The organism is Lactobacillus kimbladii (genome assembly GCF_000970755.1).
GTDB lineage: Bacteria > Bacillota > Bacilli > Lactobacillales > Lactobacillaceae > Lactobacillus > Lactobacillus kimbladii.
The window spans coordinates 683253-798595 of sequence record NZ_KQ034007.1 but is presented as its reverse complement, the minus strand read 5'-3'; the positions used below and the strand labels follow the sequence as shown (position 1 = coordinate 798595).

At 35.1% G+C, this 115343-nt stretch carries 105 protein-coding genes, 2 tRNA genes, 1 other RNA gene and 1 pseudogene (2 of these 109 cut by a window edge); 25 read left to right on the top strand and 84 right to left on the bottom strand.

What is annotated here, in order from left to right:
* On the bottom strand, positions 1-3769 hold the start of the coding sequence (locus JF75_RS04310) for an SLAP domain-containing protein (protein ID WP_046331990.1). Its footprint begins 6596 nt before the window's first position; only the first 3769 of its 10365 coding nucleotides appear in the window; its start codon is at positions 3767-3769; the stop codon falls past the left edge of the window.
* 886 nt (positions 3770-4655) lie between these two features.
* On the opposite strand from JF75_RS04310, the gene JF75_RS04305 reads away from it, so the two are divergent.
* A complete protein-coding gene (locus JF75_RS04305) occupies positions 4656-4937 on the top strand; it encodes a hypothetical protein (RefSeq protein ID WP_046331989.1) in 282 nt (93 codons plus the stop codon).
* Between the two features lie 44 nt (positions 4938-4981).
* Positions 4982-5437: a universal stress protein gene (locus JF75_RS04300; protein ID WP_046331988.1), complete on the top strand. Its 456-nt coding sequence runs from the start codon at positions 4982-4984 to the stop codon at positions 5435-5437.
* A 74-nt stretch (positions 5438-5511) separates the two neighbouring features.
* Here JF75_RS04300 and JF75_RS10670 read toward each other — a convergent pair whose 3' ends face one another.
* The 24 genes and pseudogenes from JF75_RS10670 to JF75_RS04180 all read right to left on the bottom strand — a co-directional run bounded on the left by JF75_RS10670 (position 5512) and on the right by JF75_RS04180 (position 24063).
* Positions 5512-5667, bottom strand: coding sequence for a hypothetical protein (locus JF75_RS10670; RefSeq protein WP_245190713.1), 156 nt, complete (start codon positions 5665-5667; stop codon positions 5512-5514).
* Between the two features lie 58 nt (positions 5668-5725).
* Positions 5726-6586, bottom strand: coding sequence for a helix-turn-helix domain-containing protein (locus tag JF75_RS04295; RefSeq protein ID WP_245190712.1), 861 nt, complete (start codon positions 6584-6586; stop codon positions 5726-5728).
* 43 nt (positions 6587-6629) lie between these two features.
* On the bottom strand, positions 6630-7043 hold the full coding sequence (locus JF75_RS04290; RefSeq protein WP_052726871.1) for a hypothetical protein: 414 nt from the start codon (positions 7041-7043) through the stop codon (positions 6630-6632).
* 223 nt (positions 7044-7266) lie between these two features.
* Positions 7267-7914: a hypothetical protein gene (locus tag JF75_RS04285; RefSeq protein ID WP_046331987.1), complete on the bottom strand. Its 648-nt coding sequence runs from the start codon at positions 7912-7914 to the stop codon at positions 7267-7269.
* A gap of 71 nt (positions 7915-7985) precedes the next feature.
* Positions 7986-8492 (bottom strand): hypothetical protein, encoded by a 507-nt coding sequence (locus JF75_RS04280; protein ID WP_046331986.1) that lies wholly within the window; start codon positions 8490-8492, stop codon positions 7986-7988.
* Positions 8493-8728: 236 nt separating this feature from the next.
* Positions 8729-9996, bottom strand: a pseudogene (locus JF75_RS10325) (IS3 family transposase).
* Between the two features lie 82 nt (positions 9997-10078).
* Positions 10079-11272: an FtsW/RodA/SpoVE family cell cycle protein gene (locus JF75_RS04265; protein WP_046331983.1), complete on the bottom strand. Its 1194-nt coding sequence runs from the start codon at positions 11270-11272 to the stop codon at positions 10079-10081.
* Between the two features lie 16 nt (positions 11273-11288).
* Positions 11289-11516, bottom strand: coding sequence for a DUF2969 domain-containing protein (locus JF75_RS04260; RefSeq protein WP_046331982.1), 228 nt, complete (start codon positions 11514-11516; stop codon positions 11289-11291).
* Between the two features lie 8 nt (positions 11517-11524).
* Positions 11525-11818 (bottom strand): membrane protein insertion efficiency factor YidD, encoded by a 294-nt coding sequence (yidD, locus tag JF75_RS04255; protein WP_046331981.1) that lies wholly within the window; start codon positions 11816-11818, stop codon positions 11525-11527.
* Between the two features lie 17 nt (positions 11819-11835).
* Complete coding sequence (mreB, locus tag JF75_RS04250) at positions 11836-12825, bottom strand: rod shape-determining protein (protein WP_045927967.1); 990 nt, start codon at positions 12823-12825, stop codon at positions 11836-11838.
* Positions 12826-12906: 81 nt separating this feature from the next.
* Positions 12907-13137, bottom strand: a complete 231-nt coding sequence (locus JF75_RS04245) for a DUF1146 family protein (RefSeq protein WP_046331980.1) — start codon at positions 13135-13137, stop codon at positions 12907-12909.
* 73 nt (positions 13138-13210) lie between these two features.
* Positions 13211-13648: a F0F1 ATP synthase subunit epsilon gene (locus JF75_RS04240; RefSeq protein WP_046331979.1), complete on the bottom strand. Its 438-nt coding sequence runs from the start codon at positions 13646-13648 to the stop codon at positions 13211-13213.
* A gap of 11 nt (positions 13649-13659) precedes the next feature.
* A complete protein-coding gene (gene atpD / locus JF75_RS04235) occupies positions 13660-15099 on the bottom strand; it encodes a F0F1 ATP synthase subunit beta (protein WP_046331978.1) in 1440 nt (479 codons plus the stop codon).
* A gap of 22 nt (positions 15100-15121) precedes the next feature.
* Positions 15122-16084, bottom strand: coding sequence for a F0F1 ATP synthase subunit gamma (locus JF75_RS04230; RefSeq protein WP_046331977.1), 963 nt, complete (start codon positions 16082-16084; stop codon positions 15122-15124).
* An 11-nt stretch (positions 16085-16095) separates the two neighbouring features.
* Positions 16096-17607 (bottom strand): F0F1 ATP synthase subunit alpha, encoded by a 1512-nt coding sequence (gene atpA / locus JF75_RS04225; RefSeq protein ID WP_046331976.1) that lies wholly within the window; start codon positions 17605-17607, stop codon positions 16096-16098.
* A 14-nt stretch (positions 17608-17621) separates the two neighbouring features.
* On the bottom strand, positions 17622-18170 hold the full coding sequence (atpH, locus tag JF75_RS04220) for an ATP synthase F1 subunit delta (protein ID WP_046331975.1): 549 nt from the start codon (positions 18168-18170) through the stop codon (positions 17622-17624).
* On the bottom strand, positions 18170-18682 hold the full coding sequence (gene atpF / locus JF75_RS04215) for a F0F1 ATP synthase subunit B (RefSeq protein WP_046331974.1): 513 nt from the start codon (positions 18680-18682) through the stop codon (positions 18170-18172). The genes atpH and atpF overlap by 1 nt, the downstream gene beginning before the upstream one ends.
* Positions 18683-18724: 42 nt before the next feature.
* Positions 18725-18949 (bottom strand): F0F1 ATP synthase subunit C, encoded by a 225-nt coding sequence (atpE, locus tag JF75_RS04210; protein WP_034981200.1) that lies wholly within the window; start codon positions 18947-18949, stop codon positions 18725-18727.
* A gap of 18 nt (positions 18950-18967) precedes the next feature.
* Positions 18968-19681 (bottom strand): F0F1 ATP synthase subunit A, encoded by a 714-nt coding sequence (gene atpB / locus JF75_RS04205; RefSeq protein WP_046331973.1) that lies wholly within the window; start codon positions 19679-19681, stop codon positions 18968-18970.
* Between the two features lie 117 nt (positions 19682-19798).
* On the bottom strand, positions 19799-20428 hold the full coding sequence (gene upp, locus JF75_RS04200; protein WP_046331972.1) for a uracil phosphoribosyltransferase: 630 nt from the start codon (positions 20426-20428) through the stop codon (positions 19799-19801).
* An 84-nt stretch (positions 20429-20512) separates the two neighbouring features.
* The gene (locus JF75_RS04195; protein WP_046332933.1) at positions 20513-21517 is read right to left on the bottom strand and encodes an L-threonylcarbamoyladenylate synthase; all 1005 of its coding nucleotides are present in this window, start codon (positions 21515-21517) and stop codon (positions 20513-20515) included.
* Positions 21517-22365, bottom strand: coding sequence for a peptide chain release factor N(5)-glutamine methyltransferase (gene prmC, locus JF75_RS04190; RefSeq protein WP_046331971.1), 849 nt, complete (start codon positions 22363-22365; stop codon positions 21517-21519). Before prmC ends, JF75_RS04195 begins: the two co-directional genes overlap by 1 nt.
* Entirely contained in the window at positions 22358-23446 is a 1089-nt protein-coding gene (gene prfA, locus JF75_RS04185; protein WP_046331970.1) for a peptide chain release factor 1, read from the bottom strand. Before prfA ends, prmC begins: the two co-directional genes overlap by 8 nt.
* Before the next feature lie 17 nt (positions 23447-23463).
* Positions 23464-24063 carry a thymidine kinase gene (locus JF75_RS04180; protein ID WP_046331969.1) on the bottom strand — a complete coding sequence of 200 codons (600 nt, stop codon included), beginning with the start codon at positions 24061-24063 and terminating at the stop codon, positions 23464-23466.
* A gap of 143 nt (positions 24064-24206) precedes the next feature.
* Here JF75_RS04180 and JF75_RS04175 point away from each other — a divergent pair, with 143 nt between their 5' ends.
* From JF75_RS04175 to JF75_RS04160, 4 genes are all read left to right on the top strand, one after another.
* A complete protein-coding gene (locus JF75_RS04175; RefSeq protein ID WP_046331968.1) occupies positions 24207-25559 on the top strand; it encodes a Mur ligase family protein in 1353 nt (450 codons plus the stop codon).
* A gap of 470 nt (positions 25560-26029) precedes the next feature.
* Positions 26030-26449 carry a hypothetical protein gene (locus tag JF75_RS10645; RefSeq protein WP_046331967.1) on the top strand — a complete coding sequence of 140 codons (420 nt, stop codon included), beginning with the start codon at positions 26030-26032 and terminating at the stop codon, positions 26447-26449.
* A gap of 99 nt (positions 26450-26548) precedes the next feature.
* A complete protein-coding gene (locus JF75_RS04165) occupies positions 26549-27178 on the top strand; it encodes a DUF3862 domain-containing protein (protein WP_046331966.1) in 630 nt (209 codons plus the stop codon).
* 441 nt (positions 27179-27619) lie between these two features.
* Complete coding sequence (locus JF75_RS04160; RefSeq protein ID WP_046331965.1) at positions 27620-28609, top strand: Abi family protein; 990 nt, start codon at positions 27620-27622, stop codon at positions 28607-28609.
* A gap of 495 nt (positions 28610-29104) precedes the next feature.
* Here JF75_RS04160 and JF75_RS04155 read toward each other — a convergent pair.
* From JF75_RS04155 to JF75_RS04135, 5 genes are all read right to left on the bottom strand, one after another.
* Positions 29105-29176 (bottom strand) — tRNA-Gln (locus JF75_RS04155).
* Between the two features lie 8 nt (positions 29177-29184).
* Positions 29185-29256, bottom strand: a tRNA-Glu gene (locus JF75_RS04150).
* 158 nt (positions 29257-29414) lie between these two features.
* On the bottom strand, positions 29415-30266 hold the full coding sequence (locus tag JF75_RS04145; RefSeq protein WP_046331964.1) for a PRD domain-containing protein: 852 nt from the start codon (positions 30264-30266) through the stop codon (positions 29415-29417).
* Between the two features lie 29 nt (positions 30267-30295).
* Positions 30296-31702, bottom strand: a complete 1407-nt coding sequence (locus JF75_RS04140; protein ID WP_046331963.1) for a glycoside hydrolase family 1 protein — start codon at positions 31700-31702, stop codon at positions 30296-30298.
* A gap of 40 nt (positions 31703-31742) precedes the next feature.
* The gene (locus JF75_RS04135; protein WP_046331962.1) at positions 31743-33671 is read right to left on the bottom strand and encodes a beta-glucoside-specific PTS transporter subunit IIABC; all 1929 of its coding nucleotides are present in this window, start codon (positions 33669-33671) and stop codon (positions 31743-31745) included.
* A 298-nt stretch (positions 33672-33969) separates the two neighbouring features.
* Here JF75_RS04135 and JF75_RS04130 point away from each other — a divergent pair, with 298 nt between their 5' ends.
* Positions 33970-34980: a serine hydrolase domain-containing protein gene (locus tag JF75_RS04130; protein ID WP_046331961.1), complete on the top strand. Its 1011-nt coding sequence runs from the start codon at positions 33970-33972 to the stop codon at positions 34978-34980.
* 31 nt (positions 34981-35011) lie between these two features.
* Here the strand turns inward: JF75_RS04130 and JF75_RS10570 are convergent, their stop codons facing one another.
* The 4 genes from JF75_RS10570 to JF75_RS04115 form a co-directional block, all read right to left on the bottom strand.
* Entirely contained in the window at positions 35012-35188 is a 177-nt protein-coding gene (locus JF75_RS10570; protein ID WP_167334211.1) for a hypothetical protein, read from the bottom strand.
* Positions 35189-35558: 370 nt separating this feature from the next.
* Positions 35559-36977, bottom strand: a complete 1419-nt coding sequence (locus tag JF75_RS04125; RefSeq protein ID WP_046331960.1) for a glycoside hydrolase family 1 protein — start codon at positions 36975-36977, stop codon at positions 35559-35561.
* A gap of 2 nt (positions 36978-36979) precedes the next feature.
* Positions 36980-38254 (bottom strand): PTS sugar transporter subunit IIC, encoded by a 1275-nt coding sequence (locus tag JF75_RS04120; RefSeq protein ID WP_046331959.1) that lies wholly within the window; start codon positions 38252-38254, stop codon positions 36980-36982.
* A gap of 141 nt (positions 38255-38395) precedes the next feature.
* Complete coding sequence (locus tag JF75_RS04115) at positions 38396-39406, bottom strand: AraC family transcriptional regulator (protein ID WP_045927944.1); 1011 nt, start codon at positions 39404-39406, stop codon at positions 38396-38398.
* Positions 39407-39542: 136 nt separating this feature from the next.
* On the opposite strand from JF75_RS04115, the gene JF75_RS04110 reads away from it, so the two are divergent.
* The 3 genes from JF75_RS04110 to pgmB are packed head-to-tail and all read left to right on the top strand — an operon-like array spanning position 39543 to position 44724.
* Positions 39543-41246, top strand: a complete 1704-nt coding sequence (locus JF75_RS04110; protein ID WP_046331958.1) for a glycoside hydrolase family 3 protein — start codon at positions 39543-39545, stop codon at positions 41244-41246.
* Positions 41247-41258: 12 nt separating this feature from the next.
* The gene (locus JF75_RS04105; protein WP_046331957.1) at positions 41259-44078 is read left to right on the top strand and encodes an alpha-L-rhamnosidase; all 2820 of its coding nucleotides are present in this window, start codon (positions 41259-41261) and stop codon (positions 44076-44078) included.
* The gene (gene pgmB, locus JF75_RS04100; RefSeq protein ID WP_046331956.1) at positions 44059-44724 is read left to right on the top strand and encodes a beta-phosphoglucomutase; all 666 of its coding nucleotides are present in this window, start codon (positions 44059-44061) and stop codon (positions 44722-44724) included. Before JF75_RS04105 ends, pgmB begins: the two co-directional genes overlap by 20 nt.
* A 125-nt stretch (positions 44725-44849) precedes the next feature.
* Here pgmB and JF75_RS04095 read toward each other — a convergent pair whose 3' ends face one another.
* The 15 genes from JF75_RS04095 to JF75_RS04025 all read right to left on the bottom strand — a co-directional run bounded on the left by JF75_RS04095 (position 44850) and on the right by JF75_RS04025 (position 62186).
* A complete protein-coding gene (locus JF75_RS04095; protein ID WP_046331955.1) occupies positions 44850-45938 on the bottom strand; it encodes a PTS sugar transporter subunit IIC in 1089 nt (362 codons plus the stop codon).
* A gap of 270 nt (positions 45939-46208) precedes the next feature.
* On the bottom strand, positions 46209-47585 hold the full coding sequence (locus tag JF75_RS04090) for a family 43 glycosylhydrolase (RefSeq protein WP_046331954.1): 1377 nt from the start codon (positions 47583-47585) through the stop codon (positions 46209-46211).
* A gap of 17 nt (positions 47586-47602) precedes the next feature.
* Positions 47603-48433, bottom strand: a complete 831-nt coding sequence (locus JF75_RS04085; RefSeq protein WP_046331953.1) for a PTS system mannose/fructose/sorbose family transporter subunit IID — start codon at positions 48431-48433, stop codon at positions 47603-47605.
* Positions 48426-49244 carry a PTS mannose/fructose/sorbose/N-acetylgalactosamine transporter subunit IIC gene (locus JF75_RS04080; protein WP_046331952.1) on the bottom strand — a complete coding sequence of 273 codons (819 nt, stop codon included), beginning with the start codon at positions 49242-49244 and terminating at the stop codon, positions 48426-48428. The genes JF75_RS04085 and JF75_RS04080 overlap by 8 nt, the downstream gene beginning before the upstream one ends.
* Positions 49245-49259: 15 nt before the next feature.
* Entirely contained in the window at positions 49260-49745 is a 486-nt protein-coding gene (locus JF75_RS04075; RefSeq protein ID WP_045928933.1) for a PTS sugar transporter subunit IIB, read from the bottom strand.
* Positions 49738-50151 carry a PTS sugar transporter subunit IIA gene (locus JF75_RS04070; RefSeq protein WP_046331951.1) on the bottom strand — a complete coding sequence of 138 codons (414 nt, stop codon included), beginning with the start codon at positions 50149-50151 and terminating at the stop codon, positions 49738-49740. Before JF75_RS04070 ends, JF75_RS04075 begins: the two co-directional genes overlap by 8 nt.
* A 135-nt stretch (positions 50152-50286) precedes the next feature.
* Positions 50287-52878 (bottom strand): sigma 54-interacting transcriptional regulator, encoded by a 2592-nt coding sequence (locus JF75_RS04065; RefSeq protein WP_046331950.1) that lies wholly within the window; start codon positions 52876-52878, stop codon positions 50287-50289.
* Positions 52879-53025: 147 nt separating this feature from the next.
* A complete protein-coding gene (locus tag JF75_RS04060; protein WP_046331949.1) occupies positions 53026-54912 on the bottom strand; it encodes a BglG family transcription antiterminator in 1887 nt (628 codons plus the stop codon).
* Positions 54913-54933: 21 nt separating this feature from the next.
* Positions 54934-56391, bottom strand: a complete 1458-nt coding sequence (locus tag JF75_RS04055) for a glycoside hydrolase family 1 protein (RefSeq protein ID WP_046331948.1) — start codon at positions 56389-56391, stop codon at positions 54934-54936.
* Positions 56378-56740 carry a PTS lactose/cellobiose transporter subunit IIA gene (locus tag JF75_RS04050; RefSeq protein WP_245190711.1) on the bottom strand — a complete coding sequence of 121 codons (363 nt, stop codon included), beginning with the start codon at positions 56738-56740 and terminating at the stop codon, positions 56378-56380. The genes JF75_RS04055 and JF75_RS04050 overlap by 14 nt, the downstream gene beginning before the upstream one ends.
* 2 nt (positions 56741-56742) lie before the next feature.
* The gene (locus tag JF75_RS04045; protein ID WP_046331947.1) at positions 56743-57981 is read right to left on the bottom strand and encodes a PTS sugar transporter subunit IIC; all 1239 of its coding nucleotides are present in this window, start codon (positions 57979-57981) and stop codon (positions 56743-56745) included.
* A 21-nt stretch (positions 57982-58002) separates the two neighbouring features.
* Positions 58003-58311 carry a PTS sugar transporter subunit IIB gene (locus JF75_RS04040; protein WP_046331946.1) on the bottom strand — a complete coding sequence of 103 codons (309 nt, stop codon included), beginning with the start codon at positions 58309-58311 and terminating at the stop codon, positions 58003-58005.
* A gap of 248 nt (positions 58312-58559) precedes the next feature.
* Complete coding sequence (locus JF75_RS04035; RefSeq protein ID WP_046331945.1) at positions 58560-59948, bottom strand: MFS transporter; 1389 nt, start codon at positions 59946-59948, stop codon at positions 58560-58562.
* 182 nt (positions 59949-60130) lie between these two features.
* Positions 60131-61480 (bottom strand): glucose-6-phosphate isomerase, encoded by a 1350-nt coding sequence (locus JF75_RS04030; protein ID WP_046331944.1) that lies wholly within the window; start codon positions 61478-61480, stop codon positions 60131-60133.
* 79 nt (positions 61481-61559) lie between these two features.
* Entirely contained in the window at positions 61560-62186 is a 627-nt protein-coding gene (locus JF75_RS04025) for a VanZ family protein (protein ID WP_046331943.1), read from the bottom strand.
* Positions 62187-62328: 142 nt separating this feature from the next.
* Here JF75_RS04025 and JF75_RS04020 point away from each other — a divergent pair, with 142 nt between their 5' ends.
* Entirely contained in the window at positions 62329-64521 is a 2193-nt protein-coding gene (locus JF75_RS04020) for an LTA synthase family protein (protein WP_046331942.1), read from the top strand.
* A 35-nt stretch (positions 64522-64556) separates the two neighbouring features.
* Positions 64557-65423, top strand: a complete 867-nt coding sequence (locus tag JF75_RS04015; RefSeq protein ID WP_046331941.1) for an SPFH domain-containing protein — start codon at positions 64557-64559, stop codon at positions 65421-65423.
* 44 nt (positions 65424-65467) lie between these two features.
* Here the strand turns inward: JF75_RS04015 and JF75_RS04010 are convergent, their stop codons facing one another.
* The 6 genes from JF75_RS04010 to glpK all read right to left on the bottom strand — a co-directional run bounded on the left by JF75_RS04010 (position 65468) and on the right by glpK (position 72569).
* Entirely contained in the window at positions 65468-66919 is a 1452-nt protein-coding gene (locus tag JF75_RS04010) for a sensor histidine kinase (RefSeq protein ID WP_046331940.1), read from the bottom strand.
* Positions 66920-66927: 8 nt separating this feature from the next.
* Positions 66928-67647, bottom strand: coding sequence for a response regulator transcription factor (locus tag JF75_RS04005; RefSeq protein WP_046331939.1), 720 nt, complete (start codon positions 67645-67647; stop codon positions 66928-66930).
* Positions 67644-68039, bottom strand: coding sequence for an SdpI family protein (locus tag JF75_RS04000; protein ID WP_045927923.1), 396 nt, complete (start codon positions 68037-68039; stop codon positions 67644-67646). The genes JF75_RS04005 and JF75_RS04000 overlap by 4 nt, the downstream gene beginning before the upstream one ends.
* Before the next feature lie 32 nt (positions 68040-68071).
* Complete coding sequence (gene manA / locus JF75_RS03995) at positions 68072-69040, bottom strand: mannose-6-phosphate isomerase, class I (protein WP_046331938.1); 969 nt, start codon at positions 69038-69040, stop codon at positions 68072-68074.
* A gap of 234 nt (positions 69041-69274) precedes the next feature.
* Positions 69275-71020 (bottom strand): FAD-dependent oxidoreductase, encoded by a 1746-nt coding sequence (locus JF75_RS03990; RefSeq protein ID WP_046331937.1) that lies wholly within the window; start codon positions 71018-71020, stop codon positions 69275-69277.
* A gap of 31 nt (positions 71021-71051) precedes the next feature.
* Complete coding sequence (glpK, locus tag JF75_RS03985; RefSeq protein ID WP_046331936.1) at positions 71052-72569, bottom strand: glycerol kinase GlpK; 1518 nt, start codon at positions 72567-72569, stop codon at positions 71052-71054.
* A gap of 145 nt (positions 72570-72714) precedes the next feature.
* Here glpK and JF75_RS03980 point away from each other — a divergent pair, with 145 nt between their 5' ends.
* Complete coding sequence (locus JF75_RS03980) at positions 72715-73584, top strand: LysR family transcriptional regulator (RefSeq protein ID WP_046331935.1); 870 nt, start codon at positions 72715-72717, stop codon at positions 73582-73584.
* A 201-nt stretch (positions 73585-73785) separates the two neighbouring features.
* Here the strand turns inward: JF75_RS03980 and JF75_RS03975 are convergent, their stop codons facing one another.
* The 3 genes from JF75_RS03975 to JF75_RS03965 form a co-directional block, all read right to left on the bottom strand.
* Positions 73786-75627: a glucose PTS transporter subunit IIA gene (locus tag JF75_RS03975; protein WP_046332931.1), complete on the bottom strand. Its 1842-nt coding sequence runs from the start codon at positions 75625-75627 to the stop codon at positions 73786-73788.
* A gap of 1 nt (position 75628) precedes the next feature.
* Positions 75629-77068 (bottom strand): glycoside hydrolase family 1 protein, encoded by a 1440-nt coding sequence (locus JF75_RS03970; protein ID WP_046331934.1) that lies wholly within the window; start codon positions 77066-77068, stop codon positions 75629-75631.
* Between the two features lie 75 nt (positions 77069-77143).
* On the bottom strand, positions 77144-77923 hold the full coding sequence (locus JF75_RS03965) for a MurR/RpiR family transcriptional regulator (RefSeq protein ID WP_046331933.1): 780 nt from the start codon (positions 77921-77923) through the stop codon (positions 77144-77146).
* A gap of 335 nt (positions 77924-78258) precedes the next feature.
* Between JF75_RS03965 and JF75_RS10665 the strand changes: the two genes are divergently transcribed.
* Positions 78259-78408, top strand: a complete 150-nt coding sequence (locus JF75_RS10665) for a hypothetical protein (RefSeq protein WP_245190710.1) — start codon at positions 78259-78261, stop codon at positions 78406-78408.
* Positions 78409-78495: 87 nt separating this feature from the next.
* On the opposite strand, the gene JF75_RS03960 is transcribed toward JF75_RS10665, so the two are convergent.
* Complete coding sequence (locus JF75_RS03960) at positions 78496-79392, bottom strand: MFS transporter (RefSeq protein WP_245190709.1); 897 nt, start codon at positions 79390-79392, stop codon at positions 78496-78498.
* 245 nt (positions 79393-79637) lie between these two features.
* On the opposite strand from JF75_RS03960, the gene JF75_RS03955 reads away from it, so the two are divergent.
* Both JF75_RS03955 and JF75_RS03950 read left to right on the top strand, forming a co-directional pair.
* A complete protein-coding gene (locus tag JF75_RS03955; RefSeq protein WP_046331932.1) occupies positions 79638-80150 on the top strand; it encodes a hypothetical protein in 513 nt (170 codons plus the stop codon).
* A gap of 124 nt (positions 80151-80274) precedes the next feature.
* Entirely contained in the window at positions 80275-81387 is a 1113-nt protein-coding gene (locus JF75_RS03950) for a site-specific integrase (protein WP_046331931.1), read from the top strand.
* A gap of 70 nt (positions 81388-81457) precedes the next feature.
* Here JF75_RS03950 and ssrA read toward each other — a convergent pair.
* The 10 genes from ssrA to JF75_RS03905 form a co-directional block, all read right to left on the bottom strand.
* Positions 81458-81823: a transfer-messenger RNA gene (gene ssrA, locus JF75_RS10255) on the bottom strand.
* A gap of 299 nt (positions 81824-82122) precedes the next feature.
* Entirely contained in the window at positions 82123-83307 is a 1185-nt protein-coding gene (locus JF75_RS03945) for an acetate/propionate family kinase (protein ID WP_046331930.1), read from the bottom strand.
* A gap of 43 nt (positions 83308-83350) precedes the next feature.
* Positions 83351-84352, bottom strand: a complete 1002-nt coding sequence (locus JF75_RS03940; RefSeq protein WP_046331929.1) for a class I SAM-dependent methyltransferase — start codon at positions 84350-84352, stop codon at positions 83351-83353.
* Positions 84353-84536: 184 nt separating this feature from the next.
* The gene (locus JF75_RS03935) at positions 84537-85019 is read right to left on the bottom strand and encodes a ComGF family competence protein (protein ID WP_167334210.1); all 483 of its coding nucleotides are present in this window, start codon (positions 85017-85019) and stop codon (positions 84537-84539) included.
* Between the two features lie 10 nt (positions 85020-85029).
* Positions 85030-85305, bottom strand: a complete 276-nt coding sequence (locus JF75_RS03930) for a hypothetical protein (RefSeq protein ID WP_052726868.1) — start codon at positions 85303-85305, stop codon at positions 85030-85032.
* Positions 85295-85717 (bottom strand): pilus assembly FimT family protein, encoded by a 423-nt coding sequence (locus tag JF75_RS03925; RefSeq protein ID WP_245190728.1) that lies wholly within the window; start codon positions 85715-85717, stop codon positions 85295-85297. Before JF75_RS03925 ends, JF75_RS03930 begins: the two co-directional genes overlap by 11 nt.
* On the bottom strand, positions 85707-86045 hold the full coding sequence (gene comGC / locus JF75_RS03920; RefSeq protein WP_046331926.1) for a competence type IV pilus major pilin ComGC: 339 nt from the start codon (positions 86043-86045) through the stop codon (positions 85707-85709). The genes JF75_RS03925 and comGC overlap by 11 nt, the downstream gene beginning before the upstream one ends.
* A gap of 9 nt (positions 86046-86054) precedes the next feature.
* Complete coding sequence (locus JF75_RS03915) at positions 86055-87059, bottom strand: type II secretion system F family protein (RefSeq protein ID WP_046331925.1); 1005 nt, start codon at positions 87057-87059, stop codon at positions 86055-86057.
* Positions 87025-87999: a competence type IV pilus ATPase ComGA gene (gene comGA / locus JF75_RS03910; RefSeq protein WP_046331924.1), complete on the bottom strand. Its 975-nt coding sequence runs from the start codon at positions 87997-87999 to the stop codon at positions 87025-87027. Before comGA ends, JF75_RS03915 begins: the two co-directional genes overlap by 35 nt.
* A 332-nt stretch (positions 88000-88331) precedes the next feature.
* On the bottom strand, positions 88332-89060 hold the full coding sequence (locus JF75_RS03905; protein ID WP_034977621.1) for a YebC/PmpR family DNA-binding transcriptional regulator: 729 nt from the start codon (positions 89058-89060) through the stop codon (positions 88332-88334).
* 261 nt (positions 89061-89321) lie between these two features.
* On the opposite strand from JF75_RS03905, the gene JF75_RS03900 reads away from it, so the two are divergent.
* The 7 genes from JF75_RS03900 to JF75_RS03870 all read left to right on the top strand — a co-directional run bounded on the left by JF75_RS03900 (position 89322) and on the right by JF75_RS03870 (position 97843).
* A complete protein-coding gene (locus JF75_RS03900) occupies positions 89322-90926 on the top strand; it encodes an APC family permease (RefSeq protein WP_379859264.1) in 1605 nt (534 codons plus the stop codon).
* Positions 90927-91066: 140 nt separating this feature from the next.
* Entirely contained in the window at positions 91067-91879 is an 813-nt protein-coding gene (locus JF75_RS03895; protein ID WP_045927857.1) for a Cof-type HAD-IIB family hydrolase, read from the top strand.
* 46 nt (positions 91880-91925) lie between these two features.
* Positions 91926-92627, top strand: a complete 702-nt coding sequence (locus JF75_RS03890) for an ABC transporter ATP-binding protein (protein WP_045927856.1) — start codon at positions 91926-91928, stop codon at positions 92625-92627.
* A gap of 12 nt (positions 92628-92639) precedes the next feature.
* Positions 92640-95432, top strand: a complete 2793-nt coding sequence (locus JF75_RS03885) for an FtsX-like permease family protein (RefSeq protein ID WP_046331922.1) — start codon at positions 92640-92642, stop codon at positions 95430-95432.
* A gap of 193 nt (positions 95433-95625) precedes the next feature.
* Positions 95626-96390 carry an ABC transporter ATP-binding protein gene (locus JF75_RS03880; protein WP_046331921.1) on the top strand — a complete coding sequence of 255 codons (765 nt, stop codon included), beginning with the start codon at positions 95626-95628 and terminating at the stop codon, positions 96388-96390.
* A 2-nt stretch (positions 96391-96392) separates the two neighbouring features.
* On the top strand, positions 96393-97124 hold the full coding sequence (locus JF75_RS03875; protein ID WP_034977608.1) for a hypothetical protein: 732 nt from the start codon (positions 96393-96395) through the stop codon (positions 97122-97124).
* Positions 97124-97843: a hypothetical protein gene (locus JF75_RS03870; RefSeq protein ID WP_046331920.1), complete on the top strand. Its 720-nt coding sequence runs from the start codon at positions 97124-97126 to the stop codon at positions 97841-97843. The genes JF75_RS03875 and JF75_RS03870 overlap by 1 nt, the downstream gene beginning before the upstream one ends.
* Positions 97844-97896: 53 nt before the next feature.
* On the opposite strand, the gene JF75_RS03865 is transcribed toward JF75_RS03870, so the two are convergent.
* The 7 genes from JF75_RS03865 to add all read right to left on the bottom strand — a co-directional run bounded on the left by JF75_RS03865 (position 97897) and on the right by add (position 104460).
* Positions 97897-99804, bottom strand: coding sequence for a copper-translocating P-type ATPase (locus tag JF75_RS03865; protein ID WP_046331919.1), 1908 nt, complete (start codon positions 99802-99804; stop codon positions 97897-97899).
* 13 nt (positions 99805-99817) lie between these two features.
* Positions 99818-100189, bottom strand: a complete 372-nt coding sequence (locus tag JF75_RS03860) for a cupredoxin domain-containing protein (RefSeq protein ID WP_084600327.1) — start codon at positions 100187-100189, stop codon at positions 99818-99820.
* Positions 100190-100325: 136 nt separating this feature from the next.
* The gene (locus JF75_RS03855; RefSeq protein WP_046331918.1) at positions 100326-100529 is read right to left on the bottom strand and encodes a hypothetical protein; all 204 of its coding nucleotides are present in this window, start codon (positions 100527-100529) and stop codon (positions 100326-100328) included.
* Positions 100530-100629: 100 nt separating this feature from the next.
* On the bottom strand, positions 100630-101412 hold the full coding sequence (locus JF75_RS03850) for an ABC transporter permease (protein WP_046331917.1): 783 nt from the start codon (positions 101410-101412) through the stop codon (positions 100630-100632).
* 2 nt (positions 101413-101414) lie between these two features.
* The gene (locus JF75_RS03845) at positions 101415-102212 is read right to left on the bottom strand and encodes an ABC transporter permease (protein WP_245190708.1); all 798 of its coding nucleotides are present in this window, start codon (positions 102210-102212) and stop codon (positions 101415-101417) included.
* Positions 102209-103192, bottom strand: coding sequence for an ABC transporter ATP-binding protein (locus tag JF75_RS03840; protein WP_046331916.1), 984 nt, complete (start codon positions 103190-103192; stop codon positions 102209-102211). The genes JF75_RS03845 and JF75_RS03840 overlap by 4 nt, the downstream gene beginning before the upstream one ends.
* A 242-nt stretch (positions 103193-103434) precedes the next feature.
* Positions 103435-104460 (bottom strand): adenosine deaminase, encoded by a 1026-nt coding sequence (gene add / locus JF75_RS03835; RefSeq protein ID WP_046331915.1) that lies wholly within the window; start codon positions 104458-104460, stop codon positions 103435-103437.
* Positions 104461-104760: 300 nt separating this feature from the next.
* On the opposite strand from add, the gene guaB reads away from it, so the two are divergent.
* Positions 104761-105906 (top strand): IMP dehydrogenase, encoded by a 1146-nt coding sequence (gene guaB, locus JF75_RS03830; RefSeq protein ID WP_046331914.1) that lies wholly within the window; start codon positions 104761-104763, stop codon positions 105904-105906.
* A gap of 54 nt (positions 105907-105960) precedes the next feature.
* On the opposite strand, the gene JF75_RS03825 is transcribed toward guaB, so the two are convergent.
* From JF75_RS03825 to glmS, 7 genes are all read right to left on the bottom strand, one after another.
* A complete protein-coding gene (locus tag JF75_RS03825; protein ID WP_045927845.1) occupies positions 105961-106386 on the bottom strand; it encodes a MarR family winged helix-turn-helix transcriptional regulator in 426 nt (141 codons plus the stop codon).
* A gap of 10 nt (positions 106387-106396) precedes the next feature.
* Complete coding sequence (locus tag JF75_RS03820; protein ID WP_046331913.1) at positions 106397-107794, bottom strand: DHA2 family efflux MFS transporter permease subunit; 1398 nt, start codon at positions 107792-107794, stop codon at positions 106397-106399.
* A gap of 131 nt (positions 107795-107925) precedes the next feature.
* A complete protein-coding gene (locus JF75_RS03815; protein ID WP_046331912.1) occupies positions 107926-109449 on the bottom strand; it encodes a glycosyltransferase in 1524 nt (507 codons plus the stop codon).
* Between the two features lie 141 nt (positions 109450-109590).
* On the bottom strand, positions 109591-110304 hold the full coding sequence (locus tag JF75_RS03810; protein ID WP_046331911.1) for a hypothetical protein: 714 nt from the start codon (positions 110302-110304) through the stop codon (positions 109591-109593).
* Between the two features lie 36 nt (positions 110305-110340).
* Positions 110341-110778, bottom strand: coding sequence for a CopY/TcrY family copper transport repressor (locus JF75_RS03805; protein WP_046331910.1), 438 nt, complete (start codon positions 110776-110778; stop codon positions 110341-110343).
* A gap of 24 nt (positions 110779-110802) precedes the next feature.
* The gene (locus tag JF75_RS03800) at positions 110803-111618 is read right to left on the bottom strand and encodes a Cof-type HAD-IIB family hydrolase (protein ID WP_046331909.1); all 816 of its coding nucleotides are present in this window, start codon (positions 111616-111618) and stop codon (positions 110803-110805) included.
* Between the two features lie 255 nt (positions 111619-111873).
* A complete protein-coding gene (gene glmS / locus JF75_RS03795; RefSeq protein WP_046331908.1) occupies positions 111874-113685 on the bottom strand; it encodes a glutamine--fructose-6-phosphate transaminase (isomerizing) in 1812 nt (603 codons plus the stop codon).
* 375 nt (positions 113686-114060) lie between these two features.
* Between glmS and JF75_RS03790 the strand changes: the two genes are divergently transcribed.
* Positions 114061-114276 (top strand): hypothetical protein, encoded by a 216-nt coding sequence (locus JF75_RS03790; protein ID WP_046331907.1) that lies wholly within the window; start codon positions 114061-114063, stop codon positions 114274-114276.
* Positions 114277-114439: 163 nt separating this feature from the next.
* Here JF75_RS03790 and glmM read toward each other — a convergent pair whose 3' ends face one another.
* Positions 114440-115343: the 3' portion of a phosphoglucosamine mutase gene (gene glmM, locus JF75_RS03785; protein WP_046331906.1), read on the bottom strand. It continues 449 nt past the right edge of the window; only the last 904 of its 1353 coding nucleotides appear in the window; the start codon falls outside the window, past its right edge; the stop codon is at positions 114440-114442.

The window sequence follows — 115343 nt, the reverse complement described above, 5'->3', positions numbered from 1 at the left end:
CAAGTGCACCTTTATCGGTATTAGCCATGTCAGTAAGCTGTTTCTTAGCAGCTGTCTTATAGTTGTTTAGGACGTTGGTCTGACCTGTAGTCATATCATTCTTGATATCAGTAAAATCAGTGTGACCATCAATAGCTTTTGCAGCATCACTAACGGCCTGATCAATGTTGGTGTCGGATTCAACTTTAAGACCATCTTTGGCATCTTTAGCGTCTTTTTGAACTTTAGCTTTTGCAGCATCCTTTAGTTTGCTTAAAATGGTTGATTTGGCATCATTCTCAGCCTTAACTACGTCAGTAGCATTGTCAATGTTATCCAGTTCTTTCTTTAAAGCTAGATCAATAACTGAATCAGGTGAAGGAATACCTAAAGCAGTCTTGCCCTTTTCAGTATAACCAGCAACTTCGGCTTTTGCTGCTTCCTTATTAATCTTGTCATTAACTGCTTTTTGGATTCCTGTAATGTCATCAATAGTGTTAGCTGGATTATAAATTGAATTCTTATCAGTCGAAGGATTTTCTAAAGCGGCATTTTTAGCTGTATTAATGGCATCAATGTATGGCGCCTGTTCATTTTCAGATAAGCCTGATTGCTTCACGCGAGAAATCGCCTTATCAGCTGCAGTAGAGATAGCTTTTTGTGCGTCGTCTTTAGCCTTTTCAGCAGCATGAATTTGTTCAACCGCTTTCTGTGCTGGATCCATAGCATCTTTTAAAGCTTTTAATGCAGCTTCTTCACGTTTAGATACTTCATCTACGGTTCCTGCACCATATACTGACTTACCTGAATCGTAACCAGGATCCGATGCAGTTTTTGCAACTTCTGCTGCTTTACTAATTGCATTTTCTAGAGCAACCTGTTCTTTAGATTTAGGATTAGACTTAGGGAATTGACTATCTAAATCATTAGCTGCGTTTACTTTTGATTTGATATTTTTAGCAGCAGTATCTTGTGCTATTTTTAAGATGCTTACAATTACTGGCCGTTCTTTGCTCTCTACATCCAACGGATTGTATTCAATAAAGTTAGCGGTAGGTGTTAGTTTAATTTTAGTGTTGGAATTAATCTGACTAACAATATCAGCAGGTACTTTAACATTAAATATGTAATTCTTACCAGATTGAGTAACTTCACCTGCAAACTCAGTTGGCAAATCTGTAGCATCCGTATATTGATATGGAGGATCATCGATCTTATTATTTAAGCTTATTGTACCTTTTCCACCTTTTCCACTATCTATCTCTGCCATGATATATGCTTTAGTGCCAAGAGGTAAAATCAGTTTAAATGGGTTCTTTGGGTCTGAATCAGGTCCATCTTTTTCATTCTTATAACCATCTACAATTCCAGAAATTGTCCAAGAACCATCTTTTTTGCCGGAAGCATCAACATTTGCTTTGGCAGTAACACTTTCAGGCTTGATATCTAGAAATCCAGAAGAATTAGCCGGACCAAAGGCAATATCATTATACCCAATGTTCGTTGGATCGGCGAAAGCTTGTTCAATAATATTTTTGAAAATTGTATCATAGTTTACTTGTATGCCGGATTTAGCAATTGTATCTAAAGAGTCATATATATTTTGTAAATGCTTATCTTTAAAGTAAGGCAATTTTTTAATTTGTTCCCAAGTCTGGCTTGTAAACATATATTTGCCATTTTTACCACCTTGTCCATTGAGCAGTACAAGTTTATCAACCTTAATAGTTTTATCTTTATGAACTTGTAAAGTATGGAATGGTGGTAAAGTTAGACCCTGATCACCTAAAAAGTTTAATTTCTGGCGCACATTAGTAATCGTGATAGCATTATCACCAATAATGCTAGTGCCAGGAGAAGTGTTCAAGTGACAGTCAAGTACTAATGAAGTAGGGTTATTAACAATTAACTTACCATTACCTTCGACATTAACTAAAATTATATCGTTTGTACCGGCTCCGGTTCCAGCTCCAATAGATTTATCACCATTTAGCCGAATATTGAAAGCACCATTTTCAATATCGGCCTTATTACCGATATTAACTAATGTACCCTTATAATCACCCATATCTTGACCAGTAATATTTAAGGCACCATTTGGTTTAACAGTAAAGTTACCCTTATCTTTTATTAAATAGCCACTATTATTACGTGAGATATCGCCATTAGTTGTAATGTCTACTGTTCCACCAGTGCCATCACCATTGCTGTCAATAACAAATTCGGTGTTACCATTATTTAAATTAATAGCTTGAGCTTGTTTTTTGTCAAGCTTTCCAGCGTAATCTGATTGTCCCAGATTAATTGTTAAATGACCTTTAACGTTTACAGAACCTTTACCATTGATCCAAATAGCATATATAGTACCATGTTCACCACTATTTGCGTTAAATTTGCCATCATTATTCTTAAGAGGGTTTAAAGTTACGTCTGCACCTTTAGCGATATAAACATTATCATTATTACCATTCATTTCAATAGCAGTACCGTTGAGTGTGTTGCCGACAAACTTACTACCCTCATCAAAATAAAGTGAATTGTAAGCACTAGTAAATTCAAATATTTGCTGGTTATCTCCGCCGCCGTGTGCTTGTGAACCATTTACAGGGCTCGTGTAAGCATTTCTAACTTGGTCAACAGTAACAGTGTCTTTAATATGGATTTCGTTATGATCTCCAACATATAAAACCTGTGAACCATGGAAGTCGACATTATCAAGAGTTATTACAGCCGTATTATCTGTATTATCTGGATAAGTAGTATAGCGATAGTCATTTGTTCTTGCTACCCCATAAAAATCTGAACTCCAAATAGTAACATTTTTATAGGTCAGGTCTAACTTTTCCCTTCCTTGTAAATTAGGATGAGAGCCCTTAAAATCAATAATGTGTCTTCCACTGCCGCCTGAAGTAATTAATAATTTGCGACCAGGAAAATGTATATTCTTCTCAGTATCTGTGGTGACATCAGACACAATATTATTCATAATATCAATTTCATTAATAACAGTGCCTTCAGGCAAATATTTTTTATCTAATGTCAGCGCAGTTCTAAATTGATTCCAGTTTGTTACTTTAGCAACATTTCCAATAATAAAAGGTGTATTATCGTCAACTTTTGTCTGAACTGCTTTTCCAGCTAATCCTGTTTTATCAGTAGTAGTGGTATCTTCATCAGAAACAGTAGTATCCTCATCTGAATTAGTATCGCCAGTCACATCAGCCGGCAACTTACTGCTATCAGAATTTTGATCATCTGAACCAGTTATGTCAGTTGGAGTTTTATCAGTATTGGTATCTTGATTACCTTTATCTGAATCTGTTACGGGAGTAGCTGCACTATTATTTGAATCAGCTGTAGTGGTTTCCTGCTTATCTTCATCTGCAGTGTCCTTATCAGCTTTATCTTTAGTAGTATCAGCCTTATCCTTAGCTGTAGTATCTTTCACCTCACTAGTCTTTGAGTCTTTTAAGAACGAACTCAAGCCTGAAAAAGTTGACAAGTCAGTACTTGTCTTCTTTTTAGAAGCAGTGGCTTCAGCCTTAGTTGCATCTTTAGTACTTGTTTCCTTAGTTTCAGTAGTAGAGTTATCCTTATTCGACTCCTCGCTTACTTGTTGTGCAGGTTCAACAGTGTCGGCTTTTACGCTTTGGCTATTCAAGCCAAAGAAGGTGAAACCTAACAAAACAGAAGCAGCACCAATACTCAATTTACGTATTGAGAAATGATCCTGCTTGTCCTGCATCTCCATCTTTCTTAATCTTTCATTGTAATTATTTTTACCTAGCATATTTATCCTTCCTAAAAAGTATGTATGATTAGTATGTTCGAATACTATTTTAGGATTGAAAATAGCTATTGTCAATATAATATCTAAGTCAAATATAGTATTTATAAATAACCATACTATAAAAATTGATAAAATTTAAAAATTAAAAAACGTTATAAACATTAAATATTTTATTAAGCTGTGACTTTTTATGTAAAAAATAACATTATAAGGAACATAAAAATTGACATTTACTTCCTTTTCTGAAGCAGATAATTAGTATAAATAATTTAGTGAAATTAATAACTATGTTTTTTTGAATAAACAAAAATGCTAAAAAGCACTTTGCAACAACCGCAATTTTTGTTATTCAAATGGGATCTGGAAAATAATAAAATAATTTTCTTTTCCTAACTGGGGAAAAAAATTAAAAACGCTTGAGTCTGATAACAAATTCAGTTTTTTGACTTGAAAAATTTGTAATAAAAAACTTGCTTTTGTAACATATTTGTACAATTTTCATCGCCTATAGCAAATACTTAGTAAAAGAGTATCATCAAATAAATACCTACAATTTTTGAAAAATAAAAAATTATTTTGCTGAAACAGATATTTAGTTTTCTGTCTTGACAAAAGTTATGATGCTTAGTACTATAATAATTGATCTGAGTCGATCGAATAGCTTAATTGTATAAGGTTGACCGGTCAAACATAAGACATGCGAGATAGTAAATAACTTTCGAATCGGAAGACTATCTTTTGCGATAGGATCCACATTCGTTGCGATACATCTCATTTTTTGAACACTGCGGGTTCAACAAGCATTGTTTTGCTATGTTTCGATGACTCGGATTTCTTGAGAATATTAGGAAACGGTCTGCGGACCGTTTTTTTGTTTGGAGATTTTATGGCTATAAAAGTTGTTATCACTATATATCTTGCAATATTACTTTTGACTGCCTTTTATTTATGGCATAATCGCCACAGTCATTTTTTAATCTATGATAGTAAAAACATTTCTAACTTCAGTTCTATAATGTCCTGGACTGCGATTATCTTGGGTTTAGAAACTTTATTGGGTTTAGTTTTAGTATTTCAGGCAAATAAGTACCTTAATTTAATTACCCTGGCTCTCAGCAGCATCACTATTTTAATTTTTAGTCTTTTACTTAATCAAAAGGGTGATTAATTGCACTAAAATTTGGTAAAATAGTTGTAAGAGAGGTGTTTTAAATGATGAAACAATATCACCGTATTCAAGTCGCAGTTGATGGTTCGAAGGAAGCCGACCTAGCTTTTAAAAAAGCTATCTCTGCAGCTAAACGGAATGATGCTGCATTGGAAATTCTGCATGTCATTGATACCAGATCTTTCCAAAATGTTTCCAGCTTTGATTCAGAGATGGTTGAGCAAGTATCAAACGATGCTAAGGAAAAATTGCAGAATTACTACAAGCAAGCTACGGAAACTGGCGTCAAGGAAGTTCACTACTCAATTGAATTTGGGGCTCCCAAGGCAATCATTGCCCACCAGTTTCCTAAAAAGCACCAAGTTGATTTAATTGTATTAGGAGCTACTGGTCTGAACGCTGTTGAGCGCATACTAATCGGCAGTGTAACAGAATACGTTACCAGAACTGCTGATTGTGACGTCTTAGTCTGTCGTTCAAACGAAAACTTAACCAAGTAAAAAAGAGCATTTCATTTTTGACGTGAAATGCTCTTTTTGTGTGTTATTACCTTTATAATTCAAAGCTCATGTTTCTATTTGACTAACCTTAAATATGGTGTAGGTGTAGGTGAAGTATTAGTATTATCTTCAATGAACGACGTTCTATAAATAGCTTCTAGTTCTTCGATAGGCAGACCCGAAATTGAAATTAAATCCTGCTTAGTTACTAAGTTTGCATCTAAAAGCATACCTAAAGCAGTTTTGAAAATACTTGGATATTCTTGTGGTAACTTATTATCATCAGGTTCATGTTTTCTCCAATGATTTTTTGAAATTTGCTTTTGCAGATAAATGTATTGGTTTTTCGGATAATAAGTGCAACGCATTGGCTTTATATATTAAAGCAGCGATAGAAACGTTCCAGTATAATTTAGCTTGCCTGAAAAAATTCATACTACCAGCCACTAAATAATCAGTAAACGACTCATCAGGAAGTAAAAAGTAGGAAGCAAATTGATTAGCTTGTTTTTCCAATAAATTCTTATATTTATTGTTATTCAAGTCAAAAACATTTTCAACACTATTATGTAACAATATGTGTCCTAGTTCATGTGCCAAGTTGAAGCGTCTTCTCATTACAGATTCATTATTATCTGTTAATGCAATCAGTGGCACATCATTTATACGTGTAGAAACTGCATCCATTTTTTCACTATGCATAGTCGTTTCGGTAATAATAATACCATTTGCCTCCATATCATTAGTAAGATTTTTAATTGGACCATTTCCTAACTGCCACATCTTACGAGTTTGTGAAGCTATACGTTGTATTATTTCTGGTGTAATTTTTTCAATTTTAATATTTAGTGGTTCAGGGATTTTCAGTTGTGGTAGTTTAATATATTTAGATATATATAATAAACTTTGAGCGGCCAATTCTAATCTAATTTTTTGCATTTCCCTTAGTTTGTTTGTACTTGCAGCTTGACTTCTAAAGAACACAGTACCCATTGGAATAACAATATCTGGTTTTCCAAAGAAGTAAACTGGAAATTTTAAAGCATTTGCAAGCTTTAAAATTGATTCTCCACGAGGTTTAGTAGCACCTAACTCATACTTACTGATTGATTCTCGCGAAAGAGAAGATTTAGCAGCCAATTCTGTCATGCTAAGTCCTCTCATTAGTCTGGCTTTTTTAAGTTGATTAGGATTAAATTTGACCTCCATTTTTCTTCTCTCTTTCTAACATACGTTTTACTTCATTTTGAAATTCCAAATCAATTTCTTTCTGTTCTGTAGCACTCACAGTTTCAAAAGTAGTAAACGAATTAGTAATGTCTTTAATATCTATCCAAGACGTAACTCCATCATTAGGCATTCCAATATTTACATAATCTAATTTATAATCAGTACCACCATATGTAACCATTAAATACATTTGATCAGGGCTAATCATGTCCTTTTCTAACGGAGGATTTTCAAATAGTGATAGTTGTGGATAATCAAATGAAACTCCGCTATTTATATGGCTCTTCCTAGTTCTATTAACTGCCTTAACAGGAAGACCTTTTTTGGAATTGGTTTTGTGTAAAGTAATTATGCTATTTTTATGTTCAATAACCAAATAAGTATAACCGTTTTCGGGAATTTCAACAATCTTTTAATTAGGACTAGTTTGGCGGAAAACAAGGTAAAAGAAAAAGAGCCAAGCAGTTTATTAGCTGCTTGACTCTACTCATTTAGTCTCTATCAGCAGGATTTCTTATAGAATGTCAAGTATCGAAAAAGATCTGACAAAGAGGCTTTTTAAATCAGTCAAATACTTAAAAATTAATAATTTAAGTCATTTATTTATCAGTTTTTAAATAATTGAAAGCTTCATTATTTTTCGTAAATTTAGAACCCTTTCTTCCGAATAATTTAAATAAAATATCCCCCATCGCCTTTTTAGCGTCTAGATTATCACCGTCTGGGCTGAACATATTATATTCTTTATTTTTGTTCACATATGAATTACTATTTTTTTTACGTATATAAATGTGTACATGATCACGAAGCTTTCTAAGTTTATGTATTGTTCTAAAATCTTCCTCAGTGAGATTATAATAATCAGAACTATTTTCTTTCTCTTTATTTATTTTATTTTCTAGAGACATATGGCTTAAGTCGTTCGGATCAATATAAGAAGATAAATGAAAGTGAAAACATAACTCAATAATAGATACACCAGTGATTATATAATTCTTTACTAACATGGCTCTTAAAACCGGAGTTAATACAAGACTATCATATTCAAACTGAAGAAATTCAAGATATTCGAAATTATAAAAAAGGTTTGACTTTACTTCATCATTTAATGTTTTTTCACACGGATCTGAAAGTTTAAAGTCACTTTTTTTGACTTTTGGTGTCCATCTTTCACTTGAAGTCAGACCACTACCATCTTTATGCTTAGCTGAATTTAAAAGACTATAAAAACTATCATCAATATTCATTTTTTCTCCATCTATAATTAAAAATCAAAACAAATATATTTAAACACTAAAAATAAATTTCTACATAATCATCATTTGTCAAGAATATTATGTAAGTTATTTTTCACTTCAGAAAGTCTGGTATAATACTCTGGAAAAACTGATTCCAAATCTTCATCATCTTTTTTTAAAAATAGTATCTCACTATTAGGAAACTTATTGAGAAGAGATTTAATTTTCTTCCATTCGAAAGAATACTTCTTTTTATCAACATTATCATCAGTCTCTAAATTTACTAAAGCTGTAGTAAATGACTGTTCATCAGAAACAAATAAAAGGTGAGTTTTGTTTAATTGAAGTCCGATTAAGTTTTCCATTGCCTTTATTAATGCTATCAAACTCATTTCATACCACGACTGACCTTTTTCCACAGTTCCCTCCTTTGGTATTACTTTATTTTTGTCTCTACGATCAATTATATACGCCCATGCACATTTCGTGATATTATTTAATTTTCTATGAGAATTCTTGTGTTTACCTTGAATATAAATAATAGTATCAAAATTTCCATTTTCTGAATTTATATTAAAACAACGCAAAATTAGCCTTCCTCCTAATATTCTATAATAATATAACTGTTAAAAAAGACAAATAATACAAAATTTAGATAAAACCGGTTACTTATCTTTAAATGAACTTTTTTCATAAAAATAATATACAGGGTACTATTAAAACTATATTAATAATATAACATATTTATATATCTGTAAATATTTAATTTTTTTGAACAAAAAAATGATGCGAACTCTAAAATTAGGACACTTTATATTAGCTATTAACTAAGGACTAACTGCCGATATTCAAGCGGAGTTAGTCCTTTTAGTTTGATCTTGATTCTTTTCTGATTGTAATACTCAATGTAGTCTCTGATTGCGTCTTCCAGTTCAGTGAGATTCTTAAACTGCTTTTCAAAGCCATAAAACATTTCTCGCTTGAGTATCCCGAAGAAGCCTTCCATTAACCCATCATCAAGCGAATTGCCCTTGCGTGACATTGACTGGCTAATGCCATGATTTTTCAGCCACGCTTGAAGCTGGCCATTTTGGTATTGCCAGCCTTGATCGGTGTGGAAGATCAAGCCATTCAGTGCCGGATGCTTGCGCCAAGCTTGCCTTAGCATGTCCATGGTCTGCTTAAGATTAGGACTACGGGAAATAGTATAGGAAATAATTTCTTGGGTGCAGCCATCAATGATCGGTGACAAGTAGGTCTTTTGCCCCTTGAGTTTGAACTCAGTTATATCCGAATACCATTTGTGATTGGGGTAAACCGCACTAAAGCTGCGTTTAATTATGTCAGGCTTAATCGGACCCTGAGTGCCACGATAGCCATAGCGGTGCTTGTGTTCTTCATAAATAGCTTTGATTTCTGCCATTATTTCTCGATTATCCCGCTCTTTATCCTTCTTCTTTAAAGTGTAGTAGTAATTACTACGGGATAGATGGGGCAGATCAGGATTGGCATTAATGGCATCAAGAATAAAAGTTACGCTGACTTTAAGCTCGCGCCTTAGTTGGGTAACTGCCTGGGCTATTTCCGCGGCTTGCGGTTCTTGGTCCGCTGGTCGACTAAGACGCTCAATTTTTTACGAATTCGTTCTCGATTTTCAGCTTCAAGTTCTGCTGGCGTAAGCGGTCGTTCTCTTGCTTGAGCCGATGATTTTCCTGTTTGATCAGCTGCTCTCTTTTGGTCATGGGGCGGTCGTCCTCTCTGCTTGTTAACGATATTATACCCATTTTTACGATATTCGCGCAGCCAATTGGACAACATGCCACGACTTTTTAAACCTAAATCTAGTGCTACGTGATAAAGGGGTTCATGGTCAACTATTATTCGCCTAAGAGCCTGCTCCTTAAAATTACTTGTATAAGCAGTGAAAGGCTGGTCTAAAATAGCTAGACCGTGACGGTCAATCAAAGCCAACAAGTAACTAATATTAGTCCTGCCAACCTGATAGCGCTGACTTAGCTCAGCAGGGCTGATTTGATAATCGTGCCAAAGATGATAGATTTCAACTTTATCTTGTTTAGATAATTTAGACATAAAAATAACCCCAAATTTGTCCTAAATTTGGGGGTCATATCATTTCATCTCTGAAATGCTCTTTTTGTATGTTATTAAATTTTTAGAAATCGCCTGCTTGGCTGAACATGTAGTCTTTATTATGAAACTTCATGGACAAAATCATCCCAATACCAATCATATTTCCAATTAGGGCTGAACCACCTTGGGAGATAAACGGCAACGGAATACCTGTGAGCGGCAAGAGATCAATACTCATGCCGATATTTTCAAACACATGGAAAAGTATCATCATAATTACGCCGGTGGAGACGTAGGAATAAAAGGCGTTTTTAGTATCAAATGTGATGCGTACCATCTGCACAATTAAGTATAAGTAAAGCAGAATGACGGCTACACTACCAACAAAGCCGAATGATTCACCAATTACTGAATAAACCATGTCAGAGCCCCGCACTGGTACGTAAACACTCAGCTTGCCAAAGCCATTGCCAAAAATTTGTCCAGAACCAATCGACTGCATACTTTGCCACAATTGATAGGCAGCTTTGGAAGTATCAGTAGATGGATTCAGCCAAGACATAATACGTCTGAACTGGTATGGCTGGAAAAAGTGACTTAAAATTGATTGTCCTCCGGGCGTGGTAACCATATAAATGACCACAACTCCCAAGACAAAAACTGCCGCAAACATTGGTGCAATTATCTTCCAGGAAATACCGGAAACCAGCACCACGCCACCAACAATTGCAATGAAGACCAGCATCGTACCGAAGTCATTTTGCAATTTTAACAGTATGGCAATCGGTAACAGCCAAGCTAACATTTTACCGATTAAAATCCAGTCATTTTTGATAGTATGAGCAAACTTATCGTTATGTTCACGCACGACCCGCGCCAGCATTAATATAAAGGCTGGTTTCATGACTTCAGATGGCTGAAAAGAAATTGGCCCGAGCTTAAACCAGCTTTTGGCACCAGCATCTGCAGCAATACTACGATTATAAAAGAACAAAACCGCAATCAAGAGCAAGATGCCAAGTCCATAAACATACGGCGCAATGCGGAAAAGTTGCTCAGCATCAAACTGAATTACAAACACAACGATGGCCACCGAAATAATATACCAAAGTCCTTGCATAGCCACAGCTTTAACCGGGCTACCCATGTGACTGGGATCGTCAACCGCCGCAAAATAAATGGAATAAAGGCCCACTGCTGCCAGCAGCAGTACAGGGACAACAATATTCCAAGCAATGCGATCAAAAAGACTAGATTTATTTTGTACTTTGACCATTAATTATCACAACCTATTATTTTTCATGTAAAGCAAAGTATGAAAGCAAATCGTTAATGCTGCTTTCTAAGCTTTTGGCATACAAGATGCTATTGGTTTTGCCAGTTGTAGCCCGGTAGCGACCAGCAATTTTTTCAATCACTCCAATAGATTTTTTCTGAGGAATTACTACTTCCCAGGTAGGGTTTTCTTTACCCTTTACTTCATTAATTTCAACGTTAATATTTTCAGGTTTTTTTGACATAAATTCTCCTACTTTATATTTGGATGAAACTTTTTCGCTATGATTTCATCTTCATATCGTTCTGGATGGGGATTGCGAAAAATTGTAAATTTATCTGGTACCGGATCAACTCCACCGCGCACAAAAGGATTGCAACGCAATATCCGGCAAATTCCCATTATTAGTCCTAAAAACGGCCCAAATTTGGTCAATGCATCAACCATATAAGTTGAGCAGGTCGGATAATAACGGCAAGACTTTGGCAAAGCCGGAGAAATAAATCTCTGGTAGATTCTAACTAAATAAATAAGTATTTTCCGCAAATCGAGCCTCCAAAAAATTAGTGGCGCTGATGCTTTTCAATGTTCTTGAGCAAAATCCCAGTACCAAGTGCTACAGCTTCCAGTGGATGATCGGCTGTAAGTACCGGCACTTTAAGGTAATATGAAATCAGCTTGTCAATATTTTTCAAAAGCGCTCCGCCACCAGTCAACATGATACCGCGATCAATGATATCCGCCGAAAGCTCAGGTGGTGTTTTTTCCAAAACTTCTTTAGTAGACGCGATAATAGTCATCAAGCCATCGTGAAGTGCTTCCTGAATTTCCGGTGCAGTCACAGTGGCCTGCTTCGGCAAGCCATCAACCACATCACGACCGCGAACAGTGATTGTTTCATCCTTATCTGGTTCAAAAGCACTACCAATTTCAATTTTAATTTGTTCAGCGGTACGTGAGCCAATCAGCAAGTTATGCTTATTTTTAATATAAGAAACAACTGCCTGGTTCATATGATCACCGGCATAACGCAGTGATTGACTGGTAACAATTTCACCCATGGACAGCACAGCAATATCAGTAGTACCACCGCCAATATCGATTACGATGTTGCCTTGAGGTTTAAAAATATCAAGACCAGCACCGACAGCAGCAACTTTAGGCTCAAAATCAAGGTAGACTTTGCCACCGCCCGATTTTTCAGCAGCCTGAATAATCGCCTTCTGTTCAATTGATGTTACTCCTGTAGGAGCACAAATCAAAATATTTGGCTTGGACATAAAGCCCTTGACGTTCAGCTTTTCAATAAAGTAGGACAGCATCGCTTCAGTGATGTCGAAGTCAGCAATAACACCATTTTTTAAAGGACGAATTACGCGGATATTGCCCGGAGTTCTTCCTACCATCTTGTATGCTTCAGTTCCGACAGCTACTACTTTATTTGTACTTGTATTAACGGCAACAACTGAGGGCTCATTTAAGACAATTCCCTTGCCGGAAACATTAATGAGCACGTTTGCTGTTCCTAAATCTATTCCTATATCTCTTGCCACGATAATCCTCCATCATATTCAATGTATATTTTACCATAAAGATTTCAAGTTTGTTTGGGACTTTATCCGCTTTACCAAGTCTTAAAAGAAATTACTTAATTGCAAAGAAGTATCAATTAATGTGATTAAAAAATTACCAACAAGAAAACCTAGAGCAATCGCAGCAAAAATCAGCAGCAGCTGTGCTTCAAAGACCCTGTTTTTACGAATTATTTTTTCAATGCGGACACTTTTCATAATCTGAAAGGACAAGCCGATCGTAATTAAATAAATTACTATACTAATTAAGGCATGGACGCCAAGTTGAAACATATTCTTTCTCACTTTTCTTAAGTCACAATAAAAGCGGACGCACAAAGCAGTGCATCCGCTTAAAACTTTAATTCTAATTGTCTGAATTGTAAACACTTATTCGATTGATGGCTCTTCTGAGTGCAACCTGTGCCCTCTCAAGTGATCGCTGGTCATGAGCAGCTTGAGCCTTTTTCAGTGCATTTTGCGCACGTTCTCTAGCTGCCTTAGCCCGAGATACATCAATATTGCCAGCTCGTTCAGCACTGTCAGCAATTATTGTAGCTACGTTATTGGAAAATTCAAAGTAGCCACCGCTAACAGCAATGTGATTGACAACATTATTCATTTCGCGGCTTCTTTTAACCTTAATCTCACCTATCGCAAGTGGAGTTAAAATCGGCAAGTGATTATACATCACTGAACGTTGACCATCAATTGCCCGCATTTCCACAATACTGGAGTGATGAGAAAAAATCAGTCCATCTGGAGTTACAACATTTACCATAAAAAGTTTTTCTGGATCTGCCATTTGACATCACCTTACTTTTCTAATAATGCTTTAGCTTCTGGATCACTAGGAGTTACACCCATTTGCTCAGCCTTCTTTAAAACATCTTCAATTCGGCCTACACTACGGAATGCATCTTCAGGAAGATCATCTAAGTGACCATCCAAAATCATCTTAAAGCCTTTAATTGTTTCCTTAATTGGAACATAAGAACCAGGCACACCAGTAAATTGCTCTGCCACAAAGAAGTTTTGTGATAAGAAAAACTGTACTTTACGAGCACGGCTAACAATCACCTTTTCCTCGTCGGACAACTCATCCATTCCCAAAACTGAAATGATATCTTGCAATTCATGGTAACGTTGCAAAATGTGTTGCACCCCTGTTGCCACTTCATAATGTTCTTGACCAACAATTTCTGGGTCTAAAGCACTGGAAGTTGACTGCAACGGATCAACGGCTGGGTAAATACCTTGCTCAACTAGACTACGTTCCAAGTTGGTAGTAGCGTCAAGGTGGGCAAAAGTAGTAGCCGGAGCTGGGTCAGTATAGTCATCGGCCGGCACATAAACCGCCTGAATCGAAGTAATAGAACCCTTCTTAGTTGAAGTAATTCTTTCTTGAAGCTGACCCATTTCAGTAGCTAAAGTTGGCTGATAACCAACGGCACTAGGCATACGTCCTAACAGAGCGGAAACTTCGGAACCAGCCTGAGTAAACCGGAAAATGTTATCAATAAAGAGCAACACGTCTTGGCCTTCAACGTCTCTGAAGTATTCAGCCAAAGTTAAACCAGTCAGAGCTACACGCATTCTGGCACCAGGCGGCTCATTCATTTGACCAAAGACCATGGCTGTTTTGCTTAAAACGCCAGATGCTTTCATTTCAAAGTAAAGGTCATTACCTTCACGTGTTCTTTCACCAACACCGGTAAAGACTGAGATACCCCCATGTTCTTGGGCAATGTTGTGAATCAGTTCCTGAATAATCGTGGTCTTACCGACCCCGGCACCTCCGAACAATCCAACTTTTCCGCCTCGAACATAAGGTTCAAGCAAATCAATAACTTTAATACCAGTTTCAAGAATTTCCTGACTAGTAGTTAGTTCATCATATTTAGGAGCATTCTTATGAATACTGTCACGAGCATGATCTTTGTCAAATTTAGGGCCATTATCGATAGGTTCCCCTAAAACGTTAAAGACACGACCCAAAGTATCATTACCAACAGGTACTGAAATAGGGCCACCTGTGTCTTCAACTTTCATGCCCCGTCTAAGGCCATTGGTAGATTCCATGGCAATTGTTCTTAAAATACCGTCGCCAAGCTCCAATGTAACTTCCAGAACAACAGATTCATCGTCCGACTTAACGACGCGCAAAGCATTGTCAATATCAGGCAGATTTTTGTCAAGCGGGAATTTGACATCGACAACTGGGCCGATTACTTGAACAACTTCACCTTCACTCAAAACATCTACCTCCTTTTCTTAATTATTTCAAAGCATTAGCACCACTGACAATTTCAGTAATTTCAGTAGTGATTTCTGCTTGTCTTGCACGGTTTAATTTAGTAGTTAAACTCGAAACCAAATCATCAACGTTGTCCGTAGCACTCTGCATTGCAGTCATTGAACTGGCATGCTCTGCAGTTTTGGCATCCAAAATAGCACCGTAAATTGTAGAGCGGGCATATTGAGGAATTAGTGTTGTTAAAACGGCATTAACATCAGGTTCGATATCGTATTCTAAGTCTTTATGAGCTTCAGCTTCTTTGACACCAATATCAATGTCAACGATCGGCAACATTTTTTCAACCCGAAATGCAGATGATAACGAATTAATATGGTGAGTATAACAAACATACAGCTCATCATAAACTCCGTTCAAATACATTTTGATCGCAGTTGAAACAATTGGTAAAACTTCATCAAAAGTAGGTACATCAGTAATACTGTCATTTTCATAAACAACATTAAGATTGTTTTTCTTGAAGAAATCAGCACCTACTGACCCAACGGCTAAGACTTTAACATCTTTATGTTCCGCTTTTGAATCCTCAAACAGACCCATCATGTTTTTAATGACAGCACTGTTATAAGATCCGACTAGACCACGGTCACCGGTAATAACCAAATATCCGGTAGAGTTGATCTTTTTGCGTGCCTGGACCATATCGGAAACAATTCCCAAGCCAAAGACATTTTCATAGTCAATTTTGCCAATACTTTCTTCGTCAATTGCCACATGCTCTTTATGCAAGTGATTGACTACCTCAGCACTCATCAAACGTGATAAAGTTTGTCGCACATGATCATTATAAATTGTGTAACCTTTGTCTCGCTTTTCAGTTTGGTTTAATTTTGATGCCGAAACCATTCTCATGGCCTCGGTAATTTTACCAGTTTGCTTAACTGAAGCTATTTTTTTCTTCAACGCAAGTAAAGATGCAGGCATATAACTACCTCCTATTTATTACTTGGTGAAAAACTATCCGCAAATTTAGAAATTGCTGCTTGTAATTTCTTTTCATCTGGCAGGTCACCAGTCTTGCGAATATGTTCTAGTAAATCTGCGTGATTAGTATCGAAGTTGTCGTATAACTCTTTTTCAAACTTGGCAATATCATCAACTGGAACAGAATCAAGATAGCCGTGAGTTAAAGCATAAAGAATGACAACTTGCTTTTCAACTGGAATTGGCGTATGCAAAGGCTGTTTCAAAACTTCAACAACTCTTCGGCCACGATTCAGCTTGGCTTGAGTTGCCTGATCCAAATCGCTGCCAAATTGAGCAAAGCTTTCAAGTTCATGGTAAGCTGCCAAGTCCGTACGAAGCGTACCAGCAACCTTCTTCATAGCCTTAATTTGAGCACTACCACCAACACGAGAAACTGAGTTACCAGCATCAATAGCAGGACGGGTTCCCGCAAAGAATAAATCACTTTGCAAGAAAATTTGTCCGTCAGTAATTGAAATTACGTTAGTTGGAATATATGCTGAAATATCTCCTGCTTCAGTTTGAATAAATGGAATGGCAGTCATTGAGCCGCCACCAAGTTTATCACTCAATTTTGCACTACGTTCTAGTAAACGAGAGTGCAGATAGAAGACATCACCAGGATAAGCTTCACGACCAGGCGGACGACGGAGAAGCAAAGAAAGTTCACGGTAGGCAACGGCTTGTTTTGACAGGTCATCAAAGACCACCAATACATCCTTACCATTGTACATGAATTCTTCGCCCATAGCTGTTCCGGCATATGGTGCTATATACAGCATAGGTGCCGGCTCACTTGGTCCGGCTTCGACAACAATTGTATAATCCATTGCGCCAAAGCGTTTTAATGTTTCTACTTGAGATCTGACAGTTGATTCCTTTTGACCAATAAAGACATAAATACAAATAACGTCTTGTCCTTTTTGACTCAAAATTGTATCAATTGCCAAACTTGTTTTACCAGTCTTACGGTCACCAATAATTAACTCACGTTGACCTCGACCAATTGGCACCAAAGCATCAATAGCTTTGATACCTGTTTGCAGCGGCTGATTAACTGACTGGCGTTCCATAACACCCGGTGCCGAAGACTCGATTGGACGAGTCTTTGACGTTTTAATTTCGCCAAGTCCATCAACTGGCTGACCTAATGGGTTTACAACGCGACCAATTAGTGCGTCTCCAACCGGCACACGCATAATTTCACCGGTTCTTTTGACTTGGTCACCTTCACGAATATCATCAAAATTGCCCAAAATAATGATACCAACATCATTTGATTCAAGGTTTTGTGCAATGCCATAAGAACCATTGTCAAATTCCAATAGCTCGTTGGCCAAAACATTGTTCAATCCGTGAGCCCGGGCGATACCATCACCTATGTATGTAACAACTCCAACTTCATTAATGTCGAGCTTATCATCATAGTGTTCAAGCTGCTGCTTGATTAAAGAGCTAATCTCTTCTGCTTTTATGCTCAATGGTTTCACCTCTTTTAATTTTTATTAATTAACTGCGCACGAATCTTTTTCAGTTTATTTTTGACTGACCCATCGATTACGCAATCGCCAACTTTTAAAATTACGCCGCCAATAATATTTTGGTCAACCACATTAGTGAGAATGACTTTTTGCAAATTATATTTTTGGGCGTAACCAGCACCTAATTTTTGTAATTGCTCCTTATCTAGTGGCACTGCTGAAACAGCAACTCCAGTTTCGATCTTTTGACTTTGGTTATATAAGTCATTGAAACATTTTATTATTTCCGGCAATTCCAAAAAATGGTCATAGTCTAGCAGTAAATTCAAAAAATTTTGAACTTCTTTGGTCAGACCTTGCTCAATCGCAGAAAGCGATTTTGCTTTTTCAGCACTGTTAAAAATTGGGTCGCTAAAAGCTTGCAAAATCTGCGGATAATCTGAGACAGCTTGTGCCAGTTCCTGCAAATCCGCATGAACGGTCTCCAAGGCAGCCATATCCTCTGCATAATCAAATAGTGCAGTACCATAGCGTGCAGCAATCTCTTCTGTACTTAAGGCCATTATTTATTCAGCCCCTTAATAAACTGATCAACCAAATCTTTTTGGTCATCAGCAGATAAATTCTTAGAAATTACTTTTTCCGCAATCGTTACAGAAATATCTGCTACTTGTGCACGGGCTTCGTCTAAAGCATCGGCTTTCGCCTGAGCGGCAGCGACCTTTGCTTTTTCATGAATTGAAGCCGCGTTATCATTTGCTTCTGCCACAATCTGCGTACTGGTTTTTTCAGCATTCGCCTTTGCATCAGTAAGAATTTGCGTTGCTTCTTGTCTTGAGTTCTTCAAGGCAGCTTCACGCTCATTAGCCAAAACTTCAGCCTTTTTGCGATTGTCTGCAGCCGAATCAAGATCACTGATTACCTTTTGGCGTCTTTTTTCCATCATGTCGGAGACAGGGCCCCAAGCATAATGCTTAACCAAAAGAAGCAAAATTGCGAAAACAATTAAATACCAGAGGGTATTTCCCAGGTAAATATGACCTGCTGAGGCCGCAAATAAAATTTGAAATGTCATTTACTGCCCTTCTCTCTTTTACCTAAATTATTTTAAATAAAATTAAACGAAGAGAATCAGGAAAGCAACAACAATCGCCAAAATAGGAACGGCTTCAATCAAACCAACACCGATGAACATTGTTGATCTCAAGTTACCAGCGCTTTCTGGTTGACGGGCCATGCTCTCAACGGTCTTAGTGATAACTTTACCATTACCCCAAGAAGCTGCTAAAGCAGCAATACCAGCTACGATAGCTGCTGAGATATATTTAAAAGCTTGTGACATATTTAAACCTCCAATAAATTATTCTTTTGTAACCTTTTTTCCAACATAAACCATGGATAAGGTTACGAAAACATATGCCTGGATAGAGCCAATGAAGACAGAGAATCCTTGCCAGATCATAGCAAGCGGTGCTGCTAAAACCAAAGTGACAACACCAAAGCTAGGAGCAAAACTGTTACCTATTAAAGTTAACAACACTTCACCTGCATAGATATTACCATATAAACGCAAAGATAATGTCAAGAAATTAGTGACCTCTTCAATCATATTAATGGGAAACAGGAAACTAACAGGTTCGGCATAATTGCGCCAATAGCCACCAGTACCGAATTTTTGCATTCCAAATGTAAATGAAAGAAGCAAGGTCATCATTGCAAACGACATTGTCGTCACCGGGTCTGCGGTAGGAGATTTAACAAAGATGTTATCTCCCGCTTTAACCTCTAGGAAGAGGCCTAACTGGTTCATAAACCAAATATAGATGAATAGAACAAAAGCATACAAGGAAAGGTGCTTTCTAGCATCGACATCACTGACATTGTCTTTAACAATACCATCAGTGAAGTCTATGAGGTATTCCATGATATTTTGCTTTTTATTCGGCTTCATCTCAACTTTGCGCGATAGCCAGATGCAGACAAACAATACTACAGCTGCCATTAACGTTGAGCCTATGATCCCAGACAGATCAAATGTTAAACCCAGAAATTTAAAAACAAATGATTGCTCCAATTCTTCGTGACCTCCCTTCTCGTGTCCAAATTATCGAACACTCATACAATATTAACACCATTCAATAATTTTGTGAAAAATGTAAGCGAATTTTGCGACTATTTTACCTAAAAACAGTTATTTAGTACCAAATAGCCTGTCGCCGGCATCCCCCAGACCTGGTGTAATATAGCCGTTTGGCAACAATTTTTCATCTTCTGCAGCAGCATAAATATCAACGTCTGGATTTTCTTCTTGAATAGCTTTGACGCCTTCAGGAGCAGCTACTAGTACTGCTAGTTTGATAACTTTGACGCCACGCTTTTTAAGCGCACCAATCGCCATATTAGCAGAACCACCAGTAGCAAGCATTGGATCTACGACCAAACATTCACGTTCAGCCACATCTTTCGGCATTTTGCAGAAATACTCATGTGGCGTAAGAGTTTCTTCATCCCGGTACATGCCAATTACTCCCACCTTGGCTGACGGAATCATTTCCATAACACCATTAAGCATACCAATACCGGCACGTAAAATTGGCACAATCGTCATCTTTTTGCCGGCAATCTCTTTTTGGGTGGTCTTGCCAATTGGTGTTTCAATTTCAACATCTTTGAGCGGCAAATCTCTGGTAATTTCATAAGTCATCAGTCCCCCGATTTCACCGACTATCCGCCGAAACTCGTTGGAACTTGTTTCCTTACGCCTAATAATTGTTAACTTGTGTTGAATTAACGGATGATTCAAAACCGTAAATTTGCCCATCTTTTTCCTCCTATAAACATAATTACGTTTACGAGTATTTTAATAAAAAAAACAAAGGGTTTAAAGTCCTTTGCTAGTAAATTTTTATTTTGCCATATAATGATGACCTGCAGCAGCCTTATTAAGCCGATTCATGTAGGCTAGAGTGTCCTCGCTGCCGTTAAATCCCTGCACAAAAATTTGTTTAATTTCGGGCTTATCGTCAAAATAACGCAAGCCTCCGAATAAATTATGATCGGCATCCGTTAAATTTTGACCTAGATTAAATTTGTTAACTTCTGGCAACTTGATTTTTTTAAGCACAGTGGCTAAAGCCATTACGCCTGTCGCACTCGTCAATTCTATATTTGCAAAATCCTGCGGATCATCGACAACGACTACAGGAGCGCTAGGAGCATAATGGCGATATTTCATCCCCGGAGCTTTTGGAACATCCTTATCAGAAACCTTGCCGCTGTTAATTAAAACTTTTTCTCCCAAGGCATTGCTCAACTCTTCCGGTGTTATTGCACCAGGACGTAAAACGACTGGAGTTGGAACAGAGAGGTCAATAATTGTTGATTCCAACCCCACTTCTGTAGGTCCGCCATCAATAATCCCTGCAATTTTACCCTTTAAATCATGATAAACATGCTGGGCTGTAGTTGGACTGGGCTTAGTTGATGTGTTTGCTGAAGGTCCGACAATTGGATAACCCAATTTACTGATTAACTCATGAGTCAAAGCATCATTGGGACAACGAAAAGCAACAGTGTCAAGACCGCCGGTAACAGCTTTAGGCAAACTGTTTGGTTTAACATATAGCAAGAGAGTTAGCGGACCAGGCCAAAATTTTTTAATTAACTTTTGAGCACGTTCTGGAACTTCTTTGGCATACTTAGACATCATTTGAGCATCAGAAACGGTCACAATTAAAGGATTGTCACTAGGACGACCTTTAGCTACGTAAACATTTTTTACAGCTTTTTCATTTGTGGCAATGGCACCTAAGCCATAGACTGTTTCTGTCGGAAAAGCAACCAACTTTCCTTCAGCAAGCAGCTTTACTGCATCATCTATTTGATCCTGTGAAAAAATTTTTGTTTCCATCATTTATTCCACTTTCCCCTAACCATACGTGGTTTGCCGGCTAAATCTTTCTTAAATTCAATAGTAAAATCAGGCAATTCTTGGGCAAATAAGTCTGCCAGCTGGTCTTTTTCACTAAAGCCAAACTCCAAGAAAAATTCGCCGCCACTATTTAAATGATCGCGCACCTGTTTGACAAATTTCTGATAAAATTCAATTCCGTTTTTTCCACCAAAAAGAGCTTCTTTTGGTTCATTTTCCAGAACATTTTGGTCCATTACGTCTTTTTCTGTTTCCTTAATATAGGGAGGATTAGAAATAATTTTATCGAATTTTTCCAGTCCAATTAAGATATTGGCTTTACGGACCGTGACATCGACCTTATGAATCAAAAAGTTTTCTTCGCTTGTTCTTAGGGCCGCATCGGTGACATCAGAAGCATATAAGTCAAGGTCAGTAATTTGTTTTTTGGCAGCTTCTTTGGCTAGAGTTACAGTGATGCAACCAGAACCGGTACCTAAATCAAGCACTTTGTCTCCGCTAGTTAGATCCTGCAGAGCCCATTCAACCAATTCTTCTGTTTCAAAGCGGGGTATTAAAACGCCGCGCTGCACTAAAATTTTGTAACCAAAAAACCAGGAGTAACCCAAAATATACTGAGGCGATATCCCTTTAGCCAGCTGGCGCACATCTTTTTGTGCTTGCTTAATTTGGTCTGGTGATAATTCCATGTCCTGTTTTAATTGAAACTCACTAGGACTCAGCTGCAGTCTTTCAGCTAGCAAAAAAGCGATATCTTCTGGTCTTTGTTCTGGTGCCGTTTCCGCAGCCCAGATTCTCAAGCTTTTTAAAGTGTCAATCTTAGACATTTTGTTCAGCCAGCTCCTCTAGTTGCTTAGTTTGGTTATACAAAATCAAAGCATCAATTATTTCGTCAAGTTCACCGTTCATTACCCTGTCAAGTTTATTAAGCGTCAAGCCGATACGATGATCAGTCACACGGTTTTGCGGGTAATTATATGTTCTAATACGCTCTGACCTGTCGCCAGTGCCGACCGCATTTTTGCGTTTGGCATCATACTTGTCCCGGTTTTGACTTTCATAATAATCATAGACACGAGATTTTAAAATCTGCATCGCTTTTTCCCGGTTTTGTTGTTGACTACGTTGGTCTTGCATTGCAACAACGATTCCTGTCGGCAAGTGCGTCATACGCACAGCACTCGAAGTTTTGTTAATGTGCTGACCACCGGCACCACTTGAGCGGTAGACATCAACCCGAATATCTTTAGGATCTAAATCAAGGTCAACCTGTTCGTATTCGGGCATGACAGCAACAGTGGCCGTTGAAGTATGAACACGGCCTTGAGATTCAGTTACAGGAACACGTTGCACGCGGTGTGCCCCATTTTCATATTTAAGTTTTGAATAAACCTTGTTGCCAGTAATCATAATGGCAACCCGCTTATAACCGCCAACTTCGGTTGGTTCACTGTCAACGATAGAAACCTGCCAGTTTTGTCTTTCTGCATATTTTTCATACATTCTGAGCAAATCGCCAGCAAATAAGGAGGCTTCATCCCCACCAGCTGCACCCCTAATTTCCATGATAATATCCTTATCGTCATTAGGGTCTTTGGGCAGCATTAAAATCTTGATTTCATCTTCAAGTTTAGCAATATCCTGCTCTAAATCATTATTTTCTTCTTTGGCCATTTCCACCAAATCAGAATCATTTTCATTAGCAATAATATCCTTATTATCAGAGATTTCTTTTTTATCCGCCTTATATTTGCGGTATTTTTCAACTACATCCCGCAAATCTGCTTCTTCTTTAGAAACCTCCATATACCTTTTAGTATCATTGATAACTTCTGGGTCAGCCATCATCTCTTGTAATTCGTCATAATGAGCAACAAGACTTTCAAGCTGTGCCATAATCTTATCCATGTTGTTCTAATCCCTTCCTATCTTGTTTGATCCGGGTGAAAATAATGAAACCGACAAACTGGGTAATAACTTTCATCCCCACCAATTTGAACCTGTTCACCTTCATAAACCGGTTTACCATTGTGTATCCGTTGATTCATTGTAGCCTTTCTACCGCAGTAGTGGCAAATCGTTTTGATCTCTTTTATTTTATCAGCAAAAATCAATAAATTCTTGGTTCCTTCAAATAAATTATTCTGAAAGTCGTTTTTTAAGCCGAAAGTCATTACGGGAATGCATAAGTCATCGACTATTTTGGCGCATTCCACCACATGATGACGCTCCAAAAACTGAGCTTCATCAACAAACACGCAAGCAATCGCGCCATCTCCACGTGCTTTTTCCTGCTCATTCAACTTTTTTATATAAGCAAAAATATCAAAATCATGGTCAATCGGAACTGCATTTCTGTGAAGTCCAATTCTTGAGGCCACAGTTCCAACTCCACTGCGGTTATCAATACCGCTTGTTAACAAAGCGATTTTACGACCTTGAGCTTCATAATTATGAGCATCCTTTAGTATCTCTAAAGTTTTGCCACTGCTCATCGTGCCATACTCAAAAAATAATTGTGCCATTTTTGCTCCTTTGATTCATTTAAATTCACCTAACTAATCTAGTATAATGTAAAAATAAAATATGTGTAGTTAAATGGTTAAAAACTCGTTTTCAGTTTGTGGCTATGCTATAGTTGATAATGATTTTAAAGCGAGGGAAGAAAATGAGTTTTAAGTCTGTAATAGCAAAAAGCGCGGGTAAATCAAGTTACTGGTTTTTACATAATGTTTTAAAAGGCGGTACCAGTTTTCCCGGCAAATTAGCAATGGACCTGGATCCTGAAATTTTAAAAACACTGGCTGAAGGATATGAAACTGTTATTGTTACCGGTACAAACGGCAAAACCATGACTACAGCTTTAATCGTGGCTGCACTAAGAGAAAAATACGGCGATGTTTTAACCAATCCATCGGGTTCCAACATGCAACAAGGAATTGTGACGGCCTTTTTAGCACACAAAAAGAAAAAATCTTCAAGACCAATTGCAGTGTTAGAAGTTGACGAAGCAAATGTCAAAATGGTGACGGAACTTCTTCATCCCAGCGTTTTTGTTTTAACCAATATTTTTCGCGACCAAATGGATCGCTACGGTGAAATCTACACCACTTACGATAAAATTGTTGAAGGAATTAAACTGGCACCCGAGGCTACTATTATTGCCAATGGTGATGCCAGTATCTTTTCTTCAGTCGACTTACCTAATCATAAAATTTTTTACGGTTTTAAATTACCTAGTGATGAACCACAAAATGATACTAAAGCTCCCGTCAATACTGATGGGATTTTATGCCCTAAGTGCGATCATATCTTGCACTATCATGAACGTATTTATGCCAATTTGGGAGATTTCTTCTGTCCTAACTGCAATTATCACAGACCCGAATTAACCTATTCTGTGAACAAAATTATTGAGCAGACGCCTAATAAACTTGAGTTTCAAATGGGCAAAAAAGACTACACCATCAACATTGGCGGCACTTATAATATTTACAATGCTCTAGCAGCTTATTCTGTGGCGCGTTATTTTGATCTCAGTGAAGATGAAATTGCTCAGGCTCTTGCTAAAAACAAGCGGATTTTTGGCAGACAAGAATTAATTAAATATGAAGGAAAAGAGATTGACCTGATCTTAGTTAAAAATCCGGTTGGTCTAGATGAGGTGCTGCACATGCTTAACACGGAAAAAGATGATTATTCCTTAGTCACATTGCTTAACGCTAACCACGCTGACGGCATCGACACTTCTTGGATATGGGACGGTCAATTCGAAGACTTAAATCACGATCAAATTAAAAAAATTTTGGTTGGCGGCGAGCGCTGGCACGACATGGGCTTTCGTCTGGAAGTTGCCGGTTTTGATCCGGGTAAAATGGTTACTTGCACTGACAATGAGGAAGTAATTGCCAATCTTACTAATTTACCAACGAAAAAGGTTTACATTTTGTCTACCTATACTGCTATGCTCTCTTTACGTAAGACTATGGCTGAGAAAAAGATGATTAAGGCTGGGATGTAAAAGTAATAATCTCAATAAAACCTGTAAAATGCTTCATTGATGTGAACCCTAAAATTAGGACACTTTATTAGCTCAACTAAGGACTAACCTCCGATATTCAATCGGAGTTAGTCCTTTTAGTTTGCTTTTGAACTTAAAACTAATGTATTTATACCTAGGTGAGTATTGGGATACAACGATATAGATCCCGATAGCTCCCACTTGCAGAGTTAAATTTTTCCAGCATATTTTTTACATTTGGCTAAAACACCATGAAAATTATATTTTAAGCATTAAAACATCTTTAATTTGCTGTAAATAAGATTGGTGAACATCATTTACGATATTAAAAATGTACGATAAAATTAGGTATACTTGATTAGGAATTGATTATAAATTTAGAAACTGTCATTAATTTTCTGCTATCAGGTATTTCTGTCCACCACGCCAGAGACACCAAACCTACGGTAATATCGCTTAAGGAGGAAGTAATGGTTAAATTTAAGAAGGCCTTTTCGATTGGCGCCACAATTTTAGCGGCACTGACAATTGCAGGTTGTTCTAACAATAAGACTACTAGTAAGGGAAGTACTAATAAATCTGTTAAAACCACTCACCAGCAAAAGAAACCTAAGCCAAAAGTTGCAGACTATCCAAATATTAAAGATGCGGAAGCTGCCCTTAGTAAAGGTAAAAATTTAAAAGGTAAGACGGTACAATTTAAAATCAAAAAATTCGAACCTCAAAGTTCCTTCGGTTACAACATGGAAACCGGTAAACATCTTAATTTTGTTAGTCCAGAAAACCCAAACGCCAAAAAAGGAGATACTGTTTTTCTAAAAATCAAAAAAGTAAAATCGGTACTTGGCTCTTTTGTTATTACCTATACTGATCTATCTAAAGTAAATTAATGATTACAATAATTGGTATAAAATAGCAAATATATTCCGGAAAGTATCGAAAAATTTTAAACGACTCAAAATATCTAGTTTTAAATATAGGAGGAAGTAATGAAAAGACGTAAGAATGTTTTGTCAGTAGTTGCTATTTGTTTAGCAGCCTTATCTTTAGTTGGTTGCTCCAATAGTAGCAGTAGTAATAAGTCTGATAACAATAAGCCGAAAAGCAACCAAAAAGTAAAGAAAACAAACACTCAAAAAACTTCTTTTAGAAAATCTTTTGACAAGATTCAAGTCGGTGACGTCATGCAACAAGGTAATGGCGGGAGCACTCTTAAAGATGTGAAAAACATTTTAGGTCAGCCAAATTCGATTTCAGCCACTGAGGTTAAAGGCTTTAAGGTAAAATCATATTCGTGGACTAAATATGGGACTACAATAATGGTTCAATTTAGTCACAAAAAGGCTATCACCAAAACTGTATCGGGCTTTAAATGGACCCGCCACAGCACTAAGCTAACGCTTAAAGCATTTAATTCAATAAAAACAGGCAGTTCTTACAAGGCACTTGTCAACACTTATGGTGAACCCGACGGGTTGAACGAAAATGTTGTTTTAGGAAAGAAAAATGTAACTGCGGTTTACTTCACTGGAATTAAAGCAAAAAGTGCAGGAGCAAATGCCAGTTTCACATTTGCCGATGATAAACTAGTGTCTAAAACTGAAACTAATTTAAAATAAAGCAGTTTCTGTTAAAAGAAATAAAACTACAAAAGTTGTCTAGCTTTTGAGTCTCAGTACATATAGTTTGTATGGACTGTAGTAAAAAATAAGGGTAAATGAAGTCGCAAATGTCCATCATAATAGCCATACTTGAACTACAGCAAATTTATACAAATATTAAATTTGAATAAAAATGTTTCAAGATATATCACTTTTTTCATTTATAGCTAATATGTAAAAAACACAAGATGTTGTGTAATCTTCTCTATTTTTAATGATTTTTGTAGAAAAACTACCAAATATTGTATATTTACTACAAAAATAAATTTGCTATAATACGAATATGGATCAAGTTCGAAGGGCCCGAGGAGTAGGTGTCGAACTAACAATGCCTCATGTTCTGTATTATTACAGATATGGGGCTTTTTGTTTTACCAAAATAATTTTTAAGGAATACAAATGTCAGTAAATGATTTTATTAATAAAAAACCGTTTAAAAGTCATAATCAACAAATGAAAATTCTGCGCGAAAGAGGTCTTACGGTAAAGTCTATTGATAAACGTGCTTTAGAAGAACATGGTTACTATTCAATAGTTAATGGATACAAGCAATTATTCTTACAGAGGGATTCTAGCGGCACTCCTGTATCACCAGAAAAATATTTAAAGAATGCTAGTTTTAAAGAAATAAAGAGCTTATATGATTTTGATAAGAACTTGCGCAGAATTCTTTATACACCATTAATGGAATATGAAAGCAATTTAGGCTCCGAAATATCTTATAGGTTTTCTGAAGAATACAAAGAACCCCATTCCTATCTAGCAATAGACAATTATTCAAATGATAAAGAAAAAATAGTTTCTATAGTAAAAACGATAAGCAATTTGTCTAATGAAATTAAAAGAAATGCCAACAAGAAGAATGCTATCAGTCATTATGTCAATGAGCATAAGCATGTACCTCTTTGGGTTCTTGTAAATTATTTAACTTTTGGAGAATTAAATTATTTTTACAGTGTTTGTACAGATAAAATCAAAAGAGTTATAGCTAGCGACTTTTCATTAAAATATAAACGCAACTATAAAACTAAAATTAAAATTCAACCCCAATCTATTGAAACTTTAAATATCTTAGTAAATTATTTTAGAAATTCTGTAGCCCATGATGAAATTACCTATAACAAAATAATTTTAAAAACTAAAAAATTCAGATTGATTAAGCAGGATTTAAAACTCAATAATTTTATAGTTAACAGTCAAAGCGGTGTCTTCGAATTAATCGTTGCCCTAAAATTAGTTTTGAGTAAAAAGGAATATTACGATTTTGTCAAACAACTTTATAAATTATTTGACAAATATGAGCCATGTTTTCAATCTGTAAGTTTTGCTGCAATCTTACACGATATGCATTTTCCAAAAAACTATCGTGCAATCCTGAAAGTAAAGTGAACAATACAATAAGCGTTTAAGAATTCCCTTGGAACCACATCTAAAATTTAATTATGATAAGCAATAGCTAAATAGTTAATTCACCCTATTTTAGCTAGAAATCAAAGGCAAAATAAATATGTTAGCAAAAATCATGGTAAATCATGATCTGCTAGAATTAGTTGTCTAAACGCTAATGGTCGGCTCCACCAAATAGAAAACGATGCTCTAACACTATGATTGAATTTGAACAATATTCTGTTGAGCAAAAATACTAACATGCCAGAGAGTAAATGTTGAGAGAAACCCAGTTTTCGTCGATTATTTCTATAAAAAGTGAACTACCTTTAAAAAACAAGTATCGGATATAAAACACCAAACACTATATGATAAGTAAAAACGCTAGATGAGCAATTCATCTAGCGTTTTGTAACAATTCTGATGGGCAAATGATGGGCAAATGATGGGCAAATTTGTTTTTTAGCTCTCACAAACCCTGCCGTTGAGCTATTTTTATTGGGATATCCGGGCTCGAACCGAAACATGCAGGAACCAGAAACCTGTGCCTTACCATTTGGCTATATCCCAGTGTTAAATCACCCGCACGAGAATTGAACTCGTAACTCCACCTTGAGAGGGTGGCGTCTTAACCATTTGACCAGCGGGCAAAATCAACAGTAATTATTATGCTTGAAGAGACGCTTATTGTCAAGTACTTTCAGTTCAAAAACTAAATTTAACTAATAAGGTTTTTTAGCCCAAAGAAAAACTTTCGGAAAGCTTTTCAATCCGGAAGTTTTTTATTATTGCCCATATTTTTGACCAACTACACTTTTTTGCAATTTTCTTCAACTACTTTGTGTAAATGAACAATCAAGTATATTCTCTCCTGTTTAGTAATCCTCAAGTTAATTTTTTTCCTAATAAACTCATCGAAAGCATTAATAATTTCAGCCTCCTTAGTCATTTTGGCAGCCAAGTCCTGGTAAAGTCCTTCCTGATCTTCATCAGAAAACAGTTTATTTTCATACACCCTTTCACAAAAATAATTTAGATGAGTCAAAAATCGTGAATAAGTGAAAGTGTTTTGGTCGATATTGCCACCAATAATCCTTTGAGCTATTTTCTCGAGACTACTCACCAGCTCAGCTATTTTCCTGTTTTTCTGTTGGTCACCAACGTCAACTTCCGCATCCACAAAATGTAAACCAATGCCTGTTGCTTCGCTATTCGGTAATAAAACATGCATTTTTTTATTAATCAAATTAACTGCAAATAAACCTATCTGATATTCATTTCTATGGTGAAGTAAGACATCAGGATAGTTGAAATTTTCACCAATATTTCCCTCTTTAAATCGCTTTACCACAAAAGAAATATGATCAGCTAACGATAAATAAAGGTAATCTTTAACTTTGATTTGATATTTTTTGGCGGCAAAATCTATTATTTCTCTAACCATATTTAGATAAGTTTCGTCTATTGTACTGGCTAGCTGAATAAAGTTTTCCAGCATTTTATTATCGGTTAAGACAAAAATCTTTTGAATTTCCTCTTTTTTTACAGGATAACCAATTGCTTTATGGTAGCCTAGACCCTTGCCCATTAGGATACACTCTGCTCCTGATTCATCTAAAGCTAAAACAAGCGAATTATTCAAAACTTTTAGCACTTTCATCAGCTCACCACCTAGTTGCATACTATTGTTTAGTTGACCAATCCTTTGTTTGTAATAACCTTTTGGTACCAGTAAAAACTATCCTTGGGAATCCGACGTAGATCTTTTAGATCATTGTCAGTTCTATTGACGTAAATAAAGCCATAACGCTTTTTAAATCCCTGATGTGAACTTAACAGATCCATAACTGACCAAGGACAATAACCGATTAGCTTTACCCCGTCCTGAATTGCATCATAACAAGCCCGGATATGATCTGCAAGATAGTTTATGCGGTATTGATCATGAATCTTGCCATCCTTTGCCATAATGTCTGGAGTACCTAAACCATTTTCAGTAATAATCATTGGTAAACGAAACTGACGATAATATTCATTTAGGACAATTCTCAAGCCAATTGGATCGATTTGAGCACCATATTCCGTTGCGGACAAGTTAGTATTTTTTTCGATCTTAAAATAGCCATACAGATCAAAATCCACATCATTTTTCCTTGTACCAAATGGGTGCTTGGCATCGCTCGGCAAGTAACTGGCAACGAGCGTACGGTAATAATTGACTGCTATGAAGTCAGGCCGAGCATCCCGTAATACTTGCTCATCTTGATCCTGCATTGATGGCAAAATGCCAACTTTTTTAAGGTAATTGCTATAGTACCCAGGATATTGACCATGACAATACATTTCTAGAGCATAATTAGTCTTAAAATTATCATTCATTTTAGCAGCCCAAACATCAAGTGGCTTAGTAGATGCCGGATAAGTCATGGTGGATGATATTGCTGGTCCTATTTTACCGTTGGGCATCATCTTATGACAATCTTGCATAACGTAGGCACTTGCTACAAACATATTGTAATCCATTTGTGCTCTGACACGTTCTTTATTCTTGGCTTCAACATGATACATATTTAAGCGCTCGTCTACACGAACCATCAGGTTTTGCTCATTGATCACCTGCCAGTTCTTGACTCTGTCACCAAATTCTTTAAAACATATTTGGGCGTATCTTCTAAAAGCAGAAATGCAAGACCTGTTTTCCCAGCCGTTATATTTTTCTACCAAGGCCAGAGGCAAATCAAAATGATATAAGGTAACAAACGGCTCAATCCCATTTTTGATTAGGCAGTCAATCACTTTATTGTAAAAGTCGATTCCCTTTTGGTTAACCTGACCATCACCGTCAGGAATAATTCTCGACCAGGCAATGGAAAAACGGTATACTTTAAGACCTAATTCTTTCATTAAAGAAATATCTTCTCGATAATGATGATAAAAATCACTGGCTACCTTTGTATCAGCTTGTTCAGGACCAGCATGAACAAAAGAATTATAATCTGCTACTGATTCTCCCTTACCATCTTCGTTCCAGCCGCCTTCAATTTGAAAGGCTGATGAGGACGCACCCCATAAAAAGTCTGAATCAAATTTTTCCATATTTTACTCCTCTATTTAATCATTTTTTTAGACTAAGATATTATGAATTTGATAACAAGTATAACAACTGGTCGTTATTAGTGACGTTATTCTTGTTTGTAGAACCAATCGCTGCATAGTTTTTCGAATTAGTTACAACAACTGTGGTGGTTAAGTCATAACCTGCCTGTTCAATCTTTTGCATGTCAAATGAAACTAGCAGCTGCCCCTTCTTGAGATGGTCTCCATCTTGAACGTGCTTTTCAAAATACTTTCCATTTAGTTTAACAGTGTCGATGCCAATATGGATCATCATTTCAATTCCACTGTCTAATATTAAACCAACTGCATGTAAAGTAGGATATATCATGCTAACTGTGGCGTCTGCAGGAGCCAAAATTTTTCCTGAAGTAGGTTGAACTGCAACGCCTTTACCCAAAACTCCGGATGCAAAAACTTCATCTGAAACCTGAGCTAGAGGTATCGTCTTACCTTCAACCGGAGAATTTACAGATAAATCACAGTCATCTGCAACTAAATCTTCATCAATGGTTTTAGTAGGATTTTCTCCCTGATTATCCTCAATCTGGTCAGTTTTTGAACTATTTTTTTCTGCAGGAGCTGCATCACTAGGTAAATCATTAAAACCTAATATAACTGTTAAAATGCAGGCGCCACCAAAGGCAATTAAACAACCCAAAATGTAACAAACGAAAGCCTTAGTCCCAGCAGAAGCATATACAGGAATGGTTAAAACACCTTGATTGGCGAAAGCATTTCCGTAAGAGCCACCCCAGCCCATCAAAGCGCCACCTAAAGCACCACTAATTACTGCATAAACCATGGGCTTTTTCAAACGCAAGTTAGCACCATAAATAGCCGGCTCGGTAATACCAAACAATGCTGTCACTGTGGCTGAAGCTGCAACAGTTTTCAGATTTTTATTTTTAGTTTTGAGAAAAACTCCCAAAGCAGCACCAGCTTGTGAAAAGTTTGCTGCACCGGCAAAAGCGAGCAGGTTTTGTCGTCCTGTTTTAGCAACATCGTTTATACCAATTGGAATGATTGCTCTGTGAGCACCAAAAATAACAAGTACACACCAAATACCACCTACAAAGGCACCTAATAAAATCGGACTCAAATTCATGATATAGTGATATGCCCAGTTAACAGCGTTACCAATATAAATACCAATTGGGCCGAAAATCATTAAAGTTGCCGGTACCATAATAAGTAAAGACAAAGTTGGTACCATGATAATTTTGAGCACATCCGGCATTATTTTTTTAACAAATTTTTCAACGTAGGCCAGTACAAAAACAGCTATGATGATGGGAACAACCGAGGAAACATAATTTGCCTTGGTAATTCCAATCCCAAACAGCGTTACTGCTTTATTTCCGGTCATCAACTCTACCAAAGTGGGATAGCATAGCGTTGCCCCCAAAGTCATAGCTATGTATTCATTTGTTTTAAAAACTTTAGCAGCCGATCTAGCCAAAATCACCGGCATAAAATAAAATAAAGCGTCTGAAGCGGCATTCAAAATAATATAAGTATTAAATGTCTTTATATCAACGTGATAGACATTTAAGCCAATTAATGCTGCAACAGCCAGGATACCCTTTAACATTCCCGAAGCAGCAATGGCCGGAATAGTTGGCGTAAAAATAGCAGTTACAACATTTAAAATCTTTGTACCAATACCAACTTTTTTGTCTTGCTCATCATTTTCGGTCTCAGTAGTTCCGAGCAGAGGCATGATTTCATCATAGATTGCTTCAACTTTATTACCTAAAACAACTTGAAATTGCCCGCTGGCCTCTACGACCTGAATCACTCCCTCTATACTGGAAACTTTATCCGTACTAGCTTTACTTTCGTCTTTTAAAACAAATCTCAATCTGGTAAAACAATGAGTTAAACCAGAGATATTTTCTTTTCCACCTACACCATCTAGGATTTGTAGTGCGATTTTATGATTATCCATAATTTTCCTCTTTTATTTCAATAAAAAAGACCAAACATACGTAAATAAAACCGTTAATCTCGGTTATTAATTACATACATTTGATCTTGCCTGCATTACCAGTAACACGTCAAATAAAAGTTCTTTTATTTTACAAACTTAAATCTAACATTAGAATTCCATTTATGCAAGCGATTACATCAAATTTACCATTAAATCTGTTTTTTAACATTTAAAATTTCATTCGCACTTATTTGCAAAAATAAATCAATGAATTGTATATAATAGAGTAAGAAACTTTTAACAAAGGATAGTTTATATGATTGACTACTCAAACAGCCAAAATTTAATTGAATCAATGGTTACGGAACGCATTGTACCGGGCGTTAACTATGCTTTTATAAAAAATGAACAAGTTTTCACTTCAACTGTCGGCTTTGCAAGTACTTATCCGACGGTTACGCAGCTTAGTCCGTTTGCCATTTATGATCTAGCCAGTCTGACCAAAGTAATTATTACTGAAAATATTTTGCTTAAATTATATCAAGATGGGCAGCTCAATTTTACTGAACCACTGCACGATTTTATTCCTGAATTTAAAGATGAACGTGTCCGCCTTTTTCATCTGCTTACCCACACTAGCGGAATCCGTGGCTGGATTGAAAAGCGCGATCAATTATCTCGCGACGAATTAATCAATGCCATTATTCATTTACCTGTCACAGACGAGTTTGAACATAAAATGCGCTATGCCGATACGAATTTTATCTTGTTGGGGCTGGTTGTTAAAAAAATATTTGGTCAACCAGTTCAAGAAGTTGGTCAAAAATTAATAATTGAGCCCTCAGGTTTGGAAAACACGACATTCAATCCCCCTAAGGACTTATGTGTGCCCACCGCTGTTTACCAAGGAAAAGTTTTGCAGGGTGAGCCGCACGATCCTAAAGCACGCCAGCTTGGCAGTGATTGCGGTTCAGCAGGACTTTTCTCCACAATGAATGACTTGGTTAAATTAAGTAAAGGTTACTTGGGCTTAGATAAACAAATTCTGCCCTTCAGTCAAGAACTTGTCGCAATGTTATTCGATAATAAAAATCCGGCGGGTGTCAAGCCACGCTCATGGGGCTGGGACTTGCGCTTTGACCCTCAGTTGCATTACCCCCTAATTCTGCATACTGGCTTCACTGGTGTTCTTATGCTTCTTGACCGCGTAAAAAAGTCTGGCTTAATTCTTTTAACCAATCGTATTCACCCTACTGGTCATAATCAGGTCTTTCTAACTATGAGAGAAAGAATTATTCAGAGCTTTTTAAAAGAAAACGACGAATAAAAAGCAGCTTCGTTTAATAGAAGCTGCTTTTTTAACACTTTTTACGATTTGGCCAAAAATGATAAACAAGATCAACTACTGCTTGGGCCAGCATACCGCCTGCCATCCAGTACATCGCCATCATCATGCTGCCGGTAAAGGTAAAATAAGCGGTAATAGCGTAAACGACTACCCACAAGATTTTAAGAAACAAATTATCACACATCATTTGTAAAAAAACTCCCTTCAATTCATTTCAAATTATACCTTTTTTTAGGCAAAAAATGGGGCTTTTTTTAGTTATTTAATCACCTAAAAGTAGTTTTGCTAAAATTATTTATTTTAATTGTTATTGTTGCAAAATGTTTACATCCGTAAGCATTAGTAAACTTTTTTTAGAATCATTTTTTTGATGAAAGCATTTTGAACATTTTTGTGAGTTATGTAATTTAATTGCTTTTTCAATTATCAAAAAGGGCTTTAAAATCACAATTCTAAAGTCCTTTTATTTGCTATTCAAAATAATTAAATTTTCGAAGCTGGCTTTGACGCGATTTAAATATTGTTTTAAAAACTTTTCATCAAATTATAATCAAAGCCTACTCATCAATTTCCATTTTGGTCACGTTTTTACCATTCGTAGCAATTACTTTTTGATAAAAGTAGAAACTATCCTTGGGATATCTCTTCATATCAAGCATTGACTGATTGTTCCTGTTAACATAAACCAAGCCGTAACGCTTGTCCATCCCATCGTTAACACTTAACAAATCTAAAAATGACCACGGATTAAAAGAAATGACATTAACTCCGTCTTTAATAGCTTCACGTAGTTCAAAAATGTGCCCGTTGAGATACTTGATCCGTTTTGGGTCATGTACCTGACCGTTTTCAAGTTGGTCCCGTTCAGGCCAACCACATTCGGTAATAATAATCGGAATATGGGGATAACGATCATTGACTTTTTGCAGAGCAAAACGCAAACCGACAGGGTCATAAGAAAAGTCCCATTCGGAGTTCATCAACCGGTCGTCTGTTACTTTTTCAACATTGGAGATGACACCGGCGAGCATTTTGGGGCTTTCTTCATTGCTCAGCTTAAAAACTGACGTTGAATACCAATTTAACCCTAAGAAATTAGCACGTCCGTTTTTTAAAATATCTGCATCCCCTTCATGGTAATCAAGAGTGATTTTGCTATCTTCCAAGTAACGTAAATAATAACTAGGCAGTTCTCCCCTCAGAGCCACATCCATATCAATAAATGAGATTAAGTCTTCCATGTTCTTACTTTTGAGTGCATTTTTAGAAGTATGATCATAAGGAAAATTAGTCATATAGGAGACTGCTGGTCCAATCATAGAGTCAGGAAACAGATCGTGACAAAGCCGGTATACTTTCGCCTGAGCTAAAAACATATTATAGTTTGAATTTTCGCCTTTTTCTCTTAAGAGGCGCAAGTCGTTATCCTTAATCCCATTCATTTCAGGGACATTAGCCAGCAGAGATTGTTCATTAATAGTTAACCAATATTTAACTCTATCTCCAAATTCATTAAAGAGCGTTTTGGCATAGTTATAAAAATCATTAATGACCTTGCGATTAGCCCAACCACCATACTGTTTTACTAAAGAAATGGGGCAATCAAAGTGAAACATTGTTACAATAGGCTCAATTTGATTTTTGATTAGTAAATTGATTAGTTTATTATAAAAAGCAATTCCTTTTTGATTAGGTTCTTTATCATTGCCGTGAGGAAAAATCCGCGACCATGAGATTGAAAAACGATAACTTTTCAATCCTAATTTTGCCATTAAAGCCACATCTTCTTCAACATGATGATAATGATCAACAGAAACTGAAGTATCTAAAAATTTACTGTTTTGAGATCTTAAATCAGCAACCGATTCTCCCTTGCCATCTTCATATGCGGCGCCTTCAACCTGGAAAGCCGAAGTACTAGCTCCCCAGAGAAAATTTTTAGGAAAATCATCTTGAAGATGAAATTGATTGTCCATATTTACTTATTCTCCTCTTCAAATGCCTGCTTATCTGCAACCCTAAAGAATGGCAGATAAATCACAAACATCAGTAAAAAGTTAATTAACCAAACTACTGCCCCTTGCCAACCCATAATCATTGTATCAGCAATTATTTTCGGCATTGTCCATGGCATTCCCATTCCTAAGCTGGGGTTGTAATTAGTAATAAAACCGATCTTTACGGCTAACAAACCGATGCCACCAGAAACAAAGGTTGATAAAACAAAGGGTATAAACATCAGTGGGTTTAAAACAATTGGCATACCAAAGATAATAGGTTCATTTATATTGAATAGATTTGGCAAAGCAGAAACCTTAAAGAATTCCTTGTACCGCTTAGACTTACTTAGTATTAAACCCATTAAAACCAGACCAAGAGTAGCACCTGCTGCGTCATTATTTGAAAATGCAAAAACTACCAGATTACTCAAGTATGGAATAGTCTTCCCAGCTTGAAAAGCGGGTGTACTGCTAACCATCATTGAGATAATTAATGGTATAACCACAGATTCGATAGCAGCTGGATGAATTCCAAATGTAAATAAAACATTGGACAGAGCAAAAATCAGGATTAAAGTTAATGGTGAACCACCGACGTGCATTAACGGCGTGGTTATTAACTTATTAATAAAGTCAAATACGTTATTAAACGGAGAAAAATCAAATATTGCCCTTACGATAAAGACAGCAATAAATATGATTATGCCAATTATCAGTGGCTCAATTGACGAACTGACCATACTGGGAACCGAATCTGGCAGTTTAATAGTCAGTTTCTTATTTTTGCTTAATTTAACGTAAAATACTCCGATTAAAATTGACAAAATAATTGCTACAATTATGCCTTCGCTACCCAAATATGTCATTTGAAAGGCATTAACAGGCTTTTTACCGGGAACAGTTTGTGGCATTAATACGAAAAAGCTGGCCAAACCGAATAAGCCAGCAACAATTCCGTTTTGCTTGCAGCTTTTGGCATAATTATAAGCAATGGTAAAAGCTATAAAAACAGCTAAAATGTTCATCGTACCATTAACAATAGCTGACATTGACGGGGTTATTCCCACCTTAGCAAACCAATCTGCAACAGGTTTGATTGGAAAGCTGGCAAATATTGAGAACACCGAGGCACCAATAGTAACTGGTAATGTCATTACCATACCTGAAGATATACTTTGCAGAACCTTATTTTGTCCTAATTTATTTGAAAACGGGACCAGATATTTTTCCAGCCATTTTTGAAAATTTTTCATTTTCTACGCTCCTATCTTATTAATTCGCTTTCATTTCTTAAAGTATATGTTCATTGAAATAAGCGAACAATATGCAAAAGCTAGACAATCTATGTTGATTTCACAGATTTTAGGAAAATAAGAAATCGAAAAAAGAGGCTATCATCTGGTATTAGAACGGTATTTTGCTGGAGAAATGCCAAAGTAATGTCTAAAAATTTTATAAAAATAGGACGCATTTTCATATCCTACTCTGGCAGCAATCTTTTCGATTGAAGCCTTAGTGTAGGTCAAGTATTTTGCGGCGACATTCACCCTTTGCAACTGAACCAGTTTAATAAATGACAATCCAGTTTCATTTTTTAAATAATCTGATAAATAATTAGGATTAAAGCCAAAATGCTGCGCCATTTGCTCCAATGTGATATCAGAATAATTTTTTTCAATGTAAAGTAACAAGGAAAGCAAATTATTGTTTTTCTTTTTTGAGTCAGTGACTTGAGCTTCACGATAAAAAGTTTTTCTGATGAGTAAGGAAAACATAGTCAACATTTCTAATTTAATGATCTGGTCAGACTGAATTTTGTCATCATAATATTCGTCAATGATATCGTAAATAATAGCAGTAATTTTGGAATCATGGTCAATCTCGAACAGACTATATCGCCCTTCACCATGATCTTCGTCTGACAATAAAGAAAAAAGCAAGTTGGAAATTGAAACGCCCTTACCCTTTGATTGTAAAAAATCAAGTTCATTTAGAGAAAAAGCAGAGGTTCGGAGCTCAATATTTAAAACTACACCATTTTTACCAATTGGTTCTACTTTGTGAGGAGTTTTGATACCGATAAAAATCATATTATCCTGATTAACTTTAATACGCTCATGCTCTGTTACTACGACACAATTACCTACTAAAGGTATATTAATTTCTACATAATCATGAACGTGAAAAGGAATATATGATTGTACAGGCTGAACAGAAATTGTAATAGAACTACTGTTTAAGACGAAGTTATCTGAATATGTATTAAAGAATTCATAAATAGGTTCACTATTAATACGACCAGCAACTTTTAATTTAAAGTCACCTGATTTAAAATCTTGCAACATAGTATTCCAGTCGCGAAAGCCATTATTCTGGCGTAACATTTGAATTATTTTTTCATGCATTTTTGATCCCTTTTAATTAGTGACTTAAATTCTGTGAAATAGACAGTTTTATCATGTAATTTAACAATAGTTTACTTTTTTACATTAAGTTAAAATGAAGAACAAAGCAAGACTTTTCAAAATTTGGGAGGAAAATATGACTGATTTAACTCAAAGTCCGTACAACTTATCAAGCGCAGAAATTGATTTTGTCAAAAATAAAGTAACTAACATGCCACTTTCAGCTAAAATAGGACAACTTTTCTTTGTAATTGGTGAGGATGAAGACAACACTGACTTAACAGAGTTTGTTAAAAAATATCAACCAGGTGGCATCATGTACCGGCCTGATAAAGCCCAAAAATTGCAGCGCGAAATTGCTGTTTCGCAGAAAGCAAGTCAAACGCCCCTGTTCATTGCTGCTAATTTGGAAGCTGGCGGCAATGGTTTATTAACTGAAGGCACATGGTTTGGCAGACCCTTACAGGTTGCCGCTACGGATGACGAACAGAATGCATATAATTTAGGGGATGTATCAGGCTATGAAGCAAAACAAGTTGGCGGCAACATGTCTTTTGCACCAATTGTTGATTTAGACCAAAACTTCCGTAACCCGATCATGAATGTGCGCACATTTGGCAGCAATAAAGAGCGTGTCATCAGAATGTCTGATTCACAAATCAAAGGTCTTAAGGCTAATCATGTTATTCCGGTAGCTAAACACTTCCCTGGAGACGGCGTTGATGAACGCGACCAACACCTCTTGAGCTCAATTAACTCCTTGCCTGCTGACAAATGGATGGAATCTTACGGGCAAATCTATCATCATTTAATTCAAAATGGTCTGCCTGCTGTCATGATTGCCCACATTATGCAACCAGCTTGGGAACGTCGCTTACAACCTGGTATTGAAGATAAGGATTTACGTCCTGCATCTACTTCCAAATTGCTAATTGATGGCCTTTTGCGCACTGTTTTGCATTTTAATGGTCTCACAATAACTGATGCCACACCAATGATCGGATACAATGCAATTTTGCCACGTTCAGAAGCCTTACCTGCAACCATTAATGCGGGTATCGACATGATCTTATTCAACAAGGATATCGATGAAGACTATCAATTTGTGACTGACGCAGTCAAAAGTGGCAAGATTTCAATGACGCGACTCGATGAAGCTGTTACCAGAATAATTGCCACTAAAGTCGCACAAGGCGTGATGGATACAAAAAATAACCTTTGCGAACCTGCATCGCAAGAAATTGATTTAAAATTGGCAGAACATGAAAAATTGGCCGCCAAAGTAGCAAAAGAATCTGTTACTTTAGTTAAAGAGCGCGACAAATTATTGCCTATTACACCAGAAAAATATCCCCGTGTTCGTTTAGTGGTTTTAGGTGATACAGACGATGGTGGTTTTAAAGAAGGCGGTAAGGTAACCGCAAAATTTAAGGAGAAACTGACAGAAAAGGGATTTAAAGTTACAGTTTTTGATCGGAAAAATCTTAATTTTAAAGAGGTTTTCGAAGGTGGAGTGCAATATGAAAAAGATCAGTTTGACCTGGCATTTTATGTGGCTAACGTTGAAACGGCAAGCAATCAGACCACAACCAGACTTGATTGGATTCATCTAATGGCAGCGGACGCTCCGTGGTTCATGAAAAGCATCCCTACAGTTTTTGTTTCTACTTGTAATCCCTATCACCTGTTCGATATTCCAATGGTTTCAACTTACATTAATGCTTATACAGGCAATGATGTCACAATTGATGCTCTTCTAGAAAAAATGATGGGACATGAAAAATTCACCGGACAAAGCCCTGTAGATCCATTCTGTGGCCATTTTGAAACTCATTTATAAAGAGGAAAATCAATGTTAAAAATCAAAGATATTTTAGTCAACCACTATACCGAACCTCTTGGTTATGACTTAGACAATCATTTGAGAATTGAGTTCAGCGCTGAAGCGAGTCAGATTTCAAGCAATATTCAAAAAAGAATAACAATTGATTCAAATAAACCAATTTTTGACAGTCAGTGGCAACAATATGATAACAATTATTTTGACTTTGAATTGGAGCTTAAACCGCGCACGAGATATAAAGTTACTGTTTGGTTAAAAAGCGATGATACTCAAACAAGCGCAAAAAGTTTCTTTGAAACTGGTAAGATGAATGAGACTTTCACAGCCGAATGGATTGGCAACGAAAATAAAGATATTCAAAATACACTTTTAAAGAAGAAATTTACTTTACCTAAAAAAGTTGTTAATGCACGTCTTTATATTAGCGGTTTAGGTGTTTACGAAGCTTATTTGAACAAGCAAAAAATTGGTGATGAGTTTCTCGCACCTGGTGTCACAGCTTATGATAAGCTAATACAGATTCAAACTTATGATGTAACTAAGATGCTGAAGGAAAAGTCACAGCAGGAACTTTTGGTTTCCCTTGGTGATGGTTGGTACAAGGGCAACTTTGGCTTTGATGGCGGTAAAGGTTGCATTTATGGTGACCAGCAAATGGCTATCGCTGAGTTGCATATCGATTATGATGATGGCAGCAGTCAGATAATAAATACCGACGCCTCATGGCAAACTACTGCTGGTAAAATAACCAAATCAGCCATTTATTATGGTGAAGACTTTGACGCTACCAAGAAAATAATTGATTGGCAACCGGCAATTATATTGCATCATTCTAAAGATATATTGCATGACCGTCTAAGCCTGCCATTAAAAGTAAAGGAATATTTACCTGTTAAAGAAATTATTCACACTCCTAAAGGTGAAACTGTTCTTGATTTTGGTCAAAATCATGCTGGTTGGCCCGAATTTTACAATCACAAATCAGCTGGCAAGGAAATCAAGCTGCAAATGGGAGAAATCCTACAAGACGGCAATTTTTACCGGGATAATCTGCGCGAGGCTCGTGCTGCTTTTCATTATATTTCAAACGGTAAACAAAAATGGATCAGACCACATTTTACCTACTACGGTTACCGCTATGTCAAAGTCTCCGGCAATTCCCACCCCTTAAGAAAAGATGATTTCAGGGCAGCGGTAATTTATTCCGATCTTGAAATTACTGGTAGTATAAAAACCACTAATGCCAAAGTTAATCGCCTGCTTCAAAACGTTTTATGGAGTCAAAAAAGCAACTTCTTTGATGTTCCAACAGACTGTCCGCAACGAGATGAGCGTTTAGGCTGGTCTGGGGATGCCGACATTTTTGCCAGCACTGCCATCTTAAACATGAATGCCTATCCTTTTTTTAAAAAATATGCTAAAGATATGAAAATTGAACAGGCTGCGCATAACGGTATGCTAACAATGTACGCGCCAGCTATGGGAAATGACAGTGGTGGTGCAGCAATTTGGGGTGATGCAGCGACTGTTATCCCGTGGACTGCCTATCAAGCAACAGCTGATCCCGCTATTTTAAGGCAAAACTATTCTAGTATGAAAGCCTGGGTAGATTGGATCAGTCAAGCAACCACTACCAAGAACCTTTGGACTGGTTGCTTTCAATTTGGCGATTGGCTGTCTTTAGATGGTGAAAACCCTGCGGTTCCTAGTGGAAAGACCGATGAAGATTATATTGCCTCGGTTTATTACGCTTATTCCAGTTGGATTGTTGCTCAAGCAGCAAAAATTTTGGGTAATACCACTGATGCTCAAAAGTATGAACAACAAGCCCAAACCATTAAAAAAGCTATTAGAGCTGAATTTATTACTAAAAATGGCCGTCTAGCAATTGATACACAAACTGCATATGCCCTAGCCCTTCATTTTAATCTGGTACCAAAAGAACAGAAAAAACGCGTTGTTAAGGATCTCGTTCAGAGGCTAAAAAAGGACAACAATCATTTACAAACTGGCTTTATTGGAACGCCCTTTATTTGTCAGGTTTTATCTGAGAATGGCGAACATAAATTAGCAACAGAAATTTTTCTCAACGAAGATTTTCCAAGCTGGCTCTATGAAGTTAATTTGGGTGCTACTACTATTTGGGAACGCTGGAACTCAGTCTTGCCAGATGGCTCAATGAATCCGGAAGGGATGAACTCCCTTAATCACTATTCAATCGGTGCTATTATGCAGTGGGTTTATCAACAAGTTTTGGGACTAAGAAAACAAACCAATGGCTATCAAAACGTGCTTTTTGCACCCCAATTTGATTACCGGTTGAAAAAGATTTCAGGTCACTACCACAGTTCATACGGTGATCTCAAAATGGCTTACCAACTTGAAGCTGATGCCCAACATACTATTAAGGTCAACCTTAGCATTCCCTTTGGTCAAAAAGTGACTGTAAAATTACCTAGAGTGAAGGATAAAGTAGAAATTAATGGCAAGCGAGCATATTTACCTTTGGAATTGACTAACGGTGATTTTACAATTTCCTATGTGCCTGAAAACAGTTATATTGAATACTACAATATCAACATGCCAGTCAAACTAATAATGGGTGATCCGGAACTGGTTAAACAGCTAAGACCAATCAATACTGTTTTTGACTTTTTGCAAGATCCCGATAATCTCAAAAAATTTGGTGAAAATTCTATGGTAGAATTGAATAGTCTGTTGCCATTTATTAATATTTCAGACGAAGATTTTAACCAAATTAAGAAAATACTTGATACTACGCCAGTAACAAGTGAAAGGAAGTTTTTAAATGAAAGGCGTTCTCTTTGATCTAGATGGAGTCATTGCAGATACATCCGTATACCATTTCCAAGCTTGGAGAAAATTAATCAAAATTCATTTTAATCTTGAATTGCCAGATGAACTTGAAAAACAAACAAAAGGTGTCAGCCGAACAGATTCTTTAAAGGCAATCTTAAAATTTTTAAATATCTCCGTGTCACAAGAAAAATTTAATGAAATGACCACTGAAAAAAACAATATTTTTCGGAATTTACTAGCTAGTTTAACCCCTGCTAATATCTTACCTGGAATTAGTGAATTAATTTCAGCCCTTAAGAAAAATAACGTTAAACTATCTTTGGCTTCTGCTAGTTTAAATGGTCCATTCATTTTGGAAAAATTACAATTGACAGATGCATTTGATGCTATTGCAGATCCCAGTACAGTTGCCGCTGGTAAACCAGCACCAGACATTTTTATTGCCGCCGCTGAAGCAATTAATCTCAAACCACAAGATTGCGTAGGTATTGAAGATTCAATTGCAGGTATCACTGCTATCAACGAGTCAGGTGCTTTATCAGTTGGCGTTGGCTCTAAAACGGATCTAAAAGATGCTAAATTACTTTTTCCTAAGACAGCAGCATTAAATTATGATCAAATCGAAACTGCATGGGAAAAATTTAATTTAAATTAGGAATCAGTTTACAAATAAAAACTCGTGAATAAAACAAAATTATTTTTTCACGAGTTTTTTGATGCTTAAAATAAATTGGTGTAAATAAGGATTGGTTTTTTTATGACAGAATTAAATAATTACAATTATTCACCTAGATAAGCAAAAGCTACCTTTTCATCATAAACATGAAAGACCTTTTCAAAGAGGAAACGGCATACCATTGCTACTAGAACTGGAAATACTATCCAGACAATCAAGGCCATTACAATATTAATACTCGCTTTGCCAGCATCTAAGGATGCAAGAGGCCCTACCAGGCCAACGAGACCGAAACCAGCAGAAGCTGGAGTGCCACTAACGTGAAATAGAGCCACTGGAATAGCGGAAAGCGCTGCTGTAATTAATGTTGGTAAAACAATAACTGGATGCCTGAAAAGATTGGGCATCATCATTTTCATTGCCCCCAATGCAATTGCAATAGTAACCCCTGATTTATTAGTTCGCCAAGAATGGACGACCAATACCAGTGTCGTTGCCGCGACTCCCATTGCTGCTGCACCTGCCGAAAGACCATTTAATTGTATAGCCATTCCAATTGCCACAGTTGATATTGGTGAAATTATCAAAATTGCAAACATACAGGAAATTAAAATACACATTAATATTGGCTGTAAATTAGTAAAGGAATTAATTACTGACCCAAGCCAGGTGGTGATTTTGCTTACATATGGCAAAATCATCATGCCGATCCAACCTGCTCCTCCACCAACAACAATCGGAGCTGCAACAATTTTGACAGAGCCAAAACGTTGACCAACCATTAATAAAAGCCCTACGGCTAAGCCAGCCGTAATCATGGTATTAATAAGATCGCCTGTTCCTGCCGAAACAAAGACACCTTGAGCTTTAGTAGCAGGGTTCACAATTTGTGGTACAAATTTTGTAACACCAGAACCAACATAAGCGGCGGCACCCACAATTGCAACGTCCAGTGGAACCATTTTAAATTGAATGGCAATTAATGCCCCAATTAGCAAAGGTGTAGCACATTGAAAAATCAATAACGCCTGGTTAATAGATGCCGTTACTGAATTTTGACCAAATAGCTTTAAAATTGCACTGACAACCGCATTTGGAATCAAACCCACGATTATTCCCGTTGCAGTTCCTGCTAAAATGTTGTTAAGAAAAGTTTTTACTGTTAGTTTGTTAGTATTGGTTGTATCAGCCATATTTGTACTCCTTTAATATAATAGTGCTTAGGTATACATTGTCAGCAAAATAATTTGTGACAAAATCGAAATATGCTGATTGCTAATTCGCCTCATTGCTTTTTCCTCCTTAAAATTAATTATTAAGTATTTTATCATCTTATTTAAAAAAGTACACAAAAAAGTTAAAAATAATTTAATTTTTGCTTTTAGATATCATTTGAAACACCCATTTATCAACCGCATAAAAAGTCTAATCTCAATATTGTGAGATTAGACTTTTTTAACTATTTAAACTGATTTAATTTGAACTATACCATCAACTACCGCAAATGATAAACCATAACAGGTATTTTTCTGAATCCGACAGCTCAATACAACACCAGCAATTTCTATAACAGCAATAGTATCGTCAATCAATAAAGAAATATCATATTCTTTATTAGGAACCAAATTAACTTGTCTGGACAAACCAATATTTAACATTTGGTACCATCTTAAATTTGGTGTTCTTCTAACACTTAGTTGCTGTTTATTGAGATCAATATTGAATTCATAGCCCTCTTTGGTATCAGAATTTTCAAAGAATATCAAGGAGAAACTTTTGGTGCCAGGTTCATACACAATTTTATTTTTCAGTAAATAATGTTTTTTAGGCTGATTACCTTGAAGTTGAGTTTCTGTCCTTTTATATTTTGATTTTATTTTTTGAGATTCAAAACTATATCTTTCTGAAACAGTTTTAATTAAAGTGTCTGGAATCGACGTTTTTAATGATCCATCATTATTCTGAGTAATTTTCAAAGGTAAAAAGGTACCACCCCATAAATAATTATTTTCGTCCTTTCCAGCTTCTTTAGAAGGTACCCAACCAAAAAGATATCTATTTTTTTCATCACTAGCAGTCCTTGCGGCATAATAAGCCCTGCCATTAAAGGTATCTTGTTTTGGAAATAACCAGGGTCCCGTAATTTTTTTACTCATCACATAATGAGTAGTCTTATTAAGATCGTATTCAGAATAGACCAAGTACCACCAATCTTTTATTTTAAAAATTTGTGGCATTTCAATCATGGTATATAAATTTGGCGTCCAAAAATCTCCTTTAAAAGTCCAGTCCTGACTATTTTTTGATGTGTAATAAACCAATCTTCCTGTTTTTGCTTTTAAATCAGACACTAAACGTGTGCCTAATATTAAAATGTATTCTTGATTATCGGGGTTCCAGACAATACTGGGATCCCGCCAATTATCTGAATCATAACCAGTTTGTGGCGAAAGTTCTTTTGCAAGTCCATCTTTGTACCAATGAATCCCGTCTTTGCTTGAAGCTTTCATTAAAACTTGTGATGAGCAACTTTTATTTACAAAATTACGATTATACCCGGTATAAAAAGCTCTTATATTGTTGTTTTGTTCAAACACACTACCAGCATAAACAAACTCGTCATGATCTTCTTCAGAACCTTTTTTTAAAACTTCACCATATTCTTTATAATGAACAAAATCGCTGGTTGTAACTAGTTCCCATCCAAAAGGTTCACCAAAAGGCACGGGATTTCTAGTATCTTTTTGAAAATACAAATAAAATAAGTTGTCATGCCTGTTATAAAATGGCATACAATCACCAAAAAAGCAGTTTTTAGGTCTATATAAATATTTTTCCATGTCAGTCCTTTCAAAAATTAAAGAATTTTCAAAGCACTTAGTGCAAATGACAAAATAACCATTAACACAATTATTTTGTTTGCACTTACCTTTTTTCTAATCAACCAAAAAGTAATCAAAGTGACCGTTAAAGGTATGATTCCAAGCATAATTTGATCTAAAATTTTTTGAAGATCAAAACTCATGCTACCCATTTTAAATTTTAAAATAGTTTTCAGAGTAACAGTGCTAAAAGTCATTGCGCCAACCATTATCATACCCAAAATGCCGGCAGCTTTAGTAATAATTTTCATATAACCATTTTTATATGCTTTTTGTATAAAATCTCCGCCTAATTCATAACCGTACTTTAAGCCGTAATATCTTGCAATGAAATTTGGAATGTTATAGATAACTAAAAATAAAATAGGTCCAAGAATATTCCCTGCTTTTGCTAAACTAATACCAATTCCAGCAGCGATTACTCTAATTGTTCCCCAAAATAGAGAATCACCAATTCCGGAAAGTGGTCCCATCAGACTTGCCTTCACGGCATTAATTGAACTTGGATCAAAATCGACTATATTTTTGTTTTGTTCTTCCATACTAGAAACAATTCCCATAGGGAAAGGTGCTAAGGCAGGTGTAATATTAAAATATGCTAATCCCCTTTTTAAAGCTGAAACTCTTGCTGACTTGTCTTCTGGCTTAGGATACAGTTTTCTTATAAATGGCAAGATCATGTATAAGGCTCCCACACCAGCACCGTTAATATAATTCCATGTGCCCTGGAGTAGAAAAGAACGCCAAAATATTTTTCTAAAAGTTGTTTTATCCATTATTTCAGTTTTAGTTGTTTTATTAGTCATTGAAAAAATCCTCCTCAAGTGAATTATTTGTGTTATCTTCTGATACTGCTTTTGCCTTCGGAGTTTTCATATTTTTAACTTCCAAAATATTCTTATCTATTGATGCAAGAATAAACGCTAGTATGATTCCTATTAAGGCAACTGCTATGATAGGTAACTTTAAATAGCTTGAAAGTACAAATCCTAGAAGTAAATACAACATATTTCCCTTTTCATAAATCATATTTAACAGTAACGCGATACCTAATGCTGGAAGCATCTGACCCAAAACTGTAAGCCCATTCATAATTACAGGAGGAATTGCTTTTACTAAAGCCGATATTGAACCCGAACCTAAATAAATTCCTAAAAAGCCAATAAGTGCATAAACAAGTGGTCCTCCAAATATGCTTAGGTAATGTAACCTTTCAATTGATTTACTTTTATCCTCCTCAGCATACTTTTCAAAAGTACTGAGTAAAAGACCACGTATAAAAATAACTAGTTGATTGACAAAAACGGCTAAGAGACTAATTGGAACTGCAAGAGATAGTGCAACAGCAACTCCTTGATGATTTAAAATTGCAAAGGCTGTCCCAAATATAGAACCAGTCATAGAATCAGAAGGCATTGCACCACCAATTCCACTGATCCCAAGAAAAATCACTTCTAGTGAGGCTCCCATAATAATTCCCGTTTTTAAATCACCTAAAGCAAGTCCAACAAGCATTGACATAACAAGTGGACGTCTAATCATTGGATCGGACATGCCACAATCAGAAAAATTTCCCACAAACATTATTAACGCTACCCATAAAGCTGGTACTAACATTTTTTTACCTCCTTTTTATAACAAACTTGATAATTGCACATCTGGATCTGTAGGTACTGGTTGAACGTTAATCTTTATATTTGTCTCTAGAAGCTTTTTCAAATCTTTTTCATCATCAGGAGTAATGAAAATATTTTTACTTAACTGCTTTTTGCCCTTCATATCTTCTGATCCGACTCTACCGTAATTACCCAAATTAATCAGTGGAATATTGGAAACTTTTTTGGCAATTTTTAACGCGTCCTTTGGTTTATTGACAACTACCATAATTTTCAATTTATCGGATTTGGGATTATTTAATAATTGAATTGCCTTGTCTAAACTAACAAAAAACGGCTTAATTCCTTCTGGTACAGACATTTTTAATGCCATAATCTGTACTTTATTATCCAAAATTTCATCATTGGCAACAACAATGCGGTTCACGTTCAAATATCGACTCCAAACAACAGCCACTTGCCCATGAATTAATCTATCATCAACTCTTAATAAACTAATCAAAAAAATCATCCTCCTCATTTTCTTCTTCTAATTCAATTCTCTTTATAGTGTTTTTTCCTGCATTAATTGCGTTCTTAAGGCATGAATCAATAGGCTCTTTACTCAAAAGAAGATTCAATACCAACATTGAATTCATTCCTGAAACCAGATAAATATTATTTTGAGTCAAAAAACTCATTAACAATGTATTTACGCTGCCACCAGGAAAATCTGAAACCAACACGATCTCATCTTTTTTGTTACTATCAAATATAATCTCTTCAATTCTTTCTTTTAAAACCGCTGGACTCTCCCCTTCTTTCATGCAAAACGCATACAAGTTATTCTGCTTTCCGCTAATCATTTCCACTGAATTTTTAATTCCTTCTGCCAAACTACCATGACTAGCTAAAACGAATTTTCTCATTCTTTCACCTCCAAGTTGTCACTAATTACTAAGCAAGTATCATGCCAACTTATAATAAACACAGCTATAACCAGGTTTTTTAAAATTAAAACGAAAAAGGAAGAGCATTTTTGAGCACTTCCTTAAGCAGATTTTTTATTCACTGTTTGTTTTAAATAATTCATAAATAAGAGATAATTCATAATCGTTTATTTTTATGTTATACTTTTGTTCAATATTGTGAAAAATCTTATCTGCAACATGGTAAAAATCTTTCTCTTCCTTACTTTTTTCTTGAGTATCTTTGCTTTCTTGGTCACTAGTTTGATCAAGCATTAACCGTTCCAGCATCAAAGCTAGATGCATGCATAAACTCAATTTAAACTTATTCGTCAAGGTTACATGATAATAGTTTTCAAATTTTGCTACAATTTCTTGAATTTCAGGTATAACTACGTCAGGATTAAGAAAGCGTAGTCTTCCTTTAATACCACCAATAGTGAAAAATTTAAGCAGTTCGCTGGTTAATTTATCAACATTTTTTTTAGTTTCTCCCATCTCTTTTAACAATTGCCGTAGTCTTTTATCCCCATCTTCGTCCATTATGTCATATAAGTTAAGTACATCTAATTCTTTTTGATGATCAACGTTATTTGTAGTCAATATAAAATTAGTATTCTTAAAATATGACAAATCATGTCTTTGAAGTGTTGACTTTAGCTCATGATAATCCATAGTAATAATTTCAACGTCTGTCTGCAAAACTTTTTGCAAAATCCTTTTTATTTCCTCAGCAAGTCCTTCACCAGACATACAAGAAACAATAATATTTGCTTTTTGTGAAATTCCTTCAAAATATTTCACACTCATTGTGCTCGGATAACTTTCAGCTTTTTCTGCGATTTTTTTGAAACTTTTATTTTGCTGGATTTGCAAACCTAAATCAAGAGCAATTTCCGTAGTTAAATTATTGATTACCAGTAAATCATTATTTAATAACACCTTTACTTCTTTATATAAATTACTTAAGGATCCCATATCAAACAATAAAATTGTCCCATCATATTTTCGTCCTTGTTTTCTAATGTAAAGCTCAATTTTTTGGGCAATTTCGTGATTAGAAACATTAAGTGGCATATCAAATGCTTCAAATATATAGTTGCCACACAATTCATTTACGATTGCACATATGTCAGAGGCAACATTGCCACCATGGCAAACCATAATTGCCAAAAGGTTTTGAGATTCAATTTTCCCAGCAATTTCGTCAAAAACCGCATATAAAAAAATGGGTATAAACCAGTCATTATTGATATCTACTTTGAAACAGCTTCTGATTTGTTTACACAAATAAACCGTTCGTGGATAATGTTTACTTACTAAAGTTAATAAATTAGATATATCAGGCAGATCAAGACATTCCTGGATTACAGATAAAACTTTAGCCGCTTCACATAATTTTTGGCTATTAAGGTATTTGAGTATTCCATATTTTTTGCCAATTTTTTCAGTAGCAGTAGCTAACTGCTGCATGAGAAGCTTTTCGAAATTTTGGTCATATATCAATAAGACGGAATTCCTTTTAATGTCATGTACAAACTGGTTTAAAACAAGATTTTGCTCAGAAATTTCTCGATTTTTATTTTCATTGTCATACAAAGTGCTTAACAATGTGCTTAAATATTTTTTTGAGTTTTCCTTTGCTAAATTTACTAATAAGTCTTGAGAATTTGGCTTAAAAACAAGCCAATCAACATTAGGTCCACTTATATTTTTATTATTAGGAATCTCAATAGCCTTCTTATCAGAAGAATTAAAATTTTCAGCACATAACAATTTAATTTTGTTTGCTAATGAACCTATGTTGCCCTCCTGCTTTTGATTAACTAAAACTTGGATAGTATTAAACGAAATTTTTATTGTCCGATTTATTCTATTTGCTTCATGTTTCAAAAAGAATTCAATTAGCTGATATTTTTCAACAAGCGGTCTTTCAGAAAATCTAGGTAAAGCAATTTTTAGGGGAACTCTTCTTAAAAATGTATTCAACAGTTTATCTTCTATTTTTTCCGTTGTTGCAAAAATAAAACGAACATTAACTTGCTTAAAATGTTTATTTTCGCCTAACGGATAAAACTTACCAGAATCTAGTAAAACAAATAACTTTTCCTGACTTTCCCGAGGCAACCGATGTACCTCATCTAAAAACAAATAGCCATTATCTGCTTGATCAACCAATCCGGTTTTATCAGTGTCCGCTCCTGTAAAAGCGCCTTTCTTATAGCCAAAAAGGACAGATGATAAAAGTTCTGGATTATTAGCATAATCCGCACAATTCAAAACAACAAAATGTGCACCTTTGTTAATAACTCCTTCTTGTTGCGCATATTTAAAAATTAATGATGCTAAATAGCTTTTTCCAGAACCAGATGGTCCAGTGATAATTAAAGGAAAACCACTAGGAGGATAGTTAACAGAAGCTTTACATTGACTAACAATGTTCTTCAAGCTACCATTTGCTCCAATCAATTGCTCAAAAGCGTCTTGACTATTAGATATCAGTTGCCAATAAACAGGTTTGGTACCCTTTTTAAGCAGTAGTCCTTCATGATATAATTGTGCCAAATATGAACTAGTTACACCTCGAGAAAGGTTCATTGCTTTTGCAACTTCTTTTGTGGTTACCGCAGATTTATCATCTAATAGTTGTCTCAACTTTTCAAATACGCGATACTTTGCTTTTTTCAAAAAATCATTTCTTTCTTGTGTAAGCCATTACTTTATCTGTATTTAAACACTTTTTCGCCTTTTGACCAATAAAATTTAATAAAGAAAAAATGCGGTAGAGCTTGAAATTACAGATTCTCAGGCTTTTCCGCACTTATCTTATTTTTTCTATAACATTTCTACCAGGTTAATGATAAATTCACCATAATTTTGAGAATTTATCAGTTTAATCACATTATCAATATTAGTAATAATATCAGACAGTTCATCAAATACGCTACGAAATAATTGCTTATTATTGGGATCAATTGCTAAAGCTATTACTAAATAAACCTTATTATTATCACTCCATTCAATTCCTTTGGGATTAATAACGACAAAACCACGACTTTTTCTGGCAGTCATATTCAATGAATGTGGTATTGCTACTTTGTCAAAAGCTGTAGACGACAAGTTTTCACGTTGTTTAAGCAACTTTTTAAAGTCTTTTTCAACTACCCCTTGTTCAAAGAATTTCTCATTTACAATTTCAAAAACTTGATCTATATTTGTTACTTTTTTGCTTTTAATAAAGTTATCACTACTAAAAAATTTTAGCAGTTCCTCTTGAAAATGATCCCTCTTGATTTGGCGTCTTCTTGATGTGATTGCAACTTGCAGAGTTTGGATATCATTAGATAATAAAAACTGTGAAATATTGACTGTACTAATTTTAGAATCAATATAATTTGAACCAACAGAAATCAATAAATCTATCGCATTAGGAGTACTTCTAATATTTGCGGGATCGTGAATTATTTTCTTAATATCAATCTCAGCCGAGAACTTTTTCTGTAATCTTTTTAATAATACAAGAGAATTGTCATAATATTCAGGTATTATTATCACAACTGAAATTTTTTGCTTATCGGTTATTTGTTCAGCCATTGCATTGCCAATGTGCATAGCTATATAGCCAATTTCACTATCGGTAATCGTGATTTTAGCTTTTTCAGATATTCTATTGGCCATAATAACTGCACACTCATAAATCGTTGGTGAAGAATATTTTATATTAGTGGCAAGAGGATTGTGTTCAATATTTTGTGTTCTTGAACGCATAATTAATCTGTCTAAATGAAGAGCAAACCTCTTTTTAAAGGAATATGTATCAAGATTAATTTCGTAATTTTGCCAAACATAAGAAATTAAATCAGTAACTAATTTTTGTGTTTCTTCTGAAACTATATTTTTAGTTGTTTTTTCATTACCTAAATCAGTTTCAATTACAAGAGCAAGTTCTTGGCAATCAGCATTTGTCAACACCAACTGTAAATCACCAACAATGCTGTTAACCAAATCCATACCAAACCCCTGCTTTTTCACTGAACTTGAAGAATTATTATTTTTTATTCTATGACCATTACTGCAACGATCAATTGCAATAGCAAAATGAAGTATCAAATTATTTAATTCAAACGTGTTTAAATAAATGTTTTGCTTATGAAAAATTTTCAATATAGATTTTTCTAATTGATGAATATTTATTTGAGGAAAATTCTCTTGAATAATATTTCTATTCATAAATACTCCAGAAGTTTCCTCATAAATGAGCGAGCTAAGCAAACTTCTTTTTTGTCGTTCATTCCCCTCTAAACTCCAAAAATCACCTTTTCTAATTAGTTTAATTCCAAAACTTTTTACCTCACGATCAGCTTGTTTTAAATTCTGTAAAATTGTTGATTCACTGACAAAAAGATTATTTGCTAAATCATACACATTTATTGACGAAGAACTATTAACTAGCACGTTTATAATATAATTTACCCTTTCTTCATTATTATCGGGTAGTTTATGAACTTTAAATTTAGTATAATCTTGTTTTTTATCTAAACTAGATTGTTCAAGGCGGTAACCTTTAACACTTGATGATATCAAAATTCCTTGATCTCTAAACTGTTGAACATAGTTTTTGATAGTTCTTTTTGATAGTTCTAACTGAATGGCTAATTCTTGAGAAGTATGCCATCCGGGAAAGTTTTGTAAATATGACAATAATTTATTTTTCTTAGACATGTCGTATTTGCTTTTTCATTTTTATATTTCCTTACCATTTGAGGCAATAACTTGTTTATACCAAAAATAACTATCTTTTAAGTAACGTTTTTTACTTCCCTGACCATTATCATCAATATCTACATAAACAAAGCCATAACGTTTTGACATTTGTTGAGAAGAACACGAAACGATATCAATCGGTCCCCAAGCGCAATAAGCTATTACTTCTGCCCCATCATGTATTGCCCTTCCTACTTGTTCAATATGCATACTCAGATATTCTGAACGATAAGGGTCATGTACTTTTTTGTCATTTTCCAATTTGTCATAAGCACCTAAGCCATTTTCAGCAATAATAATTGGTTTTTGATAGCGATCATAATATTGAGATAAAGTATTATATAGTCCTTGAGGATCAATAGCCCAGCCCCAACTACTTTGTTTCAAATTCGGATTTTGTAAATTATCTGCTGGTTGCATTTTATTTTTTGTTGAGTCAACCATACGAGAATAGTAATAAGAAATAGCCAAAAAATCCATATGATTTTCGTTAATTAACTTCAATTCATTTTGAGTAATATCAAGTTCAATATTCTTATCATTAAAATAATTTAGGGCGAATTGGGGATATTTTCCTCTAAATTGAACATCTGTCACAAAATATTGCATACGATTTTGCTGCATCGCAAGGATAACATCGTCCGGCTTACTACTTGCAGGATAAACAGTACCATCAGCAACCATTGTTCCTATGTGTATATTAGGATTGTTCAAAGAACGTGCATAATTTTTTATTTCGGCTGCTGCCACAATTTGATTATGCATTGCTTGATAAAGAGCTTGTTCTTGATTCGCATATTGGTCACTGGCTACACCAACCGAAAGCCAAGGCTCTAATTGAACCATATTAATTTGATTAACTACAATCCAATATTTTACACGATCACCGAACCAATCCAATAGTACCTTGCCAAATTTTACAAAAAACGGAATAACCTCCTTATTTGGCCAGCCTCCATACTTAAGTGTAATATTTACAGGAGTTTCATAATGGTTCATTGTGATAATTGGTTCGATTCCTAATTGCACCATACAATCAATCATGTCTGAGTAATGCCTTAGTGCCTTTTCATTAGGTTTTTCATCGTCTCCATTAGGAAAAATTCTTGACCAATCTAGAGAAGTTCTAAAAGTTGAAAAACCTGCATCAGCTAAAAGCTGTAAATCTTCTTTATAAGTATGATAAAAATCAATGCCAAAGCGTTTAGGAAAATAATTTTTATTATCTTGACTATATTTTTTAACGTCCTTAAGTGTCATCCCTTTTGACTCTATACTCTGTAACTCGTCGTTAGTTAAACCTTGAAGATATGGCTGTATGTCTGAGGAATTTAATCCTTTACCATCTTCTTTAAACGCACCATCTGCTTGACTCGCAGCTTGAGCACCTCCCCACAAGAAGTTATTGGGGAAGAATGGAAAATTATTTTTTCTCACTTTGAACACCTCCACATTTACAATTGCGCTTTTCAAATAAATTTATTAAATGCTTTACCAAATTATATTCACTATTAATTGTCATCAATGTATCTTGAGCATGGGTAAATAATACAGAATATTCTATAGGTTTACCTTCAGCTTCTTCCTGAATTTTCTTGGTTTGCAGACGATGAGCTATTATTAATTTTTCATTTGCTTTCTTCATATTTATTTTTGCATTGTTATAATTATAATCTGCGACATCATCAAGGGCTTTACTAATGAAATCACGGGCATCGCCAGCGTTTAGAATAATGTTCATTGTGTTTTTGATATTTTCTTCACTAAACTGTTTACTATCTTCCACCTCTATGCCTCACTTCCAGTTTCTTGTTTAACCAAATTCCTGTCATAAACTTTGAAAAATGGATAATAAATTAAACCGCCAACGACAAAGAGAAGTAATAATAAAATTATTGAACTGATTGCGGGACTGACGATCCAAGTGACAAAAGGAAATGGGATATACCACATCTGCATTAATGAGTGAGGTATTGGAGAAAGACCTGCTTTAAACCATAAAGCAGTTATTAAAGGTAGAACAATGCCATTTATCCATAACGGAATCATTAAATAAGGGTTCCAAACTATTGTGCCGAATACAACTGGTTCATTGATGTTAAAAATAGTTGGTAAAACGCTAGCTTTGCCAAGAGCTTTTAGACGATTTGATTTCGCTAAAAATAGCATCATTAGTACTAGTGGCATAGTACAACCAACCCCTCCAATCCAAGGAAAACTATAAATAAGTTCACTGGTAAAGATATGTGTAACTGCATGTCCAGAACTAAATGCTTTAGCATTAGCGGCTATACCAGCAAACATTACAGGCTGATCAATTGCTGCTAACACCCATCCAGATATACCCATTGAATAGATAAAGCATTCGAAAAAAAGAAATATGGAAAAACCCCACCAGGTATCAAGTGAAGTAGTTAAAGGCGCAAAAATATTCACTATCAATTGATAAAAATTAAAATGTAATATGTTTGTTAGTAGCCATCCTGTCGCAATCACGACCGTGACTGGCAACATAGAATCAAACCATGCAGTCACAAAGTCTGGCATCGACGTATCTTCACTAAAGAAACTAAATTTACCAAACAATTCCATAATTAAAGAAACGTAAATTCCTTCAATTAAAGCTACAAACATGCCTCCTGCACCTAGTTCTGAAAATTGATATGAGATTATATTACCTGTCTTATCCCAAGACGGATTGGCCAACATCAGAAAAAGTGCAACTGAGGATAGACCGGCTATAATTCTTTGCTTATTAATCTTTTTAAATTCCATAAAATTAAACGGTACTAAAAAAGCAACAAAGACTGAGGTTAAGCCAAAAGTAAAACTACTGATTGGTGACAAGTCTGGCCACCATTTCCAAAAATTAGTTGGAATATTTAATAGAGTTATCAATGAACCTACAAAAATAAATGGCAGCACTTCCAATATTGAATTTTTAATTGTAACAATCCACTGATTATTTGCAATTTTTTGCGCTCTAGGAGCGAACTTATTATTTAAAAAATTCATGAAGCTATTCATTTTTAAAACTCCTTTCTCATCCTACTGTTCTAGTTCTTTTTCCAAATGCTCTATTGCACCCTTGCCATCAAGGATTGAATAGTAATCTGGTTTCATCAAAATAACTTTTACATTTTCAGGTACTCTACTTTTTATTGCATCAAATTCAGCTTTTAAGTGAGGTCCTACCATTAATGCATCAATATCGTTAGCATAATCAGATAATTCTGCTTCACTTCTAGCTTGAATCTTAAAATCCAAACCTGCTTTTTTTGCGGCTTTACGCATATTTGCGGCCATAAAGCCAGAAGATGCCCCCGAGCCACAAATTAATAAAACTTTCTTACTCATAACGTTTTCCTTTCTAAAATAGATTTTCTACAGCTTTATCATGACAAATTTTTGGAATTACTTAAATTAAAGATTTGCACTAAAGAGGTGAAAAAAAGAGTCTGGGAAAATAGTGCTCTTTGAAGTTAAATTAAAAAATTTCACAATTTAAAAAGGCTGACAAATCAACGTTTTATTGACGTGATTTGTCAGCCTTTTTAGTTAGGTTAGAGTTTTTTCCCAGACTCTTTTGATATTTATTTTTGATTTTATTTCAATTTCTTCTCAAGTCTGAATAAGTTTAAATAACTAAGCAAAATTATCACACTGACAAATGTCAAAAATAAAAATGCTTCCTGACTGCCTTGTGCCGTGAGTGCTGCATAATTACCAGGTCTTTTTTGCCAAGATGAAATAATAGCGGCCATTACGGTTGTTCCCATTGATCCAGCATATTGCTGGCCAGTTTGAAAGACTGCAGTCGCATCAGTATGCAATTCTTCTGGTTGTAATTTCGATGCTTCAGCCATAGTGTTGTTAAACGCCATCTGGCGACCAATAATCATAATGCCATAAAAAACACCGACCATGAATGTACTGATTTTCAAACTAAACAAAGAAAAAAGCAAACAGGCCGTTAAGCAGAATACTGTTCCCGTAAGCAGTGGCAATGGCGCACCCTTTTTATCATAAATATGACCAAACCAGGGGTTTAAAATACCACTGATAATACAACCGGGAAGCAAAACTAATCCTCCGATTAAAGAACTGGCATGATTAACAATTTGCACATAATTAGGCACAGCAAAACTTGTACCAATATTAATAAACTGCAATAATAAATAAGATATCATAGCAAAAATGAAGGGCTTATTTTTAAAAATATTCAAGTTTATTAGTTTCTTTTTGCTCGTGCGTGACAGTTTAATGAACGTGTATACCAAGATTGCCACGATAATCATGCTGAGCCAAAAACCAATATCAGTAAAACCATTACTAATTCTATTGAAACCCAGGTTAAAAATTACCATCGCACTAGCTATAACTATGTAACTTAACCAGTCAAAACTCGGATGCTTTTTCTCATGATATTGTTCAATTACGAATAAACCCAAAATCATTATAAATACAGCAATTACCACTACAATTTCAAAAATTAAGGGCCAGCCAAAATAGTAAACAACTGTGCCACCAAATGTGGGGCCTAGAGACGGTGCAAGAATAATGACTAAACCAGTCAAACCCATATAAAAGCCCCATTTTTCTTGCGGCATTAGTTCTACAACCATATTAAACATTAATGGTATTGACAATCCTGCTCCAACTGAAGAAATCAACCGACCTGCGAGTAAGACCCAGAAATTAGAGGCAAAAGCAGCCACAATTGAACCGGCAATAAATGCAATTGCAGCAGTTAAAAACAGTTGTCTTGCTGAAAAGCGCTCATTTAAATATGAGCTTGCAACCATAATCACAGAAATTGTTAGTAAATACCCTGTTGTCGTCCACTGAACTAATCCTAAACCAATATGAAATTGTTTCATCAATGTGGGAAAAGTAACGTTTAAACTCGTTTCTGTCAAAATCGAAACAAAAGCCATTAAAGCACAACTGATAATTGCCAAAACCCGCTTTGGTGTTTCTTTCTTTTCTGCCATAAAATTAAATCTCCTTAATAAAAAAAGGCTAAAAGCCAAAAACTTTTACCCTTTCCATAATGGTTAATATGAATAAATACAATGTACAGGATGATATGTCTTTTTCTTATATAAACATAACTCATGTAAAGTAAGCATATATTTATCTTAATCTTATTTTAAAATAATTTCAATAATAAAAATTATTTTTCCTGCTTAAATCTATTTGCTAAGTCATCGTGTAAATCTTCATAACCTGGTTTATTAAGCAAACCAAACATGTTTCGTTTATATTCTTCAACACCAGGTTGATTGAACGGATTAATGCCATTAACATAACCAGAAACAGCAATTGCCAGTTCAAAGAAGTAAATTAGGTAGCCCAAAGTGTGTTCTGTTTGATCAGGAATATTAACTGTCATAACAGGGACACCACCATCAGTATGGGCCAGAACAACTCCTTCATAGGCACGTTCATTTACAAAGTTTAAGCTTTTACCAGATAAGAAATTTAACTGGTCTAAATTACGATCGTCAGAAGGGATTTTGACATCATTTGTTGGATTTTCAACTCTAATAACTGTTTCAAAAAGATTTCTTCTGCCTTCTTGAATATATTGACCCAATGAGTGCAAATCAGTCGTAAAGTTGGCACTGGCCGGCCAAATGCCTTTATTATCCTTTCCTTCTGATTCTCCCATTAATTGTTTGCACCATTCACTGAACATTCTTAAAGTTGGTTCATAGTTTTCAACAATTTCAGTAGTATAGCCTTTGCGATAAAGAATATTACGCAGAGCAGCATATTGATAAGGAGTCGCGTTACTTAAATCAGTATCGGTATACTCTGCTCTGGCATCAGCAGCGCCTTTCATTAATTGGTCAATATCAGCACCAGAAACTGCAATCGGCAACAAACCAACAGCTGATAGTACGCTGTAGCGTCCACCAATGTCATCCGGCACAACAAATTCCTCATAACCTTCAGCATCTGCTTCAGTTTTTAAAGCACCTTTAGCACGATCTGTTGTAGCAAAGATTCTATTCTTAGCCTCATCTGCGCCATACTTTTCAATTAATTTATCTTTAAAAATGCGAAAAGCAACAGCTGGTTCAGTAGTAGTACCAGATTTAGAAATGACATTAACACTAAAGTCCTTGTCACCAAGCCATTCAATCAGATCATGTAAATACGAGCCTGATAAGGAGTTGCCGCAAAATACAACAGTAGGATATTTTTCTTTACCCTTGCCATAAAATGCACCATTTAAAAACTCAATAGCTGCCTGAGCGCCTAAATATGAACCACCAATACCGATACAAACTAAAACTTCAGAGTCACTTTGAATCTTTTGGGCTGCTTTTTTGATTCTGGCAAATTCCTCTTTGTCATAATTAACTGGCAAATCGACCCAACCCAGAAAATCATTGCCAGCACCTGAACCATCTCTAAGTTCTTTATCGGCAACGTTAACTAAAGCTTGCATCTCGCCTAGTTCGTTATCGTGAACAAATGGTGTCAGTTTTGTACTATCAAATTTAATTAAACTCATAAACACGCTCTCCTTACTGAATTAAATATGTATTTCACAAGAACATTTTAGCAATCTTATTTTACAAATACCAGTGCTTTTAGTTAGTTTTACGCGTCTTTCTCCTGATTATCATTACAAGCCAATAGCAGAAATAACCAATTACCGTTCCACAACTGTTAAAGAACACATCGTCAATATCAGTCACGCCGGTTTCCAGTAAAAACTGCATTCCTTCAATAAATACCGAAAAAATGACACCGGCCAAAACAACACGCCAGAAGGTTTGTTTTTTTGAAAAAACAAAGGGTGACAAAAATCCAAATGGGATAAAGCACAGGATATTACCTAAAGAATTATATACAAAGTCCAGCCTGCTGGGGGCATGATACATTTTCCAAGTTTCCCTTAAGAAGACGAAATTTATTTCGTTTAAAGGTCTGTGCAGATTAAGTGTTAGATTCCAGGGAAAATAAGTATTACGAAAAGTAGTTAACATCAGCACTAAAATTAAATAAAAAGCAAATAACCATACTGACGCCTCAGACTTAATTGTACGCCGACTCCTAATAGTCATTAGCCAGATTAAGCGTATTACCATAAAAAACAGAAAATAAAAGATAGTTTTATCCAGTGCCAGTACAATCAACTTAATCAAAGCAAAATGATTTATTTTAGTAGCGTAAAGTTGCGAAAGCAGGTTATATAGTGGTCCTAAAAATATCATTCTGATTCAATTCCTAAAATATAGTTCATTTAAATTATACTCAAGTTTCTGCGATTAATTATTAAAAAAGGTCTAACAAAACGGAAAAGATTGTTTAAAAGGACAGAAACTTTTAAAATAGTCTGATAAGGGAGAGTTCATTTTGAATAAAAAAAATCTGACTAACTTCATTCAGACTCGGATAGGCTTTTTCTGCCTTCTGGTTGTGTTATTTGCGCTCAAGTACATTTTTGCAGCCTACCATGATTTCAATTTGGGTATTTCAGATCCTTATCAACATATTATCATGTGGTTAAGTCCTGTTGGTAGTGCAATTTTACTAATGAGCGTTGGATTATATTTTTCTAAGCCAGTCATTTCATATTGTGCAATGGTCCTGCTTGATGTAGCAAATTCGGGACTGTTATTTGCGAATGTTCTTTATTATCGTCAATTTTCCGATTTTATTACCGTAAAGACTATTACAAATGCTGGTAAGGTTGCCCCTGGTCTGGGAAAAAGTGCAGTTGCACTGCTTCAACCTTCTGACTTATTATTGTGGCTTGACCTTTTCATAATAATCATATTACTAATTGCTCACAAAATCAGAATTGATCAAAAATCCTTTGGCCTTCTTACACCTTTTGCTGTTACTTCAGTTGGTGCATTAATTTTAGTGCTAAATGTCTTTTTGGCCGAGTCTTCCAGACCACGCTTGTTAGGTACCACATTCGATCGATCATACATTGTTAAATATCTTGGTATTGATACCTATACAGTTTATGACGCCGTTAAAAATGAACAAACCGAGCAGGTAAATAAAAACGCCAATACAGCTGACTTAAATAAAATTTTGGCTTACACCAAAAAAAATAAATTACCCGTAAATACTGAATATTTTGGTAAAGAAAAAGGCAAAAATGTAATAATAATTCATTTGGAAAGTTTTCAGCAGTTTCTAATTGATTTAAAAATCAACGGTAAGGAAGTTACGCCCTATCTCAATTCACTTTATCACAACAAACATACATTAAGTTTTGCCAATTTTTACCACCAAGTTGGCATTGGCCGAACTAGTGATGCAGAAAACATGCTGGAAACCAGTACCTATGGTATTTCCGACGGCTCTTTATTCACTGCAATGGGCAGTTCGAATACTTTTCAGGCTGCACCGCAAATTTTGCGTCAACACGGCAACTACACTTCTGCCGTATTTCATGGTAATGTTGGTACATTTTGGAACCGTGATGATGTTTATAAAAACATGGGTTATGACTATTTCTTTGATCAAAATTACTTTAGTCACGATAAAAATGATCATATTGGCTATGGCATCAAAGATAAAATTATGTTTGCTGAAAGCATCAAATATTTAGAAAGGATGCAGCAGCCTTTTTATACTAAATTTATTACCGTTACAAATCATACTCCCTTTGACATGGACGAAGAGGATCTGGATCCGAGTTTTAAAACCAGTGATACGTCAGACAAATCAATTAACAATTATTTTGAAACTGCTCATTATCTGGATCAATCTATCCGTGAATTTTTCAATTACTTGAAGAAATCAGGTTTGATTAAAAATACTATGGTTGTGATCTATGGAGACCATTACGGATTAACTAATTCTGAAAACGAAACTTTGGCACCAATTGTGGGTGAAAGTTCTGATACATGGAATAGCTATAATAATGTTCAAATGCAACGTGTACCTTTTATGATACATGCTCAAAATTTAAAGGGAAAAATCAAGCAAGAAGTCGCAGGCGAAATAGATGTATTGCCGACCTTGATCCATCTTCTGGGAATTTCAAATCGCAATTATATTCAATTTGGCAGTGATCTGCTAGCGCCAAAATATCGCCCCTGGCTTACTTTTAGGAATGGCACCATTGTTAGTCAAAAATACGTTATTATTGGTGGTAAAGGCCTAAAAGGCGTTGTTTACGACCGCAAAAGTGGCAAGCAGATTATTAATTTTACCGAGCAGGAAAAATATGAAATCACAAAATTGGCAAAAGAAGGCAAAAAGTCCCTTAAATACTCCGACTTACTAAATAATCATAATTTATTGCGTTTTTACACTCCTAGCGGATTTAAACCCGTTGACCCCACACAATTTGACTATTTAACCAATTACAGACAGATGGAAGACCTCCGGCAGCAATTGAAAAATAAATCCACTGCTCTTATAAGCAAACAGCGCAAATCTACTACTAAGTTATACAAAACGGACGCTACAGAGCTTAAGGGTCGTGAAGAAGAAATCACAAAAATTCCTGAATCTGTTTCCGGCAATCATTTAATTGAAAAGCAGACTAAGCCTAGTAAAAATCACAAAAAGTCATATAATTAAGAAATAAACATAATTTTTTAATTTTGGAGGATAAAATGAAAATTTTCATAATTGTTGTGCTGTTTTTGTTTTTATTACTCTCGTGCTGCCGGGTCGTCCCGCAAAACAATGAAGGTTTAATAGAAACATTAGGAAAATATTCCAGAACCGTAAAAGCAGGTTTAGTGCTAATCATTCCGGTAATACAGAGGTTGCGCAAAGTTTCCCTGGCAATGTTTCCGGCAGAAATTTCGAAATATTCGATTATTACCAAAGACAACGCAGAAATTACTACCAGTTTAACCCTAAATTACCTAGTAACTGATTCCTATAAATATTTTTACAATAATACTGACTCGGTAAAATCAATGGTTGAACTAATTCGTGGTCATTTGAGAGACATTATCGGGCGGATGGATCTAAATGATGCTTTGGGGTCAACAAGTAGTATAAATAGTCAGCTCTCCGATGCTATCGGTGATTTAACGGATATTTATGGCATTCGTGTAGTTAGGGTCAACATTGATGAGCTTTTACCTAGTACTGAAATTCAAAAAGCCATGGACAAACAGTTAACTGCCGATCGTGAAAAAATAGCTGCTATTGAAAAAGCTGAAGGCGAAGCTAAAAATATTGAACTAACCACAAAGGCTAAAAATGATGCTTTAATTGCAACGGCTAAGGCTAAGGCCGAAGCTGTCAAAACAGAAGCAGATGCTGAAGCATATCGAATAAATCAATTACAAGCCAGCCTGGCTAAAGCAAGTGACGGTTACTTTAAAAATCAGAGTTTGGACAGTTTTAATAATTTAGCTAAAGGACCTAACAATCTAATTGTAGTCAATAAAGACGACCTTACCAATTTAGGAAGCATTCCAGCGACTGCAAAGATCTGGCATGAAGCAACAAAAGAAAACGAATAAATTCTGCACAACAAAAAATTATTTCCGCATTTGGAAATGATTTTTTAGTTTTCGAGGTATTGCTCATAGCCGCGATCAAATAAAATAATTGTAAATTCAGCCCCATGATTTATTTCTGACTGCACGCTTATTTTGCCTCCATGTTGTTTGATCAAAGAAGAAACGATTGCCAATCCTAAGCCATACTCTCCTTTACCAGAGCTGCTACGAGAAGTATCAGCTTTAAAATATCTTTCAAATACATATTTAATTTGTTGTTGATTCATCCCAATACCATTATCTTCAACAATAATAGTTGTTGCATGAGCAACGCGATAGCCACTTATTTGAATTTCGCCATCGGAAGTAAACTGAATTGCATTTTGAACCAAATTAACCATTATCTGAGTAAAACGATCTTTATCAGCATAAATTGGCAGATCCCTGGGTGCATTTATAGTAAGTGTATCACTGACCTTGGCAGCATTTTGTTTAAGCTGCATTGTTACATCATCTAGCGTTTTTCTAGCATTAAAGGTGGTCTTAACTAAGTTTATTTGATTATTACGAATTTTTTCATAATCCAAATTTTCGTTAACTAATCGAATCAGACGCTTAGTTTCCCTATTCATCAAGGCAATAGATTTGGGCTTAGCTTTATCGGGAATAGCATCATATTGTAAACCTTCTAGAATACCATTAATAGTAGTCAAAGGCGTACGCATTTCATGAGCCGCATCAGCCATAAATTGATCACGCCTTTTTTCCTGCTCCTTAACTTCTTGGTTTGATTTTTTTAAAACGCGAACCATCTGATTGAAGTTGTCAGCCAGCTGAGTTATCTCATCATTTCCACTATAATTTGTTTGGACGTCAAAATCACCAGCAGCAACTTTTTTAGTAGCACTTGACAGCTTTTTTATTCTGTCCGTTGCATAAAAAGAAAGAATCAAACTAAGCATCAAGCCCACAATAATTGCTGAAACAAGAGCACTAAACAAATTTTGCTTAGCTATTGTCACCGGTCTTTCCACTTTGGCAACTCGGACGCCTAACCAAATCGCTCCAATAAATTTACCTTTGTCTTTCCATGGTAAAAGAACGCCAGTACAAGCAGCTTTTTTATGCCCTAAGCTGGAAAGAGCCTCATTATTATTTTTGATGTGAAGCTTCTTTCCCTGTCTTAATTGCATAACGCGCTTTGAAGTTAAGCTTATGTCTTCATTTTTCTCAGGATAGATTTGGGTTCCATGCTTATCAAAAACACTAAGATAAACCCTATCACTATGGAGAACGAATTCTAATTTATGCAAAAATTTGGGGTTCAACATGGCCGAGCCATTTTTTTCATCGCTTACGGCTAAAGTACCTAAAGCTGAGGCAAAATCCTCCATTCTCTGATAATTATATTCATATGATTGTTTAGTTGCGTTATTTATTTCAGAAAAACCGATTATTGATACCGTAGTAAGAATGATTAGTAAAAAGCTAAGCATATGCTGATAAATTAACTTCATGTGAAAACCTACGAATCATCAAATTTATAGCCAACGCCCCAAACGGTTTGGATGACATTTGCACCTACTTTTTCCAATTTTTGGCGCAATTTTTTAATATGTGCATCCACGGTGCGATCTTCACCATAATAATCATAACCCCAGACAGACTCTAACAATTGTTCACGAGAAAATACTTGTTTGGGCTTCTGTGCCATGGTATAGAGTAAATCAAACTCTTTAGGTGTAATATTTTCAACATATTGACCATCATAAAGCACCTCACGCCGACTTTTAGAAATTTTTATGTGATCAGTTTCGACATCAAATTTTTCAGTATTCTCTGCTGATTTTGTTTGTTCCTGCTTATCATCAATTCTAATCCTACGTTGTAAAGCTTTGATGCGGGCTATTAAAGCTAGTGGACTAAATGGTTTAGACACATAGTCATCAGCACCAGCATTAAATCCTTGAATCTGCTCTTCTTCACTACTACGAGCAGTCAACATGATAATTGGTATGGTAGGTGAAATTGCACAAACTTCTTTAGCAACTTCTATGCCATCTTTTTTTGGCAAATTAAGGTCTAATGTTATTAAATCATACTGATCTGGATTTTTAGCAAACATTTTAACGGCTTGTTCTCCATCAGTCGCAATTTCAGTGGTCCATCCTTCTTTTTCAAAGAACATTTCCATCATTTCTGCAACCGACTGATCATCCTCGACCATTAAAATTTTCAGTTTCATTTTCGGTCCCTAAATCCTTTTGTTCTCTCCTTTTTTACTTTGTCAGGGTCTATGTAATCTGCTGGTAATTCATGACGCTTTTGCAAAAAGCTTTTTAAACTCTTCTCCGTAGCCATGATTGGAAAGATAATGAAAAGATAAAATGTCAGCAGCCAAAGTAAAAAATATCGATCCCATTTAAGTAAATGGATTCCAATCCCCAATACTAATTGGATTAAACCAAATATAATAAAATAGTAACTTGCCTTGTGCTGGGCAAATTTGAAACTAGCTTTATTAACTTGGGCCAAGTAGGAATAATAACTATAAAATGGACGTGGTCTTTTGGGAGGCGATATCAGCCATAACAGTCCAACTACCATAATAATCGAACCGCACGCAATATAAATCATTCTCTTTTCCTTTCCATCTTAAGACTTAAGAATTAATCCTGATTGCCAGGAGTAGAAATAACCATTTTCATATTACCTAAAAATTTAAATTCCTTAATATTATTCGGAATTATCATATTTGTACCAATAGATAAATTAAAAGTCTTGTTTTCACACTCAATTGTACCTGAACCATTAATAATTGTTACTAATAAGAAAGGATGCCCATTTAAGCCAGTATTCCACTGACCATTTAAATCTATTTGCCACAGGTAAAAATGAGGAGACAGTGGTGGCTGCACCAAGGTCTTAATGATGGCATCTTGCTTTTTGCTAGTTGTTATTTCAAGTTTAGGATCAACGTGAGGTACTTGAGTGACATCAATAGACTTCTGGGTGTGCAGCTCCCTTTTTTTGCCAGTCTTTTGATCTACACGATCATAATCATATAAACGGTAGGTAACATCACTTGACTGCTGCGTTTCAATAACTAAAATACCTTTAGTCAGTGCGTGAATCGTTCCCGAGGGGACATAGAAAAAGTCTCCGGCTTTGACAGGAATCTTGCGTAATAATTTGTCCCACTCGCCTTTGTGAATCATATCTGCAAGTTCTGAACGTGTTTTAGCAGTATGACCATATATTAGATATGACCCTGGATCTGCCTGTAAAACATACCAGCTTTCTGTCTTTCCACTGTCATTTTCTACTTTGCGGGCATAATCATTGTTGGGATGAACCTGTACAGATAGATTATCATTAGCATCCAAAAATTTTACAAGAAGTGGGAACTCTTCACTCTCGGGGTTACCAAATAGTTCCGGATTTTCGTGATACACTTTACGTAAGCTTTGTCCTTCAAAGTCACCATTTGTAATAGTTGAAGCATCATCTTTATAACCTGAAATAACCCAAGCTTCACCTACTTTACCATCTGGTATATCGTAATTAAAAATAGTTTTTAATTTGCGTCCGCCCCAAATTTTGGGTCTAAAATATGGGGTAAGAAAAAATGGTTCCATTATGATCACCTCACTATTAGTTTAATCTTTTAAACTATAAATTTAAAACTATTTTTTCAAATATGAAAACAATTGTTATTATTTTAAGAGCTAATTTCCGTATAAAATACTTATAATGAATAATATCGCTTATTTTAATATATCGGTTTAAAAAGGCCAAAGAAAAAACCTGTCAGATTGATTTGACAGGTTTTTAAATGGGGAATAATTTACTACTATTTTTATTGTTTTCTTCTACTTTCTTTTGCTCTTTAATCCCTCCAGTCTTGATTCTGCAATTTCGTCTTCTAACTCGTTTTCATATTGTTCTCTTTGAGCTTTATCCCAGCCATAATAATCAGACATGTGTTTAATCACGCCATTCTTTACCTGGTCTAAGGTGTCACTCTTGAATAAAATATGATAAGTACGTCTTAATAGATAATCAACTGGTGTTAAGGTCATTTCCTCTGCAAGCGAGTAATCAAGAGCTGCAGTTTCACCTATACTCAATCCTTTTTCTGGCTTGATTGTTTGGGCATAATCATAAATTTGCTCCGCCTGAGAACCAAATAAGTTTGCAATCTCTTTTGCATCATCAGCTGCAAGGCCGGCAGCCACACCATCTTTAGCAATGCGAGCAAGTTCTGCTTCTGCATTGTCAGAATCGAAATCGCCACCAGCAACTTTAATTTCTGCTGAATCTTGCAACGTAAAGTTTTTAGAAAACTCGTCATGAAATTTTTGCTGGATTTTCTTCATTGCACCATTAGCCATGATGCGGTAATCTGTCAACTTACCGCCGGCTAAGGTGATCAATCCATCTTCTGCTTCAGTTAAGGAACTACCACGTGATACTGCAGATGGCGCTGAAGTACTATCAGAAACGCTGGCACCTGTTGCCGCATCTGCGGCTTCGTTACCCTCCACTTCAACTTCGATTAGAGGACGTACACCAGCCCAGCTGGCTTCAATATCGTTAATTGTTAAATGAGCCGCTGGATACTTTTTATTTATGATATTTAACAAGTAATCTACATCGCTTTGTTCAACCGTTGGATGAGCATAATCACCGGTAAAATCAGTATCCGTTGTACCAAAATAAGTTTTACCCTCCCGAGGGATAGTGAAAATCATTCGGCCATCAGCCGTACCCGAACCAAAATATGTTGGTTGTGGCACGGTCAAGCGAGATTGATCAACTACCAAGTGGACACCTTTTGTAGGACGCAAACGCGGTTTTTTGTAAACTTCTTTATCTTCTTGTCTTATTAAATCTGACCAAGGCCCAGAAGTATTAATTACAATATCAGCATGAATTTCAAATTCTTCACCAGTTAAATTGTCATGAACGCGAACACCATTAACTTGTTTTTGATCATTATGTAAAATTGCTATACACTTCAGGCGGCTAACAGCCAGACACCCTAATTCATGAGCCTTTTTAACGTTTTCTACTACCAAGCGGGAGTCGTTATTTTGATAATCTAAGTAAACACCTGCGCCCTGCAAGTTCTCGCTATTTAATTGTGGCTCTCGTTTTAAAGTTTCTTCCTTATCCATCATGTAGTTGGCATATTTAATTAAAGGTGAATCTCCTTCAATACCTGCTAAGTGATCATAAAGATCCATTGCTACTTTTACCGAGAACATAGTAAACGTTGTCCCTGGTTCGTCATAAATTGGCAAAATCATAGGATCAGGTTGGGTCATATGTGGGGCAATATGCTGGATAACCGCACGTTCCTTGACTGTATCAGAAACAACTTGAACATCAAATGTCTTCAGATAGCGAATACCACCGTGTACAAGTCTGGTAGACCGTGATGACGTACCTCCACCAAAGTCTTGCATATCAATCAAGCCTGTCTTCATTTTAGCTGCACTAGCCTGAAGAGCAACGCCTGCTCCTGTAATGCCGCCTCCGATAACCAGCAAATCTAATTTTTCATTTTTCAAACGTTCAATTTCTTCTTTTCTGGTTTCAATTGAAAACGCCATGATTTAGCCTCTTTCTTTTTAATAAAAATTTCTAATTATTTTTTTGATATGGCTTATATGAAAAGCTCTGAGCAGCTTTAACAGCTGATTTCCAGCCTTCGTACAGGTGATCTCTTTCTGCACTGCTCATTTGCGGTTTAAAGGTTTTACCTACTTTTTGAATTTTCTTGATTTCATCAAAGTCCTTCCAAAAGCCAATAGCTAAACCAGCTAGAAAAGCTGCACCTAACGCCGTTGTCTCGAGGTTGGCAGCACGCTCAATTTCGATACCCAAGATATCAGCTTGGAACTGCATTAAATAGTCATTATTAGCAGCACCACCATCAACCTTTAATTTTGGAATTTGAATTTTGGTATCTTCGTGCATCGTATCAATAACGTCCCGACTTTCATAAGCTAGAGACTGTAAAGTAGCTTTTGTAAAGTCATCACTGGTTGTTCCACGAGTCAGACCGAAAACAGCTCCACGGACATTAGAATCCCAGTACGGAGCACCTAAACCTGTAAATGCAGGAACAACGAAAACTTCATTGTTATCTTTTGAGCGCTTGGCAGCTTCTTCTGACTGAGGAGCATCGTCAATAATTCCCAGTTGATCACGCAGCCACTGAATAGCTGAACCAGCAACGTAAATACTACCTTCCAAAGCATAATTTACTTTGCCGTTTATGCCATATGCCACAGTAGTTAACAAATTATTAGCTGAAAATTTAGGTTTTTCACCCGTATTCATAACGGTGAACGCACCAGTTCCATAGGTGTTTTTAACCATTCCCGGCTCAAATGCTAACTGCCCAAACAAAGCTGACTGCTGGTCACCTGCCATGCCGGCAATTGGTACTTGACTACCATAAAAGTGAAATTCAGCTGTAGTACCATAAATTTCGGAATTAGACCGAATTTCCGGTAAAATTTTTCTTGGAATGTTTAATAACTTAAGTATTTCATCATCCCAATCAAGCTTGGTAATATTAAACAGCATTGTCCGGCTGGCATTCGTATAATCTGTTACGTGAACCTTGCCACCAGTCAATTTCCATACTAACCATGAATCAATAGTACCAAACAATAATTCACCGTTTTCTGCACGTTCTTGAGCTCCCGGAACATGATCAAGAATCCAGCGAATTTTGGTAGCTGAAAAGTAAGCGTCAGGAATTAGTCCCGTTTTTTCATGGATCATATCCGTATAGCCATCAGCAATAATTTTATCGGCAATATCCGAAGTCTGACGGGATTGCCAGACAATAGCATGATAAATCGGCAAGCCGGTCTTCTTATCCCAAATAACAGTCGTTTCACGCTGATTGGTGATACCGATAGCTGCAATTTGGTTAGGTTTAATCCCTGAATTAATAAAAGAATTGGCAATTGTAGATAAAACTGAGTTCCAAATTTCGTTGGCATCATGTTCTACCCAGCCAGGTTTAGGAAAATATTGATTAAACTCTTTCCGTGAGTCAATTACTTTTTTACCAGAATGGTCCAAAATAATTGCTCTTGTACTAGTAGTACCTTCATCAATCGCTAAAATATATTTTTCAGCCATTATACTTTCTCCTTTTTAGTCTTAAAACTAATTTAGTAAAGGTAACTGTCGTTACAATTCAATTTTACCCTCGCTTTTTGGGAAGCGCTAACATATAATGATAATAACTTATTAGTTAAAGTTATAAGCAAAAGGACAAAGTGTGATGAAATACAGTTTATTAACATATAAGTACTTTATTGACGTCGTTGAAACTCAAGGATTTACCCCTGCTGCAAAACGAAATTTTGTCTCTCAAACAGCAATTAGCAATGCTATAAAAAATTTAGAAAAAGACCTGGGTGTTCAACTTATTGATCGGTCAACTTCTCATTTTAAGGTTACTTTGGCCGGAATTAATTTGTACCATTGTGCAGTGCCCGTGCTAAACAAATATTACGAATTTAGCGAAAAAATCAGCCAATTAAACAATTCTTTTCAAACTTTAAGGATACATTATTTGCACGCTTTTGATTATTGGGCTATTGAACTGGCACATTCTCTTGCTAAAAACAATCCTGATTTACAATTACAACTTGATACTGAAAATTTTGCCGCTAGCATACCTAAACTAGATGCAGGAGATTATGACGTATTGATCGGGTTTTCCACTGCCGTCAGTAAAATTAAAAACATCCATGTCAGAAAAATTGGCACTGCCAATTTCGGCATTTTGTTGAATAAGAATTCTTTTGATTCTAACGGAAAGCTTAAAAAAGACCTACTAAAAAAGCAGCCCCTTTTCTTACAAAAATGGACTGCTACTGATAATAATGACGTACAAACAAAAATTAAAAATATTCTGGAAAAAATGAATATCAATTATGACCAAATAATTTACTTAGACAGTTTCGACTCTGCTCTAGCCAACGTTGTGTTAGATCATGGTATGGCAATTTATCCGGAGGAACTGCCTCTGCCGAAAATATATGATAAATATGTTACTTTTTTACCAAACTTGCCTAAACTAAAATACGATGTTGTTGCGATATATAAAAATCCGGCCATTTATAATATATTGGAGCATTCCTTGTAGTAGATTAAACAATTTATTTTACATCATATGGCAATTATTGTTGTTAATGAGTTTTAAAATAATATTCTTTAATGCAGAATTATTTTCATTCTTTGTAAAAATGCCTGAGGTGAAAATAAATGTATATAAAATTAACAACATCTTATTTATAAAACAAAAAGCAACTTGCTGATGTTTTTGCAGGTTGCTAGTGTTATAACTTTACTCGCTAAAAAGTATTTGACCAATGTCTTGTTCCAAATTGTTAACTGAAAAGTTTTTATTTTTAATTTTTTTATTTTTTTGGGTCAAAACAACAATAACTATTGGATCTTTACCTTTTGCCTTAATCATATTCAAATTCATATTAACAAGGATATCTCCATGCTTTACTTGCTGTCCTTTACTTACTTTTACTTCGAAAGGTTCACCATTTAAGTCAACAGTATCGATTCCAAGATGAAGTAATATCTCGGTGCTATCTTTTGTTTTCAAACCTATGGCGTGTTTACTTTTGGCAATCATTGTTACCTGACCGGTAACAGGACTGTAGATCTCTTCACCCTCAGGTATTACTGCAAAACCATCTCCGAGCATCCCCTTTGAAAACATTTCATCTTTTACACTACTTAAAGGTATAATCTTTCCTTTAACTGGTAAATATATATTATTTGTAGTTTTTCGTTGTTCTCGTTTGCCAAAAAATAACGTTAAGCCAAAGGACAATAAAGCGGAAAGACAAAGAATTAATACTGCAATCCATAAGTTCATATCCATTTGTCCATTATTTGCATGTATAAAAGTTGGTAAAGCTGCTATTCCAGGTGAAACAATTGCATATTGTTTTAATCCTAAAAATCCTGCTAAAATTCCAACTAAACCTGAAGCTGACATTGTGCTTAAAAATGCAATTTTATTTTTAATTAAGATACCAAATAATGCTGGTTCCGTTATACCCATTAAACCTGTCAGGCCAGAAGAGAGACCTAACTGTTTTTCTTTACTATCATTACTATATACAGCTACAGCCAAAGCTGATGCACCTACTGCCACATTAGCAGCTAACATACCAGGAAGAATGAAGGCATCATATCCAGTAGTTGAAACGGCTGCAATACAAATTGGAAATAAGGCCTGATTGGTACCAGTCATAACAAGGAATGGAGTGATCGCTGCAATGATTCCGACAGAAAACCAGCCAAATTTTAAATTGATAAATTTTAAAATATTAGCAATAATAGAACCAATTTGAAACCCCAGAGGACCTAACCATAATAAAGTTATTGGAACAACAATTAGCATTGTGACTAAAGGGTTCACAAAAAATTTAATGCTTTTGGGTACCACCCTTTCCAAAACTATGTCAACAAATTTCATTAAGATAATGCCCAATAAGACAGGAATTACAGAGGTATTATATTGTACTTGTGGAATAGGTAATCCCAAAAAGCTCAAACCTTTTGCTGAATCAATGGTTTTATATACTAAAACTGCACCTAAAAATCCACCCATCATAGGATTTAGATTTAATTTTCGGGCTGCACTGTACCCCAAATAAAGGGGTAAAAAGAAATAGCCCGCTTGATAAATAGCAAATAAAACTGTGTAGGTCCCACTCTTTGTACTTAACCCAAAGAATGATGTTCCAATATTTAAAACAGCGGAAATTAATCCAGCGGCAACTAAAACGCCTAGTATTGGTACAAAAGTACCTGAAATAAAGTCAATTATAGTATGTCCCAGATTTGACCACGAAAAATTAGTTTTTTTCATATTGTCTGTTTTTTCATGGCTTTGGAGACTTTTTTTATCGATAGTACCATTAATCTTAATAATTTCGTTATAAACATTTGCTACATCTGTTCCGATAACTACCTGATATTCTTGTCCGTGATTTACAGTACCTGCCACCTGTTCTATATTTTTAATTGCTGTATCATTTATGTTTTGGACACTATGAACACGTATTCTTAATCTGGTAGCACAATGGTTTATGTTCTCAATATTTTTACTTCCCCCAACATTGTCATAAATTTGTTGTGCCAAATTTTTATAGCTGAGCATTTTATTCACCCCAATTTTCTCCATTCGACTTAACTAACTTTGAATACCAATAATATGAATCCTTAGGTATTCTTCTAAAATCAAGTTTATCTTCATCGGTAGTGTTAACATAAACAAAGCCATATCGTTTTGACATACCATTACCTGTACTTAGCACATCTAAAAAAGTCCAAGGGTTATATCCAAATACTTTGCAGCCATCTTGTATAGCTAGTCCAACTTGTTTAATTTGTTCACGCAAAAAGGCTATTCTTTCTGGATCGTGAACTTTTCCATCATCACTTACTTTTTCATGTTCTCCATAACCATTTTCAGTAATAATCATTGGTAATTGGTAATGATCCCAAACATAGCGCAACATATATCTTAAAGAAACAGGATCTTTTTCCCAATCCCAATCCGTGTACTCAACATATGGATTTCTTACCAATTGATACAGACCAGGAACTTTAGGGAATATTAATCCACCCTTTTTACCAGTCTTATTGAGTATATATGCTTGAGATGTATCATTTTGAGAACAATATTTTGCCGTATTTGACCGGTAGCAATTTAAACCAAAAAAGTCAATTTTAGCTTGTTTTATTAATTCCATGTCTCCAGGACGAATATCTGGATTAATTTGATATTGTTTCCAATAGTTTTTTATAAAACCATTGTATTCTCTATGCGCATAAAGATCATCCCACACTTTTTCTGTTAGTTCTTCGGCATTCATAGCAGCAATTTGATCTTGCGGATTACATGAATAAGGATAAATAGGAACATATCCAGGAACAGGCCCAATTTTGCCCCCAGGGACTAATTCATGACAAGCAATAACTGCTTTAGCGTGACACAAATTCATAACGTGGTTAACTTTCCATTTGTCTTTAAACCATGTATCTGGATGTTTATCTATTCCCAACCAATCACCATAGCAAATTTGCATGTTTTGTTCATTAATTGAAAGCCAATATTTGACACGATCGCCAAATTCGGAGAAAAGCGTTCTGGCATATTTATCAAATTCTTTTATTATCCCTCTGCCATACCAGCCATCATATTCTTTATCGATCCACACTGGCATATCATAGTGATAAATGGTAACAATTGGAGTAATATTATAATTTAATAACTCATTAATTAAATCATTATAGAAATCTATTCCTTTTTGATTCAATTTACCATCTTTAGTTGGGTAAATCCTAGACCAAGATATTGAGAATCTATAAGATGTTAAACCTGCTTTGGCCATCAATCGTATATCTTCCCTATAGTGGTGATAATGATCAGAAGCATATGTATCGTCTGCATAAGGCTTTTTCTTTCTTGAGTTTAAATCCATTAAAGATAAAGTTTTTCCGTCTTCTTCAACTGCTCCTTCAATTTGCCATGAGGATGATGATCCTCCCCATAAAAATCCCTTTGGAAATACTGGTTTTTCAATGTACTCTTTCATATCTATCTTCCTCTCTTCCTCATCTATCCAAATTATAGATTTGACTCGGAAGCAAGGCGCATCAGCATTTGAACCCTATTTATCTATAGGGTTCAAAAAAAGATTCCTGTAATTATTAGCCAAAATTGCAAGGAAGTAAGGGACACCGAACTCTCTATATATTTGAGCATTAGCAGTTTGATCAACATGACTCATAAAATATACGTATGTAAATTTATTTGTAAATTCTTTAAGTCTATTACAGGTTATTAAGATTGATTTTGAGGGACAGCTATGAACATAATCACCAATCTTTTCTGCGTATTTTCCTGTAACGGAAATAGAAAATATTAAATCTGTTTTTTGGAAATTTTCTTTTATTTTTAAAAATTGTGTTTTCGTTGTTATTGGAAAAACTATTTTTCCGCATCTTGCTAATTCGATTTGAAATTCCTTAGAAACATTATTTTCAGTATTTTCTGCGAGTATATAGAAATTAGAACAACTTTTTATTCTTTTACTTATTTTGCCCACTTCGTCAGTATTCATTCGATTGTCCAACTCACGTATAATAGCAAGAATTTCTGATGTTAAGTTTTTTCTGTAAGCAGAGTCAGTAACTATGTCCCCTTTAGAATTATTTTCAATCATGGCTTTTTTTAAATTTAAAAAATTTTCAAAACCAATTCGCTGACAATATCTTCTGATGCTGGATCGGGATACATTACACTTCTCAGCTATTGTATAAATATTAAAGTCTTTTGCCTCATAATAATGGCTAATAAAGTACTTAGCTAAAATTGTATCTATGTCACTAGAATCAACACTAATAGTTTTCGTCAAGTTTCCTAATATATTCGCTTGGACTGGATTCATTTAATATCCCTTCTTATTCTCTGAATAAAAAACATATCAAAGTATACAAAAAACACAACCCTTTTACCTATAATACCAAATATTTAAAACTAAATTTATAGATTAATAAGCCGATCAAATCTTTATTTAGATGTGAAGCTTTATCCTCTAAAGTGTGTGAATGTTTTTTAAAGAAAAATTCAGGGTAACATTAAAAGGACCATTTCTAATCTAAAATTAGAAGTTAGTCCTTTACTGGAGTTTAATAAAATAATTTTTTAGAGACAAATAATAATATTCATAGTTTTCCTAATTTACCTAAACCAGTAACTATAGTTATAAGCACTGAGAGAAACATGCAAACGGAAGCAACAACGAATATTGAATGTACTTCTGCTTTGATTAAAAACCCACTAATTAAAGACATAATTGGTCCTATAATCCTGGTTAACGAAGTTGAAATCGAAGTTATGGTGCCTTTGTATTGGTCTGGAGTTTCTGCTTGAATTATAGTAAAGAAGTTGGCTTGCGACCATACGCTACCAAACGAAACCAATGCGTAACCAAAAGTAACCCAAATAAATGACTGGACATCAAGCATAATTAGGAAGCCTACCATTATCAACAAGGCTATCCAGAATCATTTGCGTACCTAGTCTCATGTTTTTATTAATACGTAAATAAATAAAATTGCCTAGAATACTTGCAATCGCTGCTACCGTGAAAAAGATGCTGACCAAATTAACAGAAACTTTCATTTCTTGTTTTAACAAAAAAGTAAGCATGGGAACAACTGCTTGAAAGCCAATGTTTGCCACGAAAAAACTTGCGATCAGCCATTTAATATCATGATGTGCAAATAAAAAGGTGATTCCCTCTTTTGCACTTTTATTAAAAGACTTTTCACCCTTTACTGACTTTTTTTCTGTATGTAAAGGTTCATAATCTTTGATAACATAAGTTAAGTAACCAAAGCTTAAGGCATCCAGTAAAAAGCCACCTATGTAATCAATTAAATTAATAATGACAGCTGCAATACCTGGACCAAAAGTTTTTTGAATCGACGAAATTAACCCCATTTGTCCTGAAACGGATGATAGTTCTTCTTTTTTAACCGATTCGGCTATGAAAATTTGATATCCGGTCCAAGTAATTAAATCAAATGAACCAAGTATAAAGACTACTAATAAAAGCCAATATAATGAAATATTTTTGATAACCAAAAATGGTGCAATTATAATTAGCACCATTTGCATTATTAAAGAAAAGAGCATGATTTTCTTACGAGAATATATATCAAAAATGGGTCCAATTGTTAGTCCAAACAATGCTGTGGGCAGATATTCAACTGCAGTTAACAGTCCCATTATGACTGATGAATGAGTTCTAGACAGCATCAGCAATGGAATTGCAAAAGTGTAAAATTGATCACCCAGTCCTGAAATGGCATAGCCTAAAAGTAGTTTGTTTTTTTGTGTTAAATTTTTCATTGTGACTTCTTTTTAAATTTACGACAGACTATGTACTTAACTATTACAACGCACATAATTTGCCGTTTTTAAGTTTAAATTAATTTAAGTAGTTTTATTGTTAGTAAGATAGTTTTTAAATCAGATCGTTTTTTGATTTATTTTTAGTATAATAAATATATATAAATTGAATAGCAAATTTTCTTAAGATTTGTCCATAAAGCCAGCGATAAAAAACCTAAGGTAAATGTTTTTAGGAGGAAATGATGAATAAGAAATTACTAGTAATGACTCCTACAATTTTAGCAGCAGTATCATTAACGGCTTGCAGTAGTTCTAATAACGACACTCAAGGCGGAACAAAAGTAACTAAATCTTCAAAGAAAAAGGCACAGCCTAAAATTAAGTTCTACAAAAAAGGTGATACTGTAAAAGTTGGTAAGGTGGAATACACACTCAAATCAGCAGCTAAAACTAGTGAACGCAATGAATTTGAGGATAGCAAGCCTAAAAATGTAATTAAAATAGTCTACCATGTGAAGAATGATAGCAAAAAAGATCTACCTATTGGTGGCGATGTAGATGCATATGGCCCTGATAATTCGAAACTTAAAGATTATCCAGTAAACGATACTACACTTGATTCAATTGCTCCAGGCAAAGAAGCAGACGTTATAACTGGTTTTGGAACAAAAAAGCTTGGTTCTTTTGAGTTGCATTTTAAACCGTTAACTGATTTTGATTCTAAATCAGCTAAATTTAAAGTTAATATAAAATAATTTTTTATTGTAATATAAAAAAGCTTTTAAGAATACGCTTGGAAAACTAGTTCTTAATAGCTTAAAAACAACAGGGTTATGCCCTTTTGCATACCCTATTATAACATAGGAGATAAAATTTAAAATGGCTTATATTAAAAAACGTGGTAAATCTTGGCAGGCTCAGGTATCTTGGTATGACGAACAAAATAAACGCAAATACAAGACTAAAAGTGGCTTTGCAACAAAAATGCAAGCTAAAAAATGGGCTAATGAATTTGAAGTCGCTAAAGACAAAAACTTAATATCAGATCAAGATCCAATTTTTGCAGATTATTTTGAAGAATGGTATGAACGTTACAAAGCTCCAGGAAAATCAAATAATACCAAAAATAGATATGCCCATATTTACCTACTTTTAAAAGAAACCTTTGGCAAAACTAAGTTATCAAAAATGTCCCGTAATAAATATCAGGACTTTCTTAATGGCTATGGTAAAAATCATGCAAAAGATACAGTTCAGAAAACTAACGGTACAATTAGAAGCTGCGTAAAGGATGCTGTAAGTGATGGCTTAGTTAGAATTAATTTCACTGATAGAATTAATTTAACTTGGAACGAAGACAAAACAAGAAAAATAGAATATCTCAATTTTAAGCAAGTTCAGCAATTAAAGACTCTGTTACTTAAAGATATTAAGCCATCATATGTCAGTCGATATATGCTATTAACAATTATCTATACTGGCATGAGGCCAGGAGAAATAAGAGTTTTAACTTGGGACGATATAGATTTTAATCATCTTGAAATACATATTACCAAGTCCTGGGATTATGATAATAATAAAATTATTAATTATGATTCTAATGAGATTAATAAAGAAACCAAAAATAAAACTTCAACTAGAGTAATCAAAGTTGATCAGAAACTATTAGACATATTAAAACAATTAAAAGTAAATAATCATCAAAGATTGTTTATTGATAGTGCAGGTACCATTCCTACTTCAAATGCAGTTAATAAAGTTTTACGAAAACAATTAGATAAATTAGGAATTAAGAAGAAAGGTTTCCATTTCCACAGCCTAAGACATACCCATGTAGCATTGCTTTTATTTAAGGGAGTAGATCTATACTCTATTTCAAAGAGATTAGGTCATTCAAATATGAGTATTACAGCTAATACATATGCTTACATGTTGGATGAACTTAAACAGAAATCTGATAGTCAAATTGTCAAAGTGCTTGATGAAATATAACAAGTCAGCGAGCATTTAGCGAACATCAATACATAAAAAGCCTTTAACCACAACGGTTAGAGGCTTTTATTTATGGAGGTGAGGGGAATTGAACCCCTGTCCAAACGCATTCCGTCACTGACATCTACGATCATAGTTATATTATTTGAACTTCACTAGTCCAAAACGCCATATAACAGGGCTAGTATGGACTAGCTAACCTGAAATGACTCTTTTTAACTATTCAGATGAGGTAGTTAAACGTAACTCACTAAGTTGATACTTGCATTCAAACGTGAGTAATTCGAAAACAAGCAACACATGCGCCTAAACTAGGCAGCTAATGCGTAAGAATTTTCTTTATTTGCAGTTATAAAACTGTGACGTTTTTACGTAGACGTGACCTACGAACCGCAGTCAATGCGAATCTACGCCTGTCGAATCCCAAAACACCCCCGCTTTGGGTAAAAACAATTATAGCATAATATAGCAATCTTGCCTAATAATAAATCAAACGCAGAACTATAAAATTAAATTTAATTAAAAATATTTTTTAAACATTTATTTACACAATAAATTGTACTTGATAAAAATTCTTATAGAATATATAGTATTTTGTCTTAACTGCGCACTAAATTACTATTAAATATTGGTTAGTGCAATACTATTAAACCTAGCCTGCCATAAAATGCCAATTCAAAGTAAAAGAAAACCGCTAAGAAAGTTTCTTAACGGTTCATCTATTTTTCTATATTATTAATTTAAATGTGCTAATCGAACAACATCACGTTCAATCATTAATTCCTCATCAGTTGGAATAATTAGAGCTTTGATCTTTGAATCTGGTTTAGTAATAAATTTCTCGCCATTAGATTTATTAGCTTCTAAATCTGGCTTTAAGCCAATGAATTCAAAAGATTTCATAACATTTTCACGAATACCAGAATCATGCTCCCCTACACCAGCGGTGAAAATAATTGCATCTGCACCCTTCATTTCCACCATATAAGAACCAATATATTGGATAACACGATTAACAAAAATTGCTCTTGCAAGATCAGCTTTTTTATCAGAATTATTCTCTAAGTCACGCATATCAGAAGAAATTTCAGAAATTCCCAGCAGGCCAGACTTATCATTTAAAATGTCAATCATTTCGTTGATATCAATATGGTCTTTATTCATGATATACTGCAAAACAGACGGGTCCACATCACCTGAGCGAGTACCCATAGTGATACCTGCTAATGGAGTGAAGCCCATAGATGTATCAAAAGACTTGCCATCTTTAACTGCAGTAATTGAAGCTCCTGAGCCAAGGTGACAAACAATCAGCCTCAAATCTTTGGCATCTTTACCAAGCATTTGAGCAGCACGACCAACAATATAACGAACAGAAGTGCCATGAGCACCATACTTGCGAACACCATATTTTTCATAATATTGATAAGGAATTGAGTACATATAATGTACAGGATCCAAAGTCTGATGGAATGAGGTATCGAAAACGCCTACTTCCGGAACACCAGGTAGCAACTTCATAAAGGCTTCAATTCCTTTACCTTCAGCTGGATTATGAAGTGGTGCATATTCCTTTAAATCATAAACTTTTTGTAGATTTTTCTTATCAATCAGAGCAGAATCTTTAAAGTCTTCTCCCCCCGCAACTATTCTATGACCAACACCTACAATTTCACTCAAATCGCTAATCACATGATATTCTTTTAAAGCCTTAAGCAGCAAATTAACAGCAGTTTCCTGATCTGGAATTGCTACATCCTCAGCGTGTTTTTCACCATTAGCCAATTCAATTTCAAAGGAAGAGCCATCAATACCAACTCTGTCAGCAAGTCCACTTGCTAAAACTTTTTCTTCAGGTAAAGCAAACAACTTATATTTAAATGAAGAACTGCCTGAGTTGATTGCTAAAACTTTTTTCATAAATCTAATTCCTCCATAAACATGACTTTATAAATTTCACAAATCAATCAATGTTTTTAGTATACCACTCATTTAGTTTAACATTAAGCTTTATTAGGTCCTGTTCACTTTTAAATGAGTCTAACTTTGTGAGAAAAACTTCACTATTTCTGATATCTTTTCCATGATTTTGAAAGACTACAATTGATTTTTGATTAAATTTATTCTGAAAGGCACTATCGGGTAACTCAATTATTGCACGCAGAAAAACTTTATCACTTAGCCATGGCATAAAGTCACTACCACCTTTGCCAGACAAAATATTTTGTGGCACAATCAGGAAAGCATAACCGCCGGCTTTAAGATTTTTAATAATCTGTTCAATAAATAAAAGATGAGCAAGCGAGTGACCATTTTCAGATTTGGTAGCAAAATTTTTTGCATTTTTATCAAGTGGATAATAACCAACTGGCAAGTCACTTACGACAACATCAGGGCTGTTAAACATCCAGGGAGTTAAAGCATCCTGGCAAAACAATTCAATATCAATATTACTCAAATGAGCTTCAATATCAGCAAAGCTCAACATTTCTTCATCATTATCAATACCATAAAGTTCAAAATCAGACTTCGAATGATTTGCACTTTTCAACTGATTAATCACAGAAAACAATAAATTCCCAGTTCCAATTGCTGGATCAGTGATTATCAATTTTTCTTTTGGTAAAAGTTTTAACATAAACATTGCAATCACTGTTGAAATCGCTGGCGGTGTTGGCATTTGATTGACATCTAGTCCATCTTCATTAACCGCTTTTAAAGTTAAATAAGTAAAAATCTGCAACTTTAATTTATTGGAAAGTTTATTATATTTTAATCTTGCATATTTGTGACTCAATTCTTGAATAGTTTTTTTATCGGGAGCACCCAGCTCAACTTTAATTTGCTTATTTTCAAGGTTATCAAAAGTTTCTGTCAGAGCATCCCCAAAAGAGACATTCAATGCCTCTTGTAAACACTTAACACAGTCTAAGAAATCATTAAACAGTTTTTCAATTTTATCCATTGCTTATTCCCCTTATCTCTTAAACATTTTAATAGAAAAAAGGTAATTAGAGCAAGAGAATCAATCATTAATTAAATATTCAATTAATAAAAAATCATTTTCCATACTTTCTTGATAAATATCCAGATAAAATTGAATAAAAATTAAACAAGTGATTAATACCAGAATGCTGCTAAGAAACGCGTTAGCTTTTAGTCTTAGACTTTTGTTTTTGCTCATTTAATTCCTTTTCTTTATTTTTTGGTCTAGTGCCAAATTTGAAATATAACTCTGATTTTCTGCCATCTGCTTCCGTAACATTTATTTGCAACATTTTATCTCTAGTGGTAAAACTGGACTTTTTTACATTTAATAATAGCGGCATGTGTCCACCTTCAGGAGTTGTCACACGTAACATCTTTTTATATTGTGTCAAACGATATATTGTATCGTTTCCTTGCGCATCAATTTTTTCAAAAACTGCTTTTTCAGAATTGGATCTCTCTGGTAAAGTAAATACTCTTTGGCTACTTTTGCCCTTAATAAATCGGTTTAGCTGCACGTAAGAAAATACAATGTCGTCAGTGCGATGTTGAACTTTATTTGCTAATGTAAGACTTTTTAATAAGTTCTGTAGAATCAGTACTACGATCAATGTTATAAAGACCACAAACACAGCTTCTGCCAAAATAAAGCCCTTAGTTTTTAATTTTGTATATCTTTTCTTCTGTTTTATCATAAATGCTATTTTTACCACTAAGCTCATAAATGTGATCATGAACTAATATTCTTTTTATTTCATGCTCTTTTAAAACGCGCCAAGCATATGCTCGATCTGTTTTTTGCTCTATTCTGCGCTCGATTATTCTACTTTCTCTCACAGTTAATGCTAAAGTTGCAACACTTACTAATGCAATCATTAAACCAACCATACTCTCTGCCATCAAAAAACCGCTTTTTTTCCTATTTGTCATCAATTGCTCGTCCCCAGGTCATTTGCAGCTTCACTCTTCGAGTATCTTGATGGTTACTAACAGTGATTGTGTGTGGTGGTAATGAACCACTAATTGAAATTTTCAATAGGCTTAAGTTGCTTATACTTATTTGTGGTTCTATTTTTATTATCTGCGGCTTTTTTCCTCCGGTAATTATTATTTCTTTTAAAGAAGGATAATATCTAACTATACTTGTGCGATTTTGTATTGCTGATCTTCTTGCTGCATGTTCAATAGAGCTCTTAATTTCTTTAACTGTATTTTCAAGTATTAGTTTTTCTCTATATTCATTTATTTTTAGAGCACCTAAACCAGCTAAACCAAGCGTAATAGTGAGGGTAACAACCATTTCAACTAGAGTAAAACCCTGTAATTTGAACTTATTTAGCATTTCTTTCAACTACACCATCAGTAACCGTATAGTTTTTAGACTTTGTAAATTGTTTTTTAGTTAAATAGCCATCATCAAACATATTTTGAAAATTAATTTCTTTACCATTACGATCTTTGTCATCTTCGTAAAGTGTAGCTTGAGTTTGCAAGGTTGTTTTAAAAGCATCATTAGTCCTTTCTTTAGCACTATTTTTTTGCTTTGTTAAATTTGGTGCAATGATTATAAGCAACATAACTATAATTGCAACCACTACTACCATTTCAATTAAAGTAAACCCTTTTACCTTGCGTTTCTTAGGTGCAAATTTTGTCAAAATGTTTTTCATTTTTTCCTCCTATATTTCTTGCATCATTGCATACATTGGCAATAAAAGTTTCAAATATAATCCAATAATGCATAAACCGATTAAAATAAAACAAATGGGTTGAACATTTACTATTAATTTCTCAATCTTTTGTGTTAAATCATTAAAAAAAGAACGTCCTAATAATAAAAACTTTTTACTCAAGTCATCTCTTGTTGCTCCGGCTTTTAACAGCAATAAAATTTCATTAGGTAAAAATTGCTCTTTTTCTATGATTTCTTCAGGATTCATCCCCTGAGACAGCTGTCTACCGACTTTTTTCCCTACATATTGTTGTAAAGATCCCTTAACTTGCATGGCTGAATAGTCACAAATTTTTTGTAAGGAAAAACCACTAGCTAGTAGTAGTCCGGTATCATAGATCAGGATATATTTCACATAAATTTGAATTAACGGCCCGATAATTGGAAAGCCACTAAGTCTCTTCAAAGAGCGATAATCTTGTTTTCTTAGTAGCAGAAGTATTCTGCTCATAAAATAAACTAAGCCTAAACTCAAAATTAATAAAAGCAATAGCAGATAGTCTCCAGTATGTTCACCTGTTTCAGCAAACTGATTAGATACAAAAGTCTGCATAAATAATAGAAGAAAAATCATCATTAACACTAAAATAAAAGGGTATGTCATTTCAGATTTCAACTTTTTTATTTGCTCATGTTTCAAACGAGTAAGAGTTGCAATTTGGGTTAAACATTCAATTAGGTTTCCCTGTACCATCGATAGCTCAATCTGAGTAGCAATAGTCTTGGGAAAGCCCAAATTCAACATTTCAGAACTTAATTTCTTTCCAGACTGAATTCTTTTACTCAAACTATTAAATAAAATTTTCTTTTGAGGCCATATTATTGGCATCATTTCCAAACTCGTATTTAATGAAAAGCCATTTGACAAACTATTTTGTAAATATTCAAGAAATTCTAAGCGCTCTTTATTTGATAATTTATCCTGCCTGAAATTTTTCAAAGACCTGTTCACTAATTTGATTCCTCTCCTTTAGCTTGACCATATTTTGGTGCCAATTAACATAATCACCTCGCTTATGCTTGCTTATGTCCGCTCGTAATTGGCTTCCACAATCAATGTCCATTAAGCAGGCAAAACCTTTATCAGTTGGCAATAGTCGTTGATAACTGACTGCGGTCAAACAGTTATAGAGATCCGCCGTGTTAATCTGCAGACTTTCTAATCTCGAAATGGTCTGCAAAGTACTTTTAGCATGGACAGTTGCTAAAACAAGATGACCACTTAAAGCAGCATCTACTGCAAGCCTTGCCGTTATCGCATTTCTAATTTCACCAATTATTAAAATATCTGGTCTATGGCGCAAAGCTGCTTCAAGCAACCTGGAATATGTAATTTCTGCCGTGAGATTAACCTGCGTTTGCAAAAAATTTATTTCATGTATTTCCACTGGATCTTCAATTGTCATGACCATCTGATTCTGACCAATCATTTTGGCCAAGTTATACATAGTTGTAGTCTTACCAGAGCCAGTTGGACCACTAGTGACTATTAATCCTCTTTGATGCGCCAAAGTTTTCAGAATTTCTATTTGCTCATCAAAAAAATATTCACCTGTATTTATTTGATAAATAATTCTAATTACCAGTGATTCACAGTCATTAAAGTCTCCAATACTGGATAAACGCAGATAATATATTTGATCATGAAAATGATACTCAAAAGCTCCTACCTGTGGCCTGCGATGTTCGGCAATATCCATTTGAGCAGCAAATTTCAAAAAATTGATCATTTCTTTGCCTTCATTTATGGAATATTCAGCTTGATTTTCTAAGCCAGTTATTGTGCGAAATTTAACAACTAAATTATCACCAACTATTAAAAAGAAAATGTCGCTCGCATGCTCATTTATCGCATCTTCAATTAAAGAATTAACAGCTGCTTTGATTTTCATAAAAACCTCCTTTCCTTGCTACCATAATTAATTACGCAAAAAAGCAAATTTTTTTCAGATATATTTAAAAAAGACTGGAAATCTTCACAATTAAATTTATAAAATAGATATCAGAAATTATTCAGGCTTTGATTAAATTTTATTTACTCAAACAAAAAAGCCGTACGTTAGTGCTGCTTTTACTCATTAAATACTCATTCATAATACGATTTAAAAACATACTTATGAAAGAAGACAAGGCAGAAAAATTAAAAAATAATTTTAGACATAAAAAATTCTCTAAAATCGAATTTTCGATTCTAGAGAACCCATTAAATTAAATAAATATTTTCTTATTCTTCGTCAGCTGCAGCCGTATAGACATTCTGAACGTCATCGTCATCTTCTAGAGCATCAACTAAATGGTCAAATTGCTCTTTTTTGTCATCTGGCACAGGCGTGGTATTTTCAGGTATCATTGTCAACTCTGCATTGGCTAATTTATAACCATCTTTTTCAAGTGCATCCCGAACTTGTGCAAATTGTTTCGGATCTGTATAAATTTCATAAGCATCATCGCTAGTTTGCAAGTCATCTCCACCAGCATCCATAACGTCAAGTAACATCTGATCTTCATCAGCATCAGTGGTTGTGCGATCAATGACAATATAACCTTTACGATTGAACATATAAGCAACAGAACCAGTTGCTCCTAAAGAACCACCATTACGAGTAAACGCTACTCTAACTGCAGAAGCTGTCCGGTTCTTATTATCAGTCAGTGCTTCAACAAAGATAGCCACACCACCTGGTGCATAACCCTCATAAGTAATTTCATCATAATGTTCTTCTGAATTGCCTTCTGCCTTTTTAATAGCACGGTCAATATTTGACTTAGGCATATTGTTAGCATGGGCCTTGTCCATTACCATGCGCAAGTTAGGATTTCCGGAAGGGTCAGGACCACCATTCTTTGCAGCCATGTAAATTTCACGAGATAATTTTTGGAAAATCTTACCCCTCTTTGCGTCTTGTGCATTCTTGCGGCCTTGAATATTGTGCCATTTTGAGTGTCCTGACATTTAAGAATCCTTCTTTCTTTTCTTATCATTAACGTTATTATCTTACCGCACAGGACCATAAATTTCAATACAAGCAACTATTTCTCCTGCTTTTTTAATTAAATATGAATGTGCTTTCATTAAAATAAGTTTCTCTAGCCTCTGGTCATCTTTTTATTTAATTAGTAAAATAAAAACATTAGTTGTTTTTCAAAGGAGAGAACTTTAGTGGAAGAAATAAATGCAAATAAAAAATATATTTCTTGGCCCGTTTTAACCTTGATGGCTTTTTGTACCGTTATTGGGTTAGACGATATAATGTACAACTTCCAAAACCAAGGAATGCCAGTTGTTACTTCATGGATTATCATGTGTTTATTCTATGTTATTCCTTATTCTTTAATGGTTGGGCAACTGGGATCTGTTTTCAACAGTGAAGGTGGCGGTTTATCTTCTTGGGTTCGTGGAACTAATGGCGAATTTCTGGGATATTTTACAGCCTGGACTTACTGGGCTGCTTCCATTCCCTATGCGGTTGATTCTGCTAATGAAATTATAGTTGACATTGGTTGGGCACTGACAGGTTCGGAAAAGTTTCAAAGCCAAATTTCTAACACAAAATTTGCGTTAATGACATTTGCCATGTTTATTATTTTCATTATTGTTGAACATTACTTTTCGCACTCAATGGAAGTTTTATCTACTATTGGCGGTGGCCTCATGCTTATTATGACCTTGATGTTTGTTTTCCTGGCATTTCTAGGACTGGCAAAATCAGGAGGTCATATGGCTACCCAACCGTTTACCTGGCGGACATTAATTCCCAAATTTGACATGCATTATTGGACAACTATCGCAATGCTCATTTATGCCTTAAATGGCTGTGAACTGGTTGCTCCTTATGTGACCAAAATGAAAAAGCCTAAGTCTGATTTTCCTAAAGCAATGATTGCACTTGCTTTAATGACTATTTTTTTAACAGTTTTTGGTTCATTTGCACTGGGAATATATTTTAACAGTTATCATATTCCCAACGATTTAAAAATGAACGGAGCTTATTACGTATTTGACATGGTCGGACACCAATACGGCTTAGGCAAAACTTTGCTTTATGTCTGGGCTTGGACTTCTGTTTTCTACAACGCTGCTTTATTAGCAGTACTACTTGACGCGATGACCAGAATGCTTATTTCCGATACTGGTGATAAGTACATGCCTAAATTTTTACAGAAAAAAGATAAAAATGGTCTGCCGATCAATGGTTACGTATTAACCGTTTCTTTATCGGCATTTATCATGCTCTTAGGTATCTTTTTACCAGACATGAACGACATTTTCAATTGGCTGCTAAACCTGAATGGCATCATCTCACCGGGAGTAACTTGCTGGATATTTTTCTCCTTCATGCAAATTAGGAAAAACTCTAAAAAGTTTACTTCAGACTATGTCTTTATTAAAAATGATAAATTAGGATATCTGGCTGGACTATTTTTATTAATAGTTACTGCTGCAGCTACTATCTTAGGCATTGCACCACAAGATATAAAAAAATTCAGCGGTTATTGGTGGTATGAACTAATCATCAACATAATTGCCATTATTGTTTTAATTGGCTTAGGTGTGATATTACCAAGCATCAGACGTCGTGAAGAAGAGTATGGCATTGCATTTAACCGCAAACAGTGGATCACTATGTTCATCTTAATCATTGGTTCAATTATCTTTGACCTTTATTTAGGCGAAAAAAATGCTTTATTTAATAATGCGGTCATTAATTTTGGTCAGGTAAAAATTGGTATAAATATCTTTTTGATTCTTATCGAAACAGTATTCGCAATTTTAATCTGCTGGCTAGTTGGCAAAAGAAAACCCATTACAACTAAATAAATATAGATAAAAGCAGGAATGTTGCTAATAACATTTCTGCTTTTGCTTTTATTTTGCTTTTAAATTAATGAATATCTGGAGTTAAACCTGACAATAATTACTATATAATATACCTGAGAACTTATATTAAGGAGATTAAAATGACACATATTCCCTTTAAAGCTGTAGCAGTAGACATGGACGGTACTTTTGAAAATGATGACAAACAATATGATCATCAACGCTTTGAAAAAGTTTTAACTAAATTGAGGCAACACCACGTTCATTTTATTGTTTCCAGTGGCAGACCATTATCACGGTTGCGCCAAGATTTCTTTGATTTCTTGGACAGAATTGATATTGTAGCTGATAATGGTTCAATTCTCACTCAAGACAATAAAATAATTGTTCGTCACGTTTTTACCTATAAAACGGGTATTAAACTGATCAGTTTTATTGAAAATAATTATCCACAAGTACATATTGCTGCTAGTGGGTTAGATCATTCTTATATTAACAAAAAAGCCCCGACTCAATTCAAAAATATGATGCATTTCTTTTACCCCAATGTAGTCGAAATTGCAAAATTAGTTGATATCCCTACAAGCGATAGTTTAACAAAGCTAACTCTAAACTGTTCTTCCAAGCTCGCTGGCGAACTAGAAAAAAAGTTCAATCAAACAAACCCTGAACATATTCACTGTACTACCAGTGGTTTCGATAATATTGACGTTATGCCCAACAATGTTAATAAAGGGCAAGGCATTAAATATTTTTTGAGGTATTTTAATGTTAAGCCAGAAGAACTCATAGCGTTTGGAGATGGCATGAATGACCGTGAAATGATTGAATTGGCTGGGTACAGTTATGCGATGAAAAACGGTCATGAAAAACTTAAAAAGATTGCAAAATATGAAGCACCATCAAATAATGACATGGGCGTTTTACAAGTATTAGAAAGTTTTCTAGATTAAAATAAGTTTATATCAGTTATTTTAAAATCAATAAGGACAGATTTTCATGAGTTATATTGACGTAAGACACAACTACAAACGCTATCAAACTGGAGATACTGAAATATTAGCCAATAATGATGTCAGTTTTACCGTGGAAAAAGGTGAATTGGCTATTATTTTAGGTGCATCAGGAGCAGGTAAATCCACGATTTTAAATATTTTGGGCGGAATGGATACTAATAGTTCCGGGGATGTTATTATTGATGGCAAAAATATTGCCAAATACAATAAAAGACAATTAACTGGCTATCGCCGCACTGACATTGGTTTTGTTTTTCAATTTTATAATTTAATTCAAAACCTAACAGCAAGAGAAAACGTAGAATTGGCATCGGAAATAGTTCCAGATGCACTCGATCCGGTCAAAACTTTGATAGATGTTGGTCTTAAAAACCGCATTAATAATTTTCCTGCAGAACTTTCAGGTGGTGAACAACAAAGAGTGGCAATTGCTCGGGCAATTGCCAAGAACCCCAAAATTTTACTTTGTGATGAACCAACAGGTGCACTTGATTATCAAACTGGAAAAAGCGTTTTGCAAACCATTATCAACATGAGTCGTGACAATGGTACTACAGTAGTGATAGTTACTCATAATAGTGCTTTAGCTCCTCTTGCTAACCGTGTGATTCACTTTCATGACGGCAAAGTTACTCAAATTGAAGAGAACACGAATCCGGCAGATGTTGCCAGTGTTAAATGGTAGAAAAGGCTAATCATGAATAAAGTTATTCTGAAAGATTTTTGGCGCTCGATTAAACATACCAAGGGACAATTTGTTTCTATCATGGGGTTAATGATGATTGGTGCATTTGCTTTAGTTGGTTTAATGGTGACAGGGCCTGATATGCGTGATACCGGCAATCACTATGCGCAAAAACTAAAAACAGCTGACCTCACTGTTATCTGTAATTATGGTCTAGATCAAAAAGATAGACAAAAAATAAAACAAACTAAAGGTTTGCAAACCGTTGAATTTGGCTACATGACAGATACAGTCGTCAAAAATAGTCAAGAAAGTTTTCGTATTTTTTCAAAACCAAAATCAGTAGGAAAATATGAATTGCGTAAAGGTCGTTTGCCGGTAAAAACAAATGAAATTGCTTTGGCAGATCATTATTCACATAAATATAAAATTGGCCACAATATCAGTTTTACAGAGAAGAAGAATATTTTAGGAAGCACTCTGCTAAAACGAAAAAGCTTCAAAATCACAGGTTTCGTTCGGTCCAGTCAAATTTTATCAAATGTAAACTTAGGGCAAAGTAACAGTGGTACTGGAGAACTTAAAGGTTATGCAGTAGTCAGTCCTAATGCTTTTAATCATAGGGTTTATACAGTGGCCAACCTAAGATACAAGAACTTACGTGGCCTCGACTCTTATGGCAAAGTCTACACTAGTAGAGTTAAGCACCATAAAAAAGTTTTACAAGATACTCTGAAAAACAGCACCAGTCAAAGACAAAAAAGAATATTGTCTGCTGCTAACAAAAAAATTGCACCGCAAGAAAAGAAAATTCACCAAGCAGAGCAGAAATTACAGACTGCTAGTGAGCAAATTAATATTGCTGAAAAACAACTAGCCCGCCAAAAAAGTAAGTTAAATGCGCAAATAGCGCAGGCCGAAAATGCTGGAGCTAATTTACCTCAAGCTGCAAAAATACAACTACAACAAGCTCAACAAGAAATTGCTACAGGTGAGCAAAAGTTGCAGCAAGAAAAAAAGATCTTTGCCCGTAAATCTGCTAGTGCCAATAATAAAATTAAAAGAGCCAAAGAAGAAATCAGCAAAGCTAAAAAGCAATTGCGGAAATTGGCTCTACCAAGCTATAGCGTATACAATCGGCGCGAGCTACCAGGCGGTGAAGGTAATTTAGTTTATACAACTGTTGCACAAGTGGTCGAAGACTTAGCTAAAGTATTCCCTATTTTTCTCTACTTCGTTGCGGCATTAGTTACCTTTACTACAATGAACCGCTTTATTGATGAGGAAAGAATCAATTCCGGTACAATGAAAGCCCTAGGCTATAATGATCAGGTCATAATTAATAAATTCATCGCTTATGGCTTTATTTCAGGTACAATCGGCACAATTTTGGGCATTTATTTGGGACACACTTTGATGCCACAAATTGTTTATCATGCCTATTACAAATCCATCACGATCCCGCCAATCGAATTACACTTTCACTGGCAAATCAGTCTGATTGCTCTAATACTATCTTGGATCAGTTCCGTTTTGCCTGCATACTTAACTGCTAAAAATGAATTTAGGGAAAAACCGGCCGCATTACTACTACCTAAGCCTCCTGCAGCAGGTTCTAAAATATTACTGGAAAGAATACCTTTTATTTGGAACCATCTCAGCTTTACTCATAAAGTTACTGCCCGTAATATTTTTCGTTATAAAAAGCGCATGCTGATGACTATTTTTGGTGTTTGTGGTGCCGCTACCATGCTCTTTGCCGGTTTTGCTGTAAAAAATTCGATTACTAATATGAATAACCGGCAATTCAATGATCTCATTCACTACAACATGATTGTGGCCCAAAAGCCTGATATTTCACCCCACCAGCACAAAACTTTAAATACCAAGTTAAAAGAAAACAGCATTAAGTCAGAAACACCAATTTACTATGAGTCAATGTCTAAAACTGCTGGTAAGACTGGTGATACACAAGATATTACCTTAATCGCTCCTTCTTCTAGCAAAGTGCTGAAGAACTATGTTCATTTAAATGATCGTAAAACTAAGCAGACGTTGCACTTATCAAACAACGGGGTTATTATTTCAGAACGCTTGTCAACATTGCTCAAGGTAAACAAAGGTGACTATATATCTTTAACGGATAAGAATAACCGTCCTCGGAAAATGAAAGTAGCTGGCATCACTGAAATGTACATGGGACACTTCGTCTTCATGAACAAAACGCAATACCAGAAAGTTTTTAACAAACGGTTCACATCAAATGCATACCTGGTTAACTTAAAAAATTCCACTCGTAAAAACACGAGAAAAATCGCTGCGCAATTTATGGCTCTTAATGGTGTAGCAGGTGTGGTGCAAAACACTGCAGTTAGCCAAGAGCTTGACGTGGTGGTAAAATCTCTTAACTTGATCATGGTTGTTTTGATTGTAGTTGCCGGACTTTTAGCAATTGTAATTCAATATAATTTGACCAACATCAATATTGCCGAAAGAATTCGCGAACTCTCAACCATCAAAGTTTTAGGTTTCTTCGATAATGAAGTAACGATGTATATTTATCGCGAAACTATTCTTTTAACAGGTATTGGCATTTTAGTCGGTTACCTCACAGGAGATTTGCTTTACCGCTATATTCTTTATGTGGTGCCACCTGACAATGTCATGTTTAATCCGGCATTATCTGTCTCAAGTTTTCTGTGGCCATTAGGAGTTATCGGTATCATTACAATAGTTCTAGGATTTATTGTTAACAAAAAATTAAAAGACCTTGATATGCTTGAAGCTTTAAAATCAGTTGATTAAATAAATAGAACTGCTCTAATAAGAACAGTTCTATTTATTTCTGCAAAAATTAAAAACTAAATAAAAATATGTTATACTTTACTCATTAGATTTAATGCTCACAACAAGATCTTCAAATTAACGTGTATAAAGAACTTGATCATCCTTCCTTTTTAATTGATGAAGTTCCAACAAATTAATTTTGGAGATAAAATTGAATAATATTTTACAAGTTAAACATTTAATAGAAACATATAAAGATAAAAACCAAAAATTTCAAGCTTTAGACGATGTTTCTTTTACAATTGATCAAGGAGAAATATTAGCTCTATTAGGACCTAATGGAGCAGGAAAAACTACCACAGTCTCAATTATAGGTGGTTATTTGCTCCCAACTTCAGGTCAGGTAATTTTAAACGGACAGGATATTACTACTGCTCGTAAAAGACCCAACATAGGCGTTTCTTTTGGTGGAGATCTAGGGTTTTACCGTAACGCCACAGCAAAGCAAAATTTACAATTTTTTGCGGATCTGGCTAAAGTACCCTTTCGTAAGCAAAAAACAGAAATACAGCGAGTTCTGTCTATTGTTGAGCTGGATAATGTCGCAAATAAAAAGGTAGGGAAATTTTCTAAAGGAATGACGCAGAGACTGCATATCGCTCGTTCCTTGTTAAATAATCCAAGTTTATTACTTTTAGATGAACCTACTAGTGGCTTAGATGTTGAAATAGCGCAAAGCGTTCAGAAGACTATTAAAAAATTAGCAGATTCCGGCATTAGTATTTTATTAACAAGTCACACAATGTCAGAAGTTGAAAAGCTAGCTAAAAATGTAGTTATTCTAGGTGCAGGAAAAGTTTTTTTCACTGGCACCGTTTCTGCTGTTTTAAGTTTGGCTGAAAAAGAAATCAACCAAAAACCTAAAAATTTGGAAGAAGCTTATTTGGCAATAGCTCCTAAACTAAGGAGGAATTAGATATGCGTTTTATTCGTCTTTTCCTCTTTCATGTAAAAGATTATCTTTCCGATCAGTACTTTGTCTGGTTAACAATCACTAGTACTGTTTCCATTTTCTTGATGCAATATATTATGGCTTATGCTTCTCACGATTTGAATAATCCACAATTGTGGCTGCAAAGTGGTATTTTTGGCATGTGGACTTCGTGTACAACCGTTGCCGGTTGTATCGGTTTTGAACGTTACAAAGGAACGCTGCCATATTTGTTAAACAGTCAATATGACGAGCGAGCTTCTTTAATTACTTTACTTTTACCTGCTTCGAGCTATGGTTTATTTTCATTTCCTATTGCTTATATTCTGGCCAAAATTTTAGGAGTAGCTACTGGTAAAATTTCTCTGTACCAGATTTTGCTAATTTTTCTACTGTGGATCGGATGCTCAGTAATGGGAATTTTAATTTCTTCATTTCTTACTCTTTCACCTAATGCAATGGTTTATGAGGGCTTAATTGGCACTCCTATATTGTTATTAGCAGGATTATTTGGCAATGAGACCATTTTGAATCCCTTAACCAAGTTTTCTCAGTGGTTTATTCCTATAACTGGACCAATTGCTTCTTTGTCCCATAATAAAAGTCTCAACTGGACTGCTTATTTTTGCAGTTTACTTCTTTGGCTTTTGTTAATTGTGATTATAGTGAGAAAAATTAACGATCTTGTCAGAAAGAAAGGAGCTCTGAAAATTATCTAATGTTTGCTACACAATTCTCTGGCCTTTCTTTTCTCAATAATTGGCGTACAAAATTAACTTATTTCTTTATTACACCAATGATAAATCTGGCCCTGTTAGTATTAATCAATATGCAGTATTCTAATCAATTTAACTGGGATGTTGCCATCAGTTCAATTGCAATAGATGCTGCAGTACTGGCTCTTGAAACATTTTGTTCTGCTGTAATTAATGATGCCGATTTAAAAATTGACTTTGAATTAATTGCCAAAAGACCCTTTAGTATCAGGTATTGGCTTTCTAAATGCATTGTGGACATTATTATAGGTTGCACTTTAGCATTAATTAACCTATTTTTATTGTACTTAGCCGGCTCTCCCATAGTCATTATTGAACGAGCTTTACTCATGCTACCGCTTTTATGTATTTATGGCTGCGTTTTAGGTTTTGTATCTTGGGCTATTTCATGGCAAATGAATGATCCTTACTTTTTGGAGAATATTTTTAGCAGTTTAGCCCAATTAGTATCAGGAGTACTAGTTGTAATTTCAGCTTATCCTGAATGGTTAAAAGCAATTGCTTTATTATTCCCTTTTGCAGAACCTGTTACTTACATCAAAACTGGTAGCGCCAACTTAATGTACAGTGCATTAATTACATTTATTTGGTTCATTATTGGAATTTTAGCTTATATTAGCCAAATCAAGCCAGTTCTGGCTAAAGGTAAACACCATTATTAAAGCTTACACAGTAAAATAGCAGTCGCAAGATTTGCGACTGCTATTTTTTATATCTATATTTTTGTTTTTCCTAATAAAACTGAACTGATTACAACCGATAATGAACTAAAGGCCATTGCTAATCCTGCTATTTCCGGACTAAGTGTGAGACCCACACCCGCAAAAACGCCAGCGGCAACTGGAATACCCAGTACATTATAAATGAAAGCCCAAAACAGATTTAGCTTTATCCTATTAAAAGTCTTGCGACTAAGTTTCAAAGCGCGAACAACATCTTCCAGGTCATTTTTGATAAGCACGATACCGCCTGCATCGATGGCAACATCCGTACCCGAACCCATGGCAATTCCAACATCTGCTTGGGTTAGCGCTGGCGCATCGTTGATCCCATCACCAACAAAGGCGACATGGTGCTTCTCTTGCAATTTTTTAATAACTGCTGCTTTATCAACCGGCAAAACCTCAGCAATTACCTGATCGATATCCACCTGTTCTGCAATAGCGTGGGCTACTTGTTGATTATCTCCAGTTAACATGACAGTTTTCAAGCCTAAACGATGTAAGTAGTTTATCGCATTTTTGGCATTCACTTTAGGAGCATCCTGAATTGCAATTAGACCCAGCACTTGATTATCTTGCACAACAGACACTACTGTTTTTGCCTCATTTTGCAATGCCACTATTTGCTCTTCTAATTCTGGAGCAATTTTAATTTCTTTTTGTTTTTTGGGACTGCCGACCGCAACATTTGTACCAGAAATTTTACCAGTGACACCCCATCCCTCAATTACAGTAAAATTTTCTACCGTTTTTAACTGCAACTTTGCCTTTTTAGCCGCAGCTAATACAGCTGGAGCGAGAGGATGCTCAGATAATTTCTCTAAACTGGCAGCATATTGTAGGACATTTTCTTTATCTCCCACAATATCTGTTACTTGTGGTTGACCTTTGGTAATTGTTCCCGTTTTATCAAAAACTATAGTATCAATGCTGTTTGCAGCCTCTAAAATTTCTCCATTTTTAATTAGGATTCCCATTTTGGCACCACGACCAGTTCCAACCATTAATGCAGTTGGTGTTGCCAGCCCTAAAGCACAAGGACAGGCAATAACCATAACCGCAACGGCAAAAACTAATGCAGTTGCTATGCTTTTACCTAGGAAAATATACCAAACTAAAAATGTTACAATTGCAATAATCAAAACTGTGGGAACAAAAATATTTGCAACCTTATCAGTTAATTTTTGAATCGGTGCATGACTGTTCTGTGCCTTTTTAACAATCTCAATAATTTGCGCCAGCATCGTTTCATTACCAACTTTTTGGGCTTGCATTACAAATGATCCCGTTTGATTGATTGTAGCTCCTATTACCTGATCGCCTGTCACTTTTTTAACTGGCATACTTTCGCCAGTTACCATAGATTCATCAATGCTTGAATTGCCAGAAACAATTTTGCCATCAACTGGTACTTTTTGCCCAGGCATTACTTGTATGTAGTCGCCCTTCACAACTTCAGTGATAGGAATACTGACAAATTGATCATCGCGCTTTACTAAGGCATTTTTTGCACCTAAATTAAGCAATTTCCCCATAGCGTCAGAAGCAGTTGCTCGCATTTTTTCTTCTAAAACCTGCCCTAATAAGACGAAAGTAATAACAAAAGCAGCACTTTCAAAGAAAACAGGTCTTTTAGTAAACATCGCATAAATACTGTAAATATAAGTTATCGATGTTCCTAAAGCAACGAGGGTATCCATATTTGAATGGTGCTTTTTAAAGGCAGACCAGGCACTAGTAATAAATGGACCTGCTGAAATTAACATAATTATTGTTGTAAAAATAAGCATGGTCCATTCGCCACCTGGCAACATCCATCCAGTAAAAGGATGAATAATCATTTCCAGAAGCATTGGCAGTGATAATATTAGCGACGTCCAAAAACGTGTTGTAATTTTCATTCTTTTTCCTTAGCTATTTGACAATTACCTTACCATGAAACATGTTCATACTGCATTCCCATTGATATTCACCTGGTTTTGAAGTATCAATTTTAACCCTTTCTACTTTGCCTTCAGGTAATTTCTGATTTATGCCAAAATCTGAAAATACAACATGATCTAAACAATTGGATGAGTCTGTTCTCTTAAAGTTTAAAGTAGCGGGTACTCCCCTTTTAAGAACAACTCTTTCTGGTGAATAACCACCTTTAACTTCAATATCAACACTCTGTTTGTTTGACTTCATAGTGGCTTTCTCCTCTTCTACGTGATGGCTACCAAAGAACCACCATGCAATAAAAGCTATTAGTGCAAGACCTAAACCTAAGATAATAATTTTATTCATGATAATTCCTCCCAGTTGAAGCTTATTATTAATGTCTACATTTGTAAACTAAGTTTAGTATAAATTATATATCTACAAATGTAAACATAAATGCTCAAAAAAAACTTACTGATTTTTTTCAGTAAGTTTTTCCTTATTAATCTGCATCTAATCGCTTTAACCAATGAGTCAGATCATTTTTGTCCACCATTATTTGCTTAAGTTCGGCCTTATTATCAGCGGCCAAAAACAGCATTAACTGCAGATACTTTGCTACAGAAAGTCCATAATTTTCCAGGTTAGCTTTAGCTGCTTTTACTACTGTATCATCTAAACTAATTGTAAGAAGTTCGTCTTTCAAAGTCTATCCCATTTCCTATATTCTAAATAAAAACTAACAGAATTATTTTAGAAAAACCTCTAATGCTATGCAAGTATTTAATTCAAATTCATAATGCTTTTTATCTACCTGCTCCATTATATCTCTTCAAGCCTAAATTCCATACCCAATGGTCTAAAAAAAGGAATAGTGAAGCTATCAAAAGTTGCAATAATATTATTTGCCATTGACGTGGTCTTATTAAAATAATTGTGGCAGGACAAGCAACTAGTCCAAAAGGCAGGATAAAATTAAAAATAATATTACCCAGTCCCCGATAAATACTTGCAGGGTAGCGACTCATTTGTATCATACTTAAAAATAAATCATTTCTGCCAAAATTTGTGGGGAACCAAAATGCCGAAATTGTCCATAAATACCAAAGAGAATAGTATAAAATGCAGCCAAAAACGCAAGAAAGCAAAAATAACAACACCTGGCCTATATTAATACTTATACCCTGACATGCATAAATAATTACAAATAGTCCTAGCACTGAATTAATTAATTGTGTAAATTCAATTGCACTAAAAAAGTAATATACATTAGCATTAATTGGTTTTAATAAAATTGAATCTAAGGTTCTTTCTCTAATGTCTTTTTCCATTTTAGGCATTGATTTGACCAAGAAAGCCATTAAGAAGCCGTCAAGCATAGTATAAACGCCAACTAGCAACAGACATTCTTTGTAGGTCCAACCACCGATAGTATCAACATTTAAATAAATTACCTTAAAAAAAGCTATAGGAATGCCTAACCACAATATAGAAGAGATTATCCCAAACAATGTGTCTAACCTGAAACTAATGGTTTGCAAAAAGGCAATTTTAATTAACGATTTGACTACTTTAAGTTTACTTTTCATAATCAACCCATTACATCAGAGTATCTCTGAAGCCCTTCTTTATTAACTATTTTTACTATTAAATAAAAAACTATCATCCATACAATTTCAATGATTGTGTTTTTAAGCCATATATTTAATGGTAATGCTTTAACAAGCGTATCAATTGGAAAAGAGCTGAAATATTGAAATGGCAGTAGTTTAATTATTTTTACCAAAAAAGGCGGCAAAATTTCTAAAGGAAAGTAAAAACCTGCCAGCAGATTGACTACAACTTCTTTTACCAGTAAAACAAAGAAAAGATTGTCAAACCAGTACGCTACACTACCAATAATATAAGAAAAAAGAAACCATAATATGGCTGCCATAATTAAACTAAATGCAAATTCAAGTAGCACGAGTAAAGAAATATGAATTAAATTACACGCAACTATATAGATAAATCCAATAATTAAAATCGGAGCAAGCAAAATTAAATTTGCCAGTCTGTCGCCCAGCATTTTAGCAAAATAATATTTTTCAATTGTAATTGGTCTATGGATTATATTAGACAATTCTCCTGAATGGATATCATCATTTAATTCCCAGTCAACTGCATACCATACAAAAGAATTAATAAAATTAACCCCAATATAATAAATTACCATTTGATTTTTGCTAAAACTACCAATAGTTTGACCATGATTCAATATTAAAGACCATAAATAAAACATTACTAAACTTGGTACAAGTGCCTGCAAAAGCAAAATTATGACGCTGCTCTTATTGGCTAATATAGACTTCATTGAGATCTTGCTTACTGAAAAATAGGTTTTTATCATTTTTCTTTCTCCTCAGCAAATAGCTCTAAGATAATATCTTCAAGCTTCAGGTCATTTATTTGATAGTCGGAGCCTTGATTATCCCGTGCCAACTGAGCGATTTGGTCATCTACCTTTTCTACAGGAACTTTAATTGTCACGGTCAAATCATCCTGATCAATAATCTTGGCGCCCAATTTACTTTCGTTGAAGTTCTCCGATTTAATAAAAGTAATATATTTATTCTGATTAAACCTCTCTAATAAATCTGTTTTTGGTCCATCCCACATTATCTGACCGCTATTTACAATGATCAGGTGATCACAGATAGTTGCAATATCTTCCATATCATGAGAGGTAAGAAAGACAGTCAATTTTTCTTCCTGATTCAGCCTTAACAAAAACTTGCGTATATCCCTTTTTGCCAAAACGTCTAAACCAATAGTTGGTTCATCTAAAAAGAGTATTTTTGGTCTGGTTGCTACGCCGGCCAGAAATTCTACTTTCATTCGTTCTCCCAGTGATAATTTGCGGGTTTGTACATCTAATTTTGAAGTTACATTTAGTATCTGAGCCAGGTCATTGACCGTTTTTTGAAAAATTTCTTCCGGTATATCGTACATTGACTGCAATAATTTCAAATAATCTCTAGGGGTTAAATCAGGAAAAAGTTGCGATCTATTTCCCATGACGACTGAGATTGATTTTTTGAAATCATTTATCCTTTTTGTAGGATCATAGCCATTCACTCTGCAAGTTCCGGCTGATGGAAACAAGGTTCCAGTCAGCATCTTAATGGTCGTGGTCTTACCTGCCCCATTTTTGCCAATAAAGCCAACTTTTTCACCGTTCTTGATAGTAAAATTGAGCGCTTTTACTGCTTGCACTGCCGTCTTTTCAGGCTTAAAAATATTTTTAACAACTGCACGCCAGTTTTCACCCCTGCTGCTAATAAAATAATCCTTAGAAAGATTGTGAACTTCAATCGCATTTTCGTTCATTTTTGACCTCATTTAGTTATCTAGCCAGCACAAAAAAGCAATTTTTAAAAGGACAATCCTTTTTACAAAATTGCTTTAAGTTTTGAACACCTATCATCATACATTTAGAAACTGTCATTGGTTTAACCTTATTACTTATAGTTTTTAAATCAGCAACAATTAGATAAATTCTACCACATTTTTAACAACTTTTAAATATAATTTAATTTTTGGCACAAAATATATTTTCTATCTAGAAAATATCACCTTTTACTTGAGATGTATTCATCTATTTGTGCAAGATAGCTTTCTTTTTCCTGCTGACTGATCCAAGAGGTTTTAAATGAATTTTGTGCTATTCGGACCAGTTCTTTTTCACTCCAATTGCACTTTTGGGCAAATTTATAGTAAACATCATTAATATAATTACTACCCTTATAAGCCGGATCATCGGAATTAAAACTAATCAGCGCACCGTTATTAAAAAGCTTATTAATGGCCTTTTGTTCCATAACTTTGCGGGTGTAAAAATAAGCCATGGGGCATGCTGTAATACCAATTTTTATGTCTATTAAAAATGTCATCAAATCCGCATTTTCAACTATATTTAAGCCGTGATCCAAACGATCGACCGTAATAATTTCTAAAGCTTGTTTGATATGATCAACTGTATCAACTTGGTGCAGATCACAATGCATTGTTAAATAATAACCTTGGTTTCGAGCCTTAGCAAAAACCAGCATAAACTTCAGCGGTGGATTATGATGCTCATCTGAATCAAGACCAACACCTAATATCCAGCCTTTTTTATGATATGGTTCAGCTTCTTTTAAAGTTTGCATTGCTGATTCTTGTGAATACTCTCTTAAAAAGCACATTATTAACTGTACATCAATGTCTAATGATGCTGCATCAACAATCGCTTCATGAATGCCTTCAATTACTGTAGCAAAAGGGATGCCCCGACTAGTATGAGCTTGAGGATCAAAAAACAATTCAAGGTGCTTAACATTACTGTCAGCTTCTTTGCGCAAAAAAGCTGCAGTCAAATCATAGAAATCTTGTTTAGTACGCAAGACCTGCATCCCTTTATAGTAGGCCTTTAGAAATTCCGGTAATCCTACTCCATAATTCCTGTCAATATCCGCTGGAGTCTTAGCACCAATATCAATCTGATTTCTCTTAGCAATGGCAAATTCCATTTCGGCTTCAAGTGTTCCCTCTATATGAACATGCAGTTCAGCCTTAGGTAATCCGTCAACAAACTTACGAGATAATTTTTGGGTCATCTTTGTCTCCTTAACAAAATAATTATAAATACGAACATTTTAATATAAGTCTAATTATCCTCTTGATCATTTAAGTTTTTATATAGCTATAAATCAATATTAAAAATCATAACATTTTTATTCATCACTTACAATATCTATTGATATTGTGATTTTGTTCGATTTTTACATTGAAATACTTCGGTAGTAATATTATAATTTTAACAATACGATCTATAATTTTATCTTGACCAAGATTAAAATCACTAGTAAAGTGTAATCAATTTAACTTTAATATTTTTGAAAAGGAGAGTGCATTAAATGTCAAATTGGACAACAAAATTTGTTAAAGAGGGCTTAACGTTTGACGATGTGTTATTGATTCCAGCGGAAAGCCATGTATTGCCAAATGAAGTGGATCTTCATACTCAATTAGCGCCTAATCTGAAACTCAATATTCCTATTATTAGTGCTGGAATGGATACCGTAACTGAAGGCGCAATGGCAATAGCAATTGCTTTGCAAGGTGGTTTAGGCGTAATCCATAAAAATATGTCCATCACTGCCCAAGCTGGCGAAGTTGCAAACGTCAAAAATGTTGTTGTTCCATCTAACATTACCAAAGCAGCTGTCGATGACAACAATCACCTGCTTGTTGCTGCTGCTATTGGAGTCACAAGTGATACATTTGAACGTGCTGAAGCACTTATCGAAAAGGGTGCTGATGCAATTGTCATTGATACTGCTCACGGTCATTCAGCTGGTGTTTTGCGTAAAATCAAAGAAATTAGGGATCATTTTCCTCATGTTACGTTAATAGCCGGAAACATTGCAACTGGAGATGCTGCTAGAGCTCTTTTCGATTCTGGAGTTGACATTGTTAAAGTAGGTATTGGTCCTGGCTCCATTTGTACTACCCGTGTCGTTGCTGGTGTTGGAGTTCCGCAAATTACAGCAATTTATGATGCTGCTACTGCTGCCAGAGAATACCACAAGCCAATAATTGCAGATGGTGGAATGAAGTATTCAGGTGACGTTGTTAAGGCACTCGCTGCGGGTGGAAATGCCGTCATGCTTGGAAGTATGTTGTCAGGTACAACAGAAGCACCTGGTGAAGTGTTTGAAAGCGATGGCCAAAAATATAAGACCTATCGTGGTATGGGATCTGTCGGAGCAATGGCTCAAGCGCATGGATCCTCTGACAGATACTTTCAAGGCGGCGTCAACGAAGCTAATAAATTGGTTCCTGAAGGTGTTGAAGCACGCGTGGAATATAAAGGTGATGTTTCTGATATTATTTTCCAGATTATAGGTGGGCTGCGTTCAGGCATGGGCTATGTAGGTGCAGCCACTATCGCTGATTTACGTGAAAATGCTCAATTTGTAAAAATTACTAATGCCGGTTTAAGAGAATCTCATCCCCACGATGTCCAAATTACTAAAAAGGCCCCTAATTACGAGAGATAAATAAAGTAAATAAAAAAATAGTTATTGCTTTCATGCAATAACTATTTTTTTGATCTATTTATCAGATATGGCTTCATTCAGCTTCTGTAAATTTTTTACTAATTCATTCTTCGTATCGGCTCCTAAAATTTCAGCATAACTATTCTCAGAATTAACAAAATAATAAGTTATTTTTGGTCCCAGCTTGATAGCTTTCTCAGTTAGGATTATTGCCTTTAATCGTGTATCATGTTGATCAACTTTTTTGGTAATCAAACCTTTTTCTTCCATTAAGCGTAATACATTAGTAGCAGTAGACTTCCTAATGTTAAATTCATGCTCAATATCCTTTTGATAAATGGATTTGTTTTGGGCAAATGAAGCCAAATATTCAATAATTAGCATCTGTGTTCCGGTTAAGCCAATTTTTCTAGCGTAGTAATCAACATTACGATTAAAAGTATTTTGTATACGCTGTAGGGCTAATCCTAATCTGTTCATTAATCTTACTCTATTCCTTTGTTTTTACCGATTTTGTAGCTTGATAAAGTAAGTATACACCAACAAGAACAATAATCAGAATAAAAATAAAACCTACCTGAGTAGCTTCAATATATTTTCCAGTAGTGGAGCTTTGACCACTCATTTGTTCTACAAATTGCATAATAGCTGAAATAATTGCCGTGCCGACAGCTCCAGCAAATTGCTGCGCCATATTAAACAGACCATTGCCATCTGTATTTTCTTTTTCATCTAGTTGACCAATGGAAGCAGTCATTGTGTCCCCCATTACCAGACCTATACCCATCATTGTAATAGCATAGAACAGAATAATTTTGCCAGATGATAGTGAAGAAGCAAATAAACAATAAAGAATGCCGCCGATTATTTCAAAAACAGCACCCGTCATAATTGGCTTTCTGGGACCGTAACTGTCGAGCAGTCTGCCACTAATTGGTGAGAGCACGGCTCCAACAAGTCCACCAGTTAAAAGCAGAAGTCCTGCAGTCATTGCTGTAGAATGATTAACAATTTGAACATAATTAGGCAAGATGAACGACAATCCTAAAGTATTGACTTGAAAAATAAAATAAGCTGTTATGCCTTGAGTAAATTTAGTATTTTTAAAAACTCTAATATTAATTAACGGAGTAGCAGTATTTAATGAGTGCTTGATAAAAACAATTAAGCAAATAACGCCGACTGCTAAAGGCAAAATAAACATAAAAGGTTTTTGTATGATAGTAGACAAATTGCTAAAAGCAAAAATCAAGCCGATAAATGTTAAAGCAATGCTCAGAAAGCCTGCTGTATCAAGTTGCGTATGTACAATTTTCTTAGATTCGTCATTAATTGAAGCTATACCCATTAATAGAGAAATTATCATCACCGGAATTATAAAAATAAAGATATAACGCCAACCTAACGTATTGACGACTAATCCGCCAAACGTTGGTCCTAAAGCTGGAGCAACTGCCGTTATCATTGTTCCTATTCCCATAAGCAATCCAATTTTATCTAAGGGTGTCCGTTCCAAAATAATATTAAACATTAATGGAATAGCTATTCCCGCTCCTGCTCCTTGAATAACACGACCAAGTACTAGAAAAATAAATTGGTTTGCTACTGCATCAATCACTAAACCACAAATAAATAAGGTAGCGGCTGTAACAAAAAGTTTTCTTGAACTAAAATTTCTTTTTAAATATGCAGATAATGGCATAATAATAGAAGCAACTAATAAATAACCAGTTGTCATCCACTGTACGGTAGCCATATTAACATGAAAATCCTTCATCAAAACAGGGAAAGTAACGTTTCCCGCTGTTTCAATTAGCACACCCGAAAAAGACATTAATCCGGCTGCGAAAACGGAACAAATTAATTTTGCGTCTAATTTTCTTTGCATTCAAATTCCTCCTGAATATTTAGTTAGCAAGCTAACTAATTAACCATAGTAACTCACATTTTTTTGAAATGCAATAAAATAGAGCAAAGAAAAACACCTGAGACTCAGATGTTTTTCTTATAATTAAATATTTATTTATCAGTATCAATCACATATTTTTGCCAATAACGCCAGACATTTTCACTTGAAAAGCGTTTAGCATTTTCATATGCACCATCGTTCATTTTCCTGCGTAATTTTGGACTAGCAAAAAACTCAGTAATTTTGGCAGCTAAATCATCTATATGACCACTTGGTACAATAAAGCCACTCTGACCATCAGCGATTAAGTCCTCTACTCCATAATTAATATTATATGAAGCTACTGGAACGCCGTGAGATTGAGCTTCAAGTACAGAAAGATTGAAACCCTCATACCTGGATGTAGCAACAGCAAGCTGCGCATCATCATATATATGATTCATGTCTTTCGCATAACCCATAAAATGTACTACATCTTCCAAGCCCAGATCCTGCACTAATTTTTTTAACTTTTTTTCTTCCTTGAAATTATTAGCACCATTACCATAACCATAAATATCTAAGGTTAGCGAATCATTATTTTGATAAGCCTGATTAAAAGCTTTGATGGCATCATCAATCCGTTTTTCATAAAACAGTCTAGCTACTACTATTATTTTACCTTTAGTGCGCTCACTCATCGGAATATGTTCAGCATGTAGTTGCTCATCTGGCACTATTCCAACAGGAATAGCAACGATTGGTACTTGTGTCCTCAACCTGCTCCGCATATCATCTGCTTGCTGTTTTGTAGGAGTAATTACTAAATCGGTCTTACTAAGTAGCTCATTATTAGAAATTGAGTTGTAAGTAAGAGGTGAAGTAGGATCCCAGTAATCTCTAAAATGAATACTGTGAAAATGCTCAATTTTTCTGGCAGGCGTCTTCATATTAATCATTGGTACATTGGTAATATTGGAACGGTCCGAAATAAATGTTGATCTTTCATCCCCATCTTGCTGATTCAATTCATCAAGCATAATGGTAAAGGCCTGACCATTATTCATTAGTGAGTGGACAATGCCATGAATATCGGTCATTTGAATGTTAGTAGCTGGATAGACATTTGGTTTTCTTTCATATGAGATTTCATAGTAAATGGTATTGTTCGGACGAAAGAACAATTCATAAATCAAATGACCATCAACTGTATCATAAATTTGGGTCATACTCTTAAATCCACGTGTATCGTAAAAATCCTGTTTAATACAGTGGACATCAGCATTAAAATATTTAATTGTATCAATGCTACCATTAGGTAACATAATAATAGTCATTGTTTTACGTTGACCCTCATAGACTTCATAACCATTGTCAATTTGTTTCACCTTATTGTCACTAGGAATCGGCAAATCTTTTATAGTTACAATACGATTAGTAAACTTTACTGTGCCGGCAAAAAAGTCGAACTTATTAACATAATCATCATCGGTCATGCCATACAAAGGTAAATTACGGTGAGCAAACCGGTTATATGCTGATGTCACTATTTTTGCCTTAACGTGATTGCGTTTAAAGAGCATTAATCTTTTGACTTCTGCATGCTCTATTCCCGAACTATTCGCATCTAATCTATTATCTAAAAAGTAATACATAAATTGTCCTTTTATTCCTATATTAAAACTGTCATAGTTAATTTTAGCATAAATTCTCTAAATATAAATAGTGGATTTAAAAAACAAAAAAGCATTAGCCGCTCTATCTTCGGCTAATACTTTAGTTAAATTATAAATTATTTACTGCCGCTTTTTAGTTAATTTTAAAATTAAAGGCCAAATAATTGCAGCAATTATTCCCAAGGCTAAACCAGCCCACAGAATCGGGGAGGTAGTTAATGAAATCCCGCTAACAACATTGCTTTCCAGCCATTGAACTAATTGATTTGCTAAAAACTGTAATGCTCCAAATGATCCGATAGCTGCAATTAATAAAATAATTGAAGCCCAATATTTACCGAATAACATCAATAATGCAGCTAAAATAAAAACTAATATTGTTGCAAAAAGGCAATAATGAAAAATACTAATACTTTGGTTAACTTTATCCTTGTTTTCGTCTAAACCATTGTTAATTTTATTTAGCAGAAGGTTGCTTACAGCTTTTTGTACTTCATTATTTTCAGGAAAAGACAAATTCTTAGCAGACACTTCTCCATTTTCTTGATAAGTAACACCGAGATTATATAAGCTGACATAAGACATATCATTATGATACTTTTTAGGTAATTGCTCTAAAATTTTATCCTCAACACCGAAATCTTTAGCCAGTTTCAAGGTACCTTTTAGCCTTGAATCACCAGTATCATTTACGCTTTTTTTAATTACTTTCTGTGCCATACCACGAACATTTTGCACATTAATAGTTATTGGTGACTCAAGTAGCAGAAAGCCAGAAATACAAACCGCTGCAGTAAAAATCACTCGGAATAAAATACTAGCAAATTTTTTCATTAAATTAACCTCCCACATTAATATTAACTATTTAATCTAACAGTCATGTTGACCCGAAGCTAAACAGTTACAATTAACCATTTCAGGAGCACTTTCTTTTTTATAAGCAAGTTCTTTTTCTATCTTAGCGATGTCACCCTGAGCAAGAGGCATATCTTTCAAAATAGCTATCATTACCTGACCTTTATGCATATCACACATATGACTCATCATTTCTTTTGTGACCTGAATCATCATTTCGATCTGAGTAACAGTAGCAGAATAAACGAAACGGCGACCATCTTTACGGGTTTTTAACAAACCCTTTTTGACCAAACGTCCCATCAAAGTTTTGATAGTAGATTCAGACCAGTTCTTTTTTGCCTGTAGCTGCTGAATCACTTCACCAGTGTGAATTTCTCCTAAAGTCCACACTATTCTCATAACTTCCCACTCAGCTTCGGAAATATTATGTTCTCTATTTTTTTCTACCATAATAATCAACTCAACTTTATTTTACTACAGAACAAACTTTTTTATTGCTTTGGCAATTCCATCATGATCATTATCTTCTGTCACATAATCGGCATAATCTTTTATCTCTTCGATTGCGTTACCCATGGCAATTTTCATAAAGTCAGGATTCGTAAACATGGAAACATCATTGCCCTGATCGCCAAACACCATAACTTGACTTGGCTTAATTTTCAATCTTTCAGCTAATTGTAAAACAGCATTTCCCTTGGAAGCATCTTTAATGTTGATTTCAACAATTGAGGAAAAACTGCGAACAATATCATATTTTGCAAAAGCCCATTGGGGAATATTATTCCATAATTTATCAACTTCTCGCTCATCATCAAGAACGCTTAAACCTACTTTATTAAAAGCAAAGTCTTGTGTTATTTCTTCAGCTTTACGCACTTTAAGCACATTATTTGTAAAAGTTGCATTCCTTGCCAGGTTAACTCCTATATCACGATCACATGTCCAATAGCATTCTGGGGTTTCAAAATGAAGGTTAACCTGAGCTAATCTTTGTAATTTCCTCATGTTAGTAAAATCGCGATAGTTCATTTCTTCATTCATTAATATATTGCCCGCCAAGTCTTGGATCACAGCACCATTGAAAACAATGTCATATTGCCTTTTACCCTGCAAACCTAACTGTTTATTAAATTCAATTGTACCAGACAATGGTCGACCTGTAGCCAGAACCACTTTTATACCCTGACTATCTGCTTGTTTAAGAACTCTTTCAGTTTCAGGTAAAATCTGCTTTGTAGTTGTCAGCAAAGTGCCATCTAGGTCAACCGCAATCAACTTTATTGCCAAAATAATATCCTCCTACACATTTTCACTATTTTCTTTATTATACAAAAGAGTCTGGGAAAAAAGTAGGTCATTATCCATACTAAAAAAGTAGACAAGCCTTCAGTTTGATATAACTTCTAAATTCTAGGGTCATATCATTTTTAGTGGTTTGCCTACTCTTTTATCTATCAAGGATTAATCAATAATATGATTTATTTTTTTAACCCTTCTTTTCTGCAAATATCTTTTCCAAAAAAAGCCAAAATATTATTCTACCTATTCTACCGTTACGCTTTTAGCTAAATTACGTGGTTTGTCCACATCCAATCCTTTATCTTTTGCTGCATAATATGCAAATAATTGAGCTGCAACCACACTAACAAGTGGCGAAAGATAATAATTAACTTCAGGTAAAACAATATCATCGGCTGGTTTTGCTAATGATTTACGCGCAATTGTAATTACAGTTGCTCCGCGTGCGATTACTTCCTGAATATTGCCCCGCATCAGATCAGAGGTGACAGAGTCATTAATCAAAGCAATCACAGGTGTACCTTTTTCAATTAATGAAATTGTCCCATGTTTCAGTTCGGCTGCTGCAAAACCTTCAGTTTGAATATAAGAAACCTCTTTCAGTTTAAGGGCAGCCTCTAAAGCTACTGGATAATCAATCCCCCTACCAATATAAAAGGCATTACGACTTGGTATAATATTCTTTTGAGCGAGCCGTTCAATTTTCTCCTGGCTGGAAATAACTTGTTCTATTCCTTCCGCAGCTAAAGCAAAATTCTTTTTTAACTCAAAATCTGCTGCGTCTTTAATACCTATTTTTTCTCCTAATGCCTTGGCAACTATCGCTTGAACAGCAACCTGTGCAGTATAAGCTTTAGTTGAGGCTACGGCAATTTCAGGACCTGCTTCAAGTGACATAGCATAATTAGCTTCGCGCGCCAGAGTTGAATTAGGCACATTCGTCAAAGTTAGACTGGGAATGCCCCGCTTGATCGCCTGTTGCAAGACAACACGTGAATCAGCCGTTTCACCTGATTGCGACAAGAAAATAAAGAATGGGTGCTTGGACATCATGGGAAAATGATAGCCCGCTTCTGAAGCAAAACCTACTTCAGTTGGAATTTTAGTTAAATGTTCAAAAAGTTGTTTACCAATTAAACCCGCATGATAACTTGTACCAGCAGCAAAGATATATAATCTGTCTGCCTTTGATAAAGCATTAATAATTTTAGCATCTACTTTAGGGTCACCATTTTGATCAAGATAATATTGATCTAAGTGCCGTAAAACACTTGGCTGCTCACATATTTCTTTAAGCATGTAAAATTCATAGGTGCCTTTAGAAGCGGCATTTTCGTCAATATTTAACTCATATGGTTGATGTTCAACTTTTTGACCAGCAAGGGTTTCAAGCTGATACCCGTTTTGAGTAATGTCTCCGACTTCACCATCTTGTAAATCAACGAAAGTTTTGGTTTGATCCAATACCGATAAGGCGTCAGATGCGATCACATTAAAGCCATTACCAAGTCCCAACATCAAAGGAGATTTATTTTTAGCTATAAAAATATGATCTGGATTTTGATTATCTATTAATAAAAGGGCATATGATCCCTTAATCAATTGTAGGGCCTGCTTTAGAGCCGTAAAGGCATCTTCATTTTTTTCACGAGCAAATTTGCTAATTAATTGAACAATTACTTCAGTGTCTGTGTCAGATTTAAAGGAAACATCTTTGAGATATTGCTTTTTGATGTCCTGGTAATTTTCAATTACACCATTATGAACTAAATAAAAACGTTCAGTTTCATCAAATTGGGGATGAGCGTTAGCTTCAGTGGGCTTACCATGTGTTGCCCAACGGGTATGACCAATTCCAACCATGCCTTGCTCTTCTGGGGTCATTTTGTTCTTCAAGTCCTCGATACGACCAGCAGTTTTAGTTAAATATTCTTTTCCTGCCAAATCATTGAGGTAAATTCCCGCAGAATCATATCCGCGATATTCAAGCTTTGACAATCCATTTAAAACAATTTCTCTAGCAGATTTCCCTACAATGCCAACAATGCCACACATATATTTCTCCTTTGGTCTAGTAAAATATTTTTGATTTGGGCTAATTAATTATTTCAACTTACGTATGGCATATTAGCCTTTTTTAACTAATTGGTCAAGCCTTAATTTTGCAATTGGTCTATACTATAATGTGAAACTACTGTTACTAACACAAAAAGCAGGCAAAAATAATTGATGAAGATCTTAATTGAGGACAGTTATACCTTCGTATAAGCATAAACCATCAGATAATAAACAAAAATGATATTCAAGTATTATTCAATATGCAAAAGAAAGCGGGTTTCTTGCTGCCTTTTTGTTTTAGGTAAAATTGTAGCCCTTAATAGACAATTAACCAGATAGCTATTAGAATTTAAGGATAAAGGAGTAATTACAATGAAAATTAACAAAAAATTGTTTATTAGCTTATTAGCTGGAATATTGACAACAACATCATTAGCAGTTACTACAACTAATATTGATCAAGCTCAAACTACTACGTCAAATGTAAATTCTGAGCAAGGCAAGCTAACCTTGAATCATAAGACTCGTGTTTATAACAAAAAGGGTAAGAAAAAATATTCTTATCTTAAAACGCATGGGCTGCTTTAGTAAGATAAGTTGGCAAAATTTAAAGCCAGTGAATACAGCAGCTGATGTCACACCAGCTGGCATAGAAAAAAATGTTAAAGAATAAAATAAGACCCTCAATTTTGAGGGTCTTATTCTGGTTTAACTGCTTTTTAACTCAAATGCACAAGTGGGGCTAATTTATTTATACTCCCATTTCTGCTTCCACTACATCGGTTATTCTCTTAACGTAAGCGTCAGTTTCCTCTTGAGTAGGTCCTTCAGCCATTACCCGCAGAAGCGACTGTGTTCCGGAAGGCCGCACTAATACTCGTCCCTCATCACCCATTTCATTTTCAACTTCTTTAATGACGTCTAAAATAGGTTGGTGCTCTTTCCAGGATTTTTTATCTTTAACCGGAACATTAACCAAGCATTGGGGATATTCCTTAAAGTCAGTCAATAATTCTGTCAAACTTTTTCCAGTTCTTTTCATTACTAGCATTAGATGCAAGCCAGTCAACATACCATCACCGGTATTATGATAGTCACTCATGATAACATGACCTGACTGCTCTCCGCCTAAATTATAACCGTTTGCTCGCATTTCTTCTGAAACATATCTGTCGCCAACTTGAGTACGAACATTTTTAATCCCGCGCCTTTGTAATGCCTTAGTAAAGCCGAGATTACTCATTACAGTAGTGACAATGGTATCTTTTTTCAGTCGACCGCCATCTTCCATATAGCTGCCGAGAATATACATGATGTGGTCGCCATCAACTTCGTGACCATTTTCATCAACAGCAATGCAACGATCAGCATCGCCATCAAAAGCGAGACCAAGTTGCGCACCTTGTTTAACGACTTCTTCCTGCAGTTTTTTGGTATGCGTAGCGCCAACGTGATCATTAATGTTCAAGCCATCAGGATGAGTAGCAATAGTAGTGAAATCAACTCCGCAATCAGCAAATAGCCGAGAAATCAAACTGCTGGCAGCACCGTTGGCACCGTCAATAACCACTTTGATACCACCAAGGTCTTCGGGAATAGTATTTTCAATAAATTGTAAATATTTGGCACCGCCTTCATGAAAGTCAGTGACTGAA

Excerpts from the sequence above, each read along its gene's own strand:
- JF75_RS04120 (WP_046331959.1), bottom strand. The coding sequence starts at position 38,254 with ATGAAAAATTTTCAAAAATGGCTGGAAAAATATCTGGTCCCGTTTTCA.
- JF75_RS04115 (WP_045927944.1), bottom strand. The coding sequence starts at position 39,406 with ATGCATGAAAAAATAATTCAAATGTTACGCCAGAATAATGGCTTTCGC.
- JF75_RS04035 (WP_046331945.1), bottom strand. The coding sequence starts at position 59,948 with ATGGCAGAAAAGAAAGAAACACCAAAGCGGGTTTTGGCAATTATCAGT.
- comGA (WP_046331924.1), bottom strand. The coding sequence starts at position 87,999 with ATGAAAATCAAAGCAGCTGTTAATTCTTTAATTGAAGATGCGATAAAT.
- JF75_RS04175 (WP_046331968.1), top strand. The coding sequence starts at position 24,207 with ATGAGTTTTAAGTCTGTAATAGCAAAAAGCGCGGGTAAATCAAGTTAC.
- JF75_RS04010 (WP_046331940.1), bottom strand. The coding sequence starts at position 66,919 with ATGAAGTTAATTTATCAGCATATGCTTAGCTTTTTACTAATCATTCTT.
- JF75_RS04000 (WP_045927923.1), bottom strand. The coding sequence starts at position 68,039 with ATGATTTATATTGCGTGCGGTTCGATTATTATGGTAGTTGGACTGTTA.
- JF75_RS04145 (WP_046331964.1), bottom strand. The coding sequence starts at position 30,266 with ATGAAAGTGCTAAAAGTTTTGAATAATTCGCTTGTTTTAGCTTTAGAT.
- JF75_RS04045 (WP_046331947.1), bottom strand. The coding sequence starts at position 57,981 with ATGAATAGCTTCATGAATTTTTTAAATAATAAGTTCGCTCCTAGAGCG.
- JF75_RS04300 (WP_046331988.1), top strand. The coding sequence starts at position 4,982 with ATGATGAAACAATATCACCGTATTCAAGTCGCAGTTGATGGTTCGAAG.
- JF75_RS04070 (WP_046331951.1), bottom strand. The coding sequence starts at position 50,151 with ATGAGAAAATTCGTTTTAGCTAGTCATGGTAGTTTGGCAGAAGGAATT.
- JF75_RS03840 (WP_046331916.1), bottom strand. The coding sequence starts at position 103,192 with ATGAACGAAAATGCGATTGAAGTTCACAATCTTTCTAAGGATTATTTT.
- JF75_RS03810 (WP_046331911.1), bottom strand. The coding sequence starts at position 110,304 with ATGAAAAAATTTGCTAGTATTTTATTCCGAGTGATTTTTACTGCAGCG.
- JF75_RS04095 (WP_046331955.1), bottom strand. The coding sequence starts at position 45,938 with ATGGCTGATACAACCAATACTAACAAACTAACAGTAAAAACTTTTCTT.
- prfA (WP_046331970.1), bottom strand. The coding sequence starts at position 23,446 with ATGGATAAGATTATGGCACAGCTTGAAAGTCTTGTTGCTCATTATGAC.
- JF75_RS04195 (WP_046332933.1), bottom strand. The coding sequence starts at position 21,517 with ATGGAAACAAAAATTTTTTCACAGGATCAAATAGATGATGCAGTAAAG.
- atpH (WP_046331975.1), bottom strand. The coding sequence starts at position 18,170 with ATGGCCTTAAGTACAGAAGAGATTGCTGCACGCTATGGTACTGCACTA.
- JF75_RS03815 (WP_046331912.1), bottom strand. The coding sequence starts at position 109,449 with ATGTATTACTTTTTAGATAATAGATTAGATGCGAATAGTTCGGGAATA.
- JF75_RS03890 (WP_045927856.1), top strand. The coding sequence starts at position 91,926 with ATGAGTTATATTGACGTAAGACACAACTACAAACGCTATCAAACTGGA.
- JF75_RS03945 (WP_046331930.1), bottom strand. The coding sequence starts at position 83,307 with ATGAAAAAAGTTTTAGCAATCAACTCAGGCAGTTCTTCATTTAAATAT.
- JF75_RS04085 (WP_046331953.1), bottom strand. The coding sequence starts at position 48,433 with ATGACTAATAAAACAACTAAAACTGAAATAATGGATAAAACAACTTTT.
- JF75_RS04125 (WP_046331960.1), bottom strand. The coding sequence starts at position 36,977 with ATGGACAATCAATTTCATCTTCAAGATGATTTTCCTAAAAATTTTCTC.
- JF75_RS03885 (WP_046331922.1), top strand. The coding sequence starts at position 92,640 with ATGAATAAAGTTATTCTGAAAGATTTTTGGCGCTCGATTAAACATACC.
- JF75_RS04245 (WP_046331980.1), bottom strand. The coding sequence starts at position 13,137 with ATGTTTCAACTTGGCGTCCATGCCTTAATTAGTATAGTAATTTATTTA.
- JF75_RS03975 (WP_046332931.1), bottom strand. The coding sequence starts at position 75,627 with ATGCTCAGCTATAAAAATTTGGCACAACAAATTTATGACAATGTTGGG.
- JF75_RS04305 (WP_046331989.1), top strand. The coding sequence starts at position 4,656 with ATGGCTATAAAAGTTGTTATCACTATATATCTTGCAATATTACTTTTG.
- JF75_RS03865 (WP_046331919.1), bottom strand. The coding sequence starts at position 99,804 with ATGAAAATTACAACACGTTTTTGGACGTCGCTAATATTATCACTGCCA.
- JF75_RS03875 (WP_034977608.1), top strand. The coding sequence starts at position 96,393 with ATGCGTTTTATTCGTCTTTTCCTCTTTCATGTAAAAGATTATCTTTCC.
- JF75_RS03860 (WP_084600327.1), bottom strand. The coding sequence starts at position 100,189 with ATGAATAAAATTATTATCTTAGGTTTAGGTCTTGCACTAATAGCTTTT.
- JF75_RS04180 (WP_046331969.1), bottom strand. The coding sequence starts at position 24,063 with ATGGCACAATTATTTTTTGAGTATGGCACGATGAGCAGTGGCAAAACT.
- JF75_RS04285 (WP_046331987.1), bottom strand. The coding sequence starts at position 7,914 with ATGAATATTGATGATAGTTTTTATAGTCTTTTAAATTCAGCTAAGCAT.
- JF75_RS04140 (WP_046331963.1), bottom strand. The coding sequence starts at position 31,702 with ATGGAAAAATTTGATTCAGACTTTTTATGGGGTGCGTCCTCATCAGCC.
- JF75_RS03805 (WP_046331910.1), bottom strand. The coding sequence starts at position 110,778 with ATGGTAGAAAAAAATAGAGAACATAATATTTCCGAAGCTGAGTGGGAA.
- JF75_RS04135 (WP_046331962.1), bottom strand. The coding sequence starts at position 33,671 with ATGGATAATCATAAAATCGCACTACAAATCCTAGATGGTGTAGGTGGA.
- JF75_RS04040 (WP_046331946.1), bottom strand. The coding sequence starts at position 58,311 with ATGAGTAAGAAAGTTTTATTAATTTGTGGCTCGGGGGCATCTTCTGGC.
- prmC (WP_046331971.1), bottom strand. The coding sequence starts at position 22,365 with ATGTCTAAGATTGACACTTTAAAAAGCTTGAGAATCTGGGCTGCGGAA.
- JF75_RS10670 (WP_245190713.1), bottom strand. The coding sequence starts at position 5,667 with ATGCTTTTAGATGCAAACTTAGTAACTAAGCAGGATTTAATTTCAATT.
- JF75_RS04130 (WP_046331961.1), top strand. The coding sequence starts at position 33,970 with ATGATTGACTACTCAAACAGCCAAAATTTAATTGAATCAATGGTTACG.
- JF75_RS04240 (WP_046331979.1), bottom strand. The coding sequence starts at position 13,648 with ATGGCAGATCCAGAAAAACTTTTTATGGTAAATGTTGTAACTCCAGAT.
- JF75_RS03940 (WP_046331929.1), bottom strand. The coding sequence starts at position 84,352 with ATGGATAAAATTGAAAAACTGTTTAATGATTTCTTAGACTGTGTTAAG.
- JF75_RS10665 (WP_245190710.1), top strand. The coding sequence starts at position 78,259 with ATGCAAACGGAAGCAACAACGAATATTGAATGTACTTCTGCTTTGATT.
- JF75_RS03850 (WP_046331917.1), bottom strand. The coding sequence starts at position 101,412 with ATGAAAAGTAAACTTAAAGTAGTCAAATCGTTAATTAAAATTGCCTTT.
- JF75_RS04005 (WP_046331939.1), bottom strand. The coding sequence starts at position 67,647 with ATGAAACTGAAAATTTTAATGGTCGAGGATGATCAGTCGGTTGCAGAA.
- JF75_RS03870 (WP_046331920.1), top strand. The coding sequence starts at position 97,124 with ATGTTTGCTACACAATTCTCTGGCCTTTCTTTTCTCAATAATTGGCGT.
- JF75_RS04110 (WP_046331958.1), top strand. The coding sequence starts at position 39,543 with ATGACTGATTTAACTCAAAGTCCGTACAACTTATCAAGCGCAGAAATT.
- atpE (WP_034981200.1), bottom strand. The coding sequence starts at position 18,949 with ATGTCACAAGCTTTTAAATATATCTCAGCAGCTATCGTAGCTGGTATT.
- JF75_RS03845 (WP_245190708.1), bottom strand. The coding sequence starts at position 102,212 with ATGATAAAAACCTATTTTTCAGTAAGCAAGATCTCAATGAAGTCTATA.
- JF75_RS03820 (WP_046331913.1), bottom strand. The coding sequence starts at position 107,794 with ATGCAAAGAAAATTAGACGCAAAATTAATTTGTTCCGTTTTCGCAGCC.
- JF75_RS04080 (WP_046331952.1), bottom strand. The coding sequence starts at position 49,244 with ATGTTAGTACCAGCTTTATGGGTAGCGTTAATAATGTTTGTGGGAAAT.
- JF75_RS03990 (WP_046331937.1), bottom strand. The coding sequence starts at position 71,020 with ATGGCGTTTTCAATTGAAACCAGAAAAGAAGAAATTGAACGTTTGAAA.
- JF75_RS04105 (WP_046331957.1), top strand. The coding sequence starts at position 41,259 with ATGTTAAAAATCAAAGATATTTTAGTCAACCACTATACCGAACCTCTT.
- JF75_RS04230 (WP_046331977.1), bottom strand. The coding sequence starts at position 16,084 with ATGCCTGCATCTTTACTTGCGTTGAAGAAAAAAATAGCTTCAGTTAAG.
- JF75_RS03790 (WP_046331907.1), top strand. The coding sequence starts at position 114,061 with ATGAAAATTAACAAAAAATTGTTTATTAGCTTATTAGCTGGAATATTG.
- JF75_RS03900 (WP_379859264.1), top strand. The coding sequence starts at position 89,322 with ATGGCTTTTTGTACCGTTATTGGGTTAGACGATATAATGTACAACTTC.
- JF75_RS04295 (WP_245190712.1), bottom strand. The coding sequence starts at position 6,586 with ATGACAGAATTGGCTGCTAAATCTTCTCTTTCGCGAGAATCAATCAGT.
- JF75_RS04090 (WP_046331954.1), bottom strand. The coding sequence starts at position 47,585 with ATGGAAAAATATTTATATAGACCTAAAAACTGCTTTTTTGGTGATTGT.
- JF75_RS04030 (WP_046331944.1), bottom strand. The coding sequence starts at position 61,480 with ATGAGTTTAATTAAATTTGATAGTACAAAACTGACACCATTTGTTCAC.
- JF75_RS03825 (WP_045927845.1), bottom strand. The coding sequence starts at position 106,386 with ATGAACAGATTAGGATTAGCCCTACAGCGTATACAAAATACTTTTAAT.
- add (WP_046331915.1), bottom strand. The coding sequence starts at position 104,460 with ATGACCCAAAAATTATCTCGTAAGTTTGTTGACGGATTACCTAAGGCT.
- pgmB (WP_046331956.1), top strand. The coding sequence starts at position 44,059 with ATGAAAGGCGTTCTCTTTGATCTAGATGGAGTCATTGCAGATACATCC.
- JF75_RS03950 (WP_046331931.1), top strand. The coding sequence starts at position 80,275 with ATGGCTTATATTAAAAAACGTGGTAAATCTTGGCAGGCTCAGGTATCT.
- glmS (WP_046331908.1), bottom strand. The coding sequence starts at position 113,685 with ATGTGTGGCATTGTTGGCATTGTAGGGAAATCTGCTAGAGAAATTGTT.
- glpK (WP_046331936.1), bottom strand. The coding sequence starts at position 72,569 with ATGGCTGAAAAATATATTTTAGCGATTGATGAAGGTACTACTAGTACA.
- upp (WP_046331972.1), bottom strand. The coding sequence starts at position 20,428 with ATGGGCAAATTTACGGTTTTGAATCATCCGTTAATTCAACACAAGTTA.
- atpF (WP_046331974.1), bottom strand. The coding sequence starts at position 18,682 with ATGACATTTCAAATTTTATTTGCGGCCTCAGCAGGTCATATTTACCTG.
- JF75_RS10645 (WP_046331967.1), top strand. The coding sequence starts at position 26,030 with ATGGTTAAATTTAAGAAGGCCTTTTCGATTGGCGCCACAATTTTAGCG.
- JF75_RS03905 (WP_034977621.1), bottom strand. The coding sequence starts at position 89,060 with ATGTCAGGACACTCAAAATGGCACAATATTCAAGGCCGCAAGAATGCA.
- JF75_RS04260 (WP_046331982.1), bottom strand. The coding sequence starts at position 11,516 with ATGTCAAAAAAACCTGAAAATATTAACGTTGAAATTAATGAAGTAAAG.
- JF75_RS04265 (WP_046331983.1), bottom strand. The coding sequence starts at position 11,272 with ATGGTCAAAGTACAAAATAAATCTAGTCTTTTTGATCGCATTGCTTGG.
- JF75_RS04015 (WP_046331941.1), top strand. The coding sequence starts at position 64,557 with ATGAAAATTTTCATAATTGTTGTGCTGTTTTTGTTTTTATTACTCTCG.
- manA (WP_046331938.1), bottom strand. The coding sequence starts at position 69,040 with ATGGAACCATTTTTTCTTACCCCATATTTTAGACCCAAAATTTGGGGC.
- JF75_RS03895 (WP_045927857.1), top strand. The coding sequence starts at position 91,067 with ATGACACATATTCCCTTTAAAGCTGTAGCAGTAGACATGGACGGTACT.
- JF75_RS03925 (WP_245190728.1), bottom strand. The coding sequence starts at position 85,717 with ATGCTAAATAAGTTCAAATTACAGGGTTTTACTCTAGTTGAAATGGTT.
- JF75_RS03965 (WP_046331933.1), bottom strand. The coding sequence starts at position 77,923 with ATGAATCCAGTCCAAGCGAATATATTAGGAAACTTGACGAAAACTATT.
- JF75_RS03930 (WP_052726868.1), bottom strand. The coding sequence starts at position 85,305 with ATGACAAATAGGAAAAAAAGCGGTTTTTTGATGGCAGAGAGTATGGTT.
- JF75_RS03970 (WP_046331934.1), bottom strand. The coding sequence starts at position 77,068 with ATGAAAGAGTACATTGAAAAACCAGTATTTCCAAAGGGATTTTTATGG.
- JF75_RS10570 (WP_167334211.1), bottom strand. The coding sequence starts at position 35,188 with ATGATGTGTGATAATTTGTTTCTTAAAATCTTGTGGGTAGTCGTTTAC.
- JF75_RS03960 (WP_245190709.1), bottom strand. The coding sequence starts at position 79,392 with ATGAAAAATTTAACACAAAAAAACAAACTACTTTTAGGCTATGCCATT.
- JF75_RS04160 (WP_046331965.1), top strand. The coding sequence starts at position 27,620 with ATGTCAGTAAATGATTTTATTAATAAAAAACCGTTTAAAAGTCATAAT.
- JF75_RS04025 (WP_046331943.1), bottom strand. The coding sequence starts at position 62,186 with ATGATATTTTTAGGACCACTATATAACCTGCTTTCGCAACTTTACGCT.
- comGC (WP_046331926.1), bottom strand. The coding sequence starts at position 86,045 with ATGAAAAACATTTTGACAAAATTTGCACCTAAGAAACGCAAGGTAAAA.
- guaB (WP_046331914.1), top strand. The coding sequence starts at position 104,761 with ATGTCAAATTGGACAACAAAATTTGTTAAAGAGGGCTTAACGTTTGAC.
- JF75_RS04165 (WP_046331966.1), top strand. The coding sequence starts at position 26,549 with ATGAAAAGACGTAAGAATGTTTTGTCAGTAGTTGCTATTTGTTTAGCA.
- JF75_RS03980 (WP_046331935.1), top strand. The coding sequence starts at position 72,715 with ATGAAATACAGTTTATTAACATATAAGTACTTTATTGACGTCGTTGAA.
- JF75_RS03955 (WP_046331932.1), top strand. The coding sequence starts at position 79,638 with ATGAATAAGAAATTACTAGTAATGACTCCTACAATTTTAGCAGCAGTA.
- JF75_RS04060 (WP_046331949.1), bottom strand. The coding sequence starts at position 54,912 with ATGTCTAAGAAAAATAAATTATTGTCATATTTACAAAACTTTCCCGGA.